A 115,343-nucleotide genomic window follows, 5' to 3' on the forward strand; every position below is an offset into this window, starting at 1 on the left:
TTTCTCGCCTGCAGCTTCTGGCTCGTCGATGCCTACCTAATGCTCGGCCGTCGCGATGACGCGCTCGCCTTGTTCGAGCAGCTGCTTGCGCTGCGCAACGATCTTGGCCTGCTGGCCGAGGAATACCACCCCCGGACGAAGCGCCAGTTGGGGAACTTCCCGCAGGCCTTCTCCCACATCGCGCTGATCAACTCCGCCCACAACCTGGTTTCGGCCGATGGGCCGGCCGAGAACCGAGCCGACCACCTTCCGCCCAGACCCTGATTCGATTGCGTCGCCACGGTCCGAAAACGCTTCCATCGACGTTCGGCATCCGCGAGGAGCGCCGCGAGTTCGCCGTCGACCCGCTCGCGTCACTCCGCACAGGGATCCTTTGGCCGGATCCCGTGTCGGTCACGGCCTTCCCGGGTCACGCGCCTTCTTTCTTCGCCTCGTCGCCCCGTGCGGGAGTTTCGGGAGTCTTCGGCGCGACCGGGTCGCGCTTCGGGGACACGGCCGGCGGGTCGCTTGCCGGAAAGCTCTCTTCGCTCGACTCGTCGATCAGATCCTCGACGTGCGAATCCTTCGGCTTATGCACCGAAGGATCGGTGCAGGCGGGTTCCCGTTCTGTACTGGCCATTTAAATCTCCTTGTCGACCACGGTGAAGACGTATCGATACGACGCCGGGCGCGTCGGGGGGTTCCTGCGCATCATCAAACCCGAGGGATGCGGTCGCTCAGGGGCGGTCGACGTCTTCGGTGCCGGCCCGGATTTCGATCTGGCGCAGCACCGAAAGCACGATCCACGTGATCACGGTCGCCGCGATCGCAACGCCGAAACGCCCCAGCCCGATCGTCACGCCGATCGCGGACGTCATCCATATCCCCGCCGCGGTCGTCAGCCCGCGGATGTTGTTTTCCCGTTCGCGCTTCAGGATCGCGCCTGCGCCGAGGAAACCGATGCCGGTGATCAGCCCCTGGATGACGCGCGACATTCCTGAACTGTCCATGCCGCCTTCCACCGCCGAGATGACGAACAGCGTCGAGCCGGCGGCAACGAGAATATGTGTGCGCAACCCGGCAGCCTTTCCTGCGCGTTCGCGCTGCATGCCGATGACGGCGCCGCACAACAGCGCAACCATCAGCCGCAGCATGGGCCTGACGAGTTCCTGGAACCCGCCCAGTCCGGCAGTAAGTTCGGCGAGGATCGTATCCAAGACGGCCTCCGGGGCCCCGCGGATGCGCGGCGCGCGGAAAGTCGTGCAGCCCGCAGGCGCGTGGCACGCACCGACGAGCAATTGCGGTGCCCTGGGCCGCCCTCGGCCGGACCGATCCTCAACGCGGCCGCAAAAGCGACGGCGGTTCCGGGTCGGGCGCGCGTGGCCCGAGCTTCAGCGCGTCGCGCTCCGCCTCGCGCGCTTCTCGCGCCAGCGCGCGCAAGCACAGTGCGACGGTGCCGGCGAACACCTCGTCGTACCACGGAAACGCGCCGCTCGCGGCGACGACGATGCCGTCGAGACACACGCCGCCGGCGAGCAGCGTGTCGCCGGTGCGCAGCAGGTGCGGGAACTGCTGCTGCAGGACCCGGCCGTCCCTGCCGGTCAGCCAGCTCAGCCGCGCCTTCGCGCGCGCGAACGCCGCGTAATCGGCGTCCCACGCGGCGCGATCGCCGAACGCGTGCTCGTGCAGGATTGCGTCCTCGAACGCCACGCTGCCGGACGGCCGGCACGGGTCCATGACGACGATGTGGAGAAAGCCGCTGCCGACGACGCTGCGGTCGCGCATCGCGTGCTCGATCATCGGCGCCGCCAGCGCGATCGCGCGGCGGGCCGCGGCAGGCGTGAGGTAGTGGCTACCGGCACCGGGGGTGACGGGCGCGTCTTCATTCAGTGTCGTCATGTCGGGCTGCTCCGGGGTGGGGTTACGGGGGAAGCGCGTGGACTGCCGCCAAGGTGGCCGGTCAGGGCGGCGGCTCGAGAGCCGGTGGCGCAGGCGCATCGCGCCGTCCGGCAAGGTTCGCGATCACGGCGACGAGCTCGTCGGCATCGACCGGCTTGGCGATGCACACCTGGAACCCGGCGAGCATCGCGCGCATGCGGTGATCGCCGCGATACGCGCCCAGCGCAATCGCGGGCAGCCGCTCGGCGAGGCCGAACCCGTGCTCGACCTCGAAGCGACGCAACTGCCGGATCACCTCGTAGCCGTCCTCGTCGCCGAGCGCGACGTCGCAGACCAGGATGTCCGGCCATCGGGAACGCGGCAGCGCGAACAGCCCCTGGAGCGCCGCAGCGCCGGACCGGTTGGAGCGCGACAACGCGCCGTGACGATTCAGCAGGGCCTCGAGCTGCGCCCGTATTTCGGCGCTGTCATCGACGACCAGCACGTTGATTCCCGAGATCGACGGCGCCGCGAGCGCCGGAGGGCCGGGGACAGCGGCTTCGCCGGACTCCGCGGCGGCGACGCCGATCGCCGGGGTCACCCGCAGCGGAAACTCGACGATCGCCCGAACGTCCCCATCCGGGTCGCGCCGCAGCTCGATCGTGCCGTGGTGCTGCTCGACGATCGCGCGAATCGCCGTCAGGTCGAGCGGCGGGACTCCGGCAGCGGGCGAGGCTTGCGCGTCGGCCGTTTTCCCGGCGTGGATGAAGCTCACGCGCAGGCGCTCGCCGACACGCTCGATGCGCCACTCGGCGCGACCTCCCGGCGGCGTCGAGGCGATCGCGTTCTCGGCCAGCGCCCACATCACCTGCTGCAGCAGCCCCGGGTCGCCGGTGATGCGCACCGGATCGGCGGTGATCGTGCTGTAGAAACCGATGCCGCGCGCGTCGATCGCGGCGCGCAGCCCGTCGACGACGCCGGCGAGCAGCGCGACGAGGTTGATCTGCTGCGTCGCGAGGCCCCGCTCGGCGCGCTCGACTTCCTGCTGCTGGCGCTGCAGCTGCCACAGTTGCGCGTAAATTCCGCCCTGGCGCAGCAGGTGGTCGTGCGAGCCGCGCTCGACGACGCGGCCGTGTTCGAGCACGAGGATCTCGTCCGCGTCGACGACCGTCGACAGGCGGTGCGCGATGATCAGCGTCGTGCGCGTCTTCGCCAGCCGGTCGAGCTCGTCCTGGATCGCCCGCTCGGAGCGCGTGTCGAGCGCCGAGGTCGCTTCGTCGAACACCAGGATCGACGGATTCTTGAGGATCGCGCGCGCGATCGCGATGCGCTGCTTTTCGCCGCCCGACAGCATCACCCCGCGTTCGCCGACTTCGGTGTCGTACTGGTTCGGCAACGCCGAAATGAAGTCGTGCACGTGGGCGGCTTTCGCCGCGTCGATCACTTCGGCGAGCGAGGCGCCCGGGCGTCCGTAGGCGATGTTGTACGCGACGGTGTCGTTGAACAGGATCGTGTCCTGCGGCACGACCCCGAGCGCCGCGCGCAGGCTGCGCAGCGAGACTTCGCGGATGTCGACGCCGTCGATCAGAATGCGCCCGCCGCCGACGTCGTAGAAGCGGAACAGCAGCCGTGCCAGCGTCGATTTGCCCGAGCCGCTGCCGCCGACGACCGCCACGGTGCCGCCCGGCGAGATCGTGAAGCTGACGTCCCACAGGATCTGCCGGTTCGCCTCGTAGCCGAAATCGACGTGCTCGAAGCGCACCTCGCCGCGCGACACCGCGAGGTCCGCGGCCTGCGCCACTTCGCCGATCTCGGGCTTCTGTTCGAGCAGGCGCAGCATCTTCTCGGCGTTGACCGCCGCGTCGCGGGTCTGGCGAAAGACGAAACCGAGCGAGTTCAGCGGTAGGCAGATCTGGATCACGTAGGCGTTGACCAGCACCAGGTCACCGACCGTCATCGTGCCCTGCACGACGTTCTGCGCCGCGAGCAGCATCACGACGGCGACACCGACCGCGATGATCGCACTCTGGCCGATGTGCAGCATCGACAGCGCCTTCTGGTTCTTGACGCCGACGTCCACCCAGTCGTCGAGGATGGTGCCGAAGCGCTGCTGCTCGTAGCGCTCGTTGGTGTAGTACTTGACCGTCTCGTGGTTCAGCAGGCTGTCGACGAGCCGGCCGTTCGCGCTCGAGTCCAGTTCGTTGAGCGCACGCTGATAGATCGCCCGGCGCTCGGTGAACAGCACCGTGAAGCTCGAATACACGAGAAAAGTCGCGAGAACGACGCCGGTGAACCAGTCGCTGTAGTTGAGAGTCATGATCACGATGACCGCGATGATCTCGACCATCGTCGGCAGGATCGTGAACAGCCCGACACCCAGCAAAAAACCGATGCCCGCCGTGCCGCGCTCGACGTCGCGCGTGACGCCGCCCATGCGGCGCTTCGCATGGAAACGCGAGCTGAGGCGGTGCAGATGCTGGAACACGTCGAGGAGGAATCCCGACACCGTCTTCTGCGTGACGAGCACGAACACGACGTCGCGCACTTCGCTGAAGAACGTGCCGAGAAAGCGCAGCAGCGCGTAGCCGAGCAGCAGGAAAACCGGCAGGACGGCGACCGGTGCGGCGCCGAGGTTGTCGATGATCGCTTTCAGCGCCAGCGGCACGGCGACGACGGCGAGTTTCGACAGGACGACCAGACCCAGCGCCGCAGCGGTGCGCTGCGGATAGCGGAACACTGCTGCCGACAGCAGGCGCAGGACGAAGCCGCGCGTCGACGGCGGTGAGGAAGTTCTCATCGGCGCAACGATCCCGTGAAGGGCGCCCGTGCTGCGGGAGACTGATCGTTCGGCAAAAAACAGGGCCGGGGCGAAATCCGCCGCCGGCCCTGCCTCCGTGCTGCCGTGGATGGATCAGTGGCTCGGACCCTGCCAGTAGTTCTGCTGGCCGTAATAGGCATGTATTTCACTTGCCCACGTGGGATCGGCCATGCTCGGCCAGTGGTCCTTGTCGAACCCCGGAGCGTTCCTGAGTCGTTCGGCGTCGACGTCGAGAATGAAGCACTTGCGGTCCGTGTCGAGCGTCAGGGCGCCCCACGGAATCGCGAAGAGCTTGCGACCGAGGCCGAGGAAACCGCCTGTGGACAGCACCGCATACGCGACCCGGCCGCTCTGCACGTCGATCATGATCTCCTTGATGTTGCCCAGGTCTTCGCCGGCGCGATTGACGACGTCATCGCCTTCGAGCGTGCTTGCCGCCATGACTTCGGGGCCGGGTCCGCTGGAGTCTTCGATTCCCGAACCGACGATGCCGGCCTTTTGAGTGCTGGGGGTCCCGGGAGGATTGATGCTTGCCATGTCATTGCTCCTTTTGGATGAAGGTTCCACGATGAAGACGACCGGGCACCACCAACGACGCCCGGCCGGCCCTGCTCACTCCCTGCTTTGTCCTTTCGACTCGCCGGAGGAGCTTCCTCGTCCGCCCGAATCGCCCGGCTCCGACTGCCCGGATACCGGTCGCCCGGACGAAGCTCCGGTTTCCTGCGCTCCCCTCGCCGACGACGCCTCGGAGCCGCCGAACGCTTGCGCTTCGGGCGGAGGCTCCGGAGCGCGGATGCGCAGGTGGTTTTCAATATCCTTGACGCCCCAGCAGCTGTCCGCGACGTCTTCGATCACGTGCTTCATGTAGCGCTCGGGAACAGTCCCTTCCAGCGTCACGCAACCGTCCGAAACATTCACCGCGACCTCGCTGACGTCGAGCGACTGGTCCTGCAGCAGGCGCTCGCAGACGACTTCGCGCAGGCGCTCGTCGGAGCGCGAATAGCCTTTCGGCCCTTGGCGTGTGCGTCCGACATCGCTCCACAGCGGCATGCCGCGGTATTGCGGGGTGCGACTGTACGACGGGCTGCCGACACGGGGAATTTCCTGGTCCTGGGTCCACTGGCCTTGCGACGAGCCATAGTCGCCTGCGCCGAAGCCACCGCGCACCCCGCCCTGCTGAAACTGACCCATCACGGGATCCACCGCTCCGTACTCCGCGTCTCCGGAACTCCCGTGATACGGCCGGTTGCCGCCGTACCCACCCCCACCGACGCTTCCGCCGGGGTTGCCCCTGCGCCAGCCCTGCAGGTTCGGGTCCTGGCCGGACCGCCCGTATTCCTGGCTGGTGCGCCCGCCGAACGAGCCTTCACGCACCGAGCCATAGCCCCCCGCCGAACCGCCATCGTCAAACCCCTGCTGGCCGCCCTGAAGCTGCTCGGGCTGAGGCGACCGGCTGCCCTGACCCTGCCCGTACACGTCCGGAGGTCTGCCATAACTTGGCCCCGGCATGCTGCCGCGCCCGCGTTGTTCGCGCCGGGGCTGTTCGTAATGCTGTTGCGTGGGCTGCGAACGATGTCGTTTCATCACATGCTCCTTCTGGGCGGTTGGCGAGCTGCCGGTGAGACGTCTTGCCCCGGCCACCCTGTTCCCTCTTCCGTCGAGAGTGGCAAACGCCGTGCCTTGCAGGAGCCCGTTCGCGACGACCCGATCGGCCGGCGCATCAGGCAAGACGTTGCAACGATTACAGCGGGATGTAGTTATAAGGCGGCAATCAAATACAAGCGTTACACGTGGCAACCGTCGCAACGCTCACAACCGTCCCAACCGTTACAACCGTTCGCCCCGGCCCTTCGACTTCGCTCAGGACAGGCTTGTCGAAGGGCGCTGACACAACCCGTTCGCCCTGAGCTTGTCGAAGGGCGCTGCCGCGGGCTTCTACAGATTTATCCCGCGCAACGCCGAAAGGCTCGGCCTGCACGGGCATCTGGCTGCCGAGTCATTAGGGGCGCCCAGCGGGCGCGGCAAAAGGTCACGCGGCCGACGCTTGCGGGCGTTGCGCGTCGCGATCCGCGACGTCGAGCGTCGCGGCGATCGTTTCGATCAGGATCCGCGCGTCGATCGGTTTGCCGACGCACTCCTGAAAGCCGGCGAGTTCGAAGCGGGTACGGTCGAGGCGGCTCAAGGCGGTCACCGCGACGGCCGGGATGAACGGCAGCGACGCGAGCTCGCGCACGCGCTGCAAGACGCTGAAGCCGCTGTCACCGGGCATCGCGATATCGAGCAGCAGGATCGCCGGCAGGCGGACCGCGTCCGCCCGGCCGAGCACCGCCAGCAGCTCGGCCCCGGAACTGAAGGTGCGCACGCGCGCGCCGGCCTGCGACAGGATCATTGACATCACTTCGCGCGTGTCCGCCTCGTCATCGACCACCAGCGCTTCGACACCTTCGAGCGCAGTGCGCGGCGGGCGGCCTTCCCGCGCTTCGAGCGACTCGCCCGGCACGGCATCCTGTACCAGCCCGGGCAGTTCCACGGTGAACACCGATCCGCAGCCCGCGCCGCCACTCTCGACCCGCACGCTGCCGCCGTGGAGTTCGACGAGGTTGCGCACCAGCGCAAGCCCGATGCCGAGGCCTTGATGGCGACGCGTCATCGACGTGTCAGCCTGGCTGAAGCGGTCGAACACGTGGGGCAGGAAGTCGGCTTCGATGCCGACTCCGGAATCCGCAACCGACAAGATCACCGACGTCTCACCCTGGGTCAGGCGCACTTCGACCCAGCCCTCTTCAGGCGTGAACTTCAGGGCGTTTGCAAGCAGGTTGATGACGATCTGCTGCAGCCGGTCGTGATCGCCGTTGATCGTTAGCACCGGACGATCGGTATGGAAGCGCAGCTCGATCCGTTTCGCCTTCGCGGTGTCCCACGAAAGGTCGATCGCCGCATGGATGATATCGACGAGATTGACGCGGCGGCAGTTCAGTTCGAGCTTGCCGCTGATGATCCGCGACGTGTCGAGGAGGTCATCGATCAGCCGCGCCTGGTGGTTGATGTTGCGCTTGATCGCCTCGGCCGCGCGCAGCACGGTCGCGGGTTCGAGGTTGCTCGACGCGGTAAGCACCTGGCTCCAGCCTTTGAGCGCGTTCAGCGGCGAACGCAGCTCGTGCGACACGATCGCGAGGAACTCGTCCTTCGCGCGGTTGGCGCGTTCGGCCTCGCCGCGCAGGCGGTGTTCGGCGACGAGCAGCTGTTCGAGCTCGCGCTGCGCACGCTTGCGCTCGGTGATGTCCTTGGATACGCCGACGAGCCCGAAGACGTGCCCTTGCGAGTCGCGCAGCGGAGACTTCGTCACGAGGAAAGTGCGCGTGCCGGCGCGCGTCGTGCGCGTTTCCTCGACGACGATCGGCCGGCGCATCTCGATGACGCGGCGGTCGTTCTCGAGGATGCGGCGCATTTCCTCAGAGTCGCCGAAAAGGCTCTCTTCCTTGTGACCGACGACCTGCGCGCGGCTCAGCCCCATCGCCTGCAACGCGGCCGGGTTGACCATCATGATGCGCCCTTCGCGGCTTTTCGCGACGATCAGCTCCGGTGTGCTCGCGGCGATCGTGCTCAGCAGCGTCGTGCTCTCGCGCAGCACCGACATCGTCCGTTCCAGCGCGCGCGTGCGGTCGCCGACGCGCCGGTCGAGGGCCGCGTAAGCCTGCCGGTCGGCATGTTCCCGCGCCCGATGGGCACGGGCGTCGCGCAGCACCAGCACGCCGCCGCTGATCCCGCCTTTCCAGTCGCGGATCGGCGTCGCGGTCGCCTCCACCGCACGCACGCTGCCGTCGCGCACGCGCAGCGCCGGTTCGCCGCTGATCGTCACCTGGCGGAGCTCCGAAAACGCCCTCGCGAACGGCGACCCCATCGGCTGATCCGTCGCTTCATCGACGAGCATGACGAGCTCCTGCAGATCCCGGCCGATCGCGTCGGCGACCTTCACATCGAGCAATGTCTCCGCCGCCGGGTTGAGGAACCCGACGCGCATCTCGTTATTGACGGTGATGACCGCATCCTCGATCGTCGCCAGCGTGACCTCGAGCCACTGCTGCTGCGTGTTCGCGCGGAGCTCGGCGATCGAACGGTCGGTATTCATCTCGTCGAGCCGGGTGGCGGTCCACAGGATCAGGACCGTGCACGCGACGATCATCGCGACCGCCACGACCCCTTCGCTCTCGATCACGCCGAACCATCCGAAGCGCTGACCCAGGGCCTGCAGCCAACCGGCCAAGAGCGGCACGGCGACCGCGACCGGCAGCAGGCGGCGGAAAATCACCGCGCCGGGCGAGTCGTGCTCGAGCAGCTGCATGAAGCGCGGCGGCGGATTCCTCAACAGCAGGCTGAAGCTCGTGATCAGCAGCGCCAGCGCCACCGGCAGCGCGATGCCGACCGAAGGAATCGCGAGATTGAGGCGGACAAGGTGAAAAGTCAGCCCGACCACCGCGACCAGCGCGACGCCGCCGACGGCCACGGCAAGCAGCCGCGAGGCCGCGACCAGGCGGGGCTCGCCCAACGGCGCGAGCGCGAGGGCTGCAGCAAGGAGGAAATAGGTGCTTGCGGTCCCAACGGCCGGTCCGGAAGGGGCATAAATGGATCCCGGCTCGGCCGTTGGCAGCAGCGGCGACAGGACCATGCCGACCGGGTCCGGTCCGAGCGTCAGCGCCATCACCGACATCAGCGCGACGGCAAGAGCTGCCGCACCGACAGTGAAACGAGCGCGCGCGGCCGGCGCATGCTCGAGCTCGCGCAGCGCGAATGCGATGAACAGAAGCTTGACGATGCTGGTTGGCATGAACGGCACCGACTCCACGCCCAACGTCGCCAGAGCAGGCCTGCCGACGAACCATCCGACCGCGCCGATCAGCGCCAGCACTACGACTGCGGGGCTCGCGTACGCGGACAATTGCTGGAGTCGCATGCCCCAGTCGCTCGGTACCCGTTCCGCACTTGCGGGAAGAAAGACGCTATCGCCCATTCGCGTCCTTATCGACATGTTCAGTCATCTGCACCTCCCAACCGGAGCGGCCCCACCTCCGGCATTGCGTCCACCCGGGCAAAACGACCGTACCTTCTTCGATCGCCCCTCGCGGACGAAAACGCCTGCCCCGGCTGAGAGCAAATCAGGTCATTCGGCTCACGCAGAATATGACCGCGATCCGCTGCCGGTGTTCTTTTTTGCAAACAATTACCGTTTTGGAACTGGGCGCGGCACTTGATAGGGAGGTGACGCAGATCCGGCTGCGCCGAACGGAGGAGGTCTGAGCGCGCCTTGTTGACGCACCCATCCCATCACGTGCGGCACTGCGGCCCATGGGTTGCCGTAGCGCCAGCGCAACGCCGACAGCGCCAGGCCCGTCGCCACGGCGAGAAAACCCTTGCGTACCGGCGCTCCCGCTTCCTGACGGCGAGGACGTCGCCGCAACACGTTGCCGACGACAAACCCCGTCAGCAACGCTGCGCTCAGGCCACGCGGGGACGCGACTTCGCTGCGCACGTGGCCGCGCCACGCGTCGAACTGGGCGTCCAGCAATCGACGCTCCAGCGCGACGCGCGCTTCGGCTTCCGCGAGCGATCTTCCAGGTGTGTTCATGGTATGTCTCCGCGTGCCGGCTCGCCCTCGACCTGCCGCAGCGTCGCCGCCAGCGGTGGATTGCGCTTGAGCTGACGCCATAACCACAGCCCTGCCAGCGCGGCCGCGGCGACGTTGATCAGACCCGCAGACGCCAGCACTCCCGGCCACGAAACACCATCGGCGAGCAGCCAGCCGGCCACCGCGACGACGAACGCGAGCCACGCCGTCACGACCAGCACCGCCGCGACGATCGCAACGCACAGCACTTCGATGATCTGGTGCACCGCGTGACGGGCGTCGACGACGACCAGCGATGCATACGCTTTGGCCAGACTCTTGACCCGCCGCAACAGGCCCGGCAGCGAAGGGTCTGCCGGACCTGTTTCGTACGTTCCCGTCGCCATCATCGACTCCGGCTCGCGGGGCGATCAGTGCGACGTGAAGCGGCTGAACAGTATCCCCACTCCGACCGCGATCATCACCGATGCGACCGGATGGCGTCTGACGCATTCCCGGGCGCCTTCCAGCATCTGCTCCTGCGTCGCCATCCATTCCTGGCCTTTTTCCCCGGCGTGGCGCAACGTCGAAGACGCGGCACCGGCGAAACGATCGACCGCCTCGTGGGCCGTGCTCGACAGGTGCTCTATTTTCTCCGCTCCCTTCTCCGCGCTCCCGGCCATCGTGCCTTGCATACCCGTTGTAGTGTTTTCCATTCTGGGTTCTCCTTTGAGTGATCTGCCGAAGCCCGTTGCCGAAGCAAAGCCGCTGGCGTACTTTCGATAGCAAACCGCGTGCCCGGGCGAAGTGACGGTCAGGACGGTCAGCGCCGACGCTCGTCTTCGCGCGGGTCGCGGTTCGTCGCCTCCGACGTGTCGGGCGGCACGTCGGCACCGGGCGAGCGTTCCGGCGGCACACCCGGGCCCGGAACGTCCGACGGGATACCACGCCCGGTCGTGTCGCGCAGCCCGCGACGGATGTCGCGCGCTGCCTGTTCGATCACCTTGCGCGGCAATTTGTCTTCCGGCTCGGGCCGATCAGGCGACTCGTCCCGTTCGTGCGGCAACGGCATCTCGTCGGGGAGCGGAGGACGGGCGAGGTTCGTGTCTTCGGCATCGGGGACCGGATAACCCGGACTGGATGGCTCCGCCGGCCGGGGCTTGGCCGGGTCGCGCCTGTTTTCCTTGCTCATTGGCACACCTCCGCGGAAGTTAGCGTGTTCTTCCTGCAAGCAGATTTCATGCAGGGGGAAAACGCGTTGCACCACAGGAAATGCAATGCGGATGGCCAGTAAGACTTACGCCAGGCGGTAAGACTTACATCGAAGCAGCGTGCTTCGCCGCTGCTGCCTCACTGCACCCCGTTGGCCGAAGGACGGCTCTCCTCGTCCTCGGCCGGCCCGCCCGCAAACTCCTCGGCATCCTCTTCGTCATAGAGATCCTCCTTGCCGGCGTTATAGACGGCGAGGCGGTTATACAGCGTCTTGAGGCTGATGCCGAGCATCTCCGCCGCCTTGCGCTTGACGTTGCCGCATTCCATCAGCGTGGCCTCCATGACCCTGCGGTTGACTTCGTCGAGCGGCGTGCCGACACGGATCGTGATCACCGAACTGTTCGACTTCTGCAGGAGATTCTCCGGCGCGTTATCCGGTTCGATGACGTCGTCGGCGAGGATGAAAGCGCGATGGACGTAGTTCTTCAGCTCGCGCACGTTGCCCGGCCAGTTGTGCGCATAGAGCGCCGCGAGCGCCGCCGGCGAGAAACGCTTGTTCGTCTGCTCCTGCGCGTTGAGTTCGGCGAGGAAATGTTCCGCGAGCAGTTCGATGTCGGTGCCGCGTTCGCGCAACGGCGGCAGGTAGATCGGGAACACGTTGAGGCGGTGGTAGAGGTCTTCGCGCATGCGGCCCTCGGAGACCGCTTTTTGAGGCGAACGGTTCGTCGCGGCGATCAGCCGCACGTCCGTCGCGATGTGTTCGTTCGTGCCGACGCGCATGAACGTGCCGGTCTCGAGTACGCGCAGCAGCTTCACCTGCAGCTCCGGGCGCATCTCGGTGACTTCATCGAGGAACAGCGTGCCGCGGTTGGCCCGTTCGAAAAATCCGTGATGTTGGCGGTCGGCGCCGGTGAAACTGCCTTTCTCGTGGCCGAACAGCTCGCTCTCGACAAGCTGGGGCGACACGGCACCGCAGTTGAGCGGCAGGAAGGGGTGGCGCTTGCGCCGACTCAGGTCATGGATGCTCTGCGCGACCACTTCCTTGCCGGTGCCGCTTTCGCCGATCAGCAGCACCGACGCCGAAGTCGGCGCGACCCGCGAGAGCTGGTCGTACAGCCGGTGCATCGGCGGTGAGCTGCCGAGGAGGTGGCCGAAGCGCCCGAGCTTGCGCAGTTCGCTGCGCAACTCGCCGATTTCCTGGCGGAAATGTTCCGCTTTCGGAATCCGCTGCAAAATGCCGCGCAGGCGTTCGATGTCGACCGGCTTGACGAGGTAGTCGGTGGCGCCGGAGCGCAGCGCATCGATTGCAGTCTCGACGCTCGCGTGCCCGGTGATGACGACCACTTCCGTGGTGTCGCGCGATTCGAGCTCGTTGAGGATTTCGATCCCTTGCCCGTCCGGAAGCATCAGGTCGGTGAGCACGACATCGGGCGTCGAACGGGTGAGATGAATGCGCGCGGCGCGCAACGAATCGGCGGTGGCCACGGTGTAGCCTTCGCCCTTGATGAACTCGGTGAGCCAGCCCAGAGATTCCGGGTCATCATCGACCAGCAGTACGTTCGACATTTCTCCTCCGAGGCACGACGCCGTTCAACCGGCAGTCAGTTAAAACCGTTCGCCCTGAGCTTGAAGGGTGCCACCAGGACAACCGTTCGCCCTGAGCTTGTCGAAGGGCACCGCCAGGGCTGCGACAAGCCTGTCCTGAGCGAGGCCGCAGGGCTCAGCCCGAACGGTATTTGGGCGCCGTGTTAATAGGTTAACAACTTGATACTAGTCCTCCCCGCTTCCACTCATTGTGGGAAGTTGTAATTTTTTCAGTCAATTGCCGTCGAGCTGATGGCGGTTGCGGCGCCTGCGCCGGGAAAGCCGATTGCAGGGGAGCGTGAAACGGCGACGCCCGCGGGAACGATCGCCGCCCCTTCGTGGGAGGCCTTCATGGCGATCGACTGGAACGAAATGTTTGCGCTCACGGTTTCGCCGTTCGAGCTCATCATTCGCGGCACGCTCGTGTATTGGGCGATTTTCGCGATGTTCCGCACGATCCTGCAGCGCGATATCGGCGCCGTCGGCGTCGCCGACGTGCTGCTGCTGGTGCTCATCGCCGACGCCGCGCAGAACGCGATGGCGGGTGAATACCGCTCGATCACCGACGGGCTGATACTCGTCGGGACGATCATCGCGTGGAATGTCATTTTCGATTACCTCGCGTTCCGCTCCGAGCGCCTGCGCCGCCTGCTGCAGCCGCCGACGCTGCCGCTGGTGCGCGAAGGGCAGATCCTGCACCGCAACCTGCGGCGCGAGTTCATCAGCGAAGAGGAACTGCGCTCGAAGCTGCGCGAACACGGCATCGAGGATGTGGCCGAAGTGCGCGCCGCCTTCATGGAAAGCAACGGCACGATCACCGTGCTCAGGCAGGACGGCGGCGAACCCAACAAGGTGCCTTCCGATCCGCGCCCCCTGTAACTCCTTCCCCGCACGCCACGCGAAGTTACATCGAACTGCCCGTGTCGCATCCCCGCGCGCGTCCAGGGCCCGTATTCCGTCCGGGCACAGAGCTTGCCGAAGCGAGGGCGATCCCTCCGTACGACAGCATAGGCGGCGACAACATGAAAATTGCACTGATCAGCGAACACGCCTCCCCGCTCGCGACCCTGGGGAGCGTCGACAGCGGCGGCCAGAATGTGTACGTCGCCTACGTCGCGCGCGAACTGGGACGCGCCGGGCACAGCGTCGATGTCTTCACGCGGCGCGACAGCCCGGACCTGCCGCCTGTCGTGCGCTTCGGCCCGAACGTGCGGGTGATCCCGGTCCCCGCCGGACCACCGTGCTTCATCGCGAAGGAGGCGCTGCTGCCGCACATGGAGGAATTCAGCGAAAGCCTCGTCGCCTGCTGCGCCGGGAGACGACCGTACGACGTCGTCCATGCGAACTTCTTCATGTCCGGCATCGCTGCGCTGAGGATGCGCGAGGAATACGGCACGCCGTTCGTCATCACGTTCCACGCGCTCGGAAAAGTGCGGCGCCAGCATCAGGGCAGCGCGGACGGGTTTCCGGCAGCGCGGACGGACATCGAGGAGCTGCTGGTCGCTTCGGCCGACCGCATCGTCGCCGAGTGTCCCCAGGATCGCAGCGATCTCGTCGACCTCTACGACGCGCAGCCCGAGCGCGTCTCGGTCGTGCCGTGCGGCGTCGACACCACCGAACTGGGGCCCGGAAGGCGATCGCTGCGCAAGGAGTTCGGGATCGGCGACGACCAGTTCGTGGTCCTGCAGCTGGGGCGCCTGGTGCCGCGCAAAGGCATCGACAACGTCATCCGCGGCATCGCCGAACTGCGGCGGCAGCACGGCGTCGATGCGACGCTGCTGGTCGTCGGCGGCGAGTCGGACGAACCCGATGCCGCGCTGACGCCCGAGATCGGCCGCCTCGCGGCGATCGCCGAAGCCGAAGGCGTCGCCGAATGCGTGATCTTCACCGGGCGACGCGCACGCGCGACGCTGCGCGACTTCTATTGTGGCGCCGATGTGTTCGTCACGACGCCGTGGTACGAGCCGTTCGGCATCACGCCGCTCGAAGCGATGGCGTGCGGCTGCCCGGTGATCGGCTCGGAAGTCGGCGGCATCAAGCACACCGTCGTCGACGGCGTCACGGGATTTCTCGTGCCGCCGCACGACCCGCAGGCGCTCGCCGCGCGTCTGGCGCGCCTGCATCGCGAACCGTCGCTCGGGCGGATGTTCGGCCGCGCCGGCATGCGGCGCGTGCGCAGCGGCTTCACGTGGCAGCGCGTGACGAGCGCGCTCGAGACCGTCTACCGCGCCGTGCAACCCGCTCCCGCGCTCAAGATCAGCGAAAGGACAATCGGCTTATGACTCTCCCCAACACCCCCCTCGATGGCAGGACCGCTCTCGTCACCGGTGGCGGACGCGGGCTCGGCAAGGCGTTGTGCGAAGCGCTGTGCGCAGGCGGCGCGCGCGTCATCATCGCGGACGTGCGCGCCGATCTCGCCGAGCAGGCCGCGCTGGCGCTGACCGACAAGGGTTACCAGACGATGCACTGCGCCGTCGACGTCGGCGACGAGCAGCAGGTCGCCGATTGCCTCGATGCCGGGCGCGAGCGCTTCGGCGCGATCGACATCCTCATCAACAATGCCGGCGTCGATTACACGCTGCCACTCGGCGAGCTCGAAGTCGCACAGTGGGACCACGTGATGGCGACGAACCTGCGCGGCCCGTTCCTGTTCTGCAAGCGCGTGCTCGAGCAGATGCGCCCGCTCGGCAGCGGCCACATCATCAACATCACCTCGACCGCGGCCAAGCGCGCGTGGCCGAACGCCTCGGTCTATCACGCCAGCAAATGGGGCCTGCTCGGCTTCTCGCACGCGCTGCACGCCGAGCTGCGCCCGCTCGGTATCAAGGTCACCGCGGTCATTGCCGGCGGCATGCGCACGCCTTTCCTGCTCGACCGCTTTCCGGACATCGACCTGGCGACGCTGCAGGAACCCGCGACCGTCGCAGCGGCAGTCGTGCAGGTGCTGCAGATGCCGGCGGACAGTGTCGTGCCGGAGATCACCGTGCTGCCGATGGGGGAGACATCGTGGCCCTGAATGCTGCGGTTTTCATCGACAAGGACGGCACGCTGATCGACGACGTGCCGTACAACGTCGATCCGGCCCAAGTGCGTCTGCGCGAAGGGGCGGGCGAAGCGCTCGCACGGCTCCAGCGCCACGGCTACCGGCTCATCCTCGTGACGAACCAGCCGGGCGTGGCGCTCGGCCTGTTTGAACCCGACGCGCTCGAAGCGGTGTGGGCTGCGATCGCCGCGCGGCTGTCGCCGTACGGCGTCGTGCTCGACGCGATCTATCACTGCCCCCACCATCCGCACGGCACTGACGCGCGCTTCGCGAGCCGGTGCGAATGCCGCAAGCCCGAACCCGGGCTGCTGCTGCAGGCTGCGCAGGATCATCGCCTCGACCTGCGCCGCTCGTGGCTGATCGGCGACATCCTCGACGACGTCGAAGCCGGGCGACGGGCGGGCGGCCGCACCGTGCTGCTCGCGGTGGGATCGGAAACGGAATGGCGCCGCGGACCGATGCGCGAGCCCGACCTCGTCGCATCGAGCCTCGCCGAAGCGGTCGACGGCATCCTCGCGTGGACACCGGCCGAAGTGCCCGACGACAGCGCGGGCGAACCCGAGAACGGGTTCACGGTGTGGCAGACGGACGAGCCGGAATGGACGCGCTGACGCGTGCCGCGCGCTGGAAAGACGCACGGCGCATCCTCGCGGTGCGGCTCGACAACCTCGGCGACGTGCTGATGACGACGCCGGCGATTCGGGCCTTGCGCGAATCCGCGCCGGGGCGGCACATCACGCTGCTCGCAACGGCATCGGGAGCGGCCGCGATCCCGTTCGTGCCGGAAGTCGACGACGCGATCGTCATGGCCGGCGCGCCGTGGATGCCGGGCGCCGACAGTCCGCCGGAAGGCCTGATCGACGCCGCACAGCGGGTGCGCGAGCGAGGCTTCGACGCCGCCGTGATCTTCACTGTCTATAGCCAGAGCGCGCTGCCGGCGGCGATGCTGTGCTGGCTCGCCGGCATTCCGCTGCGGCTCGCGCACTGCCGCGAGAACCCGTATCAGCTCCTGACCGACTGGATCGAGGACCCGGAGCCGCAGGAGCTGTTGCGCCACGAGGTGCGCCGCCAGCTCGACCTCGTCGCCGCAGTCGGCGCGAGCTGCGACGACCGCCGCCTGTCGTTCCGGCTGCGCGACGACGACAAGGCCCATGCACGTGCGCTGCTGCGCACCGAAAACATTGACCCCGAGCGGCCGTACGTCGTCATCCACCCCGGCGCGTCGGCGCCGTCACGCCGCTATCCGGAAGAGCATTTCGCGGCAGTCGTGAACCGCGTGCTCGGCTTCGCGGGCAGCGGTCAGGCGTTCCAGGTCCTCTTCACCGGAGACGAATCCGAGCGCGCGCTGGTCGATACGATCCGCTCGCTCGCCGGGGTTTCCCTGCCGTCGCTCGCCGGCCGGCTGCGGCTCGGCGAGCTCGCCGCGGTCATCGATTCAGCCGCAGTGCTGATCGCGAACAACACTGGCCCGGTGCATCTGGCCGCCGCGGTCGGCACTCCGGTCGTCGACATCTACGCGCTGACGAACCCGCAGCATGCGCCGTGGAAAGTCGCGCACCGCGTGCTCTACGAAGACGTGCCGTGCCGTTTCTGCTACCGCAGCGTGTGCCCGCAGGGACACCATAACTGCCTGCGGCTGCTCGACCCGCAGCGCGTCGCCGAAGCCGCCCGCGAGCTGCTCGACCTCGGCGCCGAACAGTCTTCCGTCCCGCTGCCGGCGATCAGCGCCAGCGAGCACGGCCTCTTCTGACTGCACGGGGAAAAAACCTCATGCGATCGTCCGCCCCGCTGCGCATCTTCACGTGGCATGTGCATGGCAACTATCTCTACTACCTGAGCCAGGTGCCGCACACCTTCTACATTCCCGTCGATGCGGCGCGCTCGCCCGGCTACGCGGGCCGCGCCGGCGTGCTGCCGTGGGACGACAACGTCGTCGAACTGCCACTCGAAGAGGTTGCGACGACCGAGTTCGACTGCATCCTCTTCCAGTCGCGCAGCCACTACGACGACGACCAGTACCGCGTGCTGTCGGCCGCGCAGCGGCGCCTGCCGCGCATCTACCTCGAACACGACACGCCGCAGGTGCATCCGACGAACACGCGCCACCCGGTCGATGACCCGGCGACGCTGCTGGTGCACGTCACGCCGTTCAATGCGCTGATGTGGGACAACGGCCGCACGCCGACGCGCGTCATCGACCACGGCGTGATCGTGCCGCCGCACGTACGCTACGAAGGCGGGCTGCCGCGCGGCGTTGCGGTCGTGAACCATCTCGCGCGCCGCGGCCGCCGCCTCGGCGCGGACGTTTTCGCGATGGCGCGCGCACAGGTTCCGCTCGACCTCGTCGGCATGGCGTCCGAATGCAGCGGCGGGCTCGGCGAGATCCCGAACCCGGAGCTGCCGCAATTCCTGTCGCATTACCGCTTCTACTTCCATCCGGTGCGCTGGACGAGCCTCGGGCTGGCCGCGATCGAAGCGATGATGATCGGCCTGCCGGTCGTCGGGCTCGCGACCACCGAACTCGTGACGGTGATCCGCAACGGCGAATCCGGCTTCCTCGACACCGACCCGCAGCGTCTCGTCGAGGCGATGCGGCACCTGATCGAAGCGCCCGACGAAGCGGCGCGGCTCGGCGCCGGCGCCCGCCGCATCGCCCTCGAGCGCTTCAACATCGAGCGCTTCGTCGATGACTGGCTGCATGTCTTTGCCGAAGTCACGGCATAGAGGGGCGCGCGAGCGCGTCCGGGCGCCGCGCGAAGCGGCGTGGGCGGCGCGGCTCAGGCTGCCGCCACTGCTCGCATCGCCACGTAAAGCCGCGCGTATCGGCCGGCGCTGCCCCCCCAGCTGAAGTCGCGCGCCATGCCGTTGCGGCACAGCGTGCGCCACGCCACCCGGTCGGCGAACACTGTCAGCGCGCGGTCGACCGCTTCGACGAGCGCCGCCGGCGTCGCGTCGGCGAACAGAAACCCCGACGCTTCGCCGCGATGCAGGCCATCGACGCTGAAATCACCGACCGAGTCGACGAGCCCTCCGGTCGCGCGCACGATTGGCGGCGTGCCGTAGCGCTGGCTGTACATCTGGTTCAGCCCGCACGGCTCGAAGCGCGACGGCATCACGAACGCATCGGCGCCGGCTTCGATGCGATGCGCGAGCCGCTCGTCGAAGCCGATCACCGCCGCGATACGCTCCGGCGTTGCGGCCGCGCGTTCGCGCCACGCCTGCTCGAAGCGCGCATCGCCTCCTCCGAGCAGCGCGAGCTGCACCGGGCGCGCGAGCAGTTGCGGCAGCGCGTCGAGCACCAGGTCGATGCCTTTCTGGTCGGTCAGGCGGGTGACCATGCCGAGCAGCAGCGCATCGTCGTCGGCCGCGAGGCCGAGCTCGGCCTGCAGCGCGCGCTTGTTCGGCACCTTGTCTTCGAGCGTGTCCGCGTCGTAGTTCGTCTCGAGGTGCGGGTCGGTGCGCGGGTTCCACGCGTCCATGTCGATGCCGTTGAGGATGCCGGCAAGCCGGTTCGCACGCCTTTCGAGCAGCCCCTGCATGCCGCAGCCGTGCGCTTCGGTGCGGATCTCGCGCGCGTACGTCGGGCTGACGGCGACGATGCGGTCGGCGTAGTAGAGGCCCGCTTTCAGGAACGACAGCTTGCCCCAGTACTCGACACCTTCGGACTTCAGGCTCTCGGGCGGCAGTCCGAGCCGTTCAGCGACGTCGAGCGGGAAAATCCCCTGGAACGCGAGGTTATGGACGACGACGAGGCTCGGCGCCGGCTCGCGCAGGCCGAGCTTGAGGTACGCCGGCGCGAGCGCCGTCGGCCAGTCGTTGCAGTGCAGGATGTCCGCGCGCCACACCAGCGGGCTCGCGGCGCTGGCAAGCCGCGCGGCGACGTGCGACAGCAGCCCGAAACGCAGCGCATTGTCGCTGTAGTCGACGCCTTCGGCGTCCTGGTACGGGCCGCCCTCGCGCCGGTACAGCGACGGACAGTCGAGCACCAGCGCCGGCACGCCGCTCGGCAGCCGGCCGCGCAGCAGACGGGCGGACGGCAGACCGTGCACGGAGCGGATGTCAGCGACCTTGCGCGCATTGCGCGCCGCCTGGCGCACCGACGGATAGCCGGGCAGCAGCACGCACACGTCGAGCCCGAGCGCGGCCAGCGCCGCCGGCAGGCTCGCGCTGACGTCGCCGAGCCCGCCGGTCTTGGCCCACGGCGCGCATTCGGACGTCGCGAACAGCACGCGGAGTCGGGCGGCTTTCCTGGCCGCGCTCACTGTGCCTCCCCGGCGCCGGGGGGACGGTCGCGTTGCGGCACGAGCAGTGCCAGCGGCAGCCCGTCGAACAGGCGCGCGACGTCGAGACGGCAGCGGTTGCCGGCGCACGCCGGCCGCACGTCCTGCCCGCCCAGCGCGTCGCGCCATTGCCGGCCTTCCGAGAACGCCGGCAGCTCGACGAACGTGTCCTGCCAGATCGCCGCGTCGCGCAGCAGCGCCGCATCGCCGCGGCACAGCGTGAACAGCAGGCGCGAGGCGACGACCACGATGATGTCGTCGCCGAGCACGCGCGCGAACGCGACGACGTGCAGCGCCGCCGGCCCGTCGGTCTCCAGCGCGACGTAGCGGCCGAAACGCATCGTCTGCTCGAACTCGCGGCGCACCGCGAGCGCGCGCCACAGCACGTACAGCTTGATACGCCCGTCGTCGCGGCCGTCGGACATCGCGTCGAGCATCGCGGCGAGCGCGCTGCGTCGCGTGGCTTCGTCCGCGCCGTCCGGACACTCCTGCTGCAAGCCGTGCAGGAGTTCGCGCGCGGCGGCAAAATCGACCGGGACGCGGTTATCGGGGTCCACGAGCCGGTAGTTCCACGTCTCGCAGCCCTGATAAATGTCCGGCACGCCGGGCGCGGTGAGCTTGAGCAGCGCCATCGCGAGGCTGTTGTAGCAGCCGAAGCACGACACCCGCGCGTGAAACGGCAGGAAGTCGGCGACGAACGGATTGTCGAGCCCGCCGGCAAACAGGCGCCGTACGAAGCCGGACAGCGCCGCCTCGTAGCCGGGTTCCGGGTTCATCCAGCTGGTGTGCCGTTTCGCCTCGCGGGCAGCTTTCAGCATGTACGCGTCGACGCGGCGCGCGAGCTCGGCCAGGCCGCGCGCATCGGGCGGCGTCGCCGGCCACACGCCGAGCAGCGTCTGGTACAGCAGGTACTCGTCGTTGCACGACGGCGCGAGCGCGTCGTTGACGCGGCGCTTGTGGCGCTCGTTGAGCTTGCGCCAGCGCCGCAGCGCGAGCCGCCACGCGCCCGGCATCTCCGACAGCACGTCGATGCGCGCGCGCACGTCCTCCGAGCGCTTGCTGTCGTGAGTCGAGCTGCCGACCAGGCCGAACGGGTGGCTCGCCGCGACGCGCTCGTTGGCGGCGTGGAAATCCTGCACCGCGATGCCGAACGTGTGCGGGTCGCCGCCGACGTCATTGAGCGACACCAGCCGGTTGTAGCGGTAGAACGCAGTGTCTTCCATCGACTTGGCCATCACCGGCGCGGTGAACTGCTGGAAGCGCCGCACGAAGCGCAACTTGAGCAGGCGCAGTTCGGCGGCGGTTTCGGTCGGCGCCGAGACCAGCACGTCGCGCACGAAGCGCAGCACCGTCGCATCGCCTGCGCGGGTGCGCGCGGCCGCGGTCGCGACGGCGCGCTCGATGTAGCGGCGGTCGGTGTCGGAGACGCCGCGCGGCCCGATATACGTGCGATAGACCGGGAAGCCGGCGACGATCTCCTTGAGCGCGCCGCGCAGCCGGCTGCGCGTGAAATCGCGCGTGCGCCGGTCGTGCTGCGCGATGTCGTGGAGCAGCACCGCGAGCCCGCTGACTTCGCCCGGCAGCGAATGCGTCATGATCAGCAACTTCGCTTCGTGCAGCACGTCGCTGAAATTGCGCGCTTCGCCGGTGAAGGCGCGGTAGATCCGCGAAAAGCGCGACTCCTGCGCCGAATCGACGAACAGCCCGTTGCACAGGTTCGCGAAGCGGTAGCCGGTGTCGCCGTGCACCGGCCAGTCGCCCGGCAGCGGCTCGAACTCGGCGAGGATCTTTTCGACGACGAGGTACAGCGCCGGCTCCGGGCCTGCCGGCGGCGTGCCGCGCGCGAGCGCCAGCTCACGCGCGATCGCCGCATGGCGGGCCTGCAGGCGCTCGAAATACGCGACCGGCTCGGCGAGCCCGTCCGGGTGGTCGATGCGCAGGCCCGACACGCGCCCTTCGGCGAGCCAGCGGAAGATCTGCGCGTGCGTCGCCTCGAACACGCTTTCGACTTCCATGCGCAGCGCCGCGAGGTCGTTGATGTCGAAGAAGCGGCGGTAGTTGATGTCGTCGGCGGCGACGCGCCACGACGCGAGCCGGTACGCCTGGCGCGCGAGCAGCGCGTCGAGCGCGTCGAAGCTCGACGGTTCGCCGACGCGCCCGTTGAACGCCGCCAGCCGTTCCTCGATGCGCGCACGCACCGCCGGGAGGCGCTCGTGGAGCGCTGCAAGGTGCTGCTTGAAGAGGTTCTTGTTGTGGCGGCGCTCGGTTTGCAGCGCCGGGTCGGCGACGTCGCGCGGCGGCAGGTGGCGCAGCGCCGCGAGCAGCGTCTCGAGTTCGACCTGCTCGGCGGCGACGACGCTCTGCGCGCCGCGCGTCGATGCGGCCGGCGCGAGGATCGACGGGTAGTCGCACGGATCGACCGGGAAGCGGTGCTCGAAATAATGCACGCTGAATTCGCCGCGCTCGGCGCAGAAGCCGAGCGTGAGCTCGCCGGCTTCGAGCACCAGCCCGTACTGGTCGCCGAGCACCGGCAGCAGCACTTTGCCGCGCAGCTCGGGGAAAGGCGGCTGCCAGTCGATGTCGAAGTGGTCCGCGCATTCGGACGCCTCGCCGTTCTCGAGCACATCCTGCCACCACTCGTTGTCGGCGCCGAGCACCCCGACGTGATTCGGCACGACGTCGAGAACCTGCCCGAGTCCGAGCTCGGCGAGCCGCGCGCAGTAACGGTCGAAGTCCGCTTCGCTGCCGATCTCCGGGTTCACCGCCTGGTGGTCGATGATGTCATAGCCGTGCCGGCTGCCGGGGCGCGCTTTCAGGAACGGCGCCGCATAGACGTCGCTGATGCCGAGCTCGGCGAGATACGGCAGCACCGCTTCGGCCGCGGCGAAACCGAAGTCGGCGTGGAACTGCAGGCGGTACGTCGCACGCGGGATCGCCGCAGTTTCCGGGTGGAAGTCGGGCGGCCCGCCGGAGAGCTCGCGCAGCGGGCACGGCCGTTCCGCGTCGATCGCGGCGCTGACCGCGCGCCATCGCGGATCGACTTCGAGGTCGGCGAGATCGGCGCCGAGCTTGCGGCGCCAGTTGGGGTATTCGGACTCGCTCGTCCCCGGCAGATTGACGCCTTCGAGCTGTCCCAGGACGTCCTCGAACTGCACCACCGCGATTGCCGCCGGCGTGCGCGCGATGAAGCGATGCACTGCAACGGCGAGGCGCGGATCGTCGTCCGCGATGAGCCCTGGATCGCTGCCGAGTCCGTCACCCTGCCCTTCGTTTTGCCACTCGCCCGACCGCTCTCCGAGAACTGCTTCGGCAGCCAGCGCGGCAAGCAGCGCGCGGCGGTCGGCGTCGCGGCGCTCGAACTGGCGATCGCGCATGCCCGGTTCGCGATACATGCCGAGCCTGTCGCGCAGCTGCAAGTCGAAGCCGCGCCAGTAGCTGCGCAGCGTCGGCAAATCGTGCGTCGACACCGCCGCGACCGCCTGCGCCGGCCAGTCCCGCGGCACCCTGAAGCTGCCGGCGTCCCAGTCCTGCTCGAAATACAGCGGACGGTACGAAAGGACCGCGTGGCGCGCCATCGCGTCGCGGACTTCCTGCGGCACGATACCGAGGTCCTCGCCGATGACGACGCAGCGATGGCGGCGGCTCTCGAGGCACAGCAGCCCGAGGAGTTCCTCCATCGGATAGGCGACGTACGCGCCGACCTCGCGCTGCCCGTCGCCCGGCAGCCAGAACAGGCGCATCAGGCTCATCACGTGATCGATGCGCAGCGCCCCCGCGTGGCGCATGTTCGCGCGCAGCACCGCGAGGAAAGGTTCGAAGCGCTCGGCTGCCAGGCGCTGCGGGATGACCGGCGGAAAACCCCAGTCCTGCCCGGCCGGGTTCAGTTCGTCGGGCGGCGCACCGGCGTGGACGCCGAGCGCATGCAGCTTCGGCCGCATCCAGGTCTCCGAGCCGCCTTCGTTAACCCCCACTGCCAGGTCGCGGTACAGGCCGATCGCCATGCCGCGCGCCTGGGCCCGTGCGGCAACGCGGCGCAGCTGCGCTTCAGCCTGCCATTGCAGGTACTCGAAGAACTCGACGCGCTCCTCGTTGGCGAGCGCGAACGCTTCGACCGCCGGACCGTCGATGTCGCGATACGCTTCGGGCCACACGGTCCAGCCCCACACTGCCGCGTCGATGCGGAAGAACCGTTCCTGCAGCGCGTCGAACAGTGCGTGCGCGCGCAGGCTGCGCCCGCCCTCGCGCTGGAAGTCGCGGAACAGCCCGGCGCGCTGCGTGTTGCGCTCGAGATGCACGCTGCGGAAATGGCGGTACAGCATCTCGAGCACTTCGAACTTCGCTGCGGCGACACCGCCATAGTCGACGAACTCGGTCTCGCGCAGCGCTTCGAGGCGCTGCCGGAACGCGGGCTCTTCGACACGCTGGCGCGCGGCGGCGCATTCGCCGTAGTCGCGCGTCGTCTCGATCTCGATGTACAGCACGTTAAGCCATTCGCGGCTCGACGGGCTGTACGGGCTCGCCCGCGCCGGGTCGTGCGGGAACAGCGCGTGCAGCGGATTGACGCCGACGACGTGCGCGCCGGCATCGGCGGCGAGGTCGACGAGGCGCAGCAGGTCGCCGAAATCGCCGATCCCCCAGTTGCGCGACGAGCGCAGCGCATACACTTGCACCGCCGGCCCCCACAGCCGGTCGCCGACGCACTGCGGCGCTGGGCGAGGCAGCTGGAAACAGGCCGCGGGGCAGATCGCGAGCGCCGCAGCGGCGAGTTCGCGCGGCGGCTGCGCCGCTTCGAAGAGCAGCAGCTGGTGGTGGCCCGGCGGGACGTCGACGGGCAGTTCCAGCAGCACCGGGCGGCGGCTGTCGTCGTCGCCGTCCCCGCCAGGAGCCGCGGGCGAGGCGATGTCGGACAAGGCGAGGTCGGGCAAGGCGGTGTCGACTGCGGCCGAGCGCGGCACGACGACACCGGAACGCTCACCACCATCATCGAGCACGATGCGCCACGGCAGCGTGCGGCCGATCAATTCCGCCGGCAGGTTCGCCGCCAGCCGCAACGGCGGCGTGCCGCCCTGCACGACGATCAGCGGCGGCAGGATGCGCCGGCGCGCGGCGGCGCGCAGGTCCGCGAGGCAGGCCTGCGCCTCGGCCTCGCCGGCGACCGGATAGCCGAGCGCGGCGACGATTTCGCGCTTCTTCGCGTCCGGTACGAGCGTACGCCGGCCCCACGCGTCCTCGTACTCGAGCGCAACGCCGAGATACGCGCACAGCGCGTCGAGCGCCGTGCCCGCTTCGCCGCCGTCGTGCCCCGTGCCCGAGTCCGCGTCGCTTCCCCTCCCGCTCGCCGTTTCGCCTTCCATTTTTCCCCCTTGTTGCAGGCGGTTCCTGCGCTTCTTTTCAATCCAGAAACAGCAGTGGCGCCGCTAAAAATCCGCTCATCCTTCGACAGGCTCAGGACGAACGGATTTTTACCTCCTCACCCATCGGATGCCAGCACCGTTCGCCCTGAGCCCTTCGACTTCGCTCAGGACACGCTTGTCGAAGGGCTTTCGATGCGACAGCTGCGGTTTCAAGGTTCAACTACCTGCTCACGCCGCCCGGCAGCACGACATACGCCCGCACCGAACACGGCGCAAGTTGCCGCGGGTCGTCCGCATCCGGCCCGAGCGCCGCGAACGGCTCGACGTCGAGGCGATCGAACGTCACTGCCGCGTCGGCGAGATTGGCACGCAACACGAGCGCGGCGCCGTCGGTGCAGGGCCAGCGGATTTCGAACGCCGCGTCGCCGTGCATCGTCGTCGTGCAGCCGCCGGCGACGATCTGCGGCACGCGCGGCACGACGAACTCGTGCCGCAAGCCGAGCAGCTCCCGATAAAAACTTAACCATCGCTGCCCCGCTTCGCTTTCGCGCGCGCTCCAGTCGAGCTTGCTCGCGAGGAACATCGCCTCGGCGCACGGATCCGGGATCTCGTGCACGCCCTCGCCGTCGTTCTCATTGCCGCCGGCCGCGGAAAAATGCTCGAAACCGGCGAACTCGCGTTTGCGGCCTTCCCGCACGGCGGTCGCGAGCTCGCCCTGATAGTCGCAGAAGTACAGAAAAGGCGTCGTCGCCCCGGCCTCCTCGCCCATGAACAGCAGCGGTGGCGAAGGGGCGAGCAACTGCAGCGCGACGACGGCGCGCAGCCGGTCGGGCGGGGCCAGCGTCACCAGCCGCTCGCCGAACGCGCGGTTGCCGACCTGGTCGTGGTTCTGCAGGAAATTGACGAACCCGGTCGGCGGCAGCGCCGCGCTCGGCTCGCCGCGCGGCCTGCCGTGGAACGGCGACAATTCGCCCTGATAGGCGAAACCTTCGGCGAGGCAGCGCACGAGGTGACGCACCGGATGGTCGGCGTAGTCCGCGTAATAGCCGTCACGCTCGCCCGTCAGCAGCACATGGGCGGCGTGGTGGAAGTCGTCGTTCCACTGCGCATCGTAAGTGCCTTGCGACTGCGGCGCGCCGAGCCGCGACGCCTCGTTGTCGACGTGTTCGAGAACCAGATGGAGCCGGCGATGGGTCGCGCGCGCGCGCACCCACATCGACAGCTCCTCGAGGATGTGCCGGGGCGACGCGTCGAAGATGCTCTGCACCGCGTCGAGCCGCAGGCCGTCGAAGCGATACTCCTCGAGCCAGTACAGCGCATTGTGGATGAAGAATTCGCGCACCGTCGCGCTCGCGACGCCGTCGAACGCGATCGCGCCGCCCCACGGCGTTGCATGTTCGGTCGTGAAGAACTGCGGCGTATACACCTGCAGATAATTGCCGTCCGGGCCGAAATGGTTATAGACGACGTCGAGCAGCACCATCAGGCCGAGCCGGTGCGCGCTCTGCACGAAACGCTTCAGCTCGTCGGGGGAGCCGTACGCCGCGTCGGGCGCGAACGGCAGCACGCCGTCGTAGCCCCAGCCGCGGCGGCCGGGAAAATCCGCGAGCGGCATCAGCTCGATCGCGGTGACGCCGAGCCGCGCGAGTTCCGGAAGCTTGCGCTCCGCGGCATCGTAACGCCCTTCGGGCGTGAAGGTGCCGACGTGCAGTTCGTACACCACCGCCTCGTGCCACGGCCGCCCGTGCCACGCGCCGTCCTCCCACTTGAACTGCCGCGGGTCGACGAGCAGGCTCGGGCCGTGGACGTCGTGCGGGTTGAAGCGCGACGCCGGGTCCGGCACTTCGAGCTGGCCGTCGAGGCGGAACATGTAAAGATCGCCCGCCCGCGCGTCGACGACGCGGCACGTGTGCCAGCCTTCGGACTTCGCGCACGTCACGTAATGCTTCGCTCCCGAGCGCGTGAAAAGGCACAGCTCGACGTGCTTGGTCGCCGGCGCCCACAGGCGGAAACGGTAGCCGGCGCGCTCGTCGTGCTCGTCGATGCGTTCCGGCCCGAACGGCATGCGGTGGATATGGTGCGACGTCCCGGCGTGCGACGCCCCGCCCGGGCGAGCGCCCGCGTATTCCAGTTCGGGTGATTCCCGGCCCGGAAGGCCGGTATCGCGGTAATGCATGGTCATGGCTTGAGCTGCCCCTTGCCGACGACGACGACGCCGGATTCGCTGATGTGGAAACGCTGGCGATCGGCCTCCAGGTCGTAGCCGATCTTCATGCCCGGAGGAACGAAGTTGTACTGATCGATGATCGCGCGACGCACCCGCGCCCCCGTGCCGACGACCGAGCGGTCCATGATGATCGAATCGACCACCTCGGCCCCCTCCTCGATGACGACTTCGCGGCGCAACAGCGAATGCTCGATGACCGCACGCCGGATCACGACGCCGGCGCCGAGCGACGCGGTGCGGATGTGGCCGTCGTGGACCTGGGCGGCTTCGGTCTGGTCCGGGTTCGCGTAGATCGGCCAGTGCGGATTCGACATGCAGAATTTCGGGAATTCACCGAGCGTGTCGAAGTTCGCGTCGTAATAGGCGTCGATCGTGCCGACGTCGCGCCAGTACGCCGGCTCCTCGTAGTCGCGGATGCCGCGCATGCGGTTCGTCGTGAAGTCGTACGCCATGACGCGGTTGCGCTCGGCCATCGCCGGCAGCAGGTTCTTGCCGAAATCGTGGCCGCCGCGCGAATGCGCGCGCATCAGCGCGTCGACGAGGAGATCGGCGGAAAACACGTAGTTGCCCATCGATGCCAGCGCGTGGCCCGGCCGGTTCGGCATCGGTTCGGCCGTTTCGGGCTTCTCGCGGAAATCACGGATGCGCCCGGCGCTGTCGGTGCGGATGATGCCGAACGAACTCGTGAGTTCGAGCGGCACGGGGAGCGCCGCGACGGTCGCATCGGCCTGCGTCGCGACGTGGAATTCGATCATCTGGCGCAGATCCATGCGATAGACGTGATCCGCGCCGAACACGACGACGAGATCCGGCTTCACCAGCTCGATGAGGTGCAGGTTCTGATACACCGAATCGGCCGTTCCTTGGAACCACTCCGGCCCGTGCTGCATCTGCGGCGGCACGACGGTGACATAGTGGTGCGGAATCAGCGGACTCATGACCCATGAACGCCGGATGTGTTCGATCAGCGATTGCGACTTGTACTGCACCAGCAGATAGATCGAATAGATCTCGGAATTGACGAGGTTCGACAGCACGAAATCGACGATGCGGTGGCGTCCGTTGAAAGGCACGGACGGTTTCGACCGCTCCGCCGTCAGCGGGTGCAGGCGGCTGCCTTCCCCCCCCGCCATGACGAACGCAAGCACTGATTTGCCGGCAATCATGATTCACCTCCACGTAAGCACATGCCGCGGCACGACCACCGCGGACAACGAAATCGGAGAGCAGCCGCGCCCGCCGGCACCACGGCCCGCCGAGCCCGACGGGTTTGACTGGGGCCTCGGCCTCGCCCGCACAGCGCCCCGCGCCGGGCGCAGGCGGCTTTCAAGCAAGCGGCGCAGCGCGATCTCGTTGCGCGACAGACCGCATGCACCGTCGTCCCCGGCCTCGGGGACGTAGTCGTCGAGCACCTCACCGCCCAGATAGCGATCGAAGATCACCGGACAGATGTAGCTCGAGCGCGTCACCGCCGCGGTGTTGCCCAGTTCCGCCGCCACCGCCTTGACGCAATCGACGAGAACTCGCGACGCCGCACGTTCGCTGTCGGCCGGACCGGCCGCGGCGAGGAATTCCGCGGCCCGCAACGTCCCGCCCCAGGTGCGGAAATCCTTCGCGGTGAAAGGACCCATCGCCTCGCGCAGATACGCGTTGAGATCGGTCGCCTGCACGGTGCGCAGCGTGCCGTGCTCGTCGTGGTACTGGAACAGCGCGCTGCCGGGCAGCGCGAGCAGACGGCCGATGCTGGCGGCGAGGCTGCGGTCGCGCAGCTTCTGGTACTGGTGCACGCCGTGCTTGCCCCGATACGAGAAAACGATGCGCTGGCCTTCGAGGCGCACGTGCCGCTTGCGCAGCGTCGTCAGCCCGTAGCTGCGGTGCGCGCGCAGGTAGCTCGTGCTGCCGACGCGGAAATACACGCGGTCGAGCAGCCGCGTCAGCAACGCGAGGACTTTGCGGCGCGGCATCCCGGACAGGCGCAAATCGGCGCTCGCGACTTCACGCAGCCTCGGCAGCGCCGCGGCGAAACGGGCCAGCCGGCGCCATTTGCGCATCGCGCTGTTCTGCACGAAGTCGGCGTGATACCGATACTGCAGGCGCCCGCGCGCGTCGCGTCCGAACGCCTGCAGCTCGTCGTCCGGGTCCGGGCTGACGAACACGTCGGTGTAGGCCGGCGGCACCGCGAGCGCTGCGATGCGCGCCAGCCCTTCGGCGTCGCGGTACGCGGTGCCGTCCGGCCACACGTAACGGAACCCGCCTTCGTCGAGCGCAATGCGGCGCAGATAGCTCGCCTGCAGCACTTCAGTCCGGTTGGGCATCGCCACCCCCTTCCCTGGGCCTTCCCCTTCCCTGGGGCCTTCCCCTTCCCTGCGGCCTTCCCCTTCCCTGCGGCCTTCCCCTTCCCTGCGCCCGTCCCCGCCCCGTTCCGTCTCGTCGCCCTGCAGCCGTGACCGCGCGCCGCGCGCCGTCAGGCCGACGAGCAGCCCGTCGATGAACATCGCCGAAGGCTTGTCCGCGGCGGCCGCGAATAGCAGCAGCGAGCGGGCGCCGATCGCGTCCCGGTGGCCGGCAGCGAACGTCGGAAACGCCGGCCCGTCCGGCGAGTCGGTATTCACGAGGCGCGTCCAGGGCCCGGCGCTGCGCACGTGCGGCAGCGTCCATTCGACCGCCTCGTGTCCGGCGTTGACGATCAGCAGCACGATGACGTCGCTGCCGGGGTGCGGCACGACCGTGTGCTGCGCGCGGCCGTCGGCGAGCATGCCGAAGCAGCGCATCTGTGGATCGGCCCACTCCTTCTCTTCCAGTTCGGTGCCGGCGGGCGTCAGCCATGCGACATCGCGCACCTCATGGACCGGATGCATCTCGCCGGTCGAGAAACGCCCGGGGCGCAGCACCGGCAGCGCGTCGCGCAGCACCAGCAGGTGGCGCGCGAATGCGAGCAGGCGCTTGCCGCTGGCGTCGATGTCCGCCCAGTTCACCCAGCTGATCTCGTTGTCCTGGCAGTACGCGTTGTTGTTGCCGCGCTGCGTGCGGCCGAACTCGTCGCCGGCGAGCAGCATCGGCGTACCGTGCGCGAACAGCAGCGTGGCGAGGAGGTTGCGCTTTTGCCGCTCGCGCAGCGCGATGATGCCCGGATCGTCGGTCGGCCCTTCGGCGCCGCAGTTCCACGAACGGTTGTCGTCGTGGCCGTCGTTGTTGGCCTCGCCGTTGGCCTCGTTGTGCTTGTCGTTGTAGGAAACCAGGTCGTGCAGCGTGAAGCCGTCGTGCGCGGTGATGAAGTTGATGCTCGCCCACGGCCGCCGGCCGCGGCGGTTGAAGCGGTCCGCCGACGCCGCGAGCCGCGTCGCCAGCTCCGGCGCGCGCCCCTCGTCGCCTTTCCAGAACGAGCGCACGGCGTCGCGGAAGCTGTCGTTCCACTCGCCCCAGCCCGGCGGAAAGGCGCCGACCTGGTAACCGCCGGGGCCGCAGTCCCACGGTTCGCCGATCAGCTTGACGCGGTTCAGCACCGGGTCCTGGCGGCAGGCGTCGAAGAAGCCGCTGCCGGGATCGAAGCCGTGCGCTTCGCGACCGAGGATCGTCGCCAGGTCGAAGCGAAACCCGTCGACGCCCATCTGCAGCACCCAGTAGCGCAGGCTGTCGAGCACCATCTGCAGCACGCGCGGATGGTTCAGGTTCATCGTGTTGCCGGTGCCGGTGTCGTTGATGTAGTAGCACGGCTCGTCCGGGTTCAGGCGGTAGTACGACGCGTTGTCGAGCCCCTTGAACGAGAAAGTCGGGCCGAGTTCGTTGCCTTCGGCGGTGTGGTTGTAGACGACATCGAGAATCACCTCGAGGTCGGCTTCGTGCAGGCGGGCGACCATGTCGCGGAACTCGACGATCGCGCGTCCGGCGAGATAGCGCGGATCGGGCGTGAAAAAGCCGAGCGAGTTGTAGCCCCAGTAGTTGCGCAGCCCTTTTTCGGTGAGATGCGTGTCGTCGACGAACAGGTGGACCGGCAGCAGCTCGATCGAGGTCACGCCGAGCGACTTCAGGTGCTCGATGATCACCGGCGACCCGAGGCCGGCGAAGCTGCCGCGCAGGCGCGGCGGCACTGCCGGATGCAGCCGCGTCAGGCCGCGCACGTGCGTTTCGTAGAACACCGTGCGCTCCCACGGCACGCGCGGGCGGTCGGGCCGCGGCAGTTCCGGAGCCGGGGCCACGACGCGCGCCTTGAGCATGAAAGGGGCGCTGTCGCGCTTGTCGAAGCCGTGGCCCGGTTTCTTGCCGCGCAGTTCGTACGAGAACAGCGCCGACCCCCACCGGAGCCGGCCGACGATTTCCCGCGCGTACGGGTCGAGCAGCAGCTTGTGTGGGTTGAAGCGGTGTCCCTGCTCGGGCACGTACGGCCCGTGCACGCGGTAACCGTAGACGAGGCCCGGCCCGGCGCCGGGCAGGTAGCCGTGCCAGATCTCGTCGGTGAACTCCGGCAGATCGACGCGCGTGACCTCGATGCGCCCGCTGTCGTCGAAGAGGCACAGCTCGACGCGCGTCGCATGCGCGGAAAACAGCGCGAAATTGACGCCTTCGCCATCCCACGTCGCGCCGAGCGGATACGGCAGCCCCTCTTTCATCGACGCGAGAAAGCCGTGCATCAACCCGCCCATCATCGCGCCACCTCGCTGCTCGCGGTCGATGAGGCCCGTCGTCGGGAAGGCACGGCGCAGCGCCGGGGTTGCAGCATCGTGTCGAAGCTGCGGTTCATGGTGTGATCGACTCCTCGCGGACTGCCGGGCCTTCGGGCATGCCGACGCGCGCCGCCGCCGGCTCGCTCGCCTCCGCGTCGCGCAGCAGCGCCGTGCGCAGCTGGGGCAGATACTGCGGATAGTCCTGCTGCATGTACGCGATCAGCTGCTCGCGGACCTTGCAGCGCAACTCCCAGCCGTTTCCGGCATCGGCGGTGCTGACGAGCACGCGCAGCTGCATCGCCCGGTCCGACACATCGGTGACCTGCAGCACGCACACGCGCTGGTCCCACTCGGGCGCGGCCTCGACGATGCGCCGGAGCTCCTCGCGCAGCGGCGGCATCGGCATGCGGAAATCCACCCACAGGAACACCGAACCGATGAGGTCCGACGTATGGCGCGTCCAGTTCTGGAACGGATGCTGGATGAAATACTCGAGCGGCACGATCAGCCGCCGGTCGTCCCAGATCCGCACGACGACGTAGGTCTCGGTGATTTCCTCGACGCGCCCCCATTCGTCCTCGACGATCAGCACGTCGTCGATGCGGATCGGCTGGGTCAGGGCGATCTGCAGGCCGGCGATCAGGTTGCCGAGCACCGGGCGCGCGGCAAAGCCGGCGACGATGCCGGCGAGCCCCGCCGAGGCGAGCAGGCTCGCGCCGAGCTGGCGCACGTTCGGAAACGTCATCAGCACCGAGCCCACACCCAGGACGCCGACGACGAACATCGCGATGCGCGCGAGCACCCGTACCTGCGTCTGCACGCTGCGCGCGCGCAGGTTGTCCGCGGTATGGGTCGGGTGACGCATCGCGACGACGTCTGCCGCGGCCGCGATGAGCCGCACGACGAACACCGTCGCCAGCAGGATGATCGCGATCGACAGCGCCTGGCGCAGGCCGATGAGGAAACCCGCCGGCAGCGGCGCGTCGGCAAGCGAAAGATGAACCAGCAACAACGGGATCAGGAACTGCGACGTGCGCCGCGTATAGGCAACGACCCGCTCCGCAAGCACGAAGCGCGCTGCCGCGCGACGCGCGATCAAATGCAGCACGAAGTGCAGCACCAGGCCGACCAGCGCCGCGCTGACGATCCGCAACGCCACGGCGATCCACGGAGGGCTCGCCAGCACATCTGTCATCGCCGCCTCCCCCCGAGCGACCGGGGTGGCAACCGGGCTGCGCTGCGTCGTCCGGTCGCCACCATGCGCTTCAACGATCCGCGTGCAGCTCATCGGCCTGTCGGGACGAGAGCGGCCGGGATGCGCTCCCCGTTCTCACTGCGCCGCCGCGCCCGCGGGCTGCAGCTGCTGCGCCAGTTCGAGATGGCTGCGCAGCACGCCGAGCGTCTCTTCGGCGAACGCCTTGAGGTCCGGGTCCTGCCCGTCGCGCGCCTGGCGCTCGAACAGCGCGATCGTCTCCTTGTGCGCGTTTGCACCGAAGTTTTCGAGGTACGCGCGGTCGAGCTCCGCGCCCGACAGCTTCTCGAGTTCGTCGAGCTTGCCCTGAGCCGCGGGATCCACCGTCGTGCTCACCGTCATGCCTTTGCTCGTGGCGAGGCTTTGCAGCTTCTGGTTGGCTTCCGTATGGTCATTCTGCAGCTTCTCGGCGAAGGACTTCACCTTCGGATCGGCCCCTTTCGTCGCCGCCAGCCGGCTGGCCTCGACTTCGGCGAGCCCGCGCGACATCGCTTCCGAAATGAACGAACGGTCGACGCCGGCAATCGGTCCGGCGGTGGCCTCGCCCGGCGCCGTCGCGGTGCCTGCCGCACTGCCCGCCGTGCCGTCCGGTGGAGGTGTCGGCGTCGGGGCGGGCTGGGCACGGTCGCGGGATTCACGGGCTCCGGAACGTTCGGGGTGTCGGTCGGATTCGGCGGCGGCACTTCGTCCGCCCGATCACAGGCGGCGACGCTCACTATCAGGCCGGCGGCGAGCGCAACGATCTTCGCGCGGGCTTGAATTCGACTTTTTTCCATGGGACCTCCTGTCGTTATTCCGGATCCGCCCCGTTGCGGCCTCCGTGCGCGGCCGTGAGGCCGTGAACGCTCCTGCACGGGGCGCTCCACCCCTGCCCGAGCAGTGGGTAATGATGCATTTCGCGTGCCCGCTGTGCAGGAGGACAGAAAACATGGCCCATTTCGGGCGGTTTTCGCGTTGCGCGGCCCGGTCTTGCAGCGCAGCGAAAGCAAGTCCGGCAGCGGGTTGGCGGAGCGGGCCGTGCCGGGGCAATTCTTACTCCCGGGATGTAAAACGTGCGTGTGTGAAAGGCGTTGCCGGGCCGGGCACACGCCCCAGAGCGAGGCATCACGGCACCTCAATTGCCTGGCACGCCTTTTGCGCCGAAACGACGAGCGCCCGATGCAAAAGGCGCACTTTTTCCCAGCTAGCAGGAGATCCCATGAGTCTTGGAATGGAACTTCGTTTACGCCAGCACTTGGCGATAACGCCCCAGATCCAGCAGGCGCTTCGTCTTCTTCAGCTCTCGTCGCTGGAATTCGCCCAGGAGGTCGAGCAGGCCGTTTCGACGAACCCCTTCCTCGAGGACGAAAACGAAGCTCCGGCAATGCCGTTGAAATCGGGCGAAACCGCGACCTCCTCCGCTGCCGAGGCCGACGAGACGGCTCGAGAGCCGGAAGAGGTCCCCATCCCCGCGCCGGCTTACGACGAGCGCCGCCAGACGCAGTCGCACGGCGACGAAAACGACTGGACCGAATGGACCGAAGCGCCGGTGAGCCTGCGCGAGAACCTGCGCAGCCAGTTGCTGCTGTCGCCGATGAGCGAGCGCGACCGCACGCTCGCGCACATGATCGTCGACGAGCTGACCGACGCCGGCTACCTGGAAACGCCGCTCGAAGAGCTGGCCGAGATGATCCTCCCGGAGGAACACGTCGATGTGCGCGAACTCGGCGCCGCACTGCGCTACGTGCAGCAGCTGGAGCCGGCCGGCATCGGCGCACGATCGCTGCAGGAGTGCCTGCTGCTGCAATTGCAGGCGCTGGACCCGGAAACCGTCGGACGCGACATCGCACTGGCGATCGTCACCGACCACCTCGAGCTGCTCGCCCACCGCGAATTTCCGCGCCTGCAGCAGCTGCTCGGCTGCAACGAAACCGCGCTGCATACCGCGCGCGCGCTGATCCGCACCCTCGATCCGCGCCCGGGGCGCACGTTCGCGCCCGACAACACCCGCTACGTCGTGCCCGACATCATCGTCAGGCAGGTGCGCGGGCGCTGGGTCGCGACGCTCAACCCGGCAGTGCAGCCGAATGTGCGGCTCAATCGCGCGTATGCCGAGATCGCCGCCGGCCGCAGTTCGGGCGACGCGTCGTTCCACCGCCTGCTGCAGGAGGCGCGCTGGCTGTTGCGCAACGTCGAGCAGCGTTTCAGCACGATCCAGCGCGTCGCGAACGCGATCGTCGCGCATCAGCGCGTGTTCTTCAGCTACGGCGAAGTCGCGATGAAGCCGCTCGCGCTGAAGGACATCGCCAGCGAGCTGAAGCTGCACGAATCGACGGTCTGCCGCGTGACCAACGGCAAGTACATGGCGACGCCGCGCGGCCTGTTCGAGTTCAAGTATTTCTTCTCGCGTCAGCTCGCGACCGACGACGGCGGCACGTGCTCGGCGATGGCGATCCGCGCGCTGCTCAAGGAGCTGATCGCCGCCGAAGATCCGCTGCACCCGCTGTCCGACGCCCAGCTCGCACGGCTTCTTGCCGAGCAGGGGCTGCGGCTCGCGCGGCGCACGGTGACGAAGTACCGTACGCTGATGCGGGTCCCGAGCGTCGAATTGCGACGCGTGGCGCACCGGCCGGTGATGCCGGTCGGAGTCGTTGGCAATGCGTGAAACGGAGAACATCGATGTCGTCGATCATCGTTGGCCATTTTGAGCAGGCCGAACAGCTCGAACGGGCCCGCGCGGCAATCGCGGCGCGGGACTTTGCCGCCGATGAATACTCGTCGTACTACCTGAACCCGCCGGGCCAGCACGGCCTGCGGCGCTTCGGCGGCGACGCCGCGAGCGACGAGGGCGCGAGCGAAGCCGGCAAAGGCGCAGCCACGACCGCGCTGATCGGCGGCGCGGCGGGGCTGGCGATCGGCAGCATCGGAGGACCGATCGGCGCGCTCGCGGGTGCCGGCGTCGGCGCCTACGTCGGTTCGCTCGCGGGTGCACTGGGCCGCACCCACTCCGCGCATCCCGACCAGGCGAGCGTCGAGCACCCGGTCGAGCCGCCGGCCGGCCCGGTATTGTGCGTGCGCGTCGACCGCCCCGGCAGCGACGCCGTCGCAGTGTCGGTCCTCACCGAGTGCGGCGCGCGGCAGATCGAACGCGCGACCGGCACGTGGGCCGAAGGCGACTGGCAGGACTACGATCCGCGCCGTCCGCTCGAAGTTGTGTATCGCGCGACTCCGCCGGGAACGCCGACCGGAGCATGAGCGACAGCGGCGACGGTTTCGCTTTCGCCGCCCCGCCCCGCCGGAGCACGCCGATGCACGTCTGCGACGTGACGATGTTCTATGCCCCGCACAGCGGCGGCATCCGCCGCTACCTGCAGGAAAAGCGGCGCTGGCTGCAGGCCCGCCCGCCCTACCGTCATTCGCTCGTGCTGCCGAGCCGGGCCGCGGCCCCGGACGAGTCGGTCGCGGAAGTCCCGAGCGTGCCGCTGCCGTTCTCGCACGGCTACCGCCTGCCGATCGCCAGCGGATCGGCAGTGCGGGCGCTTGTCGCGCTGCGCCCGGACCTCATCGAGGCGGGCGATCCCTACCATCTCGCGTGGGCGGCGCTCGACGCAGGCCAGGCGCTCGGCGTGCCGGTCACCGGCTTCTATCATTCTGATCTGCCCCGCCTCGCGCGCAAGCTCGGCGGCGCGCCCGCCGAGCGGCTCGCCGAAGCGTATGTGCGCCGGCTGTACTCGCAGTTCGACGCAGTCCTCGCGCCGAGTGCGTGCATGGTCGAGCGCCTGCGTGCGCTCGGGATCGCACGCGTCCACCGCCAGGCGCTCGGCGTCGATACCGCGGTGTTCCGTCCGGAGCGCCGCGACGCAGCGTGGCGCACGCACCTTGGCGTACAACCCGGCGACAGGCTGATGGTTTTCGTCGGCCGCTTCGCCGCCGAAAAAAACTTGCCCCACCTGCATGCCGCCCTCGACCGGCTCGGAGCGGGGCACGTGCTGGTGCTCGTCGGCAGCGGGCCGGCGGCTGCGCGACCCGATGTGCGCGTCGTGCCGTTCATCGGCGACGCTACACAGCTCGCCAGCCTGATCGCGAGCTGCGACGTGTTCGTCCATGCCGGCGACCAGGAAACTTTCGGCCTCGCCGCGCTCGAAGCGATGGCCTGTGGCGTCCCGGTGGTCGCCGTGCGCGCCGCCGCGCTGGCGGAACTCGTCGATGACGAAGTCGGTGCAGCCGTGCCGCCCGACGCGCCGCGGGGCGTCGCGATCGCGGACGCGGTCAGCGCCGTGCTCGCGCGCGACCCCGTCCCGCTGCAGCTCGCCGCGCGCCGCCGCGCACAACGCCACGACTGGCAGCGCGTGATGCCCGAAATCGTCGCCCGCTACGCGGCGCTGGGCGGCGCAGCGACGCAGGCCGCGGCGTGTTGAGCGACCTCGGCGGGGTCCGCGCCGCCGTGTGCGTTTCGCTCCACGACGTCGCACCCGCAACCTGGAGCCGCTGCGAGAGGCTGCTCGCGGCGCTCGCGAAAGTCGCCGCCGTGCCGCATACCCTGCTGGTCGTGCCGGACTACCACCGCCGCGGCGACGGGGAGCCGCCGTGGTATCGCGCAGCCCTCGCCGCACAGCTCGAAGCCGGCGACGAGCTGGCGCTGCACGGGCTTTTCCATCTCGACGACGCGCCGGCGCCGAGCTCGGTGCGCGACTGGCTGCGGCGCCGCGTGCTGACGTGCGGGGAAGGCGAATTCGCCGCGCTGGCCCGCTACGAGGCGGCGGCTCGGCTGCGCGCCGGCGAGGCGTGGTTCCGCGATGCGGGCTGGCCGCTGTACGGCTTCATCGCGCCGGCGTGGCTGCTCGGTGCGGGCGCCTGGCAGGCGCTCGACGATTCGGCGTTCGCTTACACGACGTCGCTCGGACACTTCCACCTGTTGCACCCGCGGCGCGCGCTGGCCGCGCCCTGCGTCGTCTACAGCACGCGCAGCCGCTGGCGCCTGGGGCTGTCGCTGGCGCGCAACGCGCGCCTGACACACCATGACCCCGTGCTCGCGCGTCTCGCGCTGCACCCGGACGACGCGCTCCATCCGACCGTCGTGCATCAGGCGCAGCGGCTCCTCGAAAAGCTGCTGCAGCAACGCGTCGCGATGACGAAAATCGGTTTTGCGAACACGCTGCGCGCGGCGCTGGGCGCCGGTGCGCCTCACAGCGGCGGCATGACCACGAGCGACAGCGCGGCGACCGCCCCACCCACGGCGACGCCCGCGAGCACGTCGCTCGGATAATGCAGGCCGAGCACGACGCGCACGACTCCGGTCAGCACCGCGAAAAGCACCAGCACCACACCCAGCGCAGGGAAATAGGCCGACACGACGACGGCGAACGCGACCGCATGGAGCGTGTGGCCGGACGGGAAGCTGAATTCGTCGAGCGGCGGCGCGCACAAGCGCAGCCCCTGCAGCCGGACGTAGGGGCGCGGGCGGCACGCCCGGCGCTTGATCAGCAGATACAGCGTCAGGCCGGCCGCGCCGACCGCGATCAGGTGCACTGCGCAGCGCGCGCCGAGCGGCCCCTGCAGCAGCGCCAGCGCGACCACCAGCACGACCCACGACTCGCCGTCGCCAAGTCGGCTGATCCAGCGTGCGCACACGGTGCAGCGGCGGTGCGCGAGCACGCGATTGAGCGCGATCACGCACGCGCAATCGAGTGCCAGCAGGCGGGCGCGCGGCTCAGGCCGCCGTTGCGATGTCACCGGTGGGAACATTGCGCGCGGCCTGTGCGGCAAGGTGGGTTTCGAAGCGCTCGAGGATGAGCGGCCACGCGAGCTGCTCGGCGACCTGCCGCGCCGCCACCCCGAACGCGCGGCGTGCGTCGGCGTCCGCCGCCAGCGCGCAGGCCGCTTCGATGAAGCCCGCGTCACCGCCCGGCGGCAGCACGCGCGCGCAGACCCCGTCGACGAGGTGTTCGCGCGCGGCGCCGAGGTCGTAGGCGACGATCGGCAGGCCGCTCGCCATCGCTTCGAGCGTGACGTTGCCGAACGTCTCGGTGACGCTCGGAAACAGGAACAGGTCGGCCGACGCGAAATGCTCGGCGAGCGCGACGCCGCGCTGCACGCCGGCGAACACCTGGTCGGCTGCGTCACGCTCGAGTTGCCGGCGCAGCGGGCCTTCGCCGACCCACACGAGCCGTGCGCCGGGATGCGCTTCGCGCAGCGCGCGAAACGCCTCGAGCACGACGGCAGGATTCTTCTCGGGCGCGAGGCGGCCGACATGGAGCACCGCCAGCTGCCCGGGGCCGAGGCCCCAGCTCGCGCGCAGCGCGGCGCTGCGGCGGCGCGGGGAAAAGAGCTCCGTGTCGACGCCGCGGCCGACGCACGCGAGATGGCGGTAGCCGCAGCTGCGCAACTCGTCGGCCAGCGCCGCGGTCGCGACGAAAGTCAGGTCGGTACGGTTGTGAAAGCTGCGCAGCGTCGCGTCGATCGCGTGGGCGAGATGCCCGAGGCGGTAATAGCCGCTGTATTTCTGAAAATGCGTGCGGTAGTCGCTCGTCACCGGAATGCCGAGCTGACGCGCCGCGAACAGCGCCGACCAGCCGAGCGGGCCTTCGGTGACGACATGCACAACATCCGGCCGGGTCTGCCGCCAGTGGCGCAGCAGGCGCAGCGGCGCCGGCAAGCCCAGTTGCAGGCCCGGATAGCGCGGCAGCGGCAGGCCTCGCACGCACAGCGTATCGGCCGGCATCGTCGCCGTCGCCGGCGTCATGCCGACGCGATCGGTCCTCTGCCGCGGCCGCACCAGTCCGACGCGATGGCCGCCATCGAGCAGGTGACGCAACGCCCGTTCGACGGTCAACGCGACGCCGTTGAGCTCCGGCGGATAGGTTTCGGTGACCAGCGCGATCGACAGTGCTGTTTTCATTCGTGTCCTCCTCGACTGCGGCGCGGCGTTCCGCCGTCGTCCGGCGGGAAAGCGTGAGCAGGTGAGCAAGCCTCGTGCCCGGCCCCCGTAGCCCGCCTCCGGGCACGCTGTTCGCATGGAGCGTCGCGAGGGCCCCGGAACAAAGATGACGAACCTGGCGAAGTCGTCCAGCCATGCAGACGATCGCCGTCCTTCCCCCGGGACGCCGATCGCCGCCGGACTTGCTGGAAGTCGGAAGTCGTGCTCGTTGCCGGGCGCCCTCGCTGCGCGTTTCATCCTCACAATTGACAGGAGTCTTACATGCCCAGCCAGCCCGACCCGCAGACCTCCCCCGCCCCGGCGATGCTGTCCGACGTGAAGACGCTGCGCGAACGCGCGCGACGGCACATCGAGGAAGGCGCGCTGACCGAAAACTACGCTGGCGACCGGGACACGATCCTGCGGCTGCTCAACGAAGCGCTCGCGACCGAGATCGTGTGCGCGCTGCGTTACAAACGTCATTACTACACAGCCAAGGGGCTGACTTCGGCAGGCGTCGCCGACGAGTTTCTCGAGCACGCGCACGAGGAAGAGGAACATGCGGACCGTATAGCCGAGCGGATTACCCAGCTCGGGGGGGAACCGGACTTCTCCCCCGATACGCTCACTGCCCGCAGCCACGCCGAATACATCGAAGGCGCGTCGCTGATCGACATGATCAAGGAAGACCTGGTCGCCGAGCGGATCGCGATCGACAGCTATCGCGAAGCGGTGCAGTACATCGGGGCGACTGACCCGACGACAAGGCGCCTGCTCGAGGACATCCTCGCCGTCGAGGAAGAACACGCCGACGACATGCAGTCGCTGATCGAGCAGATCGGCGCGCGTGCTGGCTGACGGAGGGCATCTTGCAGCCGGTGGATGCGCCGCCGTTGAACGAAAGCCGGAAACACCGGGATCCCGGGGACAGCCTGTTCCAGCCCGGCGTCAATTGCTTCACCGTCGCGCGGGCAGCCCGGGTCGGGCTGCTCGTCGATGGCGAGGCGTACTTCAAGGCCTTCGTCGCCGCTGCCGAGCGCGCCACGCGTTCGATCCTGATCCTGGCCTGGGACTTCAACAGCAACACCCGCCTGCACTTCGCCGCCGAGACCCGCGACGGCCCTCCGGCTCGCCTCGGCGACTTCCTGAACTGGCTCACGCGGCGCCGGCGCGACCTGCACGTTCACATCCTCGACTGGGATTACCCGCTGGTGTTCGGCGTCGACCGCGAGTTGCCGCCGACTTATGGCTTCGGCTGGCGCGCGCATCGGCGCGTGCATCTGGCCTACGACAACACGCATCCGGTCAGCGGCTCGCACCACCAGAAAATCGTCGTCATCGACGATGCGCTGGCTTTCATCGGCGGCTTCGACCTGACCGAACGACGCTGGGACACTCCCGCCCACAGTCCTGCCGAACCGCACCGCGTGTGCGGCGAAGTACGCTACCCACCGTTCCACGACCTGATGATGGCCGTCGAGGGCCCGGCGGCGCTCGCGCTTGCCGGTATCGCCCGGGCACGCTGGCTCGGCGCGACCGGCCACGCGCTGCCGCCCCCGGCGCCGGCGCCGTCGCGCTGGCCGGCGTCGCTCGACGTCGACTTCACCGACATCGATGTCGCGCTCGCGCGCACCTTGCCCGAAACCGCGCTGCAGGTAGGCGTGCATGAAGTCGAAGCGTTGTATCTCGACATGATCGCCGCCGCCCGCGGACTGATCTACATCGAGAACCAGTACTTCACCGCGTACCGCATCGGCGAGGCGCTCGCCGCGCGACTCGCCGAACCGGACGGACCGGAGATCGTCGTCGTCGTGCGCCTGTTCAGCCACGGCTGGCTCGAGGAACACACGATGCACGTGTTGCGCACGCGCCTCATCCAGCGCCTGCGCGCTGCCGACCACTACGGGCGGTTCCACATCCTCTATCCGCACGTCGACGGCCTCGACGAAAACATCTGCATCGATCTTCATTCGAAGCTGATGATCGTCGACGACGAGATCCTGCGCATCGGCTCGGCAAACCTGTGCAACCGCTCGATGGGCATGGACACCGAATGCGACGCGGCGCTTGAAGCGCGCGGCGACCCGCAGGTGGCCGCGACGATCCACGCGTTTCGCAACGAGCTGCTCGCCGAACACCTCGACGTTGCGCCGCAGCAGGTCGAGGACGCGTTCCGCGAGCAGGGAAGCCTGCGCGGTGCGATCGACGCCCTCGCGGGACGCGCCCGCACGCTCAAGCCGATCGAACGCCTGCCGGAGTGGCCCGAGACCGTCATCGGGCTGGCGAGCGTCGGAGATCCGGCGGCGCCGGTTTCGCTCGAGCGCCTGGTCGAGGAGTTCAGCCCGGAAGTCGCGGGCGAGGAAGAGGTCACGCCGCGCAACCGGCGCAACTTCATCAAGCGCGTTGCGCTGAAAGTGGGGCTGTTTTTCGCCGTGGTCGCGGCCCTCACCGCGATGTGGCACTACACTCCGCTCGCCGCGTGGGTCGACGCCTCGCGCATCACCGCCTGGGCGGAGGAATTCGCCGGCCGCCCGTGGGCGCCGCTGGTGATCCTCGTCGCCTACACGCCGGCGTGCATCGTGATGTTCCCGCGACCGCTGATCACGCTCGCGGCAGTGGTCGCGTTCGGTCCATTCCTCGGCTTCGCGTATGCGCTGTCGGGCATCCTGATCGCGGCGCTGCTGACCTACGTCGCGGGCATGTACCTGCCGCGCCACACCGTGCACAGCTTCGCCGGTCGCCCGCTGCGGCGCGTCACCGAGACGCTGCGCCGCCGCAGCCTGCTGGCGGTGACCGCGTTGCGGCTCGTGCCGCTGGCGCCTTTCGCAGTCGAAGGCCTGGTCGCTGCGGCGATCGGCATCCGGCTGTGGCACTTCATGCTCGGCACGCTGATCGGCATGCTGCCCGGCACGCTGGCGACGACGATCTTCGGCGACCAGCTCGAAGCCGCGCTGAACGATCCGGCGCAGATCAACTACACCGTGCTCGCCGCCGCCGTCGTCGGCGTGAGCCTGCTGACGCTGGCGGTCCGCCGCTGGCTCGTGAGCCAGCACAGGGAGACCGTACCGCATGGCGACACAGGCAACCGGGCTCGCTAGCTGGCGCAATCTCGACGAGGCGCTCGGCAGCGATTGTCTGCGGATCTCGACGTACAACATCCACCGCTGCATCGGCAGCGACCGGCGCGAGGACGCGTCACGCGTCGCACGCGTCATCGGCGAGCTGAACTGCGACACCATCGGCCTGCAGGAAGTCGATAACCGGCCGGACGGCGGCCACGATTCGATGCAGCTCGACTTTCTCGCGCACGCCGCGTCGATGACGGCGATCGCGGGCCACACGATCGTGCGGCACGAAGGCGAATTCGGCAACGCGCTGTTGACGCGGCGGCCGGTACTGGGCGTGCGCCAGCACGATCTGAGCTTCAACCGGCGCGAGCCGCGTGGCGCGCTCGAAGTCGACCTCGACGTCGAAGGCGAAATCGTGCGCGTCATCGTCACGCATCTCGGCCTGCGCCCTGCGGAACGTCGCTTCCAGGTGCAGAAGATGCTGAAGCTGCTGCACCATCTGCCGATGGACCAGATCGTCGTCGTGCTCGGCGACATCAACGAATGGCTGCCGCTCGGCCGTCCATTGCGCTGGCTGCACGGCATCCTCGGCCACGCGCCGGCGGAGCGTTCGTTTCCAGTGTGGCTGCCGATGTTCGCGCTCGATCGCGTGTGGGTGCGGCCCCGCCACAACCTGCTGGCGTTCGAGACGCACCGTTCGCCCACTTCGCGCAAGGCCTCCGACCACCTTCCGGTGAAGGCGATCATCGCCACCGGCAGGCGCCCGGTGATCCCGCACGTGCGCGTGCGCGATGCGGCAAGCGCGACGCCGGCATGAACTTGAACGCGAACCCCGTGCGCCGTCAGGAACGTCAGGAGGAACCCGACATGCCCAAAAATCGACAGGTGGAGTTGCCCGGTACACTGAAGCGCTCGCCGCCGAAAGCGCAGCGCACTTACGCGAAGACGCTCAGAAGCGCCGAAGAAGAATACGGTCCGGGCGAGCGCGCGAGCCGTACCGCGATCGCGGCGCTCAAGCACAGCTTCGAAAAAGTCGGCGATCACTGGGAGGCCAAAGCGAAACCCGGCCCGTCCGACCCGCAGGCCCGCCGCAGTGCCGCCGACCGACGGGACGGCAAGCGCGCCAGTGGCGAGACGTTCGGCGGCGTGGACGTCCTCGGACATACGCGCCAGGAGCTCTATGAGCGGGCCGCGGCGCTCGGCATCCGCGGGCGCTCGCGCATGACCAAGGAAGAGCTGGCGCGCGCAATCGCTTCGCGGCAGGACTGAGGAAACGCCTGCCCTTTCGTCGCGCGCTACCGCTGCGCGCGACGAGCCCTTTCGGGCGCAGGGCGCGCGAGTAGGATTTTCCGCGAGCTGTATCTTTTTCACGAAAGCTCGCGTGCCGAGCCACGGCGCAAATTTCCTCGATCATCCCCGATCCCTGGCGCAGCGCCGGATCGGGACACATTTCCCGCTACTCCCCAAAACGGGCCCTGATGTTGCTATGCAACAGCAACCTTCGACAGCGAGGGTTGACCAGTAGCGAAATGGCCGGACAACGGCCATTTCGCATCTTTCAACACTGCACAGGAGTATTCAGATGGCCCAGCAACGGCAAACGAATGAAGACCCTCGTCGACAAACGGCGGAACGCCCAAGTCAGCAGAATGAAGACGTACGCCAGCAGAGGAACGAAGAGATGAACGCTGAATCCTCTCGCCAGCAAGGACGGCAGGAGAGCTTTGGCGGGCGCGGGCGGGAATCGGTGGACATGGCAGCGACGACGCTGCGTGGGTTCGGCCAGCTGTATGACATGGAGGCGGCCAGCGCTCGCATCTTCATGCGCGCGCAGGCTCGCGCCTTGTCGGCGATGGGTTTTCCCGACTATTCCCATTTCTTCGAGCTGGCTGACGAGCGGGCGAAGCGCCTGTTTTCGACCACGACCGACACGCTGCTGCAATCGAATCGCCACGCGAACCGCACCGCCGGAGAAATCCAGCGCCATCGCGGACGGCTGTGGGAACAGCAGACGATGGATCTGACGGAAGCCTGGCAGACCGGCCTGCAGGAATTGCAGCATCAGGCGACCGAAAGTCTCGATGACCTTAAGGAGCTGGTACGCCAGCAGGCGGACGAGCTCGCGATGGCGACGGATTCGTTGAGCGAGTCGACGCGCGAAACTTTGCGCGAAGGCGGTGAACAGTTCCGCGCAACGGTACGCGAAGGTTTCGAACGCAGCCGGGAACTCACCAGCCGTCACGCTGAAACGATGCGGCGTCAGGGAGAGGAACTGGCAGAAGAGACGCGGGAAGCAGGCGAGGAAGCGCGAACCGAAATGTCCCGCGCCGGCGAGGAGGCGACACGCTCCGAGCGTGGTTCACGTTCCCACAAGGCCGCTTGATCGGCCTCGGCAGCACGCTCCCGGGTAGGGCCGGGAGCGTCTGAAAAGGAACAGCGCGGGGTCAATTCCCGCGCTTTCGCAGCCGCCGCTGTTCGAACACCGTCAACGGCACAACCACTGCCGGACTGGCGTTGCAGCTGCGCCGGGGAGACACTTCCGCCCGGCTTCCGGTCAGACCCAGGGTCGCAAGTTCCCACCACAACGCCATCGAAACGAAAGGAGCCTCCCAAACCGAGGGCCCCAAGTCGAGCGTGTCCTCGGCTTTGCGCGACAGCCAATAGCCGCCCGAGTGAAAAATCATCGTCAGGTCTTCGCTCGGTACACCGGCGTCCGTCATCCTCGCCATGGTCGGCTGCAGTTCTTCAAGGCGGGAAATAAGGCAATAAATTGAACAATGCATAATGGTCCTCGGCGTTTACCTACACCACGACCTGCGTCGACACGACGACCGGTGAATTGACCTTCGTGAGCGCACTGACAGCAAACGCGCTGATTCATTGTGCGGCCGGCTCGGGAGTGCCGGCTCATACTCAGTTCCAGCAGGATTCGAGCCAGCTTCTCTCATCTACTTCAGACCGAAGACCCAACTTGGGGCCAGAGTACCGTTACCATTTTTTTGTCACAAGACATGAAAACCAGTATTTCCGCGTGATTTCGCAACTTTTTGCGTCGCGCCACCATGTTTCCCGAACTTGTCTCCGCACCGTTCGCGCGGCCCGATTCCCCGGCCTCGACCGGCAGGAACACGCCTTGCCCAAGGGACGGAATTACAATCATTTCCCCCTAAGGTACAGCGATGACGGGACTGGCAGCCCACTTTCCGCACGCCTCGCGTCTTCTCGGCCCCGCCCTGTCGAACGCGTCGCCAGCATCCGCGACGACGTCGACCGCCGCGTCGGCCGACGCGATTCGGACCTCTGCGGCCGGCGCCGTGCCGCGCCCGTCCCCGCTGACGTATTTCCTCGGCACGTCAGGACAGGACTTTCTGCCCGAGGATGACGAAAGGCGCGACAAACCGACGTCGAATCCGGCCTGGCCCGGCGCCTGCGCCGACTCCACGTCACACCGCATCGTCATCGTCGGGGCGGCGCCGGCGGGCTGGAACTGGCGGCGCGTTTGGGCGACGGCGTCGGCCGGCGCGGTCAAGCCGAAGTCGTCCTGGTCGATCCGATGCCTGCCCATTTTTGGAAGCCGCTGCTGCACGAAGTCGCAGCCGGCACGCGCAGCCCGCACGAACAGGCGCTCGACTACCTGCAGCAGGCGCGACAGCACCATTTCCGCTTTCATCCCGGGCGAATCGAAGGGCTCGTGCGCCACCGGCGCGAGATCTGGCTCGCGCCGCTAATCGACGCGGAAGGGGCCGAGATGGCGGCGCGCCGGCAGCTCAGGTACGACACGCTGGTGATCGCGATCGGCGCCACCGACGACGACTTCAACACTCGGGGAGTGCGGCGCCACGCAATTTCGCTCAACAGCGTGGCGGACGCGGAACGTTTTCGCAGCCGGCTGCTGTCGTTATGCGCCGGCGCCGCCCAGCGCGCGCCGCAGCCGGTACAGCTGGTGATTGTCGGCGGCGGCGCAACCGGCGTCGAGCTTGCCGACGAATTGACTGGCGCGGTCGAGGAGATCGCCTCGTGCGGGTACTTGCTGCGCCGGGCCGGCGAACCGGTGACGATCCGCATGCTCGAAGCGTCGGGCCGGCTGCTCGCACCGCTTCCCGCCGACGCTGCGCAGCGCATCTATCGCGAACTGGTGCGGCGCGGCATCGATGTACGGTTGAACTGCCGCGTTGCCGAAGTGCGACCCGACAGCGTGCTGCTGGCCAACGGAGAGATCGTCGCTGCGGACCTGGTCGTTTGGACGGCCGGCCTGCGCGGGCCGGAAGTGCTCGCGTCGCTCGGCGCGCTCGACACCAACGAGCGGCAGCAGTTGCTGGTCCGCACGACGCTGCAGACTTTCCGCGACGACAACGTTTTCGCGATCGGCGACTGCGCGAGCTGCGTCTCGTCCGAAGGGGAGACGCTCGCGCCTCCACTCGCGCGCGCCGCGCAACAGCAGGCGAAGCTGCTGGCCCGCTCGCTCGAGCGCCGCCTCGCCGGCAAATCGCTGATTCCGTTTCGCTACCGCGAACAGGGCGCGCTGTCCTCGGCGCGCACCGACGGGCGCGGGGGCGATGCGGGCGAAAATCGAAGCTGGGTCGGCGGCCTGTTCGCACGCCTCAGCTACTGGATGCTGTACCGCCGCCACCTGGCAGTCCTGCTCGGCAGCATGCGCACGCTGCTGCTCACGCTCGGCGAGTGGCTGCCGCGACGCGCGCGCCCGCGCATGAAACTCCACTGAGCGCGCCCGACCCCACGCGAAGCTCAGAACACGAGCACGCCGAGCAGCACGCCGAACACCAGGACGATGAGAAAGATCGCCAGCGCAATGTAGAACAGCACTCGCGCGATACCCGCCGCCCCTGCCGCGACACCCGTGAAGCCGAGCAGGCCGGCGATGACGGAGATGACGAAGAAGATGATCGCCCACTTGATCATTTTGTTTACTCCTCGTGGCGGATCGGGAGCGATCCGGAAATCGCGGCACTGGCGACCCTGTTTTCGTTTTTCGATCGGGAGAACCGGGAGGAATTACCCGCCGACGGGAAGTTTTTCCGCCTTTCGCCCGCACCGGCGACACGACTGGCGTCCCGCCTGGTACCGCGACCGGCAGCAAGCGCCGTACCCATTGAAGTGCTTCCCCGGTAGGCATGGAGCTTGCATCAGAGCTGGTACGACGAGTTCTAGCGGAGACGACGTCATGCTAGGGGAAATCATAACGACATTTGCCGGGCCGGTCTTGTCATGGGCATGGCGCTCGTGGGCGAAACGCTCCACCAGCCAACGCCGTTGTCTTCGGCGCAGGGACCGCACCACGCCTGGATGAGCGTCGCGAAATCGAAACACGCAGCGCTGATTCCCGCTGCGGGTGCCGAATCGCCTTCGGCCCCCGAGCGCCACGAGAACGCGACCGCCTCCGCAGCGCCGGCCGGGTTGGTGGCAGGGCTGATCATCAGCGCTGACATGTTTGTCGGAAATGCTGACAGCGATCGGCATACGCTCACGGTCCGCCCTCCGGACAGCACGCGCGAGTTCAAGGCCCGGGTCGTCGGCATGCCCGAGGAAGGTCCCGACGCGCGCGGCGAGCGGGGGCCGGTCGCCCCCGGCGCGGCCACTCCTCTTGCAGTGCCGCCCGCGGTTGTGCCTGTAGCGGGGGACTGGAGACCTTCGGCGAAGATTCGGGCCTGAGGAGGCCAGCGCTTGAAATCGGGGCAAACTCCCCCCGCCCGTCGTCTCGCCCGTGCAGCCGCCCGGCCGACCGAAGCTGGGCTGCCGACGCCGCCTCGCCCGACGCGCGACGCCGATGCCCGACGTGCCGACCGCTCGATCGTCATCGTCTCGATGGTTCTGCTGCTGGTCGTTTTCGGCCTGCTGGTGTGGACCATCGCCGACGTGTTGCTGCTGGTGTTCGCCGGCATCCTGGTCGGCGTGTTCCTGCGCGGACTCAGCGACGGCGCGAGTGCCCTCACCGGCCTGTCCGGAAAAGTGTCGTTCGGTATCGTGCTCGCGACGCTCGCGGGGGTGCTGGTCGTCGGCGGCGCTCTGCTCGGCAACGAGATGGCGACGCAGCTCGATCAGCTCGGGCCCAGTCTGCACCTGGCATGGGAGAAGCTGCTGAACGGCGTCTACCGCTACGAGTGGGGGCGGATCCTCTTTTCGGAGCGCAATCTAAGCGCGATGCTCCCCGAGGACGGCACGTGGTTGACTCGCCTCGGCGACGTCTTCTCGATGACGGTCGGAGCCATCGCCGGCTTTCTGATCGCCGTGTTCATCGGTCTCTATGGCGCCGCGACGCCGGCAGTGTACCGTCACGGCCTGCTGCTGCTGGTCCCCGTTAACGCTCGCACGCGCGCGCGTGAAGTGCTCGACTCGGTGACGACGACGATGCGCTGGTGGCTGATCGGCACGTTCGCGCGCATGGCGGTTGTCGGCCTGAGCGTCACCGTCGGCCTGTGGCTGCTCGATATCCAGCTCGCGCTCGCGCTCGGGCTGATCGCCTTCGTGCTCGATTTCGTTCCGTACATTGGCCCGATCCTTGCAGCGCTGCCGGCGCTGCTCGTCGCGCTCGCGGGAGGGCCGAGCGACGCGCTCTACGTGCTGCTGCTCTTCCTCGCCGTGCAGGGCGCCGAAAACTACATCGTCACGCCGCTGATCGACCAGTACAGCGTGCATTTGCCGCCCGCGCTGACGATCAGCGCGCAGGTGCTCCTCGGCGCGTTGCTCGGCCCGCTGGGCGTGGTGTTCGCGACGCCGCTGACGGCGATCGCGCTGGTGCTCGTGCGCATGCTGTACGTCGAGGAGGACCTGGAATCCGAGGTGCAGGAGCCGACGCCTGTCCCGCTGCCGCCGCATGAAACCGGCCCTCCGCGGAGCTGAGCGTCGTGCCGAAGCAGGGTGACGGGAGATCCGGTCTCCAGCTACAGGAAGCCGGTTAGAGGAGATACTCCCAGCGCCGCGCGAGCCATTCGAGCAGCCGGGCACGCAGGCCGCGATCGTTCCACTGCGCAAGCCTCACTTCGTGCGAGGCGGACTGGTCGAGGCCGAAAAGCTGTTCCATTTCTTCCGCGAACGCGCCGTCGAGCACCAGCACGTCGGCTTCGAAGTTGTGCACGAAGCTGCGCCAGTCGAGATTCGTCGAGCCGACGCTCGACCACACTCCGTCGATCACCGCAGTCTTCGCATGCAGCAGCGCGTCGCGCCGTTCGAAGATGCGCACCCCGGCGCTCAGCAAATCCTCGTAATGCGAACGACCGGCGTGGAACGGCGCCCAGAAGTCGCTGAAACCGGGCAGCACGAGGCGCACGTCGACCCCACGCTGCGACGCGTCGCGCAGCGCCTGCAGCGTGCGTTCGTCCGGCACGAAATATCCGTACGTGAGCCACGCCCGCTGACGCGCGTGTTCGAGCGCGGACATCAGCGCGACGTACAGCTCGCTGCGTTCCGAGACCGGGTCGCCGGCGACCAGGCGCATCGCCATGCTGCCGGCGGGGGCGACCCGAGCGGCCTGCCGCACTGCCAGAGCCGGACAGCGCTGCTCGCGCCACGCGTCGTTGAACAGTTCTTCGAACTGCGTCACGACCGGCCCTCGCACCATCACGTGCGTGTCGCGCCATCCCTCGTCGCGAGTCGGCACACGGCGCTTGCTGCCGAACGAGCCGGCGCGATACACGCCGCTGATATTGATGCCGCCGGTAAAGGCGAGTTGCCCGTCGATGACCAACAGCTTGCGGTGATCGCGGTTATTGAGGCTCAGCCGCGGATCGCCTGCGAGTTTGAGCGGATTGACCGGATTGAATTCGCACACTGCGATGCCCGCTGCGGCAAGGTCTTCGAAATAACGGGGAGGCGTGTCGAGCGAGCCGACACTGTCGTACAAGACGCGAACTTCGACACCCTGCTGACGTTTCGCCGCGAGCAGGCGCGCGAGGCGAGCACCCTGCTCGCCCGACTCGAGGATGTAGGTTTCGAGATGGACGTAGCGCCGCGCTTTGTCGATCGCGCCGAACATCGCCCGATACGTCGCCGGGCCGTCGACCAGGAGGTGTGCATCGTTGCCGAGGACCAGCGGCGCCAGGAGGACGTCCTCGACATGCGCCAGATGATGTACGAGCAGTTCCTTGCCGACCCCGTCGGCTTCGAGCTGTTGTGCAACTTTGGGCGAGAACTGGGTGCGCAGTGCGCCATCGGCGTGCTGGACGCGGACTTCGACGGATGTCGGTGAAGGGCGCGCCGGCAGGGCTGCCGTGTCGACGGCGGGGCCCATGGCGCACCCCGCAAGCACGAAGGGGACGAACAGCGGCCACGACGTGCCGCCGAACAATCCGCGCCGACGGCCAAAGGAAGCGTCTGCGCAGCGGCGCTCAGGACGCCGGTTTGACCCTGATGTCATTGCGGACGGACTTGACGCCGGGCACTTTGCGCGCGATCTCGACCGCGCGATCCGCGTCTCCGGGCTGCGCGACGAAGCCGCTCAGCTGTACCACTCCCCGGGAGGTCTCGACGTTCACCTCGCGCGCCTTGACCTGCGGATCATCGATCAGCGCAGCTTTCACCCGTGTCGTGATCGTCGCGTCGTCAATGTATTCGCCCGTCGAAGTGCTCGACCGGTTTCCCGCGCACGCACTGACGACGGGCAGGGCAAGCGCCGCGAGCGCGGCAGTCAGCATTGTTCTTCTGCTTGTCATTTTCTGTAGTCCTCCGTTCTGGGAAATCACCGGCATCGCCTGGAACGCGACGCCTTTCACGCTTACCCGGCGCCGAACAGCGCCGCGTTTGCCTCGCCGAAACACGCGGCAACGGCAACTGGTGCCGGCCGCCGTCCTTTCGCACTTGCACCGGACAGGAGCCGAAATCGGGATCAGGACGACGGCGGCGCCGCCAGCGCATTGACCACTTCCTGCACGCCTTCAACTTTGCGGGCGACCGCGTCGGCACGCGTGATCTGATCAGCAGGAATGTTGCCGCTCAGCGTCACGACGCCATTTTCAGAGCTGACACTGATCGAGCCGGCGTCCAGGCCCTCTTCGGCGAGCAGCGCTGTTTTGACCTTCGTAGTGAGGACGGCATCGTCGACGGCCTGACCGGCGCGGTTGCCGTCCGGCTCTACTTTTTCCGTCGTCGTGTCCGCAGTGGTACCGGGCACGGAGCGAGTCGTCGTGTCCGGCTCGTCCGGACGATCGTTGCATCCTGCGAGGGCCGCAAGGCTCACGCAGGCAACGAGAATCGAGAATCGACGCTTCATGAGCAGAACTCCTTTCGATGTCCGCGCTCTGCGCACCCCACCGCAACGGCGCTGCGGTGAGCGCAGGCGCGACGTTCTATTTCTGCATGATCCCGAGGATCAGGGAAATCACTGCGATCACGAGGAAGATGTAGAAAAGGATCTTCGCGATGCCGACCGCACCGCTCGCGATTCCGCCAAACCCGAACAGGGCGGCGACGATCGCGATCACGAGGAATATCGCTGCGTAATACAACATGGGACACCTCCATTCACGGACAGGGGGAATTTCCCGCTGACGACAGCATGGAGGCAAACCGCATGCCCGGAGCGCAGCAGCATCACGGCGTAAATGACATCCGGGAGAAGTGCATGATCGCCACCGGCGTTGTAATGCTTACATGCGCCGACGCATCCCGAGGGCGGGAAGCGGCAGCAGCGCTTGGCACGCGCCGGGCACGGAAGCTGCCTGTCGTCATTACCGCGGCGCGAGCCGCCTGCCTTCAAAGGACGACGATCATGGCCTTATCGACGATACTCATCATCCTGCTGGTGTTGCTGGTGATCGGCGCGCTCCCTACCTGGGGCTACAGCAGTTCCTGGGGCTACGGTCCGAGCGGACTGCTGGGATTGATCCTGGTTGTACTTCTGGTGCTCGCGCTGCTCGGAATGTTATAGAGCCAGCGTCGTGTCGCACACGCAAACAAAAACCGGACCCCTAGGGGTCCGGTTTTTTTCGGGGCGGGCACGATTTCATGCGTCCCCGCCTCATCGGCAGCGGCGCCTTCAGTGAGTTGAACCGCTCGGTTCCGAAATGCCGCATACCGCTTCGCCGGCAGGCTGCACGCCTTCGGTGTTCGCGATGTCGGCAAGCGCGACGATCCCGACGAGCCGCTTGTTGCGATCGAGCACGACCAGCCGATGAATCTGCTCGTCACCCATGTTGCGTGCAACGTGAGCGATATCCTCGTCTTCGAAGCAGTATTTGACTTCCTTCGTCATCACATCGCGGACACGCGTGTCGGGACTCTTCCCGGCCGCCACTGCGCGCACCGTGATGTCGCGGTCGGTCACCATGCCGATGAGCTTTTCGCCGTCGTTGACCGGAAGCGACCCCACGTTCCATTCCGCCATCATGCGTGCTGCGTCCTCGATGGTCTGCTCGGGATCGAGCATTCGTACGTCCATCGTCATTGCCTCGCTTACTTGCATGATCCACCTCCTCAATCAGGAAGCAGGCACTGCCTGCGTCCCTGCTACGGTGCAAAAGCGGTGCCTGGAAACGCCGCTGCCGATCCCGGCCGGCAGTACGGGCACGGCCTTTGCCTCTGCCAACGATACCTTCCTTTCCCCCTGGAACTCATCATGAAATCAGCCCTGATCGCGATCGGCACGCTTGCTCTGGGCGCCAGCGCCCTGTATTTCCTCGATCCCGCGCGCACGCGCGGCGCCCTTTCACGACGCCTGCCGATTCCCTACCGGGGGCCGGGCGCGGCGACGATGCGCCGCTCGTCGGCCCCGGCCGAGCCGGGCGAAGTCGAAGAGCTCACCGGCACGACGATGCCGCCGCAATCGAGCCTGCCCCAATCGAACTATTGACGCCCGGAGGAGCGCGATCCGTGCTGCCGGCGTCGCTGCGACTGAACGTCGATCTCCTGCCCCAGCCCACCGAGACCACATGCGGGCCGACCTGCCTGCACGCGGTGTATCGGTACTGGGGCGAGGACATTTCGCTCGATGCGGTGATCAGGCGCACGCGCGCGCTGATCCATGGCGGCACTTACGCGGTGTTCCTCGCGTGCGACGCGCTCGCGAACGGCTTCGAAGCGACGATCTACACCTACAACCTGACGGTGTTCGACCCGACGTGGTTCCGCGACAAGGTGGACGTTGCCGAGCGGCTGCAGGCGCAGCGCGAAGTCAAGGACAACCCGCGCCTGCTGCACGCGACCGAAGGCTACCTCGATTTCCTGCGGCTCGGCGGCCGGTTGCGGTTCACGGACCTCTCGCCGCCGATGCTGCGCGGGCTGCTGCGCCGCCGCCATCCGATCATCACCGGCCTCAGCTCGACGTTCCTGTACCGCACGGCGCGCGAGTTCGGCCCGAACGACATCCCGGACGACGTGCGCGGCACGCCGTCCGGGCATTTCGTCATCATCGCGGGCTACGACCGGCCGGCGCGGCGCCTCCTCGTCGCCGACCCATACGGCCCCCACCCGTATGGCGGCATGCGCGAATACTGGATCCGGATGGACCGCGTCATCGCGTCGATACTCCTCGGCATCGTCACCCACGACGCGAACCTGCTGGTGATCTCGCCGCGAAAGCCCCCGCCTGCGGACCCGGAGCTGCCGTGAATTCACTGATCGTCGTCGAAGACCCCGACGACTGGCCGCTGGGCGAGAGCGGCCCGCCGGTTGTTCCCGCCCGCAGTTACCTGACCGATCCGGCCTACGGCGAAGACCGCTCCGCGCGCGTGTTCAACCTGTGCCAGTCGTTCCACTACCAGAAGCTCGGTTACTACGTGTCGCTGCTCGCCGAGGCGCGCGGACATCGGCCGTGGCCGCCCGCCGGTACGATCGAGGACCTGCAGTCGCAGAACCTCGTGCAGGTGCTGACGAGCGAACTCGCCCAGCTTGTCGAGCAGACGCTCGCGCCGCTGAAGTCCGCGCAGTTCGAGCTGAGCGTGTATTTCGGGCTGAACGTCGCGCAGCGGTACAACGTGCTCGCCGGGCAGCTCTTCAAGCTGCTGCAGGTGCCGCTGCTGCGCGCGCACTTCGAGCGCGTCAAAGGCCACTGGCAGACACGCGCGATCGACCTGATCGGCATCAACGACATCCCGCCGGAGCATCGGCAGTTCGCGTTCGACGCCGCCGCACGACATTTCGCGCGGCGCAGCACCGGTCCGCAGAGCGCCGCGCGGCGCTTTCGCCTCGCGATCCTGCACAACCCGGAAGAAGCGCATCAGCCGTCCAACGCCCCGGCGCTGCGCAAGTTCGCCGCGGCCGCGACCGCGCTCGGCATGCAGCCCGAGTTCATCCTGCCGGGCGATTTCGGCCGGCTGCCGGAGTTCGACGCGCTGTTCATCCGCGACACCACTTTCGTCCACCACTACACCTACCGCTTCGCACGACGCGCGAAAGCCGAGGGACTCGTCGTCATCGACGACCCCGACTCGATCCTCAAGTGCAACAACAAGGTGTACCTGGCCGAGCTGCTCGCCCACCACAACCTGCCGGCGCCGCGCACGCTGCTGATCCACCGCGACAACATCGACCAGATCGTGCCGCTGCTCGCGCTGCCGTGCGTGCTCAAGCAGCCGGACAGTTCGTTCTCGGTCGGGGTCGACAAAGTCAGCGATGAAAGGGAACTGCGCGCGAAAGTCGCCGAACTGCTCGAGATGTCGGACCTGATCGTCGCGCAGGAGTGGCTGCCGACCGAATTCGACTGGCGCGTCGGCATTCTTGACCGGCGCGTGATCTTCGTCTGTAAATACTACATGGCCCGTGGTCACTGGCAGATCATCGACCACAACAGCGAAACCGGCCGCACCGAAGGCCCCACCGAAGCGCTCGCGATCGGCGAGGCGCCCGAGGAGGTCGTGACGATCGCGCTGCAGGCGGCGAACCTGATCGGTGACGGCTTCTACGGCGTCGACATCAAGCAGAGCGGCAATCGCTGCTGCATCATCGAGATCAACGACAACCCGAACGTCGACGCGGGCAACGAGGACGGAGTGCTGAAGGACGCGCTCTATCGCGAAGTGATGGGCGTGTTCCTGCGCCGCCTGGAACAGGACCGAAGTGGAGGAACTCCGACATGAGTCCGGAACACCCGACCGGCGCCCGCACCGGCCCGCACAGTGGGCAGAGCGGTGCGAACCGCACTGAGGTGCTGGACGCGTTCGGCGGTTATGGCGTCGAGATCGAATACATGATCGTCGACCGCGACGGGCTCGACGTCCGCCCGATCGCGGACGAGTTGCTGTGCCTCGGTGCCGGACATCCCGCGGCCGACGTCGTGCGGGGCGACATGGGATGGTCGAACGAGCTCGCGCTGCATGTGCTGGAAGTCAAGAATCGCGTCCCCTCCGCGACGCTCGACGGACTGCCCGAAGCGTTCCATGCCGAGATCGCCGCGATCAACGCGCTGCTCGGGCGACACGGCGCGCAGCTCCTGCCCGGCGGGATGCATCCGTGGATGGACCCGCACACCGAAACCCGGCTGTGGACGCACGAGAACTGCGCGATCTACAGCACTTACGACCGCATTTTCGACTGCCGCCGTCACGGCTGGGGCAACCTGCAGAGCGTGCACCTGAACCTGCCGTTCGGCGACGACGAACAGTTCGCGCGCCTGCACGCCGCGATCCGCCTGGTGCTGCCGATCCTGCCGGCGCTCGCGGCGAGCTCGCCGATCGCCGACGGGCGGCTGACCGGCTTCATGGATTACCGCCTCGAAGTGTATCGCGACCACCAGCGCCAGCTGCCGTCGTCGATCGGCGAATGCATTCCGCGCCCGAGCGCGTCACCGGCCGAATACCGCGCGCAGATCCTCGCGCCGATGTACCGCGAGGCGGCGGAATACGGCGACGGCGGCGTGCTGCAGCACGAATGGCTGAACGTGCGCGCGGCGATTCCGCGCTTCGAACGCAACGCGATCGAGATCCGCGTCCTCGACGTGCAGGAATGTCCGCAGGCCGACCTGGCGATCGCCGCCGTGACCGCGGCGCTGGTGCGGCGCCTCTACGATTCATACCGCACCGCTCCCGACGCCGACGCGACGATCCGCACCGCGGCGCTGGTGGCGACGTTTCGCGCGTGCCTCCACGACGCCGAGCGAACACCGATCGACGACGCGAGCTATGTCGCGCAACTCGGCCTCGACTGCGGCGCGTGCCGCGCGCACGAGCTGTGGTCGCGCCTCATCGACATGCTGGTTGCCGAGGACCGGCTCGCGCCGCGCTGGCACGCCCCGCTGCAACTGATCCTCGAGCGCGGCACGCTCGCGCGCCGCGTCGTCGCCGCACTCGGCGAAGACGCCGGTCGGCTGCAGATGCGCGAGGTCTATCGGGAGCTCGGCGAATGCCTGCGCGACAATCGCCAGTTCGAGCCGACCGCGTAGCATCCGCCGCAGCCGATGCGCCCGGGAGCGCTGACCGGGTCGCGTTCGTCGTTTCCTGCGAGCACGGCGGCAACCGCGTGCCGGCGCGCTACCGCGAGCTGTTCGTGGCAGCGCAGGCCGCGCTCGAGAGCCACCGCGGCTACGACCCGGGCGCGCTCACCATCGCACGTGAGCTCGCGCGAACGCTCGGGGCCCCACTCGTCGCGGCGACGACCACGCGCCTGCTCGTCGACCTGAACCGCAGTCCGGGCCACCCCGGGCTCCACTCGGAATGGATTCCCGCGGCGCCGCCGTCGCTGCGGGCGGACATCCGCGTCCGCCACTATCTGCCGTACCGGCGCCGAGTCGAAGAACTCGTCGCCGACTGGATCGACCGCGGAAACCGGGTCGTCCATGTGTCGAGCCACAGCTTCACGCCCGTGCTCGACGGCGCCGTGCGAAACGCCGACGTCGGCATCCTCTACGATCCGGGCCGCGCGGGTGAAGTGGCCTTGAGCGCACGCTGGATCGCGGCGCTGCAGGCGCGCGCGCCGCACCTGAAAGTGCGGCGCAACTACCCGTACACCGGAAAATCCGACGGATTATGCGCGTGGCTGCGGCGCCGTCACGCAGCCGCCGACTACGTCGGCCTCGAGCTCGAAGTCAATCAAGGGCATGTCGCGCCCGGGCGCGCCGAGTGGCGCGCGCTGCGGGCGGCGCTCACCACTTCGCTCGCCGAGGCGCTGGAGCGGGAGAAATGCGCTTAGCCCGCGGTCGGCACATGACGACGCGGAGTCGTCGACACGGTGTGGCGTTCATGACGCGCCGGGACGATCGGACGCCGCGCACCGCGCGCGCCGAGAAGGCCGCCACCGGCGCCGGCCAGCAGCGACAGCAGGATCGCCGCGCTCAGCCACGCACTTGCCGCCGACGCAGTCCGCGCCACGTCGATGCGCTCGCCGCCGGCCTGCGCATCCGCGCCGGACGGCGAACGGCCGGTCAGCGCCAACGCCTGCTCGGCGGCACGATTGGCCTGGTCCGGACTCATGCCGAAACGGTTCTGTAGCAAATCGACGGTGGCCGCACGATCGCCGCGTTCGAGACTCGACAGCAGTTCGCCTACTGCGGAGTCACCCGGAGCGCCGGCTGCCGAAGCTGCCGCCGTCGTCGCGGTGTTCGCCGCCATGCCGAACATTCCGCCGAGCGCGTTGCCGGTAACCGACCCGGTGAGGATGGCAAAGAACAGCATCGTCGCTCCCCACGAAACCACGCCGTGCAACATGCCGTCGGAAGTGCGCCGCAGGCCGGACGAGCGGGAAGCCACGTAACCGCCGATGAACGCTGCGATCAGCATGCTGACCGTGTTCCATGTGGCGGCGGCGATCGAGATGCTCTCTCCTTCCGGGCGCTCCCCGGCGCCGACGACCGCGAGCCCCGCGGCGATACCGATCAGGACGAACAGCACATGCACGCCCAAACCGACAGCGAAGCCGGCGATCACCGCACCCCAGCGGATGCTGTACAGCGGAGTGCCTTCCGGCTCGATGGTTACGCTGCTCACCCGTGCAGGGTCCATGCTTCTGGTTTCCGATCTGATTTCCATGGTCTGTCCTTCCGTTTGTGAGGGTGAAATGCCCGTCCGCGAGCGGACGCGTGATTCCATCAGCAACATCCGTACCGCCCGCCGAAACCCTGGCGGAGCGGGCAAAACTCCCCAAAACGGGTGGTCGAATGACCTTCTGCAAGCGCAATTCTTACGCCGCGCTGTAACTCCTACTTACGCCGCCACCCCTGCCTCACACCGACGTCATTGCTTCGCAACTGTTCTTGCACCGCTCGCAGGCGAAAATGCATTCCTCCATCTCGTCCAGGTCGCGGCAGCTGCTGATGCACGCATCACAAATGTCGGCGCACACTGCGCATACCTGGCGATGCAGCGTCGAGCCGGTCGCCATCACGTTCGCGGCCGCCTGACAGATCTCCGCGCAGACGATCAGCGTGCGCAGATGTCCAGGCTCGACATGGCGGCCGCCTTTTTCGAGACAGTGGCCGGTCGCCATGCCGAGGCAGACCATCTGGCAGCGCCGGCACAGCTCGATGCAGGCAAGCATTTCAGGCGATCGCGTGGTTTGTTGGGACATTGAAACCTCCTCGGGCAAAGGCGCGGCACGGGTGCCGGTGACGCGGGCTGCTGCAATCGGCGTACCGGCATGCCGCGTTCGCGGCGGTTCGTCAAGGAAGCGCTGATTTATTCCGTTCGCCCTGAGCTTGTCGAAGGGCATTCCCTGCAACAACAAGGGCTTCGACAGGCTCAGCCCGAACGGTTTTGATTTAATCAGCGCTTCCTCAACCGTTGACGATCTCGCCGCCGTTCGGATGCAGCACCTGCCCCGTCATGTAGCTCGAATCGCTGCTCGCGAGGAAGATGTAGCTCGGCGCGACCGCGTCGGGCTGGCCGGGGCCGCCCAGAGGCTGCTTTTCGCCGAAATGCTCGACTTTTTCGGCGTCGAAGCTCGCCGGGATCAGCGGCGTCCAGATCGGTCCGGGGGCGACGGCATTGACGCGGATGCGGCGCTTCGCGAGCGCCTGCGCAAGCGAGCGCGTGAACGACACGATCGCGCCTTTCGACGCCGAATAGTCGATCAGATGCGAGCTGCCGCGGTACGCCGTCACCGACGTCGAATTGACGATGCAGGCATCCTCTTTCAGGTGCGCCAGCGCGTAACGCGTCAGGTCGAACATCGAGAACAGGTTGGTGCGGAACGTGCGTTCGAGCTGCTCCCGCGAGATCGCCGTGAAGTCCTCCTGCGGGTGCTGTTCAGCGGCGTTGTTGACCAGGATGTCGAGGCGGCCAAACTTCGCGATCACTTTCTCGACGACGTCCGCGCAGAACGCCTCGTCGCCGACGTCGCCGGCCAGCAGCAGGCACTTCGCCCCCTGCGCCTCGATCTGCCGCTGCGTATGTTCCGCGTCCTCGTGTTCGCACAGATACACGACCGCGACGTCGGCCCCTTCCTTCGCGAAGCCGATCGACACCGCGCGCCCGATGCCGCTGTCGCCGCCAGTGACGATCGCGGTCTTGCCGGCGAGCTTGCCCGAGCCGCGGTAATGCTTCATGTCGTCTTCGGGGCGCGGCACCATCGGCTCTTCGTGCCCCGGCTGAGTGTCCTGGTGCTGTGCTGGAATCTGCTCAACGGTGGTCTGATCGCTCATTGCAAGTCTCCGCGTGCGAATCGCGCCGCGTCGCGGCCCGTGGCCTGCGATTCATCGAGTGGTCAGCGCGCTTCGCCGAGGACGACCGTCTGCAGCCAGGCGCGGATCTGGCGCACGTGGGCCTTTTCGTTGTCGCGCGCGCTGTGGAACTGGGGCAAGAACTGGTCCTGATCGGCTTCCGCCGTCAGGCTGATCAGCAGCTCCCAGCTCGCGTCGTCGGCGAGTTCGGCGATCAGCATCGCTTCGAGGCAGTGGACGAGCGTCGTGCGCGGGTCGGTGAGAACCTGCATCAGGCCGCTGATCGCGAGCGCCGACACCGCTGCAGCCGGCGTCTGCGCAGTCGAGTCGGCGCCGAGCGAATCGAGCGCGGACGCCAGCACGTGCATGTGCGCGAGCTCGTCATCGCGCAGGCGCTGCAGATCGTCGATCGAGAACGGCATCCGCTGGTGCGGCGCGAGCGCGGACGCCTTGTCGATGAGCGCCTGGTAGAGGCGTACACCGATCCGTTCGAAAGCGAGTCTTTCGCCGAGCTTGTCGACGAGCACTTCGGGCTTTCTCGCCCCGAGCTTCGACACCACGGCGGTGAAGGCGCTGGTCAGCACGCCCGGCATCGGCACCGAACCGATGCGTTCGGCTTCGACCGCGTAGTCGCTACGCACGGCGGCGATCTCCCGGCCGTCGGGCATCTCGTCGGAAGCCCTCGCTTCTTCCGGCACCCGTTCGTCCGCATACAGCTGCATGCTGTGGACCGACAACGGTGAAGACTGTGCACCGGTGCGATTGAAACCCGGTTCGGTGCCGTCATCCATGATCTTTCCTTCCGCACACTCAGGTTCGTCGAAGAGCCACCTCAGCAGCGGGTGGATGTCGCGTGTCGAGTTCATGCTGCTTTCAGCGACCGGTTGAGTTCGGTGCCCGAGGTCCAGTGATAAGCCGTCGCCACTCGCGTCGAAGGCGACCCGTCGGCGTTGATCCTGCGGCGGTATTCGCGGGATAGCGGGCTTTCGCGGGCGAGCTTGACGAAATCAACACCGTTGGCACGCACGTCGACTTCGGCCGCCAGCACGTCGCGGACGAAGTCGCGCTGGCTCTTGAACTCGAGCGGCGGCGGCAGCGTCCGCGCCAACACTTCGGCCGGGTCGCGCTTCTCGTATCGTCTGAACAGGTCGCACACGTGGTGCAGATGGCCGAGTTCGTAGTCGCAGAAACGCTCCCACATTTCGCGGATGCGCGGATTGCTCTCGGACTGGGCGCAGCTGTAGTAGCCGTAGACTTCAGTCGCCTCGTGAAGCAGCCACAGTTCCAGGAAGCTTTGCCGCGGGTCCAGCAGCGAGCCGTACTGGGTCGCGTGCTGCTCCTCGACCGACGCGATCTCCGCGTACAGCTGACGCGCGACCGGGTCGGCGAACATCGGGCCGATCGTCATGTAGTAGTCGTGCGTCTGGTATTCCGCGGCGGTGATCAGCGTCGCATGTAACTTCGTCAGCAGCGTGGCGTCGCGCCCGTGCGGCAGCCGCAGGTCGTCGACCGGCGCGCGATGTCCGTCGACGGTCGGACGACCGGGGGCGATGTCGGTGTGCCCCTGCAGGATGTTGTTCGCATCCTTGCCTTCGAGCCGGTCGAGGAGCGCCGAGTAGCGGTAGAGGTGGTCGAAATCCTCTAGCAGCCCGAAGCGATAGACCTGAGCGAGATACGGGTCCCGTTCGCGCTGGGCGACTGCAGCGGTCACTTCGACGGCGACCTGCTCATACGCGATCGTCGTCTCCAGCGGCGAGTGATCCGCGGACAACAGACAATTCACCGCCGTCGCCTGGTGCTGCTCGATGCGGCGGATCTGGGCGAGCGACTGTCGCAGTTCGCTGTTCATGCGCATTCCCATATGCGACAGCCGCAGCGCGTCGAGCTCGAGCGCGTTCATGAGGAGAATGCGGACGCGCGTGAAAGCCTCGTCGTCGAGTTTGCTGATCGGCTTTCCCGTCATGTCCTTCCACGTCAAAGACTGCTTGTCGATCTGCACCCCTTTGTTTTCCAGCAGGTCCACGGCAATTTCCTCCGGGCGATGACATTTCGGGAGGCGCGCGCCAAGCAGGCTCGCGCCTCGTCACGAAAAATCTTGCAAATCCCGTGCCTACGGTATCCGCAAGTATCGGCACGCACGGCGACCGGGCCTCGCGTGATCTGCGTGGGAATTAAAACCACGTCCATCTTTTTGCGCGCCGTTGTCGCGCAACGGTCGTGGGAATTTTCTCCACGTCTGCTGTAGAAATTACAAGCGCGAGTAAGAAATATGCGGCGCCTGCCGGGCAATGCGCCAGCGTCGACAAGTGAAACAACTCGCTCGGCAAACAGGCAAGGAGGTTGCTAAGGTGAGTTTGTTGGCGCTGCGGTGTTGCGCGACACGAACAACAATGACGGACAGGAGAGTCATCGTGCAGACGATTTCGCCACTCCCACTCTCACTCCCCGGCACCGCGCTACCCGTCAACCCGACAACTTTCCGTTTGCCAACAGCGGCCGCAGACGGTCGTCGGGAAGCAAGAGACAGGCCGTCGCGCTTCACGCGTCCCCAGCGGCCGCCCCGAACGGCCGGCCTGTCGCTGGCGCTGGCGTTGTTCGCCGCCGCGAGCGCGTGCCCCGCCGCGCCGGGAGTCGCGCTGCAGGCCGGAAGCTACGACTCGGTCGATAGCGTCGGGGTTCAGTGGCTGCTGCCGGTCTGGTATCGCACCGACTGGAACAACTGGCGCATCGCCAGCCACCCGGAAGTCCAGCTGAACCTCCTCCGCAGCCATTCGGACAAAGCGGCGCAGGCCGGCGCTTTTGCGACGTTCCGCATCTCTCCGATCCGCACCGGCGCGTACCCGTATTTCGAGGCGGGCCTCGGTCTGAACCTGTTCTCGGAAAAGAAAGTCGGACGCCGGAATCTGGCCACCCGCTTCCAGTTCGGCGAACTGATCGGCGCCGGCATCGCCTGGGGAGGCCGGGCCGGGCACGAAGGCGAGACATCGGTCGGCTTGCGGCTGAGCCATTATTCGAACGCCGGGTTGAAGCAACCGAATCACGGCATCGAAGTGTTCCAGCTCACCGTCAGCCATCGCTTCTAGCTTCTAGCAAGACGCCCCCACAACCGTTCGCCCTGAGCCCTTCGACTTCGCTCAGGACAGGCTTGTCGAAGGGCGCTGCCAGGGCTTCGACGAACTCAGCCCGAACGGTATTTGGGGGGTGATAGCCCGCGCCGGCTGGAAATCATCCCGTGCACACGCCGTGTCAGCTTCCCGGCAGCGACGCCGCGATTTCCGCGAGTGCGGCGAGCGGAATGCGGACCCATTCCGGGCGATTGTCGAGTTCGTAGCGCAGTTCGTAGAGCAGCTTCTCGATGACGAACAGCGTCACGAAATCCGCCGCGACGGCTGTATCCGGCGGAACCGAAGGCAGCGGCGCGACGACTTCGTGGTATGCCTGCAGGAAGCTTCGCACCACCCCGTCCTTCCATTCGAACAGCGCGCGCGCGAGCGCGTCGGCGTGTTCGGGGCGCGCCTGGAGGTGGTGGTATCCGACCGTGCGTACCGCGTAGTCAAACGAACGCAACATGCCGGCTACGTCCCGCAGCGGCGAATGCCGGTATCGCCGCTCGTCGATCGGCCGGGCCGGCTCGCCCTCGAAATCGACGATGACGAAATCGTTCTGCACGATCAGCACCTGCCCGAGATGCAGGTCGCCGTGCAGCCGCGTTTTGACGAGGCCGGGTGAAGCCAGCTCGAGCCCGGCGAGGCGCGCGATCAACGGACGATGCGCCGTCAGCACCTGCCGCGCCTCGCTGCGGACGCGCTCGTCCAGGCGCGGCAACGCCGCTTCGAGCAGGCCCAGGGTGCGCTCGACATCCCTGATCACCTGAGCCCGCCACGCTTCGACTTCCGCGTCGCCGAGCGGCTCCGGCGCGAATGCCGGATCAGTGCCGTGCGCGAATGCCGCATGCATCTCGCCGATGCGCCTTCCGAGCGTCTGCGCGAGCAGCAGATAGACCCGGTCCATCCCCTCGGCCTCGGCTTCGTCGACCGCCGCGGCAGGCCAGGTATCGGGAGAAAAAAGCCGATCCAGGTGATTCAGCGTGTAATCCCACGCGTTGCCCTGGTTATCGACGAATTCCTGCAGCATCGCCAGCGCCGCCGCCCGACCGTCGGGGGCGACGTATTCAACCGAACCGGCGACCGCGGCGACGCGTGAAAATTCCGGGACGCTGCCGAGGAAATAGCCGATTTCGATTTCCGGGTTCGTGCCGAACTGCAGGCGCCGATAACCTTTCAGGTACAGCCGCGAGCCGAAGAACACGCCGGTGTTGGTCTGCTCCTGCAGCGGCTGGCGGACCTCGTCGTCGAGCGCCTCGGCAAGCCGCGCGTAGTGTTCGCTCGCGGTGCAGCGCAAGCTGCCGTGGCCGAGCGGCTGCGGCCCGCCTCCGCCGATGCTCTGGCCGAGCGCCCGGCAATACACCGGGTCGATGAACGCGTCGTAGAGAATGCCGATGCGCGCTTTCTCGCGAACGCGGGCGAGCGCCGCCGCACCGAAACGATCGATCGGGTTGTCACCGGCCGTCTCCCACGCGATGCCGAGCGGCAGGAAATACAGGTGCGACGATCCACCGGCGAGGCTGACTTCGAGCAGCGCGAGCAGCCAGTTGCCGCCGCCGGCAGCCCACTCCTGCTCCTCGACGACTTCGATGCGCGTCACCGTCTCGCCTTTCGCGGCGAACCACCGCCGTGCCTGCAGGTACGGCAGCAGCACTTCGTTCTGCAGCTGGTCGCGGCTGCGCGTGGCGATCGCGCGGCGCACCGCGCTGCCACCCTCGTGACCGCGGAAGAACGTGCGCCAGCCCTCCGTGAGCACGAGCATCGGCAACTCGGTCTGCGGCAGCCGCTCCTCGTGCCAGTTCGGCGCCGGCGCATCGGCCGACAGCTCGAAGGCGAAAAAACCGTGGCCGGCGAGCGTCAGCAGATACGGCAGCTTACCGACCGGCGGAAACGGCACGCGGCCGACGATCTCGACCGGCACGCGGCCTTCGAAGCGCGCGAGGTCGAGTTCGACCGCCTGCGGCGTGCGCGCGAGATTCGCGACGCACAGCACGCTCTGGTCGCGATATTCGCGCAAGTAGGCGAGCACCTTGCGGTTGCCCGGCTCGAGGAATCGCAGCGTGCCGCGGCCGAACGCGCGCGAGCCGTTCCTCATCGCGATCAGCCGCCGCGTGAAGTTCAGCAGCGAATGCGGATTGCGCGCCTGCGCTTCGACGTTGATCGCCTGGAAGCCGTAAATCGGGTCCATGATCGGCGGCAGGTAGAGCTGCTGCGGGTCGGCGCGTGAAAACCCGGCGTTGCGGTCCGGCGTCCATTGCATCGGCGTGCGCACCCCGTCGCGGTCGCCGAGAAAGACGTTGTCGCCCATGCCGAGTTCGTCGCCGTAATAGATGATCGGCGAGCCGGGCATCGTCAGCAGCAGGAAGCTCATCAGCTCGATGCGGTCACGGCTGTTCTCGAGCAAGGGTGCGAGACGCCGGCGGATGCCGACGTTGATGCGCATGCGCGGGTCGTTGGCGAAGAACTGCCACATGTAGTCGCGCTCGCGGTCGGTGACCATCTCGAGCGTCAGCTCGTCATGGTTGCGCAGGAAGATCGCCCACTGGCAGTTGTCGGGGATGTCCGGCGTCTGGCGCATGATGTCGACGACCGGGAAGCGGTCTTCCTGCGCGACCGCCATGAACAGCCGCGGCATCAGCGGGAAGTGGTACGCCATGTGGCATTCGTCGCCGTCGCCGAAATACTCGCGCACGTCCTCCGGCCACTGGTTCGCTTCGGCGAGCAGCACGCGGCCGCGGTAGTGCGCGTCGATGCATTTGCGGATCTCGCGGATCACGTCGTGCGTTTCGGCGAGGTTCTCGTTGTTCGTGCCTTCGCGCTCGCGCAGGTACGGAATCGCGTCGAGGCGGAAGCCGTCGACGCCCATGTCGAGCCAGAAGCGCATCGTGCGCAGCACCGCTTTCAGCACGTTCGGGTTCTCGAAGTTGAGGTCCGGCTGATGGCTGAAGAAGCGATGCCAGTAGTACGACTTCGCGACGGGATCCCACGCCCAGTTCGACGTCTCGGTGTCGGTGAAGATGATGCGCGTGCCACTGTATCGCGTCGGATCGTCGCTCCACACGTAGTAGTTGCGCTTCGACGACCCTGCCGGTGCGCGGCGCGCCGCCTGGAACCACGCGTGCTGGTCCGACGTGTGGTTGACGACGAGCTCGGTGATGACGCGCAGCCCGCGCCGGTGCGCTTCGCGGACGAATTGCCGGAAATCGGCACGCGTGCCATACGCCGGCAGCACGCCATGGTAGTCGGCGACGTCATAGCCGTCGTCCTTCAGCGGCGACGGATAGAACGGCAGCAGCCAGATCGTGTTGACGCCGAGGTCGCGGATGTAATCGAGCTTGCGCGTCAGGCCGTTGAAGTCGCCGACGCCGTCGTCGTTGGCGTCGAAGAACGCCTTGACGTGCAGTTCGTACACCACCGCATCCTTGTACCAGAGCCCGTCGTCGGTTTCCTTGTCCGGCGCGGCCATTGCGGGCAACAGATCCATCGTCGACGGCCCTTACAGGAAGTAGTCGAAATCGCGTTCGCTGCGCACGCGACGGCGCAGCACGAAAAGGTGCGCGGGAACGCGCTGCGGGTCGAGCCGCACGAAGTTGCGCGCGCTGCTCCACAGGTAGCGCGCGCCGGACAGCAGGTCGTGCATTTGAAAGCCCGTCCCCGGCGTAATGCCCAACGCGTCGAGGTCGAGTTCGAGCCACCCCGAATGCACGTTGTGCGGATCGAGATTCGCGACGACGATGATGATGTTGTCGCCTGCCTCGGCCGTCTTCGAATACGCGATCAGCTGGTCGTTGTCGATCGGCAGGAAACGCAGCGACGTGTTGTCATGCAGCGCCGGGTTGTCGCGGCGTGCGCGGTTGACGCGCCCGATCAGCGCGGCGAGGCTGTCGGCCCGGTCGAGGTCCCATTCGCGCAGCTGGTATTTCTCGGAGTTGAGGTACTCCTCGCTGCCCGGCTCGCGCGGCATGTGCTCCATCAGCTCGAACGCCGGGCCGTAGATGCCGTAGGTCGCCGCGAGCGTCGCCGCAAGCACGAGGCGCACGACGAAAGCCGGCCGGCCGCCCAGCTGCAGATATTCGGGCAGGATGTCGGGCGTGTTGGGCCAGACGTTCGGGCGGAAGTAATCGGCGCCGGGGCCATGCGCGAGCTCGGTGAAATACTCGGTGAGCTCGGCGCGCGTGTTGCGCCACGTGAAGTACGTGTACGACTGCGTGAACCCGAGCTTCGCGAGCCGGTGCATCACGCGTGGCCGCGTGAAGGCTTCGGCGAGGAAGATCACGTCCGGATGATCGCCGCGAATGCTCGCGATCGCCCATTCCCAGAACGGAAAAGCCTTGGTGTGCGGGTTATCGACGCGGAAGATCCGCACGCCTTCTGCGATCCAGTGGCGGAAGATGCCGGCGAGCGCTTCCCACATCGCCTGCCAGTCGCCGGTCTCGAAGTCGAACGGATAGATGTCCTGGTATTTCTTCGGCGGGTTTTCGGCGTACTGCACTGTCCCGTCGGGCCGGCGGCGGAACCACTCCGGATGCTCGGCGACCCATGGATGGTCCGGCGCGCACTGCAGCGCGATGTCGAGCGCGAGTTCGACGCCGTGTTCGCGCGCGCGCGCGATCAGAAAGCGCAGATCGTCGACCGTACCGAGCAGCGGGTGCACCGCGAGATGCCCGCCTTCCGCGGCGCCGATCGCCCACGGGCTGCCGACGTCGTCCGGCCCGGCGACGAGCGCGTTGTTCGGTCCCTTGCGCCGCTCGCGGCCGACCGGATGGATCGGCGGCAGGTACAGCACGTCGAAGCCCATCGCGGCGATGTCGGCGAGACGATCGGCGCAGCTGCGCAGCGTTCCGTGCGCGCCGGCGACTGCTGCGGTCGAGCGCGGAAAAAGCTCGTACCACGCGCCAAAGCGCGCGAGCGGACGGTCGATGTCGAGCGGCAGAATCGGGTGGACGGCGGCGAAGCGGCGATCCGGATGGCGCGCTGCGATCTCACCGAGTCGCGCATCGAGCCCGAGCGCCTTGAGCGCGTTCGGGTCCGCGCGTTCGGCCTGGCTCGCGTCGCGCAGCCGCCGCGCCCACCCCGCGAGCCGCTCGCGGTCGTCGCCGATCGTCGCGCGTTCGGCAGTCTCCTCGATCAGGTCGGCGCCGATCAGCCCTGCCATGCGGATGTCGTCGAGCTCGATCCGCCGCGTCAGATCCCGGCGCCACGACTCGAACGCATCGACCCACGCGGTGACGGTGTACCAGCACCGCCCGACCTCGCCGAGCCTGATCCGGGCGCGCCAGCGGTCGTTGCCGATCGCCGTCATCGGCACGGCGTGCCACTGCTCGTCCGGGTCGCGCCGCCAGCACAGCATCGCGAGCACCGCGTCGTGGCCATCCGCGAAGCAGTCTGCCTCGACGTCGAACTCGTCGCCGGCGACGCGCTTGACGGCAAAGCGACCGCCGTCGACCTGTGGCGTGACCGCCTCGATGACGGCGCGAATCCGCCCTTCGTCCGGCACGCGGCGCGCATCCTCGACTATGTCAGCGGTCCGGGTGCGCATCGTCGACCTCCGGACTCAGGAACAGCACCGCCAGCGGCGGCAACGTCAGCGTCAGCGACTGGTAATGGCCGTGCGCGGGCACCGGCACGGTTTCGACGCCGCCGAGGTTGCCCGCGCCGCTGCCGCCGTACAGCGTCGCGTCGCTGTTGAGGGCTTCGCGCCAGAAGCCGGCGCGCGGCACGCCGAGCGTGTAGTTCGGTCGCGTCACCGGCGTGAAATTGCATACGACGAGGACGATCGCGCCGTCGCGCGACTTGCGCAGGAACGACAGCACGCTGTTTTCGCTGTCGTCGCTGTCGATCCATTGGAAACCGGCTTCGTCGAAATCAAGCTCGTGCAGCGCGGCGCGCTCGCGATACAGCCGGTTCAGGTCGCCGACCCACTGCCGCAGGCCGGCGTGTTCCGGCTGCCCGAGCACCCACCATTCGAGTTCGCCCTCGTGCGTCCATTCGCGCCGCTGGCCGAACTCGCCGCCCATGAACAGCAGCTTCTTGCCCGGATGCGCCCACATGTAGCCGAACAGCGCGCGCACGCCGGCGAACTGCTGCCAGCTGTCGCCGGGCATCTTGCCGATCAGCGAGCCTTTGCCGTAGACGACTTCGTCATGCGACAGCGGCAGCACGAAGTTCTCGTGGAACGCGTACCAGATCGAGAACGTGATCCGGCCGTGGTGGAACTTGCGGAACAGCGGGTCGTGGCGGAAATAGTCGAGCGAGTCGTGCATCCAGCCCATGTTCCATTTCATGCCGAAGCCCAGGCCCCCGACATACACCGGGCGCGACACCATCGGCCATGCGGTCGACTCTTCGGCGATCGTCTGCACGCCCGGGTGGTCGCGATACACCGCCTCGTTGAGCCGCCGCAGGAACGCGACCGCGTCGAGGTTCTCCCGGCCGCCGTAGCGGTTCGGCACCCACTCGCCGTGCTGGCGTCCGTAGTCGAGATACAGCATCGACGCGACCGCATCGACGCGCAGTCCGTCGATATGGAAGCGTTCGAGCCAGAACAGCGCCGACGACAGCAGGAACGCGCACACTTCGTGGCGGCCGTAATTGAAGATGCACGAATGCCATTCCGGGTGGAAGCCTTGGCGCGGGTCCGCATGTTCATACAGGTAGGTGCCGTCGAACTCGGCCAGGCCGTGTGCATCGCTCGGAAAATGCGACGGCACCCAGTCGAGGATCACGCCGACGCCGGCCTGATGCAGCGTGTCGATCAGGAACATCAGGTCGTCGGGGGTGCCGTAGCGCGCCGTCGCGGCAAAATAGCCCGTGGTCTGGTAGCCCCACGAGCCGTAGAACGGATGCTCCGAGAGCGGCATCAGTTCGACATGCGTGAAGCCGCACTCGACGACGTATGCGGCGAGCTGCGGCGCGATCTCGCGATAGCCCGGCAGCGCACCGTCCGGCCCGCGGCGCCACGAGCCGAGATGCAGTTCGTAGATGCTGAACGGCGCATCGAGCGCGTTCGCGCGAGCGCGCCCGGCCATCCACGCGTCGTCGGCCCAGCGGTGCGCGCTGCGCCACGCGCGCGAGCCGGTCGCTGGCGGCACTTCGGCATACTGCGCGAACGGGTCGGCCTTCTCGGCAACGCGCCCGTCATGACCCGCGACGCGGTACTTGTAGATGTCGCCGGGCGCGACGCCGGCGACGAAACCTTCCCAGATGCCCGAACCGTCGTCACGCGCGCGTAGCACTGCCGCATCGTCGCGCCACGCATTGAAGCTCCCGATCACCGATACCGCGCGTGCGTTCGGCGCCCACACGGCGAAACGCGCGCCAGCGTCGTCGAGCTGGCAGCCGAGCTTGTCGTAGAGGCGCCCGTGCGAGCCTTCGCGGAACAGGTAGATGTCGTGTTCGGAGAGGCGGCTGTGCGTCGTCGTAGCGTCCATCCATCCCCCCTGCTCAGCGGATCCGTTCGATCGCGGCGCCCGTCCTGGGGACCGCCGAGCCGGTCGCGCGCGTGCCGTTGCGCATCGCCTGCAACGCGCGGCGCTCCTCCTCGATCTCGCCCGCGGTGCGCACACCCAGGCGCCGGAACAGCGGCAGCGGCGGGCACCAGCCCTGCAGCGCATGCTGCAGCAGGAACGCGCCGACGAGCGCGGGCAGCGCCAGGAAGCGGCGATCGACGAACAGCGCCAGCGCGGTCCCGGCGAGCATCACCGACGCCGCATTCGCCTCGAGCGTGCGCTCGATGTCCCACTCCTCGTCCAGCTCCGCGAGGCGCCGGTCGATCTGCGCCGGCCCGCCGAGCGACGCGCGCTCGATGTTCTCCCGGGTGAGCTGCCGGATGCGCTGGTTGATGTGGGCGGCGGTGTGCGCGGGGACGCGGTCTACGGTCGATGACAACATGGCTGCCTCCTGAAAGCTGAAAGCGGTGAGGACGGACGCGAACGGGCACTTGCGCGGCAACGTTGCGCCGTCGCGGCCCTGTCGCCGTTCGCAAGCGCCGTGCCTTGCGTCGCCGGCGGGTCAGGCGACTTCGAGCCAGTGCAGGCTGAACAGCGGCGCCGCGTCGGTCCAGTATCTGCGCGGCACGAAGCCGGCCTGTTCGGCGAGCGAGCGGAACCCGTCGATGGTGTACTTGTAGGAATTCTCGGTGTGCAGCGTCTCGCCGGCGGCGAAACGGAATTCCCGGCCGGCGACCCGCACCCGCTGCGCGGCGAGACTGACCAGATGCATTTCGACGCGCCGCGCGAGCGGCTGGTAGAACGCGTAATGGGCGAAACCGTCGTCGGCGAAGTCCGCGCCGAGCTCGCGGTTCGCTCGCGCGAGCAGATTCTTGTTGAACGCCGCCGTGACGCCTTGCGAATCGTTGTAGGCGGCATGCAGAAGCGCCGGATCCTTGACCAGGTCGACGCCGATCAGCAGGCCCCCGCCGTCCAGCAAAACCGCCGCCATGCCGAGGAATTCGGCGGCCTCTTCGGGCGCGAAATTGCCGATCGTCGAACCGGGGAAAAAACCGACACGGCGCTGCACCCCCGACATGCTCTGCGGAAGATCGAACGCCTGCGTGTAGTCGGCGACGACCGGCCGAATCCCGAGCCGCGGGTAATCCGCACTCAGCCGCTTCGCGGCCTGCTGCAGATGTTCGCCCGAGATGTCGACCGGAACGTAGGCACGCGGCCGTTGCAGCGCATCGAGCAGCCGCCGCACCTTGCGCCCGGAACCGGCGCCGAACTCGACGAGTTCGACGTCCGGACCGATGAGCCCGGCCAGCTCGGCTGCGTGGCGTTCGAGAAGCGCGAATTCGACGCGGGTCGGGTAATACTCCGGCAGCGTGCAGATACGATCGAACAGCGCCGAGCCTTCGGCGTCGTAAAAAAACTTGCACGACACGTGTTTCGGCGTCGCCGCGAGGCCGGCAAGCAGCGCACTGCGGAAATCGTCGTCCCCGGCCCGGTCCGGCAGGCGATGCCGCGCCCCGTCCGTTGTCGGTGCTTTCCACAACGGGCTTTTGCCCGGGTCACTCATCTGCATCGGCGTCCCCTCGCAGTCATTCGGCACTGGCCGCGGAACGGGCCGACCGCCTCGGGCGCATGGCAAAACCGTGACCCGGTTTTTCCAGTGTAGTAAGACAGGCGCTCAAGCCAACCGGCAGCATCGCGCCACGCCGGCCTACCTGCGCTCCCGCTCGCGCTCGCCCGGGGACTTGTTCAAGTCGCCCCGCAAGGCCGGACCGTTCATGTCGGGCCAGTTGTTGTCGTCGAAACCCCGGCTCGTGTCGAACCCTTCGCGCGACTCCTTGAGCACGATCTTCTCGTCATCCGTCGAAAACTCGAACGACGACAGCGGAAGCGGAACCAGCTTGTCGTCGGCGTTCCACGCCTTGTCGAGATCGAGCACGGCATACGGCACCGTTCCGTCGGCGAGGCTCACGACGAGATCCTTGATTTCGCCGGCGTTGCGTTTCTCGCGGTCTTCGACCTCGACGTCGAGCAGCTTGCTGGCCTGCATCAGTTTCGGATTCGGTCCGGTTTCGGCGGGCCGATCGGTCTTGAAATACTCGTCGACGCTGCGGCGATACGAATCGACCCCCCAGTCAGGCCAGGGGCCGGGGCCGAACCCGGGAGCCGCTTCGAGCCGCGAGCGTTCGATGTCGAGTATCAGCTCGTCCTTGCCCGGCCCCCACCGCAACATGCTAACCGGATAAGCAAAGAGCTTGTCGGCGATCCCCGCGATGCCGCCGAATGACAGCACTGCGTAATGCGCCGTCCCGTTTCGCACATCCACGATGAGGTCCTTGATTTCGCCGAGCTTTTCGCCCACCGGATTCTTGACTTCGGCGCCGATCAGCTTGCTTGCCCGCGCCACACGCGACTGGGCCGTTGCGGCGCCCGGGGCAGCGGCTGGCGGCGCTTCGCGCGTCGAGGTCGCGGGCGGCGCCGGACGTTCTTCGGCAGCGTGCCCCAGGTAGGCGGGCAGCCCGACGGCCGTCGCTACGATCGCCGCGATCAATTTGCGTTTGGTCTTTGCATTCATATTCATCTTGATCCCTCCTCATGACTGAGTGCGAGGGAGCGCGACCCCCTGCCCGGGTCGGGCTTCCGGCCCCTGCACCGAACCGGAGAAGCAAGCGGAAGGCCCGACCGTCATTCGCCGGGCACAATTGTCTTGCGATCCCGCATGCAACAACTACACGGCCGTGTAAGAAGCACCTGCGGCCCGTCCGGCGCGGCGGGAGCCCGCGCGCCGGCTGCGGCAGCGTCCGGCCGATTCGGCCCGGCATCCGGCTTGCAGCAGCGCGAGCCCGGCTTTAGCAGGAAACCCGAATGCCCCCTCCCTTGCTGGAAGTTCTGCAGCCGCGCACGATCGTCGTGTTCCGCGCGCTGCAACTGGGCGACATGCTGTGTGCCGTGCCGGCGCTGCGCGCGTTGCGGGCCGCCTGTCCGCACGCGCACATCACGCTCGTCGGCCTGCCGTGGGCTGCGGCGTTCGCCGCCCGCTACCCGCGCTATCTGGACGATTTCGTCGCCTTTCCGGGCTTTCCGGGCCTGCCGGAACAGCCTCCCGATTCCGCCGCGCTGTCCGAGTTCGTGGGTGGGATGCGGGCGCGGCGAGCCGATCTGGTGATCCAGATGCATGGCAACGGGACGATCACGAACCCGCTCGTCGCGCAGTTCGGCGCGCGGTTCAACGCCGGTTTCGACGCTGGCGGCAGTGGCGACGGGGGGTTCCTGCGGTATCCCGACGAGGGTGCGGAGATCCGGCGCCTGCTGGCGCTGCTGCGCTTTCTCGGCGCCCCGCCTGTCGGCGAGCACCTGGAGTTTCCGCTGACTGGCGCCGACCACGCCGAACTCGTTGCGAGCGGCGTCGCCGAAAGCTTGCGGCCGAACGGGTACGTTTGTCTGCACGCTGGCGCCCGAGCAGTGGAACGGCGCTGGCCGCCGGAGCGGTTCGCCGCGGTCGGCGATGCGTTGCACGACGAGTGCGGGCTGCCGCTGGTGCTGACCGGCTCGCAGTACGAAACGTCGATCACCGCTGCGGTGAAGGCTGCGATGCGCACTCCGGCTGTCGACGCTGCGGCGCCGATCTCCGCCGGCGCCCTCGCGGCCCTGCTGGCCGGCGCGCGGCTGCTGGTGTGCAACGACACCGGCGTCGCGCATCTCGCCGCGGCCCTGAAACTGCCGTGCGTGATCGTCTTTCGCGCGTCCGAGATCGCCCGCTGGGCACCGCTCGATCGCGCGCTCCATCGGCCGGTCTGGGCGCCAATGCGCGATCGAGCGGCTCAGGGCGGTGGCGACGAAGACCTCAACGAGGTGCTGGCGCAGGCACGCGCGCTGCTGGCGATGCCTGCGCATCGCGCCACAGCTCCAGCACCCGCTTCGTGAACTTCGCCGGTCTCGCCGTGCGGCCGAAGCACCGCGATCGCCGCGACTTCAGCGAAACGTGGGGTGGATCGCAGGCTGCCGAACTCGTCATCGTACCTCCAGCTTCGTGCGCAACACGCGCGGCGCATCGACGTCACGCCGCGGGACCGTCGTCGCGAGCTCCTGGTGGTAGGCGCCCGACGGGATGATGCCGCAGCCGCCGTCGCGCGCGAGGACCCGCAGCTGCGCGAACACGTCCTCGCCGCAGTGCTCGGGGGGCAGCTCGCGCCAGAATTCGAATCCGCCCGCAGCCTCGAGCTTCTCGCGGTCGAACAGCACGCAGCCACCGACCCACGCAACACGATAGAGGCGCTGCCGCTCCGGCGTGAGGCCGAGATTGGTCTGCACGTGGTACAGGTTCGCGGCGTTGTGCAACTCGTGGCGCGCCCACGCCGGACTGTCCGGCAGCACCTCTTCGGGCTCGACCGGACCGTCCCAGAATTCGATGCGCTGCTGGTGCGGCCGCCGGTCCGCAGCATGACTCAGGCCGATCAGGGCGCTGCCGACAAACCCGCAACCCTGCTCCCGGATCGCCTTCAGCAAACGCTCGACGAGATCCGGCTCGACGACGACGTCATCGTCGAGAAACAGCACATACGGCGCCTGCGCCTGCGCGAGCAGGAAATGGCGCTGCTCGGCGAGGCCGCGGCGCGGCAGATGACGGTGGAACTCGACGACGTGCCCTTTCGCGGCGAGAAGCCGCACGACCGCCTGCACTTCGGAGGCCGCCTCGGCGCTGTCCCGCTCGCCCTGGTCGGACACCACGATGCGCAGCGCACCGCTGCGCTGGGCGAAAAGCGAAGTCAGCGTCACGGCGAGCGCGGCGGGCCGGTCGCAAGTCGGGATCAGCACATCGACCGCGAACGGCGTGTTCGCCGGCGCCGCATCGTTCGCCGAGCGCGAGCGGCGGTACAGCTCGGGATTCAGCGACGGATCGTTGTACATCTTGAACTGCCGGTAGGTCCTGAAGCGCGCGACGCCGCAGCGCGCTTCGTGCAGCAGTCGGTCGAGACAGGCCGCGAGGTCCTTGCGCTGCGCGACCAGCGTCACGAGCTTGTCGGCGCACCGCTGCATGTGCTCGGCGCCGGCTTCGCGACGCTGCGACGCCTGTCGCATGTGGTGGATCTTCAACGCCAGGATCGACAGCCGATCGATGATCGCGCCCGCGGTCTCGCTCGACAGCCGCGCATCATGAGCGGGCGCCGGCACGACGCGCTCGAGGGCCGCAAGAAGGCAGTCGTCCAGCGCCTCGACGGCGTCATTGCGCCGCTGGTTCAACGCATCGATGTTGCGCTTGCAACGCACGATCTCGCTGTCCGGCACGTCGCTGCGGCGCGCCCGATCCTCTTCGCGCCACAACGCCGTGTTGCTGCGGTGGTTTTCGTCGATCCACTGCCACCAAGGGGCGGGTTCGGCAGGCCATGGCGCGTCCCGCCCGGCAAGGAAACCATCGTGAAACGCGACGATCGAATCGGCCTGCAGTTCGAAGCGGGCGGCCGCCTCTGCGGGGCCCGTGGCAGGGGCTGCGGTTCCCTCAGCCAAGTTTGCCAATCTCCGCAGACACCGAGACGGGACTGTCATACTGCCGATCCGGGATCCGCTCGAGCGCGTCCATCACGTTCGCGTCGGCGCCTTTCTTGCGTGCCTGTTCGACCAGCTCTTGCTTCCCGACCGGGTAATCCAGGCCGCCGAGAAATTTCTGCACCTGAACCGGGTTCGGCACCGCTTGTCCAGACGTCGTTTCGTCTTTCTGCTGGCTCGCCATGATCGTCTCCTGGAGTGGCACTGGGCCAGCTTCGGGCAATCGGAATGCCCGCGGCGCTCCCTGCCCTGCCCCAAGATTCCCCGCCTCCGGCCTGAAGACCGTTACAACACCACCGCCAACCTTACACGGTCACCGCCCCGCGATCTCCCGCGCGATCTGGCACCCGTTCGCGATCTCCGCCATGAGACCGGGCGATTCGATGCCGAGGAGGTGAATGAGTCCCGGCACGCCATGCCGATCGGGTCCGTCGATGCGAAAATCCGCATCGGGCATGCCGGGGCCGGCGATCTTCGGTCGCACCCCACCAGCGGCGAATCGCGGCGTAAAAACGCTGCGCCCGTGCCGGATCGAGGCACAGGCGGGGGTGCCGAGCCATTCGGCGTCGGGCCCGAATTTCGCTTGACTGCCCAGATCGAGCGTCAGATGAACCGCGGGCTCGGGATCGGACAGATCAGGCAACACGAGGCGCCCCACCTCATGCCCACAGCCACAGGTCCAGGAGCGTGGTAAGGCGGCGGCGAACGAGCGTCCGCTGGTGCCCCGAAGCGATTCGCCCAGGCTGTTTTGGCGCCTCTGTCGCGTGTTTTTACAGTCGACTGCAAGGACAGTCGCGACCTACCTGGTAAGAACATGATTTAACGCCGTTTCCTACAGGGGCACTTTTTATGCTGACCGCTACGCATGCAGGAAAATCGCCCCACTCGCGCGTTGCATCGGCAGACCTCGGGCCCTATCTGGAAGATGAGCGGTTTGCGGCGCGTGACGGATATCTCTCTTTAAACCGCATGGACACCGCTACACGCGCGCGGACCGGCGTCCCATCAGCTTGCGCAGGTTTACGACACGCGTGACTATACGGCTCGTTCTGGCTGACCATCACCCCATCGTGCTGGATGGGCTCAGGGGACTGTTCGCGCGGGAGCCGGACATCCAGGTGCAGGCGTGCTGCACCACCGGCGAGCAGGCGCTGCACGCGGCGATGGATCATTGCCCCGATGTCCTGCTGCTGGACAACGGACTGCCGGACATGAACGGCATCGACGTGCTGCAGAGGCTACGCTCACTCGCATCGTCCTCCCATGTGGTGCTCTTTGCCGATACCATCACCGTCGCTCAGGCGACGGCAGCGCTCCGCCTCGGCGCGGACGGCATCCTCCTCAAGGAGGTTCCGTCGCGACTCGTCGTAAACTGTGTTCGCAAAGTACATGGCGGCGGGCGCTGGATCGAGACAGGCTCAGTGAGCAGGGCGTTCGACCGTTTGGTCGGGGGCAGGGCGGGCGGCGGGGAGGCGCTGGAAAAGATTTCCACGCGAGAGCGGGAAATCATCCGTCTGGTTGTCACCGGCATGAGCAACAAGCAGATCGCCGCCCGCCTTTTCTTGAGTGAAGGCACGGTGAAGAGCCACCTCCACCATATCTACCGCAAGCTCAACGTGCACACGCGCCTGCAATTGGCGGCGTACGCGCAGGACAATGATCCGGTCTGAGGTCTCGGTCGGCGTATTCGTTCCACTGACACAGTCGTCCCATCGCTTGACGATAATCGGCAGGGTCAAGCCGCCTGACAAGCTCGGGAGCGAACTCGAAAGAGGTTCATTCGCGGACGGAGTCGAGATCGGATCTGCATTCAGTGGCAGCGCGACGCCTGGTTGAACAAATACGGCAGCGCGCTTCAATTGTGCCCTTCGATATACGGGAATCCACCTTCCGATAGATCGAGTTTCGAGTTCGACACAACTAGGCTGCTTCTACCGGAAGGGCACGCTACGCAAGCGCTCGCGAACACATTCCGTTCGCCAATGACTCGCAGCACCCCCGGCGCAGCTCGTGGGGCAGCGACGAAGCCGAATTAACGACAGCAGGCCCCATGCAAACTGGCGTAATTGAAATTCAGTAGGAGTCGAACATGAAAAGCACGAGCGCTTATCTAATTATTGGCCTTTTTGCGACTGGCGCCTCTTTGATCCCGGTAGGCGAAGCGGTTGCTCAGAGCGGGCACTTTCTCGAGAAAGCGACGAACTGCACGGATATCGGAACGCAGCTCGCATGCACGGTCAAGGTGGCGGGTCTGGGCGGCACGACCTTCGAGATCGAGATCGAGGGACAGGGCGTCGCAACCGTCGAATGCACGAACCCGGGCGGCAACATCGCGCCCGGCCAAACCTTCGAGTTCAACGCCCTCGGGTCCAGTGGCCCCCTTGAAACGCCGAGGAATGGCCAGTCCCGGTTGACCGTGATGACCGCCCATCCTGCTGCGCCGGCCGATTCATGCCCCAACTCGCAATGGACCGCTGAAGTCGTCGACGTCGAGTTCACCACGGCCACACTCACGCTGAAGGAAGACAACGTGGTGGTTGACACGCAAACGGTGGACGTCGAGTAGCTACCGATGGGTGCAAAGCCGCGGACAAGTTGCCGCGGCGCGCCCTCTTTCTGCGCGTCGGATTCGCTGTCGCATTCCGCCCCGGAGGCAGGGCGCGTCACCCGCATCGGTGCGGATGCCCATGCGGATTTCACTACCCCTGATCACTGCCCCTGCGCCGCGTCGTCGGCCTTGACGAGCGGAAGGCCCAGGGCTTCCCAGGCGGTGAGGCCCCCGAGCATGTTCTGCACGCGGGTGAAGCCGTTCCGCTTCAGGATGCTGACTGCGACGCCGGAACGGTGCCCGACGCTCCAGTGGACGACGAGCTCCGCATCCCGGGGCAGGTCGGGTAGCCTGTCCTCGAGGTAGCCGACATAACAGTGGAGGGCGTCCGGGATGTGCTTCTCGTTCCATTCATATTCGTCGCGCACGTCGAGCACACGAACTTCGCCGCGCTCGATTCGCTCCGCGGCGTCGGCGGCGCTGATCGTCGCGATCCGCTCGATCGGCAGCCCCTGCTCGCGCCAGCTTTCGACCCCGCCCGTCAGCACGCCTTCGACCCCGTCGATGCCGATCCTCGCGAACGACAGGACCGCCGGCTCGACGTCGGCGGAGTCGTCGACGACCAGGAAGACGCGGCTGTTCTCGTCGGCGATCCAGCCGCCGATGGCGGGAATTCCGGACAGCCACAGGTTGTAGGACAACGGGATGTGCGCGGCGGCGAACGCGTCGGGCGTGCGGGTGTCGATGACGATGCCGTCCCCCATCCGCTCCCGGAGCGCCTTCGGCTGCAGCACCCGGACGCGGACGACCCCCTGGAAAGGCCTTCCCGGCAGCAGATTGACCTTTTCCATGTGCCGGAAATACGGCGGCCGCGCCATTTCCTCGTCGAGCTTGTGCTTCACGAAATCCTCGCGACTCAGTGTGAACACCGGGTTCGTCGCCATTTCGATGCCGAGGGTCGAATCGTCGCGCGACGAGATGTTGCCGCCGCATGGCGAACCCGCACCGTGTGCCGGAAACAGCAACGTCTGCTCGCCGAGCGGCGCGAGCTTGCGGTGAACCGAGTCGTACAGGATGCCGGCGTTCTCGCCGGTGCGCAGCGGGTCGGGCAGATCAGTGCGCCCGGTGTCGCCGACAAACAGCGAATCGCCGGTGAACACCCCCCAGCACCGCTCGCCCGCATCCTTCACATGGACCGCGTAGGACACACTCTCGGGCGTGTGGCCCGGCGTCTCCAGGGCGACGATTCTGGTCGTCCCGACTTCGAGGCTCTCACCGTCACCGAGCCTCACGTCGATGTCGCCGAACAGCTCGTGCCGGCCGCCGACGATCTTTCCGCCGCTGAGCTCCGCGAGTGCGCGCGAACCGAATTCGAAATCCTCCTGGCGGTGCGTCTCGAGGATGTACGCGATCGTCAGGTCATTCTCGCGCGCGAGCTGAAAGTATTCGTCGATGTCGCGGCGCGGGTCGACCACCAGCGCGAGACCATCGCCGCAGCCGAGCAGATAGGAATTGTGCCCAAGGCCGGGCGTCTTGAGGCGCTGGAAAAACATCGTTCTCCCCTCTCCGGAAAAATTCGCGAAAAGGGCAGCAATTACGGTTCCCACGAAGCGCACATCTGCACTGTCCCTCGGAGTCCGCGCCTGGCGGCCCGTCAGGTTGCCGATGATCGAGGGGCAAAATGTTGAGGGGCAGCGAAGCTTGCCGCGCCCGAATCGTATCCAGGCCGGCCTCTGCGAGTACCGAGAACGAGCGCGCGGGGTGGTCACAGAAGCGGCAACACGCATCGCATAAAAGAAAAAAAGCCCTGAAAATCAGGGCTTTAATGGTACTACTGGCGGAGAGGGTGGGATTCGAACCCACGGTAGGCTCGCACCTACGCCTGATTTCGAGTCAGGTACATTCGACCACTCTGCCACCTCTCCGCGTCCCGCAATCGTCTCGCGAGAGGGCGCATTATACGTACACGATCGTTATCCAACAAGAAATAACTTCGCATGCCGAGCGACATTTCAAGGCCTGCACTGAAAGCGGCCCCGGGCTCCCCGCGCCGCTGCGCCACTTCGCTGCCCTGAGTGTCGTTTGCTCCGCGACACGTGCTCGCGCAAAATCCGGAATCGCCTCCGGGGAGTGCCTCCTTGCCTGTCTTTCTGTTCTTCATCGCGCTGTTCGGGCTGTCGGGATGCGCGCCCGACACCACCCCGCGACGGGTCGGAGACTATCGGACGGTCGGCGAATTGCGCGTCGCGACTCGGCTGGATGCGATTTCGTACCGTCAGGAGGCGCCGGGCGAAGCGTCGGGGTTCGAGCACGATCTGCTGCAGAAACTGGGGCAACGCCTCGACGTGACGGTGCGTTTCGTCGTGTATCCCGATGTGCCGCGTGCGCTCGACGCGGTCCTCAACGGCGAGGTCCATCTCGCCGCAGCCGGAATCGCCCGCAACGAACGCTTTCCGTTGCGATGGTCGGCGCCGCTGCGCGACGTGGACTATGTACTGGTCGGGCGTTCGGACGGCAGGGAGATCGACAGGGAGGACGATCTCGCCGGGCGAACGATCAGCATGCGGCGGGGCTCCGCGCCCGTCGAGGCAGTCGAGCGAATCAGCAGGCGCGTTGCCGGCCTCACCCTGCACTTTCCGACCGGGCTCGGCGATCAGGAGCTGCTCGAAGAGTTGGGGCAAGGCGAACTGGATTTGGTCGCCACCGACCGCGTCCATTTCGCCCTGGCAGCACAAACCGACCCGAGGGTCGTGATCGCATACGACCTGCCGGTGCGCTCCGAGATCGCGTGGGCGCTGCCGATCGACGCAGCGAGCCTGGCCGCCGAGGTCGACGTCTTTCTCGAGGAGGCCCGGAAAAGCGCGCTGCTCGCGCGAACCGCCGATCGCTACTTCGGCCACATCCGCCGTCTCGATGACCGGGCCGTGGCAGTTTTTCTGGGCCACTTGCGTACCCGCCTGCCCGCCTATCGCCCGCATTTCCACGAAGCGCAGACACGCACCGGCGTCGACTGGCGCTTTCTCGCCGCGCTCGCCTACCAGGAATCGCGATGGGATCCGCTCGCGACGTCGCGAACCGGGGTGCGGGGAATGATGATGCTGACTTCCGAGACCGCCGACCGGCTCGGCGTCGGCGACCGTCTCGACGCGCGCGACAGCATTCTCGGCGGGGCGCGCTATTTTTCGATGCTCAGGGACCAGCTGCCCGGCGGGATTGCCGAACCCGACCGCTCGTGGATCGCCGTGGCAGCGTACAACCTCGGCATGGGCCACATGAACGGCGCGCGGGCGATCGCGCGCGGCATGGGCCGGGACGACACGACGTGGTGGGACCTGAAAGCCGTCCTTCCGCTGCTGTCGCGACCCGAATATGCGGCGCGGCTCAAGTCCGGTCCGGCGCGCGGCGGCGAGGCGGTGATCATGACCGAGAACATCCGCAACTTCCACGGCATTCTCGCGCGCCTCGAACCGCCTTACACCCCGCCGCTCCAGCCGCCCGGCCTGAAGCTCGGGCGTGCCGGCCCCTGAAGCGTCAGCCGCGGGGTTCGAGCAACTCGGTCCCGCCCATCCACGGCACCAGCGCTTTCGGCACGACGACCGAGCCATCGGCCTGCTGGTAGTTCTCGAGCACGGCGACGAGCGTCCTGCCGACTGCCAAGCCCGAACCGTTCAGCGTATGCACCAGCTCGTTCTTGCCCTGCGCGTTGCGGAACCGGGCCTGCATGCGGCGCGCCTGAAACGCCCCGGTGCATGAACACGACGAAATCTCGCGGTAGGTTTTCTGCGCCGGCAGCCACACTTCGAGGTCGTAGGTCTTGGCGGCGGAAAATCCCATGTCACCGGTGCACAGCACGACTTTGCGATAGGGCAGATCGAGCTTGCGCAGGATCGCCTCGGCGTGGCCGGTGAGTTCATCGAGCGCCGCCCACGATGCGTCCGGATGTTCGATCCGCACCAGTTCCACCTTGTCGAACTGGTGCTGGCGGATCATGCCGCGCGTGTCGCGGCCGTAACTGCCCGCTTCGGAACGGAAGCACGGCGTGTGGCCGACGAACTTCAGCGGCAGCACGTCGTGCGCGAGCAGCTCGTTGCGCACGATGTTCGTGATCGGGACTTCCGCGGTCGGGATCAGGTAGAGGCGCCCGTCGTCCTTCATGACGGAGAACAGATCGGCCTCGAACTTCGGCAGCTGGCCGGTACCGAACATGCTGTCCGGATTGACGAGATACGGGACGTGGACCTCGGTGTAACCGTGTTCGCGGGTATGCACGTCGAGCATGAACTGGGCGAGCGCACGATGCAGGCGTGCGAGGCCCCGCGCATCAGGGCGAAACGCGAACCCGAGATTTTCGCCGCGGTTTCGAAATCGAGTCCGCCGAGCCCGCTGCCGACGTCGACGTGATCGCTGACCTCGAAGCCGAATTCCCGCGGCGTGCCCCAGCGGGCGACTTCGACATTCGCGGACTCGTCGCGGCCGACGGGGACGCTGTCGTGCGGGAGGTTCGGCAGCCCGGCGACGAACGCACTGATCCGCTCGAGAAGCGCCGCCAGCGCCTGTTCGTTGGCCTTCAGCTCGTCGCCGATGCCACCGACTTCGGCCATCACTGCCGAAGCATCCTCTCCCCTGCCTTTCAGCACGCCGATCTGCTTCGACAGGCTGTTGCGGCGTGCCTGCAGGTCCTGGGTGCGGGTCTGAAGGCTCTTGCGCTCGTTCTCCATCGACTGGAACGCCGCGACGTCGAAATTCGCCCCCCGCGTGGCAAGCGCTGCCGCAACGGCGTCGATCTGGGTGCGTAGAAGTTGGATATCAAGCATGACAATTCCGGAATTCGAGTGGATTCAAGGGGAAAGCGGGGTTTCTGACGAGATCTCTTCGCGCACCGCGGCGCTTAATTCCGGGCCTTTCGCCGGCCTCGCGAAGAGCTTGCGGCGATGCACAAATCCATTAATGTAATCAATCGTTTATATTCTCCGCGATGGACAAACTTTCCTTGCATTCGGCGCCCTGTATCTTAAGCTTAGTAAGCCAACACCGCGGAAGACGGTGTCTGCAAACTAGAGGAGAAGAGGCCGATGTTGTCGATTAGAGACTGCCTTGATTATTGCGATTTGACCGATGACGAAGTCGCGCTCGTAGCAGAACACGAGTGCATTCCCGAAGGAGCCGCAGCGCAAGTCGTGTGCGGCATGGTGCAGACCCCGGAAGGGGTGCTGATGTTGACGACCTACATGCAAGACCTTATCGAGCGAGCCACCGAACGTGGCGATCTCGAAAGGGCCGAGCGGGCCAGGAATGTACGCGCCCGCTTCATGGCCGACCACCCTCTCCCGCACTGAAAGCTGTTCCTCCGCATCAATCGGCTGTCAATTCGCGTCCTTCGGGACGCGCATAGCCGCCTGCTCGTCGAGTTCGCGCAGATGTTCGAGCTTTGCTGCAATTTGCGCTTCCATTCCGTGCTGTGTCGGACGATACCACCCGGGCGCTTTCATGCCGTCGGGCAGGTAGCTTTCGCCTGCGGCGTAGGCTTCGGGTTCGTCATGCGCATAGCGATAAGCCTTGCCGTGGCCCAGTTCCTTCATCAGGCGCGTCGGCGCGTTGCGCAGATGCAGCGGCACCGGGCGCGAGACGTCCTGCGCGATGTGTTTGCGCGCAGCATTATAGGCTTTGTAGACCGCGTTGGATTTCGCCGCGCAAGCAAGGAAAACCGTCGCTTCGGCAAGCGCCAGCTCGCCTTCCGGGGAACCGAGCCGTTCGTAGGTCGCACAGGCGTTCAACGCGATTTCGAGCGCGCGCGGATCGGCGAGGCCGATGTCCTCGGTCGCCATGCGGATCAGGCGTCGTCCGAGATAGAGGGCGTCCGCTCCGCCGTCGAGCATCCGGCACAGCCAGTAAAGGGCGGCATCGGGATTCGAACCGCGCACCGATTTGTGCAGTGCCGATATCTGGTCGTAGAACGCTTCGCCTCCCTTGTCGAAACGGCGCAGGCGCGTCGATAGCGCGTCGTCGACAAACTCGGGGGTGACCGCGACGGTGCCTGCGGTTTCCGCAGCGACCTGGACCTGCTCGATGAGGTTCATCAGGCGGCGGGCGTCGCCGTCGGCAAACCCGATCATGCGTTCGCGCGCGGCCGGCGCAAATTCGAGCTGCGGACACCCGAGCAGACGGGCACGTTCGAACAGTTCCCCCAGCGCTTCCTCGTCGAGGGGTTCGAGCACGTACACCGCCGCGCGCGACAGCAGCGCCGAATTGACTTCGAACGACGGATTCTCGGTCGTCGCGCCGATCAGCGTCACGAGGCCCTGCTCGACGTAAGGCAGAAACGCGTCCTGCTGCGCCTTGTTGAAGCGATGCACCTCATCGACGAACAGGATCGTGTGGCGTCCGCGCGCTTTTTCGGCCTGGGCGTGCGCGACCGCTTCGCGAATGTCCTTGACTCCGGAGAACACCGCGGACAGTGCGATGAACTCCGCATCGAAAGCCTGCGCCATCAGGCGTGCGAGCGTCGTCTTGCCGACTCCTGGCGGCCCCCACAGGATCATCGAATGCAGCTTGCCGGATTCGAAGGCGAGCCGCAGCGGCTTGCCGCGACCGAGCAGATGATGCTGGCCGGCGACCTCGTCGAGCGTCGTCGGGCGCATCCGCTCGGCGAGCGGTACGCGCGGCGGCTCGACGTCGTCGAAAAGGTCGTCCACCGGGTCCGCCGTGCGCGTCGCGCGTCAGTCGCCGATGACGTCGGCGCCTGCCGGCGGGACGAAACGGAACAGCGACGGGTCGGGCCGCGCGTTCGGCTCGAGCGACGTGAACACGATCATCGTCGTCTGGCCAAAGTTGTCGTGCAACTCCATACGCTTCAACAGCCCTCCGGCGAGGCCCAGCCGGATCGACTGGAAACTGCTTTCCGGGTGCTTCGGCGTCGCCAGCACCCAGTCGAGCCCTTCGCCCGAGCCCGCTTCAGCGAGGTTGAAATCGCGGTCCAGCGTGCCGCTGCCGGCGAGGATCGCGGCCGGCGTGCTCCCCAGGGCGTCGCCGAGGCGCTTCACGGTGACCTGGTTCAGATCGCGGTCCCACGACCACAGTTTCTCGCCGTCGCTGACGAGCAGCTGCGGATACGGCTTGTCGTAGCTCCAGCGGAATTTTCCGGGTCGCAGGAACACGAAACTGCCGCTCGCCTGCTGCGCGCGGCGTCCCGAAGCGGACGACACGGTCTGTTCGAATTCACCCTGCGCGCTGCGCGCAGTGTCGACGAACTCGCGCAACTGCTCGACGCCGCTCGCCGCGGCCGGCGCTGCCGATGACGCCCACGCGGCTGCTGCGCACAGCAGCACGCGCGCCATGAACGCTGCCCGGCCCCTGCTCCAATGACTCACTCGGTCTCCTTCACGGGCGCGATCACTTCGCGGTTGCCGTTGCTGCCCATCGCCGACACCAGCCCGGAACGTTCCATCTGTTCGATCAGCCGCGCCGCGCGGTTGTAGCCGATGCGCAAATGGCGCTGCACAAGCGAAATCGACGGCCGCCGCGTCTTGACAACGATCTCCACCGCCTGGTCATAGAGCGGATCGGCCTCGCCGTCGCCGCTGTCTGCGCCGCCGAGCGCACCGTCAGCCTCTTCCTCGGCGGCCGACAGGATCCCTTCGACATAATCCGGCGGACCGCTGCGCTTGAGATGGTCCACGACCTTGTGCACCTCGTCGTCGGCGACGAACGCGCCGTGCACGCGCACCGGCAAGCCGGTGCCGGGCGCCAGATAAAGCATGTCGCCCATGCCGAGCAAGGCTTCCGCGCCCATCTGGTCGAGGATCGTGCGCGAGTCGATCTTGCTCGACACCTGGAACGCGATGCGCGTCGGCACGTTGGCCTTGATCAGGCCGGTGATGACGTCGACCGACGGGCGCTGCGTCGCGAGGATCAGGTGGATGCCGGCCGCACGCGCCTTCTGCGCGAGCCGCGCGATCAGCTCCTCGACCTTCTTGCCGACGACCATCATCATGTCGGCGAGCTCGTCGACGACGACGACGATGTGCGGCAGCGTTTCGAGCGGCTCGGGGTTGTCGGGATTGATCGCGAACGGGTTCGTCAGCGGCTTGTCCGTTTCCGCCGCCTGGGTGACCGCCTTGTTGAAGCCGGCAAGGTTGCGCACGCCGACCGCCGCCATCAGCTTGTAGCGCTTGTCCATCTCGACGACGCACCAGTTGAGCGCGTTCGCCGCGTGCTTCATGTCGGTCACGACCGGCGCGAGCAGGTGCGGGATGCCTTCGTAGATCGACAGTTCCAGCATCTTTGGGTCGACCATGATCAGCCGCACTTTCTCCGGCTCAGCCTTGTACAGCAGCGACAGGATCATCGCGTTGATGCCGACCGATTTGCCCGAGCCGGTCGTGCCGGCGACGAGCAGGTGCGGCATCTTCGCCAGATCGGCGACGACCGGCTGCCCGCCGATGTCCTTGCCGAGCGCGACCGTCAGCGACGAATGCATGTCCTGATACGCTTTCGAACCGAGGATCTCGGACAGGCGCACCATCTGCCGTTTCGGGTTCGGCAGTTCGAGCGCCATGCACGATTTGCCGGGCACCGTCTCGACGACGCGAATCGACACCAGCGACAGCGCACGCGAAAGATCTTTCGCGAGATTCACGACCTGGCTGCCCTTGACGCCGGTCGCCGGCTCGATTTCGTAGCGTGTCACGACCGGGCCGGGGTACGCCGCCAGCACTTTCACCTCGACGCCGAAGTCCGCGAGCTTCGTTTCGATCAGGCGCGATGTCGACTCCAGCAGTTCGGCCGACGGCGGCTCGAGGTCGACCGACGGCCGATCGAGCAGCGCGAGCGGCGGCATCGAGCCGGCCGGCAGATCGACGAAGAGCGGCTGCTGCCGGCCTTTGTCGACGCGCTCGGGCTTCGGCGCGTCGACCATCGCCGGCTCGATCCGCACCGGCTCGATGCGCACCGGCTCGATGCGCACCGACTGGGACGGCGCCGCTTCGGCTTTGCGCCGCTTCGGCTCGATGACCGGGCTGCTCCGCTGGACGACGACGGCTTGCGCCGCGCGTCGCTCGGTTCGACCGCGCCATGCCTGCCGCAACGTGCTCCAGGCGCGCTCGACCGAAGTGCCGATCCGCTCGACGAGCGACAGCCACGAAATGCCCGAAAAAAGACTCAACCCGGACGCGAACAGCGCCAGCAACAGCAGCGTGCCGCCGGTAAAGCCGAGATAACGCTGCACCGCGGCGCCCAGTTCCATGCCGACGAGGCCGCCGGGAGCGAGCGGAATGCTCGCGCCATGCGAATGGAAGCGCAGCGATTCGAGCGCGCTGCTGGCAGCCAGCACGACGAAGAAACCTACCAGAACGATGAAGAACGAGCGCCTGTCGAGGCGCAGGTCATGCTTGAGCCGGCGAAAGCCCCACACCAGCCCGTAGCCGAGAAAAACTACCCACCACCACGCCGACACGCCAAACAGGTAATACAGCAGATCCGCGAGCCACGCGCCGAAGCGCCCGCCGGGGTTGGCGATGCGCGACACTTCGGCAGCGTGCGACCAGCCCGGATCGGCCTTGCTGTAGCCGAGCAGCACGAGGCCGACGTACAGCGACATCACGCCGAGAATCAGCCAGCGGGCTTCCTGCAGCAGCAGCGAGATTTTTTCCGGCAAAGGCTGGGAGCGTGAGGACAGGCGGGACGACATGAGGGAAAACTTGAGGCCGGAGGGAAACGACGGTGCGAAATTATATGCGATCCGTCAACACGGCCGTTGCCGCTGTTGCGAAGGGAAACAGACCTGCCCGATTCAGACGCTCTGCAGGCGATCGCGCAGCACGATGCCGGCGCCGGTTTCCTCGATGAGCCCCTGCGCCGCGAGATCCTTCATGACCCGGCTGACCATCTCGCGCGACGCCCCGATCATTTTCGCGATGTCCTGCTTCGTGATCTTGCGCACCACCACCGCGTCCCCGTTCACTTCCTCGGACATTTCAAGCAGCAGGCGCGCGACGCGACCGTAGACGTCCATCAGCGCCAGGCTCTCGATCTTGCGGTCGGCATTGCGCAGGCGCTCGGCGAGGTTCGCCATGATGCGCCACGCCACTTCGAAGTTGCCCTGCATGATCGTGCGAAAATCGTTTTTCGCGATCATCACGAGGTCGGAAGGCATCACCGCGACGACAGTCGCCGAACGCGGCTGCTCGCCGAACATGCCCATCTCGCCGAACAGTTCGCCCTGCCCCAGAATCGTCAGGATTACCTCGCGGCCGTCCTCGTCGCTGACGACGACCTTGAGGCTCCCGGTCAGGACCAGGTAGACAAAATCGCAGCGCTCGCCGGCATGCACCACGCTCTGCCCGCGGGGGATACGGCGCATCATCGCGGAGCGCGAAACCATCGCCAGGGTGTCGTCGGACAAGCCTTGAAACAGCGGAAAAGTTTTGAGGGCGGTGGTGGAAACCGCAGTGGGCTGGGTCATGGCGACTCCGAAAGGTGCTCGAACGTGCGTACCAGAAAACGCGAAAACCGGCGACGCACAATATCATCAATTATACCGAAAAACCGTGAGTGACTTTCCCGCCCGAAGCGCGCCATCACGCGCATTGCGCAATGCGCCTGCGCTGACAGAATCCGCTTTTGCGATCGTTCCAGACTATGGCCATCATTCAATCGGCGGAACAAACCGCTCGGCTATAATCCCGCTGTCGCCAACCAGAAAGAAGATCACGCTATGACAACCAAGCACGCCCGCCTGCTCATCCTCGGCTCCGGCCCGGCCGGTTACACGGCCGCAGTGTACGCCGCCCGCGCCAACCTCGATCCGGTCCTGATCACCGGACTGGCGCAGGGCGGGCAGCTGATGACCACGACCGATGTCGACAACTGGCCTGCGGACGCCGAAGGCGTGATGGGGCCGGACCTCATGGCCCGCTTTCAAAAGCACGCCGAACGCTTCAACACCGAGATGATCTTCGACCACATCCACACGGTGAAGCTCGGCGAGAAACCGTTCCGGCTCGTCGGCGACGCCGGGGAATATACCTGTGACGCGCTGATCATCTCGACCGGCGCGACGGCGAAATATCTCGGCCTCCCGTCCGAAGAGAAATTTTCCGGCCGCGGCGTCTCGGCGTGCGCGACCTGCGACGGCTTTTTCTACAAGAACCAGGACGTCGCAGTGATCGGCGGTGGCAACACCGCAGTCGAAGAAGCGCTGTACCTCGCGAACATCGCGAAGAAGGTCACGGTCGTGCATCGCCGCGAAAAATTCCGCGCCGAGAAGATCCTCATCGACAAGATGATGGAGAAAGTGGCCGGCGGAAAAATCGAACTCGCGCTCAACTCGACGCTCGACGAAGTCCTCGGCGACAACAGCGGCGTGACCGGCATGCGCGTCCGGGACGCGAACACTGGTGCGACCCGCGACGTCGCGCTGCAAGGCGTGTTCATCGCGATCGGCCACAAGCCGAACACCGACATTTTCGAAGGCCAGCTGACGATGGAAAACGGCTACATCGTCACCAAGGGCGGCCGCGAAGGCGACGCCACCGCGACCAGCGTGCCGGGCGTGTTCGCCGCGGGCGACGTGCAGGATCACATCTACCGCCAGGCCGTGACGTCCGCAGGCACCGGCTGCATGGCCGCCCTCGACGCGGAGCGCTACCTGGACGCGCTCACCGGCTGAGCACGGCGATGGCCCGGCGGCTTCCCCCTGCTGCACCGAAACCGGGAGGCCGAACCGGTCGGCCGTTGCGTGCCCTCGACGAACTTGCCGCGCTGCGCGGCAAGCTGAAACCGGCCGCGAGCAGCCAAAAGCCTGCGCGACCGGAGCCGACTTCGGCTGCGAAGCCCAATCGCGACGCGACCGCCAACGGAATCGATCGGGGCGCTTCCCCTGATGACGATCCGCGGCTGTTCCGCGACGCCGTGCGCAATGTCGCACCGCTCACCAAAGGGGGCGGACGAGCGGACATCGAGACCCCGAAGCCGCCGCCGCTGCCGCGGCCCCGCTCGGTCGAACCCGATGCGCCCGCTCCCGCCAAGGGCTTGCGCAGCGATCCGCTCGAAGATGCGGCGCTCTTTCGCTCGGCGATCGGCGACGTAACGCCGCTTCGCGACGCCGGACACGCCGAGCTCGGCCGCGCCCGTCCGTCGCCGTATCCGCTGCACATGCGCGACGAGGACCGGCATCGGATCGAGACCGACCCGGCGTCGCTGCTGCTGCCGCCCGATCCGGACGCGCTCGATCCGGCGGAGCTTTTCCGTCATGCGGTGCGCGGCGCCCGGCAGATCGACTCGGGCGAGCGGGTCGAGTTGCAGCCTCCGCCGCCCCCCCCGGAGCCGCTGAAGCACAGCGAAGACGAGCAGGCTGCGTTGCGCGAGTCGCTCGACGCGCCGATGAGCCTCGAAGACCGGCTGGAAATGGGGGACGAGGCGATCTTCCTGCGTCCCGGCCTGCCGCGCCGCGTGCTCATGGACTTGCGCCGCGGGCGCTGGGTGCTGCAGGGAGAAGTGGACCTGCACGGCTACAACCGGGACGACGCGCGCGAAGCGCTGGCACGCTTTCTCGCGGCGAGCCTGCAGCAGGGGCGCCGCTGCGTGCGCGTGATTCACGGCAAGGGGCTCGGGTCGCCGGGCAAGCTGTCGATCCTCAAGCACCTGTCGCGCGGCTGGCTCGCGCAACGCGAGGAAATCCTCGCGTTCTGCCAGGCCGGTCCGAACGAAGGCGGGTCCGGCGCGCTGCTCGTGCTGCTGCGGGCCGGCAATCCGCCGAAGGAGTGAATGCGGCCGAGTGAATGCGGCCAATGAGCGCGGCTCGTAGGCCGGCCGGAAGCAATCAGATCGCGGCTTCGTCCGTTTCGCCGGTGCGGATGCGCACGACCTGTTCGACGGCCGTGACGAAGATCTTGCCGTCGCCGATCTTGCCGGTGCGCGCCGCCTTGATGATCGCTTCGACTGCCTGGTCCACGAGGTCGTCGCCGAGGACGATCTCGACTTTGATCTTCGGCAGGAAATCGACGACGTATTCGGCGCCGCGGTACAGCTCGGTGTGGCCTTTCTGGCGGCCGAAGCCTTTGACTTCGGACACGGTCAGCCCGGCGATGCCGACTTCGGACAGCGCTTCACGGACTTCGTCGAGCTTGAACGGTTTGATGACGGCTTCGATTTTCTTCATGCAATTTCTCCTCGAGGGCTGGCCGACTCGTCGATTCGGATCGGTCCGGCGCGGTCAGTATTCGTCCTGATAGCGCGATGTTATCGGATAACGCCAGTCCCTGCCGAAGCCGCGCCTCGTCACCCGGATGCCGACCGGCGACTGGCGGCGCTTGTATTCGTTGCGCTTGAGCATCCCGACAGTGCGCCGCACGTCGGCTGCGGGGAAGCCGCGCGCGATGATCTCGCGTGGCGACTCGTCGCGCTCCATGTAGGCTTCGATGATCGCGTCGAGCACGTCGTACGGCGGCAGCGAATCCTGGTCGGTCTGGTCCGGTTTCAGTTCGGCCGACGGCGGGCGGGTGATGATGTTCTCGGGCATCACCGGACTGACCGTGTTGCGCCAGCGCGACAGGCGGAACACGAAGGTCTTGTAAAGGTCCTTCAGCACCGCGAAGCCGCCTGCCATGTCGCCGTACAGCGTCGCGTAGCCGGTCGCCATCTCGCTCTTGTTGCCCGTCGTCAGCACGATCGCGCCGGTCTTGTTCGCCAGCGCCATCAGGATCATGCCGCGGATGCGGCTCTGCAGGTTTTCCTCGGTGGTGTCCGCCGGCAGCCCTTCGAACTGCCCGGCGAGCAGGTCGGCGAACGTGTTCATCGCCGGCTCGATCGGGATTTCGTCGTAGCGCACGCCGAGATTCGCGACCAGCGCGCGCGAATCGTCGAGGCTCATCTGCGCCGTATAGGGTGAAGGCATCATCACCGCACGCACCCGCTCCGGCCCGAGCGCGTCGACGGCGATGCACAGCGCCAGCGCCGAGTCGATGCCGCCGGACAGGCCGATGAGCGCGCCCGGAAAACCGTTCTTGCCGAGGTAGTCGCGCACGCCGGTCTTGAGCGCCTCGTAGACTTCCTCTTCGACCGGTCGCGCAGCGACGATTTCGCCCTGCTCCCAGCGTCCGCCGCGAAAATGCAGGACGTCGAGCCGCTCCTCGAACGAAGCCGCCTGATACATGACTTTGCCGTCGGCGTCGAGCGCGAACGATGCACCATCGAACACCAGCTCGTCCTGGCCGCCGACCATGTTGCAATAGACCACCGGCAGGCCGGTGTCGGCGACGCGCCCGCGCAGCACTTCGTAGCGGCGTTCCAGCTTGTTCATGTGGTACGGCGACGCATTCAGGCCGAGCAGCAGTTCCGCGCCTTCGGCACGCACCAGTTCGGCCGGACCCGACTCCCACAGGTCGGCGCAGATATTGACGCCGAGTTTCACGCCGTTCAGTTCGAACACGCACGCGTCGAGGCCGCGGTCGAAATAGCGCTCCTCGTCGAACACTTCGTAGTTCGGCAACAGATGCTTGTGGTAGGTCGCGACAACTTCGCCGTCGCGAATCACCGACGCGGCGTTGTAGCGCCAGTCGCGCCGCTCCTCCGGATGGCCGAGCACCAAGGTGATGCCACGGGTATGCAGAGCGATGCGCGCCACTTCCCGGCTGCACGCGCGGTAGAAATCCGGACGCAGCAGCAGGTCTTCGGGCGGATAACCGGATAGCGCCAGTTCAGGCGTCAGCAACAGGTCGGCGCCGGCCGCGCGGGCCTCGTCGAGGGCACGAATGATCCGGTCGGCGTTGGCCGTGAGGTCGCCGACGGTGAAATTGAGCTGGGCGACAGCGATAGCGAGCGTTTTGTCCATAGGCGCAACTATACCGTTTCAGCCCGCAATCGGCGGAGCCACGCGCCCTGCCGGCATGCGTCGAGGCGCCGTCCGAGCCCCCGTCTGAACTATCATGGCGGACCGACGTTGCCCACCAACAAGCGGACCACATGGCCATTCCGGACACCTTCGCCAAGCAGGCCGACGAGCAAGGCCCGTGGGCCGTTTTTCTCGTTTTCCTGCGCCTCGGCCTGACCTCGTTCGGCGGCCCGGTGGCCCATCTCGGCTACTTTCGTGACGAATTCGTCACGCGCCGACGCTGGCTCGGCGAACGCAGCTACGCGGACCTCGTCGCGCTGTGCCAGTTCCTGCCGGGGCCGGCGAGCAGCCAGGTCGGCATGGCATTGGGCCTGGCTCGCGCAGGATACGCGGGGCTGTTCGCAGCGTGGGCAGGCTTCACGCTGCCGTCGGCGATCGCGCTGATCCTGTTCGCGCAAGGGGTGTCGCGTCACGGCGGCGTCCTCGCGCCGGATGCCCTGCACGGCCTGAAAGTCGTCGCGGTCGCGGTCGTGGCGCAGGCGGTGTGGGGTATGGCGCGCAACCTCTGCACCGACACCCTGCGCGTCACCCTCATGGCGCTCGCGACGTGCGTCGTCCTCATCGATTCGACGGCGTGGACGCAGATCGGCGTAATCGGCGCCGCGGCGATCGCCGGAATCGTCCTGTTCCGACCGGAACCGGCCGTTGCCCACGATCCGCTGCCGATCCTCGTCACGCACCGTGCCGCGATCGGATGCCTGTGCGCATTCGTTGCACTGCTGATCGGCCTGCCCCTCTTCGCGCAGCTCGTGGCGAACCCGGCTGTCGCGCTGATCGACGCCTTCTACCGTGCCGGATCGCTGGTGTTCGGCGGCGGCCATGTCGTCCTGCCATTGCTGCAGACCGAGGTCGTAGCGAGCGGATGGGTCGATCGCGAAACTTTCCTCGCCGGCTACGGCGCCGCACAGGCCGTGCCGGGACCGCTGTTCACGTTCGCGGCGTTCCTGGGCGCAGCGATGAACGAGGCGCCCGGGAGCTGGGCGGGCGCTGCGATCTGCGTGGGCGCGATTTTCGCCCCGTCGTTCCTGCTTGTGGTCGGCGCGCTGCCGTTCTGGGAGCAACTGCGCCGCAGTGCCCGTGCGCGGGCGGCGCTGGCCGGCGTGAACGCCGCGGTCGTCGGCCTGCTGCTGGCCGCGTTGTACCAGCCGGTATGGACGAGCGCGATCGACCAGCCGCGAGACTTCGGGCTCGCTGTCATCGCGTTCGTCGCGCTGGCGTTCTGGAAACTCCCGCCGTGGTTCGTCGTCGTCGGTAGCGGCGTCGCCGGATGGCTGATGAGCATCGCGACCTGAGCGGGCTCGCCCCGGTCAGCCTGCGCCGGGATCGAGATTCTCAGGATACCGGAACGCCGCGCCGCGCTCGCTCGGCCGTTTTTCACCCACAGCGGGCGTGGGGAAAGCTGTGGATAAGACGTGAGCAAGCGCTCCAAGTCCCCTGCGCGCAAGGAAAACACGAGGTTGCGCAATAATCGGGCAGCTGCGCGAACACCGCGGCACGCGACAAACGAATCGCGCCGGCCGCGGTCCCACCGATCGCTTCGACCAATACCGGGCTGCCGACGTGCCGACCTACCGCTTTCGCCATTTCGATGATGTGACCGGCATCGATCCCGCCGCCTGGGATGCGCTGACCGACGGACAGGCCTGCGTGTCGCACGCCTTTCTCGCCACGCTCGAGGCGACCGGCTGCGTCGGGCCGGGCACCGGCTGGCTGCCGCGCCACGCAACGCTGTGGGACGGCCCGCAACTGGTCGCGGCGATGCCGCTGTACGAGAAGCACCATTCGTACGGCGAATACGTCTTCGACTGGGCGTGGGCCGAAGCGTATGCGCGCCATGGCCTCGCCTACTATCCGAAGTGGCTCGCCGCAGTGCCGTTCACGCCAGTGCCCGGGATGCGCCTGCTCGGCCGTGATCCGGCAAGCAGAAAAGCGCTGCTGCAGGCGACGCTGGCGTTGGCCGAGGAAAGCGGCCTGTCGTCACTGCACGTGCTTTTCCCCACCGAAACCGAGGCCGGATGGATGCGGGAAGCCGGCCTGCTGATCCGCCAAGGCGTGCAGTTCCACTGGTTCAATGCGGGTTACCGCGATTTCGACGACTTCCTCGCCAGCCTGAACCATGAAAAGCGCAAGAAAATCCGCCAGGACAGGCGCCGCGCCGCGGCCCACGCGCTGACGTTCCGCTGGCTCGACGGCACGACGGCGAATGCCGCCGACTGGGCGCTCTTCCATCGCTGTTACGCAGCGACGTACGCGCTGCATCGCTCGACGCCGTATCTCGCGGCGCCGTTCTTCACGCAGCTCGCGTCGCGCGCCCCGCACAGCGTGCGGCTGCTGCTCGCCGAACGCCAAGGCGAGCCGGTCGCGAGCGCTTTTTTCCTGTGCGACGGCGAAGCGCTCTACGGCCGCTACTGGGGCGCGACCGAACATCTGCCGTTCCTGCATTTCGAGCTGTGCTACTACCGGGCGATCGACTACTGCATCGTCCATCGCCTGAGCCGCTTCGAGGGCGGCGCACAGGGCGAGCACAAGCTCGCGCGCGGGCTGCAGCCCGTCGTCACGCGCTCCGCGCACTGGATTCGCGAACCGCGCTGGCGCGACGCGGTGGACCGCTTTCTCGCGCAGGAGACCGCGGGCATCGATTTCTATCTCGATGAACTGACCGAGCGCTCGCCGTTTCGCGCCTCGCAAAGGACGGCGCCGGAATGAAAACGGCCCGCGCTCGGCGGGCCGTTATTCGGACCAGACTGCTGCAGTGTATTTATTTTGCGGCGTTCTTCAGGCCGTCGAGGATTTCCTGCTTCGCGTCTTCCACGGTGCCCCAGCCGAGCACCTTGACCCACTTGCCCGGCTCGAGATCCTTGTAATGCTCGAAGAAATGCACCGTCTGCTTCATCAGCAGCTCCGGCAGGTCGTCAGTGGTCTGCACCTTGTCGTAGAGCGGCGTGAGCTTCGACACCGGGACTGCGACGACTTTCGCGTCCTGGCCGCCGTCGTCTTCCATCTTCAGCACGCCGACTGGACGGCAGCGGATCACCACGCCCGGCATCAGCGGAAACGGGGTCACCACCAGCACGTCGACCGGGTCGCCGTCGCCGGCGACGGTGTGCGGCACGTAGCCGTAGTTGATCGGGTAGCGCATCGACGTGCCCATGAAGCGATCGACGAACACCGCGCCGCTGTCCTTGTCCACTTCGAACTTGATCGGCTCGCCCTGCGCCGAAATCTCGATGATGACGTTGATGTCGTTCGGCACGTCCTTGCCGGCCTTCACGAGGTCGAATCCCATAATTCCCTCTCCCATGGAAAATGTGGCGCGGATTATAAGGGGAAACGCGTCGCCCGTCGCTGCCCGCAACGTCTGCCGAAGCGCGCTCCGGGTTTCGCGGCCCACCTTCAACGTGCGGTCTTCAGACCGGACTGGGCGGCGTGCGCCGGGACATTGCATTGTCATGTGACGAACAACACGGCGGTGGCGGCTACGGGATGATAGCATCACGCCCGGCTGGCATCTTCGGCACCATTGCAACAACCGGCATTCAGGATAGATGAGTACCGCGCAGCGCACGGCGAGATGCCATGGCCATGATCCACGAAGAATTTCCCGCGGCACACCATGCTATTCAACTCGGTCAATCAGCACTGCCTGCACAACATCGTCCAGCTCGCCCAAACCCATGCTGTCGAGGCGGCCGAAGACATCTTCGACGAACGCGGCATCAAGCTGTGGGCAAAGGGCAGGCCGGTGTCGGCCGACCTGCAGGAAAAGCTGCTGCGCCGCAAGCTGGCCAAGCCGCTCGAAGCGACGCTCGCCGTCGAAGGAGCGGTCGCCTTCTCCGATGTCGTCGAAGCCTGCCGCGAACAGGTCGAGGACAATCCGCTGTTCGCACGGCTTGCCAGCCGCGACGCGCTGGCGCTTCTCGGCGAACTCAGGACGATACCGCTGCCGCAGCCGCTGCGCCTGCTGCTGACAACCGCCCAGGCCAGCGGCAACCGCAGCTTCGGGCACGCCCTGGCGACGATGCTGGTATGCGCGTGCATCGCGACCCGGCTCAACGCCAGCGAGCACGATGCGCAGACGCTGCTGACGGCCGCGTTGCTGCATGACCTCGGCGAAATGTATATCCATCCCGACTACCTGAGCGGAAGCCGCCAACTGCGGCCGCACGAGTGGAAGCACGTCGCCAGCCACCCCCGCATCGGACAACTGCTGATCCAGGAGCTGACCACGCTCCCGACAGCGATCGGGCGGTGCGTCGCGCACCACCACGAACGGCTCGACGGCAGCGGCTATCCCAATCAGCTCGAGCGCAGCAAGCTTCACCGCCTCGGCAGCTGGCTCGCCGTCGCCGAAACGGCCGGCGCGATCCTCTCCAGTGGCCATCCCGGCGCACCGTCGCGCGCGGCGCTCGCGCTGCGCCTCGTGCCCGAAGAATTCGACCGCGACGCCGTCGCCGCCGTCACCCAGGCGCTGCGCAAGGACGGTGACAGCTTCGGCGACGACGACTGCCAAGGGGCGCCCGACACGCACGCGATCCCTGCCCGGCTCGACTGTGCGATCAGCCGCGCGGAAGACCTGCACGCATCCCTCGACACCCCGTTCGCGCGCCAGATCGTCGCAACGGCCCTGCAGCAACTGCACAATCTCGAAAAATCGCTGCGCGCCACCGGCGCCGCCGAAGCCGCTTCGCTCGGTGAACAACTCGATCGGCAGCTGGTCGCCGAAAGCGGCCAGGTGGCCCGGGAAATCGACTGGCGGATGCGCAACCTCGCACGCAATCTCCATTTGCGGGCCGAGGCCTACGCGGACGGCGCGAACCTCGCGCGGCTGACGCCGCTGATCGAGACGCTCGACGGCGCGTTGCCGGCGGGCGCTGCGTCCGCCGCCTGATCGCGCGATGGGCCGTCGCGGCACCGCGCCGCTTATTCGATCACACCCGGGCCTGTCCCGGGCACGCTAAACTCTTCGCGCAAGCCTCCAGCAGGAATGGACATGGACGAATTCGAAGCTCAGATGCAGGCGTTTCGCAAACAGATCGAACGGGAACTCGAAGAGGACAGCATCAGCTTTCCGACCTCGTTCGACGTGTCGCTGCGCATCAAGCGGCTCGCCGACAACCCCGACTCGACGCTCGACGAGATCACGACGGTGGTCAAGGCGGAACCGGTGCTGAGCGCGAAAGCGGTGCGGATGGCCAACGCCATCGCACTCAACCCTTACGGCAGGCAGACGAGGAATGTTTCCGAAGCGGTCGGGCGCATCGGCCTGTCCGCGCTGCGCTGCCTCGCTTTCGCGGTTGCCGCGGAACAACTCGTGCAGGACCACCGCTCGCGCAACCTTCGCCTGATCGCTTCCGGGCTGTGGATGCATTCGCTGGACGTCGCCGCGTGGGCGTACGCGATCGCCCGGCACTTGAAAGTGGTCAATGCCGATACCGCGATGTTCGGCGGCATGATGACCGACATCGGCCAGTTCTTCCTCGTCGCTCGCGCGGCGGATTATCCGGCGCTCGAGCGCGGCATCGATCGCTTCGCGGAGTTCGCCGCGACGTGGAGCGAGCCGGTCGGGCGCGCAGTGCTGGAGGCGTTCGAACTGCCCGAAGCGATCCTCGACGCTTTCCCCTACGAAGACCCCTACGGCGGTTCATGGCCGCCAACCGACCTAGCCGACGTCCTGTTCGTCGCATCGCTGGCCGCCGAGACGCCGAACCCGTTCGACACGCTGCTGGGCATCCGCCACCGGCCCGCGTTGCTCGACACTTCGACTTCGGGCATCGAGAAGATCAGGCTGACGCAGCTGCTCGATACCGCCCGCGCGCAGCGCCAGCACATCCTCAACGCGGTGTGCGGCTGAGCGGCGACCGGCAGTTTTCGATAGAATCCCGCGGTTTGCTTTCCCGATCGCCCACCCCCATCCTCTCGCGCAACTCATGAAAGAAATCGCTCCTGCCTCGCCCGCTCCGGACAACCTCGACGCGCTTCGGCTCGAGGTCGCCGGGATCATCGTCGAAGCGCTCAACCTCGAGCAGGCGCCGGCCTCGATCCCTCCCGACGACTCGCTGTTCGGCGAAGGCCTCGGGCTCGATTCGATCGACATCCTCGAAGTGGCCCTCGTGGTATCGAAACGCTACGGCTTCCAGCTGCGCGCCGATGACGACGACAACATCAGCATCTTCCGTTCGCTGCGCAGCCTGACCGGATACATCGCCAGCCACCGCACGCAATGAAACTCGACTTCGCGCGCGGCACGCATCGCGTCGCCCTGGTCTGCGTCGTCGTCGCGTGGGCGGTCGCGGCCCATTACACGACCGCGCTGGTCGAGACGTCCGCGTGGGGAGCGCTGCTCGGCATCGCGCCGTTCGCGTTCGTCGCCGCAACATTCGCGTGGCACTCGCCGTGGCGCACTGTGCTGCTCGCGCTGCTGGCGTTCGCGGCGCTCGGGCTCGCGCTGCTGTGGCCGACGCTCGCACGCAACGTCGGTTGGATGTATTTCATCCAGCATGTCGGCACCAACGCCCTGCTCGGCATCGCGTTCGGCCGCACCCTCACCGGCGGGCGCGAGCCGATGTGCACGCGCGTCGCGGCGCTCATCCACGGCGCACCCGGCCCCGTGCTCGCGCGCTACACGCGCGGCGTGACGATCGCCTGGACGCTGTTCTTCGGCCTGATGGCAACGGCGTCGATCGCGCTGTTCGCGTTCGGACCGCTCGACCTGTGGTCCGCTTTCGCGAACCTGCTGACTTTTCCGCTCGTCGCGCTGATGTTCGCCGGCGAATACGCAGTGCGCCTGCGAGTCCTGCCGCCCGAAGCGCGCAGCGGCATCCTCGACGCGGTGCGCGCTTATTGGCAGCCGCCGCCGAGCGCTGCGCTCGCGGGCTCGACCGAAAAACCGCCGGCGCGCGCAGCCCACCGATGAGCGAGCTCGCGCTGCCGCTGCTGGGCCATGCGTGCCTCGGCGCCGCCCTCGCGTGGCGCGACGGCGAACGCATCAGCGTCGCGCGCTTTCTCGGCGACGCGCACCGGCTCGCCGCATTGCTGCCTGCGGGCGGCAACGTGCTCAATATCTGCGCCGACCGCTACCGCTTCACGGTGGGACTCGCGGCCAGCCTGCTCGCCGGCAAAGTCAGCCTGCTGCCGTCGACGCACACCCCGGAGACCGTGCGCCAGCTCGCGGCCTTTGCGCCCGACGCGTTCTGCCTCGCCGATGGCGTGTGCGACATCGACCTGCCGCAGTTCCATTACCCCGAACTCGCCGGCGCCGACCATGCCGGCCCGATGCCCGCCGTCGCCGCCGACCAGCTCGTCGCCTGCGTGTTCACCTCCGGCTCGACGGGCACGCCGGTGCCGCACCGCAAGACCTGGGGCGCGCTGGTGCGCAATGCCGCGGCCGAAGCGCAGCGTCTCGGACTGTCCCCCGCCGCGCCTCATGCGATCGTCGGCACGGTGCCGCCGCAGCACATGTACGGCTTCGAGTCGACGGTGCTGCTCGCGCTGCAGAGCGGCGGCGCGTTCTGGGCCGGGCGGCCGTTCTACCCGGCCGACATCGCGGCCGCGCTCGACGCCGTGCCACGTCCGCGCGTGCTCGTCTCGACGCCGTTTCACCTGCGCACGCTGCTCGCCGCCGAAGTGCCCCTGCCCGTCACCGATCTCGTCGTCTCGGCGACTGCGCCGCTGTCGGGCAACCTCGCCGCCGACGCCGAAGCGCGCCTGCGCGGTCCGCTGCTGGAAATCTACGGCTGCACCGAAACCGGCCAAACCGCGACGCGGCGCACCGCGCTGACCGCGGAATGGCAGCTTTTTCGCGACGTCCGCCTGAGCGTCGAGAACGGCCAGGCGTGGGCATACGGCGGACACGTCGAGCAGCGCACCGCGCTCGGCGACGTCATCGAACCGACCGCCGACGACCGCTTCCTGCTGCACGGGCGGTCGGCGGACCTCGTCAACATCGCCGGCAAACGCAGTTCGCTGAGCTACCTGAATCACCAGTTGAACGCGATTCCGGGCGTGGTGGACGGCAGCTTCGTGATGCCGGACGACGAGCAGATCGACGGCGCGACGCGCTTGTGGGCAGTCGTCGTCGCGCCGGGTCTCGACCGGGCGGCGCTGCTGCACGCGTTGCGCGAGCGCATCGACCCGCTGTTCCTGCCACGCCCGCTGCTGTTCGCCGACCGGCTCCCGCGCAACGCGACCGGCAAGCTGCCGCGCGCCGCGCTCGGCGAGCTGTTCCGCCAGTTGCGCAGCGACCCGGCATGAAGTTCGAAACCACGATCGTCGTCACGCCGGACCATCCGGCGTTCGCCGGGCATTTCCCGGGCCAGCCGATCCTGCCCGGCGTCGTGCTGCTCGGCTGGGCCGCCGGCGCGCTCGGCACCGCGCTGGGCCGGCCGGTGCCGCCGTGCCAGATCGCCGCGGCGAAGTTCCTGCAGCCGGTCCGGCCCGGCACCTCGCTGCTGATCCGCCATGTGCGCCAGCCCGGCGACGCGTGGCACTTCGAGATTCTCGCCGGCGACGCGACAGTGGCGTCCGGCACGTTGAAAGTGACCGCGCCGTGACTCGCACTCGAACCGCAGCCGCGCAGCCCGCGAACCTGGAGGGTTCGGCCGACGCCCGAGGGCCCGCCGCCGACACCACCTGGACACGTCGCCCCGAGCGCAGCAACGACGCGATGTTGCGGCTGATGACGTGGATTTCGCTGCGTCTCGGGCGGCGCGCCGGACGGCTCGTGCTGCGACTCATCGCCGGCTATTTCCTGCTGTTCGCTCCCGCCGCACGGCGTGCGTCTCGGGCATACCTCGCGCGCGCGCTCGGACGTGCGCCGCGGCCGGCCGAATTGTTCCGGCATTTCCTGAGCTTCGCGACGACGATCCACGACCGCATCTATCTCCTCAACGAACGCTTCGACCTGTTCGACATCCGCGTGCACGGCGGCGAACTGATCCGCGACATCGTCGCCGATGGCACCGGCGTGTTCCTGGTCGGCGCCCACCTCGGGAGCTTCGAGGTGACCCGGGCGGTCGGGCGCCAGCAGCCGGGAATCCGGGTCGCGATGGTGATGTACGAAGACAACGCGCAGAAAATCAACCGCACGCTCGCTGCGATCAATCCGGCGGCGCAGCAGGACATCATTCCGCTCGGCCGGCTCGATTCGATGCTGCAGGTACGCGAACGGCTCGACGACGGCATGCTCGTCGGCATGCTCGCCGACCGCAGCGTCGGGCCGGACGCGGTCGAGCGCGTCGATTTTCTCGGCGCGCCGGCGAACTTCCCCGCCGGACCGTGGCGCATCGCGGCGATGCTGAAACGTCCGGTGATCCTCATGGTCGGCGTCTACCGCGGCGGCAACCGCTACGACATCCACTTCGAGCGGCTCGCCGATTTCACTGCCGTCACGCGCGAAACCCGCGGCACCGCGCAGCGCGACGCGATCGTCCGCTACGCCGCGCGGCTCGAACATTACGCGCGGCAAGCGCCATTCAACTGGTTCAACTTCTTCGACTTCTGGCAACCGGCGCGCAGCCCGGACGCCGACTGACATCCGGGAGCCGCTGGTGCGACGAGCCGGACTGATCCCGCTGCTGTGTGCTGTCGCGCTCGCGATCACCGCGCCGCTACGTGCAGCGGGCGCCGACGCGTGGACGATCGAACAGCTGATGCACACGCTCGGCACACAGCGCTCCGGACGGGCGCACTTCGTCGAACGCAAGTACCTCGCGATCCTGGACGCCCCGGTCGAGTCGTCCGGCGAGCTGCGCTTTCGCGCCCCCGACCGGCTGGAGAAGATCACTCTCGAGCCGCGCGCGGAATCGCTGGTGCTCGAAGGGAACACCGTGACCGTGATGCGCGGCGAGCGCCGCCACGTCGTGCAGCTGTCCGATTACCGCGAGATTGCCGCGTTCATCGACAGCATCCGCGCGACCCTCGCCGGCGACCGGGCCGCGCTCGAGCGGACGTATGCTGCAAGCCTCGCGGGCACGTCCCGAGCCTGGACGCTGACGCTGCTGCCACGCGCCCCGAAAATGGCCGAAGTCGTGCTGCGCATCACGATCAGCGGCAGCGATGCGCAGCTGCGCGGCATCGAGATCCTGCAGGCCGACGGCGACCGCTCGGTGATGGAGATCGTCCCGGAGCGCGCCGCGCGATGACGCAGCGCTTCGTGCCGGCGCTGCTGGTGTGGCTCGCGTTCGTCGGCCTGTCCGTCGCAGTCGTCAGCCAGACGCGCTTCACGAGCGATCTGTCGGCCTTCCTGCCGGCGAGCCCGACCGCTGAACAGCAGGTTCTCGTCGATCAGCTGCGCGACGGCATGGTGTCGCGCCTGCTGCTGATCGGCATCGAGGGCGGCGATGCCACGACGCGCTCGGCGCTGTCACGCGAGCTTGCGCGACGGCTGCGGGCCGACCCGGCATTCGGCGTCGTCGCAAACGGCGAACCGGTGCACCGCGAACGCGACCAGGCGCTGCTGTTCGCCAACCGCTACCTGCTCAGTCCCGCCGTCACGCCGCAGCGCTTCGGCGTCGAAGGCCTGCAGGCCGCGATCGGCGAGTCGATCGACCTGCTCGCATCGCCCCTCGGGATGCTGACGAAGTCGCTGCTGCCGCGCGATCCGACCGGCGAAATGATGCAGCTCCTCGAACGTCTCGACGGCGACGCCCGTCCCGCGCTCGTCGAAGGCACGTGGGCGTCGCGCGACGGGCAGCGCGCGCTGCTGCTCGCGCAGACGCGCGCCGCCGGTTCCGATCTCGACGCCCAGCAGGAAGCGATCGCGAAAGTGCGCGAAGCGTTCACGGCTGTCGCGCAGGAGCAGCAGGCCGGCGACGCGCGCTTGCTGCTGTCCGGCCCCGGGGTCTTCGCCGTCGCCTCGCGCGCGACGATCCAGGACGAAGTGCTGCGGCTGACGCTCGTGTCGATCGCGCTGATCGTCACGCTGCTGCTGTTCATCTACCGCTCCGCGACCGCGCTGCTGCTCGGGCTGCTGCCGGTCATCTCCGGAGCGCTCGCCGGCGTCGTCGCGGTGAGCCTCGGTTTTGGCGTCGTCCACGGCATCACGCTCGGTTTCGGCACGACGCTGATCGGCGAAGCGGTCGACTACGCGATCTACCTTTTCGTCCAGTCCGCATCGGCCAACGAGCATAACGAAGCGCAGCGACGGCCCGGCATCGCGGCATTCTGGCCGACGATCCAACTCGGTGTGCTGACGTCGATCTGCGGCTTCGCGACGCTGCTGTTCTCCGGCTTCCCGGGGCTCGCGCAGCTCGGCCTGTATTCGGTCGCCGGCCTCGTCGCGGCCGTCGCGACGACGCGCTTCGTGCTGCCGCATCTGCTGCCGTCGGGCTTTGCGATTCGCGACGTTCGCCCGCTCGGCGTGCAGCTGCAGCACCTGCTCGTGAACGCGCGCCACCTGCGCTGGGGAGTCGTCGCGCTGGCGCTGGCCGCCGCAGCGGTGATCCACGTCAACCGCGACCGGGTATGGAACCGCGAGCTCGCCGCGCTGAGCCCGGTCCCGGCGGCAGACCAGGCCCTCGACCTCGCGCTGCGCAGCGATCTGGGCGCCCCGGATGTGCGCCATCTCGTCGTCGTCAGCGGCGGCGATGCCGAAAGCGCGCTGCAGGCCGCCGAAGCGGTCGGCGCGCGCCTGCAGCAGCTGGCGAACGAAGGGGCGATCGGCGGGTTCGAGAGTCCGGCGCTGTATCTTCCGTCCCAGGCGACGCAGCTGGCCCGGCGCGCCAGCCTCCCCGAACCGGCCGAACTGGGCCGCCGGCTCGAACTCGCGACGACCGGCCTGCCGCTACCGGCCGCGCGCCTCGCGCCGTTCGTCGCCGATGTCGCCGCCGCACGCGAACGGGCGCCGTTGACGCGCGGCGATCTCGACGGAACGAGCTTCGCCCTCGCCGTCGATTCACTGCTGCTCGCGCAGCGCGACCACTGGATCGCGCTGCTGCCATTGCGCGCCCCCGCCGACGGCCCCTTTGCGCACGCGATCGACCCGCAGCGGGTGCGTACCGCGCTCGAAGGGAACGCAGCGCACCCGCTGTTCATCGATCTCAAAGGCGAATCCGACCGCCTCTATTCCGGTTACCTCAACGAAGCGCTGCTCCTTGCGCTCGCCGGCGTCGCGGCGATCGTCGTGCTGCTCGGGCTCGTGCTGCGCTCGGCCGCGCGCGTGCTGCGTGTGCTCGCGCCGCTCGTCGCAGCGGTGCTGGTCGTCGTCGCGGGCCTCGTGCTCACCGGCGTCACGCTGACGATCCTGCATCTGGTCGGGCTGCTCCTGATCATCGCGGTCGGCTCGAACTACGCGCTCTTCTTTGACGGCAGCGAAAACTGCGGCGGGCCCGCACCGCGCACGCTCGCATCGATGCTGTTCGCGAACCTGACGACGGTCGCCGGTTTCGGCGTGCTGGCATTCTCGTCGGTGCCGGTACTGCAGGCGATCGGCAGCACCGTCGGCCCCGGTGCGATCCTCGCGCTGCTGTTCGCGGCAGTCCTGTCACGCCCCTGATGCCCCGCCGCTACCGCCCGACCCCGCTGATCGGACTGTCCGTCGCGCTGCACGGCGCAGCGGGTGGCGGCCTGCTGCTGCACCCGGACGCCTGGCCGTGGGCAGCCGGCGCGCTCGCCGCGGACCACGCGCTGCTGACCACTGCCGGCCTGCTGCCGCGCTGCCGCCTGCTCGGCCCGACCTGGACGCGCCTGCCGGCTGCAGCCGCCGCGCGCGGCGAAATCGCGCTCACGATCGACGATGGTCCGGATCCGCACGTGACGCCACATGTGCTCGATCTGCTCGACCGCCACGGTGCGCGCGCGAGCTTCTTCGTCATCGGTCGGCGCGTCGAACAACATCCGGCGCTCGCGCGCGAGATCGTCGCCCGCGGCCACGCGCTCGAAAACCACAGCGAACAGCACCTGAAGAGCTTCTCGCTGCACGGGCCGCGCTGGTTCGAGCGTGAGATCGCGACCGCGCAGCAGACGATCAGCGCGTGCTGCGGCGACGTCCCGCGCTTCTTCCGTGCACCGGCCGGGCTGCGCAATCCGTTCCTCGAACCGGTGCTGGCTCGTCTCGACCTGCAGCTCGCGGCGTGGACGCGCCGCGCCTACGACACCCGCATTGGCGACGCGCGAAAAGTCGGCGACCGCCTGCTCGGCGGGCTCGCAGCAGGTGACATCCTGCTGCTGCACGACGGCAACGCCGCGCGCAGCGGGCGCGGCACGCCGGTCATCCTCGACGTGCTGCCTCGCGTTCTCGCCGCCTGCGCGGCCGCCGGACTGCGCCCGGTCACTTTGCGGGCGGCGATCCGGTGAGCGACGCCCTGTTCCGCGCACTGCTCGATGCCGCGAGTGCGGCATACCGCCCGGCCGGCCCGTTCGCGTACCACTTTGCGCGCGGCAAGCTCGGCGGGGACCCGCTGTTCCGCATGCTGCTGCAGCGCGGCATGTTCCCCGCGACAGCCCGCGTCGTCGATCTGGGCTGCGGACAGGGGCTTCTGGCGTCGTGGCTGCTTGCTGCGCGGCGCCTGCACGAGTGCGGGCGATGGACAAGGGAGTGGCCGACACCGCCGAAGTTGCTTGGGCTGCGCGGCATCGACCGCAATCCGCACGATGTCGCACGGGCGCGGCGCGCGTTCGCCGAAGATGCGGCGGTCGTCGAGATCCGCCAAGGCGACATCGCGACGCTCGAGGCGACCGAGTTCGGCCCGGTCGACGTCGTCACGATTCTCGACGTGCTGCACTACCTCGACTTCGCCGCGCAGGAAAACCTGCTGCGCGAAGTCCGCGACGCGCTCCCTGCCGGGGGGCGCCTTTTCGCCCGCGTCGGCGACACCGACGCGGGCCTGCCGCACCGCCTGTCGACCGCGGTCGACTTCGCCGTTGCGTTCGCGCGCGGCCACCGCCTGCCGCGGCTGTACTGCCGATCGTCGCGAAACTGGATCGCGCTCCTCGAAGAACTCGGCTTCTCGGTGCACGGCGAGCCGATGGGCAGCGGCAAATCGTTCGCGAACGTGATGCTCGTCGCGCAGCGGCCGCTTTGAAGCGTTCGCTGCGCTTCAGGCGCGTTGCCGCGATTTGCTAAACTAGCGCTTTTGTCCGACGCCCGAGCCGCCGTGAACCCGCTGCTGATCTCCCGCTACACCGCCACCTCCTGCCTCGGCAGAGGTATCGGGCCGATGCGCGACGCGCTCGCCGCGGGCCGTTCGGGCCTGAAACCCTGCGACCTCGACGGCGTTGCGCTCGACACCTGGATCGGCGAAGTCGCGGGCGCGGACGACGAAGCGCTGCCGCCGCAGCTGCGCAGCTTCGACTGCCGCAACAACCGGCTCGCGCAGATCGGCTTCGAGCAGGACGGGTTCGCCGACGCGGTGCGCAACGCTAAGGCGCGCCACGGCGCCGACCGGATCGGCGTGTTTCTCGGCACGAGCACCGCCGGGATCCTCGAAACCGAGCTTGCCTACCAGCAACGCGATCGGGACAGCGGCGCGCTGCCGGCCAATTTCAACTACGCCGGCTCGCACAATCCGTTTTCAATCGCTGCGTTCGTGCAGGCCGCGTTCGGGCTCGGCGGGCCGGCGAACGTCGTGTCGTCTGCGTGCTCGTCGAGCGCCAAAGTGTTCGCGTCGGCGCGCCGCATGATCGAAGCGGGCCTGATTGACGCGGCGATCGTCGGCGGCGTCGATTCGCTGTGTCTGACGACGCTGTACGGCTTCGCTTCGCTGGAACTCACGTCGAGGCACGCGTGCCGGCCGTTCGACCTCGGGCGCGACGGCATCTCGATCGGCGAAGCGGCCGCGTTCGCGCTGCTCGAACGGGTCAGCGAGCCCCTCGCCGACGATGCGATCCTGCTCCTTGGCGTCGGCGAATCGAGCGACGCCTACCACATGTCCTCGCCGCACCCCGAAGGCCTCGGCGCCCGGCGCGCCATGGAAGCGGCGCTCGCGGCGGCCGGTCTCGCGCCGGGCGACATCGACTACATCAACCTGCACGGCACCGCGACGCCGAGCAACGACAGCGCCGAAAGCAAGGCCGTGCGCGCGCTGTTCGGTGCATCGACCGCCTGCAGTTCGACGAAAGGGGCAACCGGTCATACGCTCGGCGCAGCCGGCGGCGTCGAAGCGGTCATCGCCGCGCTGGCGCTGCGCGACGGTTTTCTCCCCGGCAGCCCCAACACCTGTGATCCGGAGCCGGACATGAATTACCTCCTCGCCAGCCGCTCCGCCCCTGTGCGACGCGTGCTCAGCAACTCGTTCGGGTTCGGCGGCACGAACTGCAGCCTCGTGATCGGCCGCGCGCAATGAGCCGTCCCGGCGATTCCCTGCCCGGCGCGTGGATCGGCGGCATCGGCCTGCTCGGCCCCGGCCTACACGACTGGCCCGGCGGCGCCGCGATCCTGGCCGGCGAGGCATCGTGGGTGCCGACGAAGACCGTGCTCAGCGCGCCGGAACGGCTGCCCGCGGCCGAACGGCGCCGTTCGGTGCGCGTCGTCAAGCTCGCGCTGACCGTCGGCCTCGAAGCCGTCACCGCCGCCGGAGCCGACGCCTCGAGTCTCGCAACGGTGTTCAGTTCGTCCGGCGGCGACGGCCACAATTGCCACCTGATCTGCGAAACGCTCGCGTCCGACGATCGCCAGGTGTCGCCGACCCGTTTCCACAACTCGGTGCATAACGCCGCTGCCGGCTACTGGGGCATCGCAACCGGCGCAATGGCTCCGGCAGCCGTGCTGTGCGCGTTCGACGGCAGCTTCGCCGCAGGGCTCCTCGAAGCGCTGGTGCAGGTCAGCGTCGACCGCGTGCCGAGCCTGCTGATCGCCTACGACGCCGACTACCCGGAACCGCTGCGCGCGGCGCGGCCGGTGCCCGACGCGTTCGGCACGGCGCTGCTGCTGACGCCGCAACCGGGGCCCGCGCACTTCGGCCACATCCGTGCCGGGCTGACGACGGCCGCAGCCGACACCCTCGCCAATCCGGCCCTCGACGCGCTGCGCCGGGCGATTCCCGCTGCCCGCAGCCTGCCGCTGCTCGCCGCGATCGCGCGGGGCGAACCGGGGCCGATCGTCCTCGACTATCTCGACCACGCGCGCGTCGCGGTCGATTTCACCGCATGATTTCGCAACCGACGACGCTGGACCACGCCGCGATCGCCGCGCGCATTCCGCATCACGGCGCGATGTGCCTGCTCGACGCGGTGGACACGTGGGACGCCGGATCGATCTGCTGCCGGGCGACGAGCCACCGCGATCCGGCCAATCCGCTGCGCGACGCAGGCAGCCTGCCGGCGACCGCCGCAATCGAATACGCGGCGCAGGCGATGGCGGTCCATGGCGCGCTGCTCGCGCCACCCGACGGTGCGCCGCGCGCCGGCTACCTCGCGAGCGTGCGCAGCGTCGAGCTCGCCGTGGCGCACCTCGACACCGTTGCCGGCGAACTCGACGTCCGCGCGGAGCGGCTGACCGGCAACGACAGCCAGGTCCTGTACAGGTTCACCGTCTGCGCCGCGGGCACGACGCTGGTTTCCGGGCGCGCCGCGGTGATTCTCGATGCGGGCGCGCCCGGCGCCGGCCTTTCACGGAGCCCCGCTTGAAACGCGCGCTCGTCACCGGCGGCAGCGGCGGCATCGGCGCCGCGATCTGCAGCCGCCTCGCAGCCGACGGCTGCCACGTCTTCGTCCATGCCCATCGCAACCTCGACCAGGCGCGTGCGCTCGTCGACGACATCCGCGCGGGCGGCGGCAGCGCGACGCCGGTCGGCTTCGACGTCACCGATGCCGCGGCGACCTCGGCCGCGCTCGAGGCGCTGCTCGCCGAAGCGCCGATCCAGATCCTCGTGAACAATGCCGGCATCCACGACGACGCGGTGTTCCCGGGGATGCGCGCGCAGCAGTGGCAGCGCGTCATCGACGTGTCGCTGAACGGATTCTTCAACGTCACGCAGCCGCTGACGATGCCGATGATCCGCACCCGCTGGGGGCGCATCATCACGATCTCGTCGGTCGCGGCGATCACCGGCAACCGCGGCCAGACGAACTACGCCGCGGCGAAAGGGGCGCTGCATTCAGCGAGCCGCTCGCTGTCGCAGGAACTCGCGAGCCGCGGCATCACCGTCAATGTCGTCGCGCCGGGGATCATCGACACATTGATGAGCGAAAGCACGTTCGACGCAGCCGCGATCGCCCGGCTGGTGCCGATGAAACGTGCCGGCCGCCCAGCCGAAGTCGCCGACCTCGTCGGCTTCCTCGCGTCAGAGCAGGCCGCATACATCAGCGGCCAGGTGATCTCGATCAACGGCGGAATGATCTAACTCTGACGCTCGGCGCGCTTGCCGCGGCCACGCGCGTAGCGCCGCCCCGCGAGCAGCGGCAGGCGCAGCAGGAAACCGAAGAACAGCCGCGTGTGCATCCACGTCAGCAGCAGGTTGTCGCGCAGATAATTGAAATGCGAGACGCCGCCTTCGGCGGGCGCGAAGTAGCGCACCGGCGCCGGCAGGTTCACCGGCGGCACGCCGGCCCAGCTCATCCGCACGACCGCCTCCGGGTCGAAATCGAACCTCCGCATCCAGCGCTGCCCGTGCATCACGCGCGCGAGCGGCGCAATCGGATAGACGCGGAAGCCGAACAGCGAATCGCCGATTCCCGTCCACAAGGTTTCGAGGTTCGCCCACCAGTTCGACACTCGCCGGCCACGCACGCGCAGCGCCGGCGCGCTGGCGTCGAACACCGGTACGCCAAGGATCATCGCCTCGGGCCGTGCCTGCGAAGCTGCCATGAAGTCCGGAATCAGCTCGGCCGGGTGCTGGCCGTCCGAATCCATCGTCAGCACGTGCGTGAAGCCTTCGCCCGCGGCGAGCTCGATGCCGTGGAGCACCGCGGCGCCCTTGCCGAGGTTTTTCGGCAGCACGATGACGCGCAGGCCCGGGTCGTCGTCCGCCATCGCCCGCAGCGCCTCGGTCGTGCCGTCGGTGCTGCCGTCGACGACGACCCACACCGGCAGCCATTCCCGACGCGCGGCGCGCACGGTGTCGAAGACCTTGCTGCCCGGGTTGTAGCTCGGGATCAGCAGCAGGTGGGTCGAAGCGGAGTCAGCCGCGCTCGGCGCTGGCTGCGGCGTCGTCGTGCCGTCGGGGCGACGTTGCGGATGCCGGAAAGTCGGGAAGCGCTGCATGCTGGAGTTCCGCCGCAAAGTAGTGTTCGAGTTCCCGCATGAATTCCTGCACGTTGCGTGCCGGCTCGAAACGCCGGCCGAGCCGCACGCGGTAGGTGACCGGCATTTCCGGCCGGCGGAACAGCGGCCAGCCCTTGCACAGGTATGGCGACGCGGTTTCGATGAAGATCGTCTGCACCGGCACTTTCGCGCGGCGTGCGATCAGCCCGACACTGCTCATCAACGGGTTCATAGGCAGTCTAGTCGTGCGCGTCCCTTCCGGAAAGACCAGCAGGTGGCTTCCGGCGGCGAGGTCTTCGGTCGCGCGCATGACCATGCGCAGCGGCGAATCGTTGCGGATGTAACGGGCGAGCCGTGCGCCGGCGCCGAGGAAAACGTTGTCCATCAGCCCCGCTTTCATGATGCATGCGACGTCGGGCAGGCGCGAGATCACCATCACGGCGTCGAGCAGGCACGGATGGTTCGGCGCGAGGATCAGCGGCCCCTGGCCGCGCAGCGCATCGAGTTCGCGCAGGTCGAAGCGGCACGCGCCGATCAACGTCAGGAAGCGCAGATAGCCGTGGAAGTTCCAGCTGATCACGCGCCGCCCGAGCCGCCGCCCGAGCGAGCCCGGCAGCAGCGGCTGCAGCGCCATCGCGAATGGTGTCCACAGCAGGCACACCGTGCCGAGATAGGCGAGGCCGAGATGCAGCAGCACGGTTTCGTGCACGACGCGCAGCCAGCTGCGCCGGATTGCGCGCTCACTCATCGGCCAGCACCCGGTGCGAGGATTCGCCGATCAGCCACGTCACCGCAAAGCCCGCGGCGAAGTAATCGCGGCTCGTCACGAGCGGGCTGTCGAGGAATACCGCGCCGGCCAGCGTGTCGTAGCGGACGAAAGCGCCGGCCCAGCCGCCCGCGAACCGCTTCGACAGGGCGGCAAGGAACTGCGTGCCGGCATAGCCGCCTTTGGCATCGTATGCGGGCCGCGCCGCGGTCGCATCGCGCGTATCGACGCCGTAGAAATAACGGTGCTGGCGGCGGTCGCCGAACACCGGACCGGCGACGAGGCCGAGCGTCCAGCCGTCCAGGCCGGCCGGGTCACGCCAGTCGAGGTTGAGCTGCGGCGTGAACTGCCAGCCGGTCGATTCCGGATGGCTTTCGACCGTCACGCCGACGCGCAGCGGCAACCGTACGCGCAGCTTGCGGCGCTCGTCGGCGCTCTGCCACAAGCGCACGTCGAGCGAGGGTCCGATCTCGACTGTCGGCTCGAGATCGTCCATGCCGGCGCGCACATCCACGTCCTCGCTGCTCGCCGGGGGCGAGGCGGCGAGGCTCAGGCTGAGCTCGACGCGCTCGGTATCGAAGAACGTGCCGCGCAGGCCGCGCCGGTCCGCTTTCAGGAATTCGCCGCGGTAGATCACGTACGGCACGGGAAGCACGAACACGCGGTTCTCGTCCGAACCGCGATAGGCGGGAAACTGCAGCACGCCGACTCCCGCGCCGAGCTCCCACAGCGGCTTTTCTTCGTCTGCCGCGACGCAGGCCGCGGCCGGCACGAACATGCAGGCCATGACGACTGCGCGTGCCCGCAGCGGCAGGCGGCGTTGGCGCACGCCGGTCATCCAGCGACAGCCGGCACATGCGCTCCCGAGTGCGGGCAACTTGCCGCCCTCATCGACCCGGCCGGAACCCGACCGAACTCCACACCTGCCATCACGCCTCCCGGATGAGCCTTCATTTCGCTGAACGCGCGGAATTATACCGGCTGCCCGCAGCACAAATCACGGCAGTTCCCGCACCCGCAGGTAACGGGGAAAGCGCGGCAGGCCTTTCGCGGTGAGTTCGCGGTAACGGTAGGTCACGGTCGCGCCGATCGGCGGGGGAGCACGCCGTTGCGCATCCGAGAAGCCGCTGCCGATGCGAAAGCGCCGTCCGTCGGGCGTTTCGACTTCGAGTGCCCCGAGCATGCCCCGGAGCCGGCCCTTGCCAGGCCGATGCGCGACGACGCGCGCTTCGGCGTCGAGCCACGGCGTCAGCTTCAGCAGCACCGCGCTGCGCCCGGCGACCCACCCCGCATCGGCGCGATGCAGCATCAGGCCTTCCCCGCCGGCAGCGACGACACGCTCGAAGCGGCGCTGCAGCGCCGCGCGGTCGGCGACGCGAAACTGCTCGACCGCTTCCAGCCACGGCGGCCCGCCCGCGGTGACCGCCCTGATCCTGGCGATGCGCTCGGTGAAGCTGCCGCGCGCTTCCGGCATCTCGAACACCATGTAGCGCACCTGCCGCCATTCGTCGTCGACGGGTTCCA

At 67.7% G+C, this 115,343-nt stretch carries 105 protein-coding genes, 1 tRNA gene and 1 pseudogene (2 of these 107 running past the window's edge); 50 read left to right on the plus strand and 57 right to left on the minus strand.

Going from position 1 to position 115,343, the window contains the following annotated elements:
* Positions 1 to 264, plus strand: partial view of a glycoside hydrolase family 15 protein gene (locus PA01_01370; GenBank protein ID KON80480.1) — the end only. It extends 1,557 nt beyond the left edge of the window; 264 of the gene's 1,821 nt are visible here — the last part of the coding sequence; its start codon lies beyond the left edge, outside the window; the stop codon is at positions 262 to 264.
* Positions 265 to 409: 145 nt separating this feature from the next.
* Here PA01_01370 and PA01_01375 read toward each other — a convergent pair whose 3' ends face one another.
* From PA01_01375 to PA01_01425, 12 genes are all read right to left on the minus strand, one after another.
* Positions 410 to 619, minus strand: a complete 210-nt coding sequence (locus PA01_01375) for a hypothetical protein (GenBank protein ID KON80481.1) — start codon at positions 617 to 619, stop codon at positions 410 to 412.
* Positions 620 to 716: 97 nt separating this feature from the next.
* Positions 717 to 1,196 carry an MgtC/SapB family protein gene (locus tag PA01_01380; GenBank protein KON82222.1) on the minus strand — a complete coding sequence of 160 codons (480 nt, stop codon included), beginning with the start codon at positions 1,194 to 1,196 and terminating at the stop codon, positions 717 to 719.
* Between the two features lie 118 nt (positions 1,197 to 1,314).
* A complete protein-coding gene (locus tag PA01_01385; GenBank protein KON80482.1) occupies positions 1,315 to 1,878 on the minus strand; it encodes a hypothetical protein in 564 nt (187 codons plus the stop codon).
* Between the two features lie 61 nt (positions 1,879 to 1,939).
* Positions 1,940 to 4,654: an ATP-binding cassette domain-containing protein gene (locus PA01_01390; GenBank protein ID KON80483.1), complete on the minus strand. Its 2,715-nt coding sequence runs from the start codon at positions 4,652 to 4,654 to the stop codon at positions 1,940 to 1,942.
* Between the two features lie 114 nt (positions 4,655 to 4,768).
* Positions 4,769 to 5,212, minus strand: a complete 444-nt coding sequence (locus PA01_01395) for a PRC-barrel domain-containing protein (GenBank protein KON80484.1) — start codon at positions 5,210 to 5,212, stop codon at positions 4,769 to 4,771.
* A 75-nt stretch (positions 5,213 to 5,287) separates the two neighbouring features.
* Complete coding sequence (locus PA01_01400) at positions 5,288 to 6,259, minus strand: BON domain-containing protein (protein ID KAI5913004.1); 972 nt, start codon at positions 6,257 to 6,259, stop codon at positions 5,288 to 5,290.
* 445 nt (positions 6,260 to 6,704) lie between these two features.
* Positions 6,705 to 9,626 carry a PAS domain-containing protein gene (locus PA01_01405; protein ID KON80485.2) on the minus strand — a complete coding sequence of 974 codons (2,922 nt, stop codon included), beginning with the start codon at positions 9,624 to 9,626 and terminating at the stop codon, positions 6,705 to 6,707.
* Positions 9,627 to 9,893: 267 nt separating this feature from the next.
* Positions 9,894 to 10,298 (minus strand): hypothetical protein, encoded by a 405-nt coding sequence (locus PA01_18430; GenBank protein ID KAI5913005.1) that lies wholly within the window; start codon positions 10,296 to 10,298, stop codon positions 9,894 to 9,896.
* Positions 10,295 to 10,684: a phage holin family protein gene (locus PA01_01410; protein ID KON80486.1), complete on the minus strand. Its 390-nt coding sequence runs from the start codon at positions 10,682 to 10,684 to the stop codon at positions 10,295 to 10,297. Before PA01_01410 ends, PA01_18430 begins: the two co-directional genes overlap by 4 nt.
* A 24-nt stretch (positions 10,685 to 10,708) precedes the next feature.
* Entirely contained in the window at positions 10,709 to 10,993 is a 285-nt protein-coding gene (locus PA01_01415) for a hypothetical protein (GenBank protein ID KON82223.2), read from the minus strand.
* Between the two features lie 107 nt (positions 10,994 to 11,100).
* Positions 11,101 to 11,469 carry a hypothetical protein gene (locus tag PA01_01420; protein KON80487.1) on the minus strand — a complete coding sequence of 123 codons (369 nt, stop codon included), beginning with the start codon at positions 11,467 to 11,469 and terminating at the stop codon, positions 11,101 to 11,103.
* 158 nt (positions 11,470 to 11,627) lie between these two features.
* Positions 11,628 to 13,055 carry a sigma-54 dependent transcriptional regulator gene (locus PA01_01425; protein ID KON80488.1) on the minus strand — a complete coding sequence of 476 codons (1,428 nt, stop codon included), beginning with the start codon at positions 13,053 to 13,055 and terminating at the stop codon, positions 11,628 to 11,630.
* A gap of 369 nt (positions 13,056 to 13,424) precedes the next feature.
* Between PA01_01425 and PA01_01430 the strand changes: the two genes are divergently transcribed.
* The 6 genes from PA01_01430 (at position 13,425) to PA01_01455 (ending at position 18,840) form a co-directional block, all read left to right on the plus strand.
* Positions 13,425 to 13,952: a DUF421 domain-containing protein gene (locus PA01_01430; protein ID KON82224.1), complete on the plus strand. Its 528-nt coding sequence runs from the start codon at positions 13,425 to 13,427 to the stop codon at positions 13,950 to 13,952.
* Positions 13,953 to 14,095: 143 nt separating this feature from the next.
* The gene (locus PA01_01435) at positions 14,096 to 15,355 is read left to right on the plus strand and encodes a glycosyltransferase (protein KON80489.1); all 1,260 of its coding nucleotides are present in this window, start codon (positions 14,096 to 14,098) and stop codon (positions 15,353 to 15,355) included.
* A complete protein-coding gene (locus tag PA01_01440) occupies positions 15,352 to 16,089 on the plus strand; it encodes an SDR family oxidoreductase (protein ID KON80490.1) in 738 nt (245 codons plus the stop codon). The genes PA01_01435 and PA01_01440 overlap by 4 nt, the downstream gene beginning before the upstream one ends.
* The gene (locus PA01_01445) at positions 16,080 to 16,727 is read left to right on the plus strand and encodes an HAD family hydrolase (protein ID KON80491.1); all 648 of its coding nucleotides are present in this window, start codon (positions 16,080 to 16,082) and stop codon (positions 16,725 to 16,727) included. The genes PA01_01440 and PA01_01445 overlap by 10 nt, the downstream gene beginning before the upstream one ends.
* Positions 16,715 to 17,866 (plus strand): lipopolysaccharide heptosyltransferase II, encoded by a 1,152-nt coding sequence (waaF, locus tag PA01_01450; protein ID KON80492.1) that lies wholly within the window; start codon positions 16,715 to 16,717, stop codon positions 17,864 to 17,866. The genes PA01_01445 and waaF overlap by 13 nt, the downstream gene beginning before the upstream one ends.
* Positions 17,867 to 17,886: 20 nt before the next feature.
* On the plus strand, positions 17,887 to 18,840 hold the full coding sequence (locus PA01_01455; GenBank protein KON80493.1) for a glycosyltransferase family 4 protein: 954 nt from the start codon (positions 17,887 to 17,889) through the stop codon (positions 18,838 to 18,840).
* 53 nt (positions 18,841 to 18,893) lie between these two features.
* Here PA01_01455 and glgA read toward each other — a convergent pair whose 3' ends face one another.
* The 7 genes from glgA to PA01_01490 form a co-directional block, all read right to left on the minus strand.
* Positions 18,894 to 20,378, minus strand: coding sequence for a glycogen synthase GlgA (glgA, locus tag PA01_01460; protein KON80494.1), 1,485 nt, complete (start codon positions 20,376 to 20,378; stop codon positions 18,894 to 18,896).
* Positions 20,375 to 25,750, minus strand: coding sequence for a malto-oligosyltrehalose synthase (locus PA01_01465; GenBank protein KON82225.2), 5,376 nt, complete (start codon positions 25,748 to 25,750; stop codon positions 20,375 to 20,377). Before PA01_01465 ends, glgA begins: the two co-directional genes overlap by 4 nt.
* A 220-nt stretch (positions 25,751 to 25,970) precedes the next feature.
* A complete protein-coding gene (gene treZ, locus PA01_01470; GenBank protein ID KON82226.2) occupies positions 25,971 to 27,932 on the minus strand; it encodes a malto-oligosyltrehalose trehalohydrolase in 1,962 nt (653 codons plus the stop codon).
* Positions 27,929 to 29,143 (minus strand): glucose-1-phosphate adenylyltransferase, encoded by a 1,215-nt coding sequence (locus tag PA01_01475; protein ID KON80495.1) that lies wholly within the window; start codon positions 29,141 to 29,143, stop codon positions 27,929 to 27,931. The genes treZ and PA01_01475 overlap by 4 nt, the downstream gene beginning before the upstream one ends.
* Positions 29,144 to 29,146: 3 nt before the next feature.
* The gene (gene glgX, locus PA01_18435; GenBank protein ID KAI5913006.1) at positions 29,147 to 32,620 is read right to left on the minus strand and encodes a glycogen debranching protein GlgX; all 3,474 of its coding nucleotides are present in this window, start codon (positions 32,618 to 32,620) and stop codon (positions 29,147 to 29,149) included.
* Between the two features lie 91 nt (positions 32,621 to 32,711).
* Positions 32,712 to 33,833, minus strand: coding sequence for a mechanosensitive ion channel family protein (locus PA01_01485; protein ID KON80496.1), 1,122 nt, complete (start codon positions 33,831 to 33,833; stop codon positions 32,712 to 32,714).
* A 135-nt stretch (positions 33,834 to 33,968) separates the two neighbouring features.
* Entirely contained in the window at positions 33,969 to 34,391 is a 423-nt protein-coding gene (locus tag PA01_01490; GenBank protein ID KAI5913108.1) for a DUF4142 domain-containing protein, read from the minus strand.
* Positions 34,392 to 35,088: 697 nt separating this feature from the next.
* Between PA01_01490 and PA01_01495 the strand changes: the two genes are divergently transcribed.
* From PA01_01495 to PA01_01510, 4 genes are read left to right on the plus strand one after another with little or no spacing between them, the layout of a single operon-like run.
* Positions 35,089 to 36,534 carry an RNA polymerase factor sigma-54 gene (locus PA01_01495; protein KON80497.1) on the plus strand — a complete coding sequence of 482 codons (1,446 nt, stop codon included), beginning with the start codon at positions 35,089 to 35,091 and terminating at the stop codon, positions 36,532 to 36,534.
* A gap of 14 nt (positions 36,535 to 36,548) precedes the next feature.
* Positions 36,549 to 37,124 carry a hypothetical protein gene (locus PA01_01500; GenBank protein ID KON80498.1) on the plus strand — a complete coding sequence of 192 codons (576 nt, stop codon included), beginning with the start codon at positions 36,549 to 36,551 and terminating at the stop codon, positions 37,122 to 37,124.
* Positions 37,121 to 38,287 (plus strand): glycosyltransferase, encoded by a 1,167-nt coding sequence (locus tag PA01_01505; GenBank protein ID KON82227.2) that lies wholly within the window; start codon positions 37,121 to 37,123, stop codon positions 38,285 to 38,287. The genes PA01_01500 and PA01_01505 overlap by 4 nt, the downstream gene beginning before the upstream one ends.
* Positions 38,281 to 39,135, plus strand: coding sequence for a polysaccharide deacetylase family protein (locus PA01_01510; GenBank protein ID KON82228.2), 855 nt, complete (start codon positions 38,281 to 38,283; stop codon positions 39,133 to 39,135). Before PA01_01505 ends, PA01_01510 begins: the two co-directional genes overlap by 7 nt.
* Here PA01_01510 and PA01_01515 read toward each other — a convergent pair.
* Together PA01_01515 and PA01_01520 are read right to left on the minus strand one after the other, a co-directional pair.
* Positions 39,054 to 39,542 carry a phosphatase PAP2 family protein gene (locus tag PA01_01515; GenBank protein KON80499.1) on the minus strand — a complete coding sequence of 163 codons (489 nt, stop codon included), beginning with the start codon at positions 39,540 to 39,542 and terminating at the stop codon, positions 39,054 to 39,056. The genes PA01_01510 and PA01_01515 overlap by 82 nt on opposite strands.
* A gap of 37 nt (positions 39,543 to 39,579) precedes the next feature.
* Positions 39,580 to 40,767, minus strand: coding sequence for a glycosyltransferase family 1 protein (locus tag PA01_01520; protein KON80500.1), 1,188 nt, complete (start codon positions 40,765 to 40,767; stop codon positions 39,580 to 39,582).
* Positions 40,768 to 41,067: 300 nt separating this feature from the next.
* Here PA01_01520 and PA01_01525 point away from each other — a divergent pair, with 300 nt between their 5' ends.
* The 5 genes from PA01_01525 (at position 41,068) to PA01_01545 (ending at position 46,236) form a co-directional block, all read left to right on the plus strand.
* Positions 41,068 to 41,643, plus strand: a complete 576-nt coding sequence (locus PA01_01525; GenBank protein ID KON80501.1) for a bacterioferritin — start codon at positions 41,068 to 41,070, stop codon at positions 41,641 to 41,643.
* 35 nt (positions 41,644 to 41,678) lie between these two features.
* Complete coding sequence (locus PA01_01530) at positions 41,679 to 43,883, plus strand: VTT domain-containing protein (protein ID KON82229.1); 2,205 nt, start codon at positions 41,679 to 41,681, stop codon at positions 43,881 to 43,883.
* Positions 43,855 to 44,670, plus strand: a complete 816-nt coding sequence (locus PA01_01535; GenBank protein KON80502.1) for an endonuclease/exonuclease/phosphatase family protein — start codon at positions 43,855 to 43,857, stop codon at positions 44,668 to 44,670. The genes PA01_01530 and PA01_01535 overlap by 29 nt, the downstream gene beginning before the upstream one ends.
* A gap of 50 nt (positions 44,671 to 44,720) precedes the next feature.
* A complete protein-coding gene (locus PA01_01540) occupies positions 44,721 to 45,122 on the plus strand; it encodes a ChaB family protein (protein ID KON80503.1) in 402 nt (133 codons plus the stop codon).
* A gap of 313 nt (positions 45,123 to 45,435) precedes the next feature.
* On the plus strand, positions 45,436 to 46,236 hold the full coding sequence (locus tag PA01_01545) for an apolipoprotein A1/A4/E family protein (protein ID KON80504.1): 801 nt from the start codon (positions 45,436 to 45,438) through the stop codon (positions 46,234 to 46,236).
* A 61-nt stretch (positions 46,237 to 46,297) separates the two neighbouring features.
* On the opposite strand, the gene PA01_01550 is transcribed toward PA01_01545, so the two are convergent.
* Together PA01_01550 and PA01_01555 are read right to left on the minus strand one after the other, a co-directional pair.
* Positions 46,298 to 46,636 carry a hypothetical protein gene (locus tag PA01_01550; protein KON80505.2) on the minus strand — a complete coding sequence of 113 codons (339 nt, stop codon included), beginning with the start codon at positions 46,634 to 46,636 and terminating at the stop codon, positions 46,298 to 46,300.
* A 383-nt stretch (positions 46,637 to 47,019) separates the two neighbouring features.
* Positions 47,020 to 47,418, minus strand: a complete 399-nt coding sequence (locus PA01_01555) for a hypothetical protein (protein KON80506.2) — start codon at positions 47,416 to 47,418, stop codon at positions 47,020 to 47,022.
* On the opposite strand from PA01_01555, the gene PA01_01560 reads away from it, so the two are divergent.
* Positions 47,353 to 48,576: an FAD-dependent oxidoreductase gene (locus tag PA01_01560; GenBank protein KON80507.2), complete on the plus strand. Its 1,224-nt coding sequence runs from the start codon at positions 47,353 to 47,355 to the stop codon at positions 48,574 to 48,576. The genes PA01_01555 and PA01_01560 overlap by 66 nt on opposite strands.
* Positions 48,577 to 48,599: 23 nt before the next feature.
* Here PA01_01560 and PA01_01565 read toward each other — a convergent pair whose 3' ends face one another.
* Positions 48,600 to 48,773 carry a DUF1328 domain-containing protein gene (locus PA01_01565; protein ID KON80508.1) on the minus strand — a complete coding sequence of 58 codons (174 nt, stop codon included), beginning with the start codon at positions 48,771 to 48,773 and terminating at the stop codon, positions 48,600 to 48,602.
* Between the two features lie 306 nt (positions 48,774 to 49,079).
* Between PA01_01565 and PA01_01570 the strand changes: the two genes are divergently transcribed.
* Complete coding sequence (locus tag PA01_01570; protein ID KON80509.1) at positions 49,080 to 49,523, plus strand: hypothetical protein; 444 nt, start codon at positions 49,080 to 49,082, stop codon at positions 49,521 to 49,523.
* Between the two features lie 12 nt (positions 49,524 to 49,535).
* Positions 49,536 to 50,711, plus strand: coding sequence for an AI-2E family transporter (locus tag PA01_01575; protein ID KON82230.2), 1,176 nt, complete (start codon positions 49,536 to 49,538; stop codon positions 50,709 to 50,711).
* A 55-nt stretch (positions 50,712 to 50,766) separates the two neighbouring features.
* Here the strand turns inward: PA01_01575 and PA01_01580 are convergent, their stop codons facing one another.
* The 4 genes from PA01_01580 to PA01_01595 all read right to left on the minus strand — a co-directional run bounded on the left by PA01_01580 (position 50,767) and on the right by PA01_01595 (position 53,314).
* The gene (locus tag PA01_01580; GenBank protein ID KON80510.2) at positions 50,767 to 52,098 is read right to left on the minus strand and encodes a phospholipase D-like domain-containing protein; all 1,332 of its coding nucleotides are present in this window, start codon (positions 52,096 to 52,098) and stop codon (positions 50,767 to 50,769) included.
* A 97-nt stretch (positions 52,099 to 52,195) separates the two neighbouring features.
* Positions 52,196 to 52,501 (minus strand): BON domain-containing protein, encoded by a 306-nt coding sequence (locus PA01_01585; GenBank protein ID KON82231.2) that lies wholly within the window; start codon positions 52,499 to 52,501, stop codon positions 52,196 to 52,198.
* Between the two features lie 191 nt (positions 52,502 to 52,692).
* Positions 52,693 to 53,076 carry a BON domain-containing protein gene (locus PA01_01590; protein KON80511.1) on the minus strand — a complete coding sequence of 128 codons (384 nt, stop codon included), beginning with the start codon at positions 53,074 to 53,076 and terminating at the stop codon, positions 52,693 to 52,695.
* A 76-nt stretch (positions 53,077 to 53,152) separates the two neighbouring features.
* Complete coding sequence (locus PA01_01595; GenBank protein ID KON80512.1) at positions 53,153 to 53,314, minus strand: DUF1328 domain-containing protein; 162 nt, start codon at positions 53,312 to 53,314, stop codon at positions 53,153 to 53,155.
* A gap of 260 nt (positions 53,315 to 53,574) precedes the next feature.
* Between PA01_01595 and PA01_01600 the strand changes: the two genes are divergently transcribed.
* Positions 53,575 to 53,733, plus strand: a complete 159-nt coding sequence (locus PA01_01600) for a DUF3309 domain-containing protein (protein ID KON82232.1) — start codon at positions 53,575 to 53,577, stop codon at positions 53,731 to 53,733.
* 108 nt (positions 53,734 to 53,841) lie between these two features.
* On the opposite strand, the gene PA01_01605 is transcribed toward PA01_01600, so the two are convergent.
* Positions 53,842 to 54,267, minus strand: a complete 426-nt coding sequence (locus tag PA01_01605) for a CBS domain-containing protein (protein ID KON80513.1) — start codon at positions 54,265 to 54,267, stop codon at positions 53,842 to 53,844.
* Positions 54,268 to 54,420: 153 nt separating this feature from the next.
* On the opposite strand from PA01_01605, the gene PA01_01610 reads away from it, so the two are divergent.
* Genes PA01_01610 through PA01_01630 form a run of 5 tightly spaced genes read left to right on the plus strand, consistent with a single transcriptional unit; the run spans position 54,421 to position 58,925 of the window.
* Positions 54,421 to 54,654, plus strand: coding sequence for a hypothetical protein (locus tag PA01_01610; GenBank protein KON80514.1), 234 nt, complete (start codon positions 54,421 to 54,423; stop codon positions 54,652 to 54,654).
* Between the two features lie 20 nt (positions 54,655 to 54,674).
* Positions 54,675 to 55,412 (plus strand): C39 family peptidase, encoded by a 738-nt coding sequence (locus PA01_01615; GenBank protein KON80515.1) that lies wholly within the window; start codon positions 54,675 to 54,677, stop codon positions 55,410 to 55,412.
* The gene (locus tag PA01_01620; protein KON80516.1) at positions 55,409 to 56,878 is read left to right on the plus strand and encodes a RimK family protein; all 1,470 of its coding nucleotides are present in this window, start codon (positions 55,409 to 55,411) and stop codon (positions 56,876 to 56,878) included. The genes PA01_01615 and PA01_01620 overlap by 4 nt, the downstream gene beginning before the upstream one ends.
* Positions 56,875 to 58,179 (plus strand): glutamate-cysteine ligase family protein, encoded by a 1,305-nt coding sequence (locus tag PA01_01625; protein ID KON82233.2) that lies wholly within the window; start codon positions 56,875 to 56,877, stop codon positions 58,177 to 58,179. The genes PA01_01620 and PA01_01625 overlap by 4 nt, the downstream gene beginning before the upstream one ends.
* Complete coding sequence (locus PA01_01630; GenBank protein KON80517.1) at positions 58,140 to 58,925, plus strand: N-formylglutamate amidohydrolase; 786 nt, start codon at positions 58,140 to 58,142, stop codon at positions 58,923 to 58,925. Before PA01_01625 ends, PA01_01630 begins: the two co-directional genes overlap by 40 nt.
* Here the strand turns inward: PA01_01630 and PA01_01635 are convergent.
* The 5 genes from PA01_01635 to PA01_01655 all read right to left on the minus strand — a co-directional run bounded on the left by PA01_01635 (position 58,922) and on the right by PA01_01655 (position 63,412).
* The gene (locus tag PA01_01635) at positions 58,922 to 59,761 is read right to left on the minus strand and encodes a hypothetical protein (protein ID KON80518.2); all 840 of its coding nucleotides are present in this window, start codon (positions 59,759 to 59,761) and stop codon (positions 58,922 to 58,924) included. The two genes, PA01_01630 and PA01_01635, sit on opposite strands and share 4 nt — an antisense overlap.
* Before the next feature lie 193 nt (positions 59,762 to 59,954).
* Entirely contained in the window at positions 59,955 to 60,440 is a 486-nt protein-coding gene (locus PA01_01640; GenBank protein ID KON80519.2) for a four-helix bundle copper-binding protein, read from the minus strand.
* Positions 60,441 to 60,504: 64 nt separating this feature from the next.
* Positions 60,505 to 61,371, minus strand: coding sequence for an SDR family oxidoreductase (locus PA01_01645; protein KON80520.1), 867 nt, complete (start codon positions 61,369 to 61,371; stop codon positions 60,505 to 60,507).
* A 62-nt stretch (positions 61,372 to 61,433) separates the two neighbouring features.
* Positions 61,434 to 62,255, minus strand: a complete 822-nt coding sequence (locus tag PA01_01650) for a ferritin-like domain-containing protein (protein KON82234.2) — start codon at positions 62,253 to 62,255, stop codon at positions 61,434 to 61,436.
* Positions 62,252 to 63,412 (minus strand): hypothetical protein, encoded by a 1,161-nt coding sequence (locus tag PA01_01655; GenBank protein ID KON80521.1) that lies wholly within the window; start codon positions 63,410 to 63,412, stop codon positions 62,252 to 62,254. Before PA01_01655 ends, PA01_01650 begins: the two co-directional genes overlap by 4 nt.
* A 568-nt stretch (positions 63,413 to 63,980) precedes the next feature.
* Here PA01_01655 and PA01_01660 point away from each other — a divergent pair.
* A complete protein-coding gene (locus PA01_01660; protein ID KON82235.2) occupies positions 63,981 to 64,472 on the plus strand; it encodes an acyloxyacyl hydrolase in 492 nt (163 codons plus the stop codon).
* Positions 64,473 to 64,635: 163 nt separating this feature from the next.
* On the opposite strand, the gene treS is transcribed toward PA01_01660, so the two are convergent.
* The 6 genes from treS to PA01_18440 form a co-directional block, all read right to left on the minus strand.
* Complete coding sequence (gene treS / locus PA01_01665; GenBank protein KON80522.2) at positions 64,636 to 67,977, minus strand: maltose alpha-D-glucosyltransferase; 3,342 nt, start codon at positions 67,975 to 67,977, stop codon at positions 64,636 to 64,638.
* A 12-nt stretch (positions 67,978 to 67,989) separates the two neighbouring features.
* Positions 67,990 to 70,032: an alpha-1,4-glucan--maltose-1-phosphate maltosyltransferase gene (locus PA01_01670; GenBank protein ID KON80523.1), complete on the minus strand. Its 2,043-nt coding sequence runs from the start codon at positions 70,030 to 70,032 to the stop codon at positions 67,990 to 67,992.
* Positions 70,013 to 71,923 carry a 1,4-alpha-glucan branching protein GlgB gene (glgB, locus tag PA01_01675; protein KON80524.1) on the minus strand — a complete coding sequence of 637 codons (1,911 nt, stop codon included), beginning with the start codon at positions 71,921 to 71,923 and terminating at the stop codon, positions 70,013 to 70,015. Before glgB ends, PA01_01670 begins: the two co-directional genes overlap by 20 nt.
* A 13-nt stretch (positions 71,924 to 71,936) precedes the next feature.
* Positions 71,937 to 72,383, minus strand: a complete 447-nt coding sequence (locus PA01_01680) for a DUF2892 domain-containing protein (GenBank protein ID KON80525.1) — start codon at positions 72,381 to 72,383, stop codon at positions 71,937 to 71,939.
* 120 nt (positions 72,384 to 72,503) lie between these two features.
* Complete coding sequence (egtD, locus tag PA01_01685; protein ID KON80526.1) at positions 72,504 to 73,511, minus strand: L-histidine N(alpha)-methyltransferase; 1,008 nt, start codon at positions 73,509 to 73,511, stop codon at positions 72,504 to 72,506.
* 138 nt (positions 73,512 to 73,649) lie between these two features.
* Positions 73,650 to 74,519 carry a PRC-barrel domain-containing protein gene (locus tag PA01_18440; protein KAI5913007.1) on the minus strand — a complete coding sequence of 290 codons (870 nt, stop codon included), beginning with the start codon at positions 74,517 to 74,519 and terminating at the stop codon, positions 73,650 to 73,652.
* Between the two features lie 284 nt (positions 74,520 to 74,803).
* Here PA01_18440 and PA01_01695 point away from each other — a divergent pair, with 284 nt between their 5' ends.
* Positions 74,804 to 75,862, plus strand: a complete 1,059-nt coding sequence (locus tag PA01_01695; GenBank protein KON80527.1) for a glycosyltransferase family 9 protein — start codon at positions 74,804 to 74,806, stop codon at positions 75,860 to 75,862.
* 87 nt (positions 75,863 to 75,949) lie between these two features.
* Here the strand turns inward: PA01_01695 and PA01_18445 are convergent, their stop codons facing one another.
* The 3 genes from PA01_18445 to PA01_01710 form a co-directional block, all read right to left on the minus strand.
* The gene (locus tag PA01_18445) at positions 75,950 to 77,443 is read right to left on the minus strand and encodes a DUF4254 domain-containing protein (GenBank protein ID KON82236.2); all 1,494 of its coding nucleotides are present in this window, start codon (positions 77,441 to 77,443) and stop codon (positions 75,950 to 75,952) included.
* Positions 77,436 to 77,666, minus strand: a complete 231-nt coding sequence (locus PA01_01705) for a DUF2795 domain-containing protein (protein ID KON80528.1) — start codon at positions 77,664 to 77,666, stop codon at positions 77,436 to 77,438. The genes PA01_18445 and PA01_01705 overlap by 8 nt, the downstream gene beginning before the upstream one ends.
* Positions 77,667 to 77,795: 129 nt before the next feature.
* Positions 77,796 to 78,128 (minus strand): hypothetical protein, encoded by a 333-nt coding sequence (locus PA01_01710; GenBank protein ID KON80529.2) that lies wholly within the window; start codon positions 78,126 to 78,128, stop codon positions 77,796 to 77,798.
* A gap of 385 nt (positions 78,129 to 78,513) precedes the next feature.
* Between PA01_01710 and PA01_01715 the strand changes: the two genes are divergently transcribed.
* Both PA01_01715 and PA01_01720 read left to right on the plus strand, forming a co-directional pair.
* On the plus strand, positions 78,514 to 79,152 hold the full coding sequence (locus PA01_01715; protein KON80530.1) for a response regulator transcription factor: 639 nt from the start codon (positions 78,514 to 78,516) through the stop codon (positions 79,150 to 79,152).
* Positions 79,153 to 79,571: 419 nt separating this feature from the next.
* The gene (locus PA01_01720; GenBank protein ID KON82237.2) at positions 79,572 to 80,048 is read left to right on the plus strand and encodes a hypothetical protein; all 477 of its coding nucleotides are present in this window, start codon (positions 79,572 to 79,574) and stop codon (positions 80,046 to 80,048) included.
* 143 nt (positions 80,049 to 80,191) lie between these two features.
* Here the strand turns inward: PA01_01720 and PA01_01725 are convergent, their stop codons facing one another.
* Both PA01_01725 and PA01_01730 read right to left on the minus strand, forming a co-directional pair.
* On the minus strand, positions 80,192 to 81,583 hold the full coding sequence (locus tag PA01_01725) for a rhodanese-like domain-containing protein (protein ID KON80531.1): 1,392 nt from the start codon (positions 81,581 to 81,583) through the stop codon (positions 80,192 to 80,194).
* A gap of 282 nt (positions 81,584 to 81,865) precedes the next feature.
* Positions 81,866 to 81,955, minus strand: a tRNA-Ser gene (locus PA01_01730).
* A 213-nt stretch (positions 81,956 to 82,168) separates the two neighbouring features.
* Between PA01_01730 and mltF the strand changes: the two genes are divergently transcribed.
* Positions 82,169 to 83,557, plus strand: a complete 1,389-nt coding sequence (gene mltF, locus PA01_01735; GenBank protein ID KON82238.2) for a membrane-bound lytic murein transglycosylase MltF — start codon at positions 82,169 to 82,171, stop codon at positions 83,555 to 83,557.
* A gap of 4 nt (positions 83,558 to 83,561) precedes the next feature.
* Here the strand turns inward: mltF and serS are convergent.
* Positions 83,562 to 84,844: pseudogene (gene serS, locus PA01_01740) on the minus strand (serine--tRNA ligase).
* A 258-nt stretch (positions 84,845 to 85,102) separates the two neighbouring features.
* On the opposite strand from serS, the gene PA01_01745 reads away from it, so the two are divergent.
* Positions 85,103 to 85,366, plus strand: coding sequence for a hypothetical protein (locus PA01_01745; GenBank protein ID KON80532.1), 264 nt, complete (start codon positions 85,103 to 85,105; stop codon positions 85,364 to 85,366).
* 27 nt (positions 85,367 to 85,393) lie between these two features.
* On the opposite strand, the gene PA01_01750 is transcribed toward PA01_01745, so the two are convergent.
* The 4 genes from PA01_01750 to PA01_01765 all read right to left on the minus strand — a co-directional run bounded on the left by PA01_01750 (position 85,394) and on the right by PA01_01765 (position 90,489).
* Positions 85,394 to 86,722 (minus strand): replication-associated recombination protein A, encoded by a 1,329-nt coding sequence (locus PA01_01750; GenBank protein ID KON80533.1) that lies wholly within the window; start codon positions 86,720 to 86,722, stop codon positions 85,394 to 85,396.
* A 24-nt stretch (positions 86,723 to 86,746) separates the two neighbouring features.
* Complete coding sequence (lolA, locus tag PA01_01755) at positions 86,747 to 87,364, minus strand: outer membrane lipoprotein chaperone LolA (GenBank protein ID KON80534.2); 618 nt, start codon at positions 87,362 to 87,364, stop codon at positions 86,747 to 86,749.
* Positions 87,365 to 87,393: 29 nt separating this feature from the next.
* Positions 87,394 to 89,715, minus strand: coding sequence for a DNA translocase FtsK 4TM domain-containing protein (locus tag PA01_01760; protein KON80535.1), 2,322 nt, complete (start codon positions 89,713 to 89,715; stop codon positions 87,394 to 87,396).
* Positions 89,716 to 89,817: 102 nt separating this feature from the next.
* Positions 89,818 to 90,489 (minus strand): cyclic nucleotide-binding domain-containing protein, encoded by a 672-nt coding sequence (locus PA01_01765; GenBank protein KON80536.1) that lies wholly within the window; start codon positions 90,487 to 90,489, stop codon positions 89,818 to 89,820.
* Positions 90,490 to 90,741: 252 nt separating this feature from the next.
* Here PA01_01765 and trxB point away from each other — a divergent pair, with 252 nt between their 5' ends.
* Together trxB and PA01_01775 are read left to right on the plus strand one after the other, a co-directional pair.
* Positions 90,742 to 91,695 (plus strand): thioredoxin-disulfide reductase, encoded by a 954-nt coding sequence (trxB, locus tag PA01_01770; protein ID KON80537.1) that lies wholly within the window; start codon positions 90,742 to 90,744, stop codon positions 91,693 to 91,695.
* A gap of 65 nt (positions 91,696 to 91,760) precedes the next feature.
* Positions 91,761 to 92,792, plus strand: coding sequence for a Smr/MutS family protein (locus PA01_01775; protein ID KON80538.2), 1,032 nt, complete (start codon positions 91,761 to 91,763; stop codon positions 92,790 to 92,792).
* Between the two features lie 55 nt (positions 92,793 to 92,847).
* Here PA01_01775 and PA01_01780 read toward each other — a convergent pair whose 3' ends face one another.
* Both PA01_01780 and PA01_01785 read right to left on the minus strand, forming a co-directional pair.
* On the minus strand, positions 92,848 to 93,186 hold the full coding sequence (locus PA01_01780; protein KON80539.1) for a P-II family nitrogen regulator: 339 nt from the start codon (positions 93,184 to 93,186) through the stop codon (positions 92,848 to 92,850).
* Positions 93,187 to 93,240: 54 nt separating this feature from the next.
* On the minus strand, positions 93,241 to 94,857 hold the full coding sequence (locus tag PA01_01785; protein ID KON80540.2) for an NAD+ synthase: 1,617 nt from the start codon (positions 94,855 to 94,857) through the stop codon (positions 93,241 to 93,243).
* Positions 94,858 to 94,988: 131 nt separating this feature from the next.
* Between PA01_01785 and chrA the strand changes: the two genes are divergently transcribed.
* Positions 94,989 to 96,209: a chromate efflux transporter gene (chrA, locus tag PA01_01790; GenBank protein ID KON80541.1), complete on the plus strand. Its 1,221-nt coding sequence runs from the start codon at positions 94,989 to 94,991 to the stop codon at positions 96,207 to 96,209.
* A 268-nt stretch (positions 96,210 to 96,477) separates the two neighbouring features.
* Positions 96,478 to 97,623, plus strand: coding sequence for a GNAT family N-acetyltransferase (locus PA01_01795; GenBank protein KON82239.2), 1,146 nt, complete (start codon positions 96,478 to 96,480; stop codon positions 97,621 to 97,623).
* A 52-nt stretch (positions 97,624 to 97,675) separates the two neighbouring features.
* Here PA01_01795 and ppa read toward each other — a convergent pair whose 3' ends face one another.
* Positions 97,676 to 98,203 (minus strand): inorganic diphosphatase, encoded by a 528-nt coding sequence (ppa, locus tag PA01_01800; protein ID KON80542.1) that lies wholly within the window; start codon positions 98,201 to 98,203, stop codon positions 97,676 to 97,678.
* A gap of 327 nt (positions 98,204 to 98,530) precedes the next feature.
* Between ppa and PA01_01805 the strand changes: the two genes are divergently transcribed.
* The 15 genes from PA01_01805 to fabG all read left to right on the plus strand — a co-directional run bounded on the left by PA01_01805 (position 98,531) and on the right by fabG (position 112,193).
* Complete coding sequence (locus PA01_01805; protein KON80543.1) at positions 98,531 to 99,805, plus strand: HD domain-containing protein; 1,275 nt, start codon at positions 98,531 to 98,533, stop codon at positions 99,803 to 99,805.
* Between the two features lie 102 nt (positions 99,806 to 99,907).
* Positions 99,908 to 100,768, plus strand: coding sequence for an HDOD domain-containing protein (locus tag PA01_01810; protein ID KON80544.1), 861 nt, complete (start codon positions 99,908 to 99,910; stop codon positions 100,766 to 100,768).
* Between the two features lie 76 nt (positions 100,769 to 100,844).
* Positions 100,845 to 101,141: a phosphopantetheine-binding protein gene (locus tag PA01_01815; protein ID KON80545.1), complete on the plus strand. Its 297-nt coding sequence runs from the start codon at positions 100,845 to 100,847 to the stop codon at positions 101,139 to 101,141.
* Positions 101,138 to 101,830, plus strand: a complete 693-nt coding sequence (locus PA01_01820) for a hypothetical protein (GenBank protein KON80546.1) — start codon at positions 101,138 to 101,140, stop codon at positions 101,828 to 101,830. The genes PA01_01815 and PA01_01820 overlap by 4 nt, the downstream gene beginning before the upstream one ends.
* A complete protein-coding gene (locus PA01_01825) occupies positions 101,827 to 103,167 on the plus strand; it encodes an AMP-binding protein (protein KON80547.1) in 1,341 nt (446 codons plus the stop codon). Before PA01_01820 ends, PA01_01825 begins: the two co-directional genes overlap by 4 nt.
* Positions 103,164 to 103,466, plus strand: a complete 303-nt coding sequence (locus PA01_01830; GenBank protein KON80548.1) for a beta-hydroxyacyl-ACP dehydratase — start codon at positions 103,164 to 103,166, stop codon at positions 103,464 to 103,466. Before PA01_01825 ends, PA01_01830 begins: the two co-directional genes overlap by 4 nt.
* Positions 103,467 to 103,591: 125 nt before the next feature.
* Positions 103,592 to 104,446, plus strand: coding sequence for an acyl-CoA synthetase (locus PA01_01835; protein ID KON82240.2), 855 nt, complete (start codon positions 103,592 to 103,594; stop codon positions 104,444 to 104,446).
* Positions 104,447 to 104,462: 16 nt separating this feature from the next.
* A complete protein-coding gene (locus PA01_01840) occupies positions 104,463 to 105,056 on the plus strand; it encodes an outer membrane lipoprotein carrier protein LolA (GenBank protein ID KON80549.1) in 594 nt (197 codons plus the stop codon).
* Positions 105,053 to 107,407 carry an MMPL family transporter gene (locus PA01_01845; GenBank protein ID KON80550.1) on the plus strand — a complete coding sequence of 785 codons (2,355 nt, stop codon included), beginning with the start codon at positions 105,053 to 105,055 and terminating at the stop codon, positions 107,405 to 107,407. Before PA01_01840 ends, PA01_01845 begins: the two co-directional genes overlap by 4 nt.
* Positions 107,407 to 108,207: a polysaccharide deacetylase family protein gene (locus PA01_01850; protein ID KON80551.1), complete on the plus strand. Its 801-nt coding sequence runs from the start codon at positions 107,407 to 107,409 to the stop codon at positions 108,205 to 108,207. Before PA01_01845 ends, PA01_01850 begins: the two co-directional genes overlap by 1 nt.
* Positions 108,204 to 108,935 (plus strand): class I SAM-dependent methyltransferase, encoded by a 732-nt coding sequence (locus PA01_01855; protein ID KON80552.1) that lies wholly within the window; start codon positions 108,204 to 108,206, stop codon positions 108,933 to 108,935. The genes PA01_01850 and PA01_01855 overlap by 4 nt, the downstream gene beginning before the upstream one ends.
* Positions 108,936 to 109,007: 72 nt before the next feature.
* Positions 109,008 to 110,195 (plus strand): beta-ketoacyl-[acyl-carrier-protein] synthase family protein, encoded by a 1,188-nt coding sequence (locus PA01_01860; GenBank protein ID KON80553.1) that lies wholly within the window; start codon positions 109,008 to 109,010, stop codon positions 110,193 to 110,195.
* Positions 110,192 to 111,001, plus strand: a complete 810-nt coding sequence (locus PA01_01865) for a beta-ketoacyl synthase chain length factor (protein ID KON80554.1) — start codon at positions 110,192 to 110,194, stop codon at positions 110,999 to 111,001. Before PA01_01860 ends, PA01_01865 begins: the two co-directional genes overlap by 4 nt.
* Positions 110,998 to 111,477 carry a hotdog family protein gene (locus PA01_01870; GenBank protein KON80555.1) on the plus strand — a complete coding sequence of 160 codons (480 nt, stop codon included), beginning with the start codon at positions 110,998 to 111,000 and terminating at the stop codon, positions 111,475 to 111,477. Before PA01_01865 ends, PA01_01870 begins: the two co-directional genes overlap by 4 nt.
* On the plus strand, positions 111,474 to 112,193 hold the full coding sequence (gene fabG, locus PA01_01875; GenBank protein KON80556.1) for a 3-oxoacyl-ACP reductase FabG: 720 nt from the start codon (positions 111,474 to 111,476) through the stop codon (positions 112,191 to 112,193). Before PA01_01870 ends, fabG begins: the two co-directional genes overlap by 4 nt.
* Here the strand turns inward: fabG and PA01_01880 are convergent.
* From PA01_01880 to PA01_01895, 4 genes are all read right to left on the minus strand, one after another.
* The gene (locus PA01_01880) at positions 112,190 to 113,053 is read right to left on the minus strand and encodes a glycosyltransferase family 2 protein (GenBank protein ID KON80557.1); all 864 of its coding nucleotides are present in this window, start codon (positions 113,051 to 113,053) and stop codon (positions 112,190 to 112,192) included. The genes fabG and PA01_01880 overlap by 4 nt on opposite strands.
* Positions 112,971 to 113,801 carry a 1-acyl-sn-glycerol-3-phosphate acyltransferase gene (locus PA01_01885; protein ID KON80558.1) on the minus strand — a complete coding sequence of 277 codons (831 nt, stop codon included), beginning with the start codon at positions 113,799 to 113,801 and terminating at the stop codon, positions 112,971 to 112,973. The genes PA01_01880 and PA01_01885 overlap by 83 nt, the downstream gene beginning before the upstream one ends.
* Complete coding sequence (locus tag PA01_01890; GenBank protein ID KON82241.2) at positions 113,794 to 114,648, minus strand: MipA/OmpV family protein; 855 nt, start codon at positions 114,646 to 114,648, stop codon at positions 113,794 to 113,796. The genes PA01_01885 and PA01_01890 overlap by 8 nt, the downstream gene beginning before the upstream one ends.
* 168 nt (positions 114,649 to 114,816) lie before the next feature.
* On the minus strand, positions 114,817 to 115,343 hold the 3' portion of the coding sequence (locus PA01_01895; GenBank protein KON82242.2) for a DNA ligase. Its footprint extends 388 nt past the window's final position; only the last 527 of its 915 coding nucleotides appear in the window; the start codon falls outside the window, past its right edge; its stop codon occupies positions 114,817 to 114,819.

This window comes from Azoarcus sp. PA01, assembly GCA_001274695.2.
In the GTDB taxonomy this organism is placed as follows: domain Bacteria; phylum Pseudomonadota; class Gammaproteobacteria; order Burkholderiales; family Rhodocyclaceae; genus Aromatoleum.

Coding starts and splice junctions, on each gene's coding strand:
- PA01_01500 (KON80498.1), top strand. CDS start 36,549: ATGTCGTCGATCATCGTTGGCCATTTTGAGCAGGCCGAACAGCTCGAA.
- PA01_01465 (KON82225.2), bottom strand. CDS start 25,750: ATGGAAGGCGAAACGGCGAGCGGGAGGGGAAGCGACGCGGACTCGGGC.
- PA01_01545 (KON80504.1), top strand. CDS start 45,436: ATGGCCCAGCAACGGCAAACGAATGAAGACCCTCGTCGACAAACGGCG.
- PA01_01625 (KON82233.2), top strand. CDS start 56,875: ATGAGTCCGGAACACCCGACCGGCGCCCGCACCGGCCCGCACAGTGGG.
- PA01_01815 (KON80545.1), top strand. CDS start 100,845: ATGAAAGAAATCGCTCCTGCCTCGCCCGCTCCGGACAACCTCGACGCG.
- PA01_01650 (KON82234.2), bottom strand. CDS start 62,255: ATGAACTCGACACGCGACATCCACCCGCTGCTGAGGTGGCTCTTCGAC.
- PA01_01745 (KON80532.1), top strand. CDS start 85,103: ATGTTGTCGATTAGAGACTGCCTTGATTATTGCGATTTGACCGATGAC.
- PA01_01680 (KON80525.1), bottom strand. CDS start 72,383: ATGTTGTCATCGACCGTAGACCGCGTCCCCGCGCACACCGCCGCCCAC.
- PA01_01885 (KON80558.1), bottom strand. CDS start 113,801: ATGAGTGAGCGCGCAATCCGGCGCAGCTGGCTGCGCGTCGTGCACGAA.
- PA01_01670 (KON80523.1), bottom strand. CDS start 70,032: ATGCGCACCCGGACCGCTGACATAGTCGAGGATGCGCGCCGCGTGCCG.
- PA01_01845 (KON80550.1), top strand. CDS start 105,053: ATGACGCAGCGCTTCGTGCCGGCGCTGCTGGTGTGGCTCGCGTTCGTC.
- PA01_01590 (KON80511.1), bottom strand. CDS start 53,076: ATGAAGCGTCGATTCTCGATTCTCGTTGCCTGCGTGAGCCTTGCGGCC.
- PA01_01605 (KON80513.1), bottom strand. CDS start 54,267: ATGCAAGTAAGCGAGGCAATGACGATGGACGTACGAATGCTCGATCCC.
- PA01_01455 (KON80493.1), top strand. CDS start 17,887: ATGCGATCGTCCGCCCCGCTGCGCATCTTCACGTGGCATGTGCATGGC.
- PA01_01495 (KON80497.1), top strand. CDS start 35,089: ATGAGTCTTGGAATGGAACTTCGTTTACGCCAGCACTTGGCGATAACG.
- glgX (KAI5913006.1), bottom strand. CDS start 32,620: ATGATGGGCGGGTTGATGCACGGCTTTCTCGCGTCGATGAAAGAGGGG.
- PA01_01580 (KON80510.2), bottom strand. CDS start 52,098: ATGGGCCCCGCCGTCGACACGGCAGCCCTGCCGGCGCGCCCTTCACCG.
- PA01_01850 (KON80551.1), top strand. CDS start 107,407: ATGCCCCGCCGCTACCGCCCGACCCCGCTGATCGGACTGTCCGTCGCG.
- PA01_01415 (KON82223.2), bottom strand. CDS start 10,993: ATGGAAAACACTACAACGGGTATGCAAGGCACGATGGCCGGGAGCGCG.
- PA01_01835 (KON82240.2), top strand. CDS start 103,592: ATGACGTGGATTTCGCTGCGTCTCGGGCGGCGCGCCGGACGGCTCGTG.
- PA01_01405 (KON80485.2), bottom strand. CDS start 9,626: ATGCGACTCCAGCAATTGTCCGCGTACGCGAGCCCCGCAGTCGTAGTG.
- PA01_01585 (KON82231.2), bottom strand. CDS start 52,501: ATGCTGACTGCCGCGCTCGCGGCGCTTGCCCTGCCCGTCGTCAGTGCG.
- PA01_01435 (KON80489.1), top strand. CDS start 14,096: ATGAAAATTGCACTGATCAGCGAACACGCCTCCCCGCTCGCGACCCTG.
- egtD (KON80526.1), bottom strand. CDS start 73,511: ATGCAGATGAGTGACCCGGGCAAAAGCCCGTTGTGGAAAGCACCGACA.
- PA01_01645 (KON80520.1), bottom strand. CDS start 61,371: ATGAGCGATCAGACCACCGTTGAGCAGATTCCAGCACAGCACCAGGAC.
- PA01_01440 (KON80490.1), top strand. CDS start 15,352: ATGACTCTCCCCAACACCCCCCTCGATGGCAGGACCGCTCTCGTCACC.
- PA01_01390 (KON80483.1), bottom strand. CDS start 4,654: ATGAGAACTTCCTCACCGCCGTCGACGCGCGGCTTCGTCCTGCGCCTG.
- waaF (KON80492.1), top strand. CDS start 16,715: ATGGACGCGCTGACGCGTGCCGCGCGCTGGAAAGACGCACGGCGCATC.
- PA01_01765 (KON80536.1), bottom strand. CDS start 90,489: ATGACCCAGCCCACTGCGGTTTCCACCACCGCCCTCAAAACTTTTCCG.
- PA01_01720 (KON82237.2), top strand. CDS start 79,572: ATGAAAAGCACGAGCGCTTATCTAATTATTGGCCTTTTTGCGACTGGC.
- PA01_01535 (KON80502.1), top strand. CDS start 43,855: ATGGCGACACAGGCAACCGGGCTCGCTAGCTGGCGCAATCTCGACGAG.
- PA01_01395 (KON80484.1), bottom strand. CDS start 5,212: ATGGCAAGCATCAATCCTCCCGGGACCCCCAGCACTCAAAAGGCCGGC.
- PA01_01555 (KON80506.2), bottom strand. CDS start 47,418: ATGGGCAGGCATCGGATCGACCAGGACGACTTCGGCTTGACCGCGCCG.
- PA01_01520 (KON80500.1), bottom strand. CDS start 40,767: ATGAAAACAGCACTGTCGATCGCGCTGGTCACCGAAACCTATCCGCCG.
- trxB (KON80537.1), top strand. CDS start 90,742: ATGACAACCAAGCACGCCCGCCTGCTCATCCTCGGCTCCGGCCCGGCC.
- PA01_01475 (KON80495.1), bottom strand. CDS start 29,143: ATGATTGCCGGCAAATCAGTGCTTGCGTTCGTCATGGCGGGGGGGGAA.
- PA01_01410 (KON80486.1), bottom strand. CDS start 10,684: ATGGCGACGGGAACGTACGAAACAGGTCCGGCAGACCCTTCGCTGCCG.
- chrA (KON80541.1), top strand. CDS start 94,989: ATGGCCATTCCGGACACCTTCGCCAAGCAGGCCGACGAGCAAGGCCCG.
- PA01_01485 (KON80496.1), bottom strand. CDS start 33,833: ATGACAGATGTGCTGGCGAGCCCTCCGTGGATCGCCGTGGCGTTGCGG.
- PA01_01780 (KON80539.1), bottom strand. CDS start 93,186: ATGAAGAAAATCGAAGCCGTCATCAAACCGTTCAAGCTCGACGAAGTC.
- PA01_01570 (KON80509.1), top strand. CDS start 49,080: ATGGGCATGGCGCTCGTGGGCGAAACGCTCCACCAGCCAACGCCGTTG.
- PA01_01600 (KON82232.1), top strand. CDS start 53,575: ATGGCCTTATCGACGATACTCATCATCCTGCTGGTGTTGCTGGTGATC.
- PA01_01635 (KON80518.2), bottom strand. CDS start 59,761: ATGGAAATCAGATCGGAAACCAGAAGCATGGACCCTGCACGGGTGAGC.
- PA01_18430 (KAI5913005.1), bottom strand. CDS start 10,298: ATGAACACACCTGGAAGATCGCTCGCGGAAGCCGAAGCGCGCGTCGCG.
- ppa (KON80542.1), bottom strand. CDS start 98,203: ATGGGATTCGACCTCGTGAAGGCCGGCAAGGACGTGCCGAACGACATC.
- PA01_01870 (KON80555.1), top strand. CDS start 110,998: ATGATTTCGCAACCGACGACGCTGGACCACGCCGCGATCGCCGCGCGC.
- PA01_01705 (KON80528.1), bottom strand. CDS start 77,666: ATGGCGAGCCAGCAGAAAGACGAAACGACGTCTGGACAAGCGGTGCCG.
- PA01_01640 (KON80519.2), bottom strand. CDS start 60,440: ATGCCCTTCGACAAGCTCAGGGCGAACGGAATAAATCAGCGCTTCCTT.
- PA01_01805 (KON80543.1), top strand. CDS start 98,531: ATGCTATTCAACTCGGTCAATCAGCACTGCCTGCACAACATCGTCCAG.
- PA01_01385 (KON80482.1), bottom strand. CDS start 1,878: ATGACGACACTGAATGAAGACGCGCCCGTCACCCCCGGTGCCGGTAGC.
- PA01_01430 (KON82224.1), top strand. CDS start 13,425: ATGGCGATCGACTGGAACGAAATGTTTGCGCTCACGGTTTCGCCGTTC.
- PA01_01880 (KON80557.1), bottom strand. CDS start 113,053: ATGCAGCGCTTCCCGACTTTCCGGCATCCGCAACGTCGCCCCGACGGC.
- PA01_01830 (KON80548.1), top strand. CDS start 103,164: ATGAAGTTCGAAACCACGATCGTCGTCACGCCGGACCATCCGGCGTTC.
- PA01_01820 (KON80546.1), top strand. CDS start 101,138: ATGAAACTCGACTTCGCGCGCGGCACGCATCGCGTCGCCCTGGTCTGC.
- PA01_01540 (KON80503.1), top strand. CDS start 44,721: ATGCCCAAAAATCGACAGGTGGAGTTGCCCGGTACACTGAAGCGCTCG.
- treS (KON80522.2), bottom strand. CDS start 67,977: ATGGATCTGTTGCCCGCAATGGCCGCGCCGGACAAGGAAACCGACGAC.
- lolA (KON80534.2), bottom strand. CDS start 87,364: ATGGCGCGCGTGCTGCTGTGCGCAGCAGCCGCGTGGGCGTCATCGGCA.
- PA01_18440 (KAI5913007.1), bottom strand. CDS start 74,519: ATGAATATGAATGCAAAGACCAAACGCAAATTGATCGCGGCGATCGTA.
- PA01_01825 (KON80547.1), top strand. CDS start 101,827: ATGAGCGAGCTCGCGCTGCCGCTGCTGGGCCATGCGTGCCTCGGCGCC.
- PA01_01505 (KON82227.2), top strand. CDS start 37,121: ATGAGCGACAGCGGCGACGGTTTCGCTTTCGCCGCCCCGCCCCGCCGG.
- PA01_01400 (KAI5913004.1), bottom strand. CDS start 6,259: ATGAAACGACATCGTTCGCAGCCCACGCAACAGCATTACGAACAGCCC.
- PA01_01725 (KON80531.1), bottom strand. CDS start 81,583: ATGTTTTTCCAGCGCCTCAAGACGCCCGGCCTTGGGCACAATTCCTAT.
- PA01_01595 (KON80512.1), bottom strand. CDS start 53,314: ATGTTGTATTACGCAGCGATATTCCTCGTGATCGCGATCGTCGCCGCC.
- PA01_01630 (KON80517.1), top strand. CDS start 58,140: ATGCCTGCGCGACAATCGCCAGTTCGAGCCGACCGCGTAGCATCCGCC.
- PA01_01425 (KON80488.1), bottom strand. CDS start 13,055: ATGTCGAACGTACTGCTGGTCGATGATGACCCGGAATCTCTGGGCTGG.
- PA01_01550 (KON80505.2), bottom strand. CDS start 46,636: ATGCATTGTTCAATTTATTGCCTTATTTCCCGCCTTGAAGAACTGCAG.
- PA01_01375 (KON80481.1), bottom strand. CDS start 619: ATGGCCAGTACAGAACGGGAACCCGCCTGCACCGATCCTTCGGTGCAT.
- glgB (KON80524.1), bottom strand. CDS start 71,923: ATGGACGCTACGACGACGCACAGCCGCCTCTCCGAACACGACATCTAC.
- PA01_01760 (KON80535.1), bottom strand. CDS start 89,715: ATGTCGTCCCGCCTGTCCTCACGCTCCCAGCCTTTGCCGGAAAAAATC.
- PA01_01525 (KON80501.1), top strand. CDS start 41,068: ATGCCCAGCCAGCCCGACCCGCAGACCTCCCCCGCCCCGGCGATGCTG.
- PA01_01695 (KON80527.1), top strand. CDS start 74,804: ATGCCCCCTCCCTTGCTGGAAGTTCTGCAGCCGCGCACGATCGTCGTG.
- PA01_01420 (KON80487.1), bottom strand. CDS start 11,469: ATGAGCAAGGAAAACAGGCGCGACCCGGCCAAGCCCCGGCCGGCGGAG.
- PA01_01565 (KON80508.1), bottom strand. CDS start 48,773: ATGATCAAGTGGGCGATCATCTTCTTCGTCATCTCCGTCATCGCCGGC.
- PA01_01865 (KON80554.1), top strand. CDS start 110,192: ATGAGCCGTCCCGGCGATTCCCTGCCCGGCGCGTGGATCGGCGGCATC.
- PA01_01810 (KON80544.1), top strand. CDS start 99,908: ATGGACGAATTCGAAGCTCAGATGCAGGCGTTTCGCAAACAGATCGAA.
- PA01_01610 (KON80514.1), top strand. CDS start 54,421: ATGAAATCAGCCCTGATCGCGATCGGCACGCTTGCTCTGGGCGCCAGC.
- treZ (KON82226.2), bottom strand. CDS start 27,932: ATGACCATGCATTACCGCGATACCGGCCTTCCGGGCCGGGAATCACCC.
- PA01_01785 (KON80540.2), bottom strand. CDS start 94,857: ATGGACAAAACGCTCGCTATCGCTGTCGCCCAGCTCAATTTCACCGTC.